Annotated in this window: 61 protein-coding genes; 34 read left to right on the forward strand and 27 right to left on the reverse strand. The window is 60.1% G+C overall.

Features of this window, described 5'->3' with window-relative positions:
* Positions 1-141 precede the first annotated feature (141 nt).
* Together DBR46_RS30280 and purU are read right to left on the reverse strand one after the other, a co-directional pair.
* Positions 142-312, reverse strand: coding sequence for a hypothetical protein (locus DBR46_RS30280; RefSeq protein WP_177413984.1), 171 nt, complete (start codon positions 310-312; stop codon positions 142-144).
* Between the two features lie 86 nt (positions 313-398).
* The gene (purU, locus tag DBR46_RS02950; protein WP_124524960.1) at positions 399-1,247 is read right to left on the reverse strand and encodes a formyltetrahydrofolate deformylase; all 849 of its coding nucleotides are present in this window, start codon (positions 1,245-1,247) and stop codon (positions 399-401) included.
* 347 nt (positions 1,248-1,594) lie between these two features.
* On the opposite strand from purU, the gene mvaT reads away from it, so the two are divergent.
* Entirely contained in the window at positions 1,595-1,969 is a 375-nt protein-coding gene (mvaT, locus tag DBR46_RS02955) for a histone-like nucleoid-structuring protein MvaT (RefSeq protein ID WP_005790963.1), read from the forward strand.
* An 87-nt stretch (positions 1,970-2,056) separates the two neighbouring features.
* Here the strand turns inward: mvaT and sbcB are convergent, their stop codons facing one another.
* Complete coding sequence (sbcB, locus tag DBR46_RS02960) at positions 2,057-3,484, reverse strand: exodeoxyribonuclease I (RefSeq protein WP_124524961.1); 1,428 nt, start codon at positions 3,482-3,484, stop codon at positions 2,057-2,059.
* Positions 3,485-3,651: 167 nt separating this feature from the next.
* Between sbcB and DBR46_RS02965 the strand changes: the two genes are divergently transcribed.
* Genes DBR46_RS02965 through DBR46_RS02990 form a run of 6 tightly spaced genes read left to right on the forward strand, consistent with a single transcriptional unit; the run spans position 3,652 to position 10,322 of the window.
* Entirely contained in the window at positions 3,652-4,344 is a 693-nt protein-coding gene (locus tag DBR46_RS02965) for an RDD family protein (RefSeq protein ID WP_124524962.1), read from the forward strand.
* Positions 4,341-5,318: a stage II sporulation protein M gene (locus DBR46_RS02970; protein WP_124524963.1), complete on the forward strand. Its 978-nt coding sequence runs from the start codon at positions 4,341-4,343 to the stop codon at positions 5,316-5,318. Before DBR46_RS02965 ends, DBR46_RS02970 begins: the two co-directional genes overlap by 4 nt.
* A complete protein-coding gene (locus DBR46_RS02975) occupies positions 5,308-6,837 on the forward strand; it encodes a DUF4129 domain-containing protein (protein ID WP_124524964.1) in 1,530 nt (509 codons plus the stop codon). The genes DBR46_RS02970 and DBR46_RS02975 overlap by 11 nt, the downstream gene beginning before the upstream one ends.
* The gene (locus DBR46_RS02980) at positions 6,834-7,991 is read left to right on the forward strand and encodes a DUF4350 domain-containing protein (RefSeq protein WP_124524965.1); all 1,158 of its coding nucleotides are present in this window, start codon (positions 6,834-6,836) and stop codon (positions 7,989-7,991) included. The genes DBR46_RS02975 and DBR46_RS02980 overlap by 4 nt, the downstream gene beginning before the upstream one ends.
* Positions 7,988-8,983, forward strand: a complete 996-nt coding sequence (locus DBR46_RS02985; protein WP_124524966.1) for a MoxR family ATPase — start codon at positions 7,988-7,990, stop codon at positions 8,981-8,983. Before DBR46_RS02980 ends, DBR46_RS02985 begins: the two co-directional genes overlap by 4 nt.
* 7 nt (positions 8,984-8,990) lie before the next feature.
* On the forward strand, positions 8,991-10,322 hold the full coding sequence (locus tag DBR46_RS02990) for a DUF58 domain-containing protein (protein ID WP_124524967.1): 1,332 nt from the start codon (positions 8,991-8,993) through the stop codon (positions 10,320-10,322).
* A 61-nt stretch (positions 10,323-10,383) separates the two neighbouring features.
* On the opposite strand, the gene DBR46_RS02995 is transcribed toward DBR46_RS02990, so the two are convergent.
* Together DBR46_RS02995 and DBR46_RS03000 are read right to left on the reverse strand one after the other, a co-directional pair.
* Positions 10,384-10,743, reverse strand: a complete 360-nt coding sequence (locus DBR46_RS02995) for a PilZ domain-containing protein (protein WP_124524968.1) — start codon at positions 10,741-10,743, stop codon at positions 10,384-10,386.
* 222 nt (positions 10,744-10,965) lie between these two features.
* A complete protein-coding gene (locus tag DBR46_RS03000) occupies positions 10,966-11,340 on the reverse strand; it encodes a tetratricopeptide repeat protein (protein WP_124524969.1) in 375 nt (124 codons plus the stop codon).
* A 173-nt stretch (positions 11,341-11,513) separates the two neighbouring features.
* Here DBR46_RS03000 and pyk point away from each other — a divergent pair, with 173 nt between their 5' ends.
* Positions 11,514-12,965, forward strand: coding sequence for a pyruvate kinase (gene pyk / locus DBR46_RS03005; protein WP_124524970.1), 1,452 nt, complete (start codon positions 11,514-11,516; stop codon positions 12,963-12,965).
* A 199-nt stretch (positions 12,966-13,164) separates the two neighbouring features.
* Here the strand turns inward: pyk and DBR46_RS03010 are convergent, their stop codons facing one another.
* Both DBR46_RS03010 and DBR46_RS03015 read right to left on the reverse strand, forming a co-directional pair.
* Positions 13,165-13,914 (reverse strand): enoyl-CoA hydratase-related protein, encoded by a 750-nt coding sequence (locus tag DBR46_RS03010; protein ID WP_124524971.1) that lies wholly within the window; start codon positions 13,912-13,914, stop codon positions 13,165-13,167.
* 30 nt (positions 13,915-13,944) lie between these two features.
* Positions 13,945-14,877, reverse strand: coding sequence for an iron-sulfur-binding ferredoxin reductase (locus tag DBR46_RS03015; protein ID WP_124524972.1), 933 nt, complete (start codon positions 14,875-14,877; stop codon positions 13,945-13,947).
* 215 nt (positions 14,878-15,092) lie between these two features.
* Here DBR46_RS03015 and DBR46_RS03020 point away from each other — a divergent pair, with 215 nt between their 5' ends.
* Positions 15,093-16,616: a fumarate hydratase gene (locus DBR46_RS03020; protein ID WP_016971118.1), complete on the forward strand. Its 1,524-nt coding sequence runs from the start codon at positions 15,093-15,095 to the stop codon at positions 16,614-16,616.
* Between the two features lie 81 nt (positions 16,617-16,697).
* Here the strand turns inward: DBR46_RS03020 and DBR46_RS03025 are convergent, their stop codons facing one another.
* Positions 16,698-23,171, reverse strand: a complete 6,474-nt coding sequence (locus tag DBR46_RS03025) for a hypothetical protein (protein WP_124524973.1) — start codon at positions 23,169-23,171, stop codon at positions 16,698-16,700.
* A 225-nt stretch (positions 23,172-23,396) separates the two neighbouring features.
* Between DBR46_RS03025 and DBR46_RS03030 the strand changes: the two genes are divergently transcribed.
* The 8 genes from DBR46_RS03030 to DBR46_RS03065 all read left to right on the forward strand — a co-directional run bounded on the left by DBR46_RS03030 (position 23,397) and on the right by DBR46_RS03065 (position 46,845).
* Entirely contained in the window at positions 23,397-26,966 is a 3,570-nt protein-coding gene (locus DBR46_RS03030) for a Tc toxin subunit A (protein ID WP_124524974.1), read from the forward strand.
* A 5-nt stretch (positions 26,967-26,971) separates the two neighbouring features.
* A complete protein-coding gene (locus tag DBR46_RS03035) occupies positions 26,972-31,816 on the forward strand; it encodes a neuraminidase-like domain-containing protein (RefSeq protein WP_256659206.1) in 4,845 nt (1,614 codons plus the stop codon).
* Entirely contained in the window at positions 31,813-36,432 is a 4,620-nt protein-coding gene (locus DBR46_RS03040) for a SpvB/TcaC N-terminal domain-containing protein (RefSeq protein WP_124524976.1), read from the forward strand. Before DBR46_RS03035 ends, DBR46_RS03040 begins: the two co-directional genes overlap by 4 nt.
* Before the next feature lie 4 nt (positions 36,433-36,436).
* Complete coding sequence (locus DBR46_RS03045; protein WP_158619145.1) at positions 36,437-39,247, forward strand: RHS repeat-associated core domain-containing protein; 2,811 nt, start codon at positions 36,437-36,439, stop codon at positions 39,245-39,247.
* A gap of 3 nt (positions 39,248-39,250) precedes the next feature.
* Entirely contained in the window at positions 39,251-42,094 is a 2,844-nt protein-coding gene (locus DBR46_RS03050) for an RHS repeat-associated core domain-containing protein (RefSeq protein WP_124524978.1), read from the forward strand.
* Positions 42,095-42,157: 63 nt separating this feature from the next.
* A complete protein-coding gene (locus DBR46_RS03055; RefSeq protein WP_124524979.1) occupies positions 42,158-43,933 on the forward strand; it encodes an ATP-binding protein in 1,776 nt (591 codons plus the stop codon).
* The gene (locus DBR46_RS03060) at positions 43,918-45,243 is read left to right on the forward strand and encodes a sigma-54 dependent transcriptional regulator (RefSeq protein ID WP_124524980.1); all 1,326 of its coding nucleotides are present in this window, start codon (positions 43,918-43,920) and stop codon (positions 45,241-45,243) included. The genes DBR46_RS03055 and DBR46_RS03060 overlap by 16 nt, the downstream gene beginning before the upstream one ends.
* Positions 45,244-45,525: 282 nt before the next feature.
* Complete coding sequence (locus DBR46_RS03065) at positions 45,526-46,845, forward strand: MFS transporter (RefSeq protein WP_124524981.1); 1,320 nt, start codon at positions 45,526-45,528, stop codon at positions 46,843-46,845.
* A 147-nt stretch (positions 46,846-46,992) separates the two neighbouring features.
* On the opposite strand, the gene DBR46_RS03075 is transcribed toward DBR46_RS03065, so the two are convergent.
* The gene (locus tag DBR46_RS03075) at positions 46,993-47,748 is read right to left on the reverse strand and encodes a hypothetical protein (protein WP_124524982.1); all 756 of its coding nucleotides are present in this window, start codon (positions 47,746-47,748) and stop codon (positions 46,993-46,995) included.
* A 166-nt stretch (positions 47,749-47,914) separates the two neighbouring features.
* Here DBR46_RS03075 and DBR46_RS03080 point away from each other — a divergent pair, with 166 nt between their 5' ends.
* Complete coding sequence (locus DBR46_RS03080) at positions 47,915-48,547, forward strand: flavin reductase family protein (protein WP_124524983.1); 633 nt, start codon at positions 47,915-47,917, stop codon at positions 48,545-48,547.
* 144 nt (positions 48,548-48,691) lie between these two features.
* On the opposite strand, the gene DBR46_RS03085 is transcribed toward DBR46_RS03080, so the two are convergent.
* Positions 48,692-48,970, reverse strand: a complete 279-nt coding sequence (locus tag DBR46_RS03085; RefSeq protein ID WP_124524984.1) for a hypothetical protein — start codon at positions 48,968-48,970, stop codon at positions 48,692-48,694.
* A 12-nt stretch (positions 48,971-48,982) separates the two neighbouring features.
* Positions 48,983-49,324: an antibiotic biosynthesis monooxygenase family protein gene (locus tag DBR46_RS03090; RefSeq protein ID WP_124524985.1), complete on the reverse strand. Its 342-nt coding sequence runs from the start codon at positions 49,322-49,324 to the stop codon at positions 48,983-48,985.
* 327 nt (positions 49,325-49,651) lie between these two features.
* On the opposite strand from DBR46_RS03090, the gene DBR46_RS03095 reads away from it, so the two are divergent.
* Positions 49,652-50,581 carry an AraC family transcriptional regulator gene (locus DBR46_RS03095; RefSeq protein ID WP_124524986.1) on the forward strand — a complete coding sequence of 310 codons (930 nt, stop codon included), beginning with the start codon at positions 49,652-49,654 and terminating at the stop codon, positions 50,579-50,581.
* Between the two features lie 140 nt (positions 50,582-50,721).
* On the opposite strand, the gene DBR46_RS03100 is transcribed toward DBR46_RS03095, so the two are convergent.
* From DBR46_RS03100 to edd, 4 genes are all read right to left on the reverse strand, one after another.
* A complete protein-coding gene (locus DBR46_RS03100) occupies positions 50,722-52,191 on the reverse strand; it encodes an ATP-binding protein (protein ID WP_124524987.1) in 1,470 nt (489 codons plus the stop codon).
* Complete coding sequence (locus DBR46_RS03105) at positions 52,181-52,915, reverse strand: response regulator (RefSeq protein ID WP_017738074.1); 735 nt, start codon at positions 52,913-52,915, stop codon at positions 52,181-52,183. Before DBR46_RS03105 ends, DBR46_RS03100 begins: the two co-directional genes overlap by 11 nt.
* A 144-nt stretch (positions 52,916-53,059) precedes the next feature.
* Positions 53,060-54,016, reverse strand: a complete 957-nt coding sequence (locus tag DBR46_RS03110) for a glucokinase (RefSeq protein ID WP_124524988.1) — start codon at positions 54,014-54,016, stop codon at positions 53,060-53,062.
* Positions 54,013-55,839: a phosphogluconate dehydratase gene (edd, locus tag DBR46_RS03115; protein WP_124524989.1), complete on the reverse strand. Its 1,827-nt coding sequence runs from the start codon at positions 55,837-55,839 to the stop codon at positions 54,013-54,015. The genes DBR46_RS03110 and edd overlap by 4 nt, the downstream gene beginning before the upstream one ends.
* Before the next feature lie 221 nt (positions 55,840-56,060).
* On the opposite strand from edd, the gene gap reads away from it, so the two are divergent.
* The 7 genes from gap to DBR46_RS03150 all read left to right on the forward strand — a co-directional run bounded on the left by gap (position 56,061) and on the right by DBR46_RS03150 (position 65,101).
* Positions 56,061-57,062, forward strand: a complete 1,002-nt coding sequence (gene gap / locus DBR46_RS03120; RefSeq protein ID WP_053257798.1) for a type I glyceraldehyde-3-phosphate dehydrogenase — start codon at positions 56,061-56,063, stop codon at positions 57,060-57,062.
* 214 nt (positions 57,063-57,276) lie between these two features.
* On the forward strand, positions 57,277-57,795 hold the full coding sequence (locus tag DBR46_RS03125; protein ID WP_101272772.1) for an RNA polymerase sigma factor: 519 nt from the start codon (positions 57,277-57,279) through the stop codon (positions 57,793-57,795).
* A gap of 61 nt (positions 57,796-57,856) precedes the next feature.
* Positions 57,857-58,825, forward strand: coding sequence for a FecR domain-containing protein (locus tag DBR46_RS03130; RefSeq protein WP_124524990.1), 969 nt, complete (start codon positions 57,857-57,859; stop codon positions 58,823-58,825).
* A 115-nt stretch (positions 58,826-58,940) separates the two neighbouring features.
* The gene (locus DBR46_RS03135) at positions 58,941-61,511 is read left to right on the forward strand and encodes a TonB-dependent receptor (protein ID WP_124524991.1); all 2,571 of its coding nucleotides are present in this window, start codon (positions 58,941-58,943) and stop codon (positions 61,509-61,511) included.
* Positions 61,512-61,647: 136 nt separating this feature from the next.
* The gene (locus DBR46_RS03140) at positions 61,648-62,256 is read left to right on the forward strand and encodes a biliverdin-producing heme oxygenase (protein WP_124524992.1); all 609 of its coding nucleotides are present in this window, start codon (positions 61,648-61,650) and stop codon (positions 62,254-62,256) included.
* Positions 62,257-62,424: 168 nt separating this feature from the next.
* Positions 62,425-62,826, forward strand: coding sequence for a YbaN family protein (locus tag DBR46_RS03145; protein WP_124524993.1), 402 nt, complete (start codon positions 62,425-62,427; stop codon positions 62,824-62,826).
* A 136-nt stretch (positions 62,827-62,962) separates the two neighbouring features.
* Complete coding sequence (locus DBR46_RS03150) at positions 62,963-65,101, forward strand: methyl-accepting chemotaxis protein (RefSeq protein ID WP_124524994.1); 2,139 nt, start codon at positions 62,963-62,965, stop codon at positions 65,099-65,101.
* A gap of 153 nt (positions 65,102-65,254) precedes the next feature.
* Here DBR46_RS03150 and DBR46_RS03155 read toward each other — a convergent pair whose 3' ends face one another.
* Positions 65,255-65,818: an NAD(P)H nitroreductase gene (locus DBR46_RS03155; protein WP_124524995.1), complete on the reverse strand. Its 564-nt coding sequence runs from the start codon at positions 65,816-65,818 to the stop codon at positions 65,255-65,257.
* Between the two features lie 139 nt (positions 65,819-65,957).
* Between DBR46_RS03155 and DBR46_RS03160 the strand changes: the two genes are divergently transcribed.
* From DBR46_RS03160 to DBR46_RS03170, 3 genes are read left to right on the forward strand one after another with little or no spacing between them, the layout of a single operon-like run.
* Positions 65,958-67,385, forward strand: a complete 1,428-nt coding sequence (locus tag DBR46_RS03160) for a di-heme oxidoredictase family protein (protein ID WP_124524996.1) — start codon at positions 65,958-65,960, stop codon at positions 67,383-67,385.
* 31 nt (positions 67,386-67,416) lie between these two features.
* Positions 67,417-68,481: an imelysin family protein gene (locus DBR46_RS03165; protein ID WP_124524997.1), complete on the forward strand. Its 1,065-nt coding sequence runs from the start codon at positions 67,417-67,419 to the stop codon at positions 68,479-68,481.
* A gap of 2 nt (positions 68,482-68,483) precedes the next feature.
* Positions 68,484-69,581, forward strand: a complete 1,098-nt coding sequence (locus tag DBR46_RS03170; RefSeq protein WP_124525073.1) for a DUF1513 domain-containing protein — start codon at positions 68,484-68,486, stop codon at positions 69,579-69,581.
* Between the two features lie 60 nt (positions 69,582-69,641).
* Here DBR46_RS03170 and DBR46_RS03175 read toward each other — a convergent pair whose 3' ends face one another.
* The 5 genes from DBR46_RS03175 to colR form a co-directional block, all read right to left on the reverse strand.
* Positions 69,642-69,869 (reverse strand): hypothetical protein, encoded by a 228-nt coding sequence (locus DBR46_RS03175; RefSeq protein ID WP_017738089.1) that lies wholly within the window; start codon positions 69,867-69,869, stop codon positions 69,642-69,644.
* On the reverse strand, positions 69,866-70,585 hold the full coding sequence (locus tag DBR46_RS03180; protein WP_124524998.1) for a lipopolysaccharide kinase InaA family protein: 720 nt from the start codon (positions 70,583-70,585) through the stop codon (positions 69,866-69,868). The genes DBR46_RS03175 and DBR46_RS03180 overlap by 4 nt, the downstream gene beginning before the upstream one ends.
* A gap of 4 nt (positions 70,586-70,589) precedes the next feature.
* Positions 70,590-71,270 carry a class I SAM-dependent methyltransferase gene (locus DBR46_RS03185; RefSeq protein WP_124524999.1) on the reverse strand — a complete coding sequence of 227 codons (681 nt, stop codon included), beginning with the start codon at positions 71,268-71,270 and terminating at the stop codon, positions 70,590-70,592.
* Positions 71,271-71,461: 191 nt separating this feature from the next.
* The gene (locus DBR46_RS03190) at positions 71,462-72,742 is read right to left on the reverse strand and encodes a HAMP domain-containing sensor histidine kinase (protein WP_124525000.1); all 1,281 of its coding nucleotides are present in this window, start codon (positions 72,740-72,742) and stop codon (positions 71,462-71,464) included.
* A complete protein-coding gene (colR, locus tag DBR46_RS03195) occupies positions 72,732-73,415 on the reverse strand; it encodes a two-component system response regulator ColR (protein WP_026136965.1) in 684 nt (227 codons plus the stop codon). Before colR ends, DBR46_RS03190 begins: the two co-directional genes overlap by 11 nt.
* A gap of 201 nt (positions 73,416-73,616) precedes the next feature.
* Here colR and DBR46_RS03200 point away from each other — a divergent pair, with 201 nt between their 5' ends.
* The gene (locus DBR46_RS03200; RefSeq protein WP_124525001.1) at positions 73,617-75,566 is read left to right on the forward strand and encodes an LTA synthase family protein; all 1,950 of its coding nucleotides are present in this window, start codon (positions 73,617-73,619) and stop codon (positions 75,564-75,566) included.
* Between the two features lie 244 nt (positions 75,567-75,810).
* On the opposite strand, the gene groL is transcribed toward DBR46_RS03200, so the two are convergent.
* The 5 genes from groL to DBR46_RS03225 form a co-directional block, all read right to left on the reverse strand.
* Positions 75,811-77,454, reverse strand: coding sequence for a chaperonin GroEL (gene groL, locus DBR46_RS03205; protein WP_124525002.1), 1,644 nt, complete (start codon positions 77,452-77,454; stop codon positions 75,811-75,813).
* Positions 77,455-77,504: 50 nt separating this feature from the next.
* Entirely contained in the window at positions 77,505-77,801 is a 297-nt protein-coding gene (gene groES, locus DBR46_RS03210) for a co-chaperone GroES (protein WP_124525003.1), read from the reverse strand.
* A gap of 246 nt (positions 77,802-78,047) precedes the next feature.
* Positions 78,048-78,524: an FxsA family protein gene (locus DBR46_RS03215; protein WP_124525004.1), complete on the reverse strand. Its 477-nt coding sequence runs from the start codon at positions 78,522-78,524 to the stop codon at positions 78,048-78,050.
* A gap of 66 nt (positions 78,525-78,590) precedes the next feature.
* Positions 78,591-79,322, reverse strand: coding sequence for a HugZ family protein (locus DBR46_RS03220; protein WP_124525005.1), 732 nt, complete (start codon positions 79,320-79,322; stop codon positions 78,591-78,593).
* Positions 79,323-79,428: 106 nt separating this feature from the next.
* Positions 79,429-80,436: a DUF481 domain-containing protein gene (locus DBR46_RS03225; RefSeq protein WP_124525006.1), complete on the reverse strand. Its 1,008-nt coding sequence runs from the start codon at positions 80,434-80,436 to the stop codon at positions 79,429-79,431.
* Positions 80,437-80,590: 154 nt separating this feature from the next.
* On the opposite strand from DBR46_RS03225, the gene DBR46_RS03230 reads away from it, so the two are divergent.
* The 4 genes from DBR46_RS03230 to DBR46_RS03245 all read left to right on the forward strand — a co-directional run bounded on the left by DBR46_RS03230 (position 80,591) and on the right by DBR46_RS03245 (position 85,411).
* Positions 80,591-80,944 (forward strand): MGMT family protein, encoded by a 354-nt coding sequence (locus DBR46_RS03230; RefSeq protein WP_124525007.1) that lies wholly within the window; start codon positions 80,591-80,593, stop codon positions 80,942-80,944.
* Positions 80,945-80,987: 43 nt separating this feature from the next.
* On the forward strand, positions 80,988-82,520 hold the full coding sequence (locus DBR46_RS03235) for an AmpG family muropeptide MFS transporter (RefSeq protein ID WP_124525008.1): 1,533 nt from the start codon (positions 80,988-80,990) through the stop codon (positions 82,518-82,520).
* A 201-nt stretch (positions 82,521-82,721) separates the two neighbouring features.
* On the forward strand, positions 82,722-84,437 hold the full coding sequence (locus DBR46_RS03240) for a proline--tRNA ligase (RefSeq protein ID WP_124525009.1): 1,716 nt from the start codon (positions 82,722-82,724) through the stop codon (positions 84,435-84,437).
* A 20-nt stretch (positions 84,438-84,457) separates the two neighbouring features.
* A complete protein-coding gene (locus DBR46_RS03245; RefSeq protein ID WP_124525010.1) occupies positions 84,458-85,411 on the forward strand; it encodes a hypothetical protein in 954 nt (317 codons plus the stop codon).
* 130 nt (positions 85,412-85,541) lie between these two features.
* Here the strand turns inward: DBR46_RS03245 and dinB are convergent, their stop codons facing one another.
* A complete protein-coding gene (dinB, locus tag DBR46_RS03250) occupies positions 85,542-86,600 on the reverse strand; it encodes a DNA polymerase IV (RefSeq protein WP_124525011.1) in 1,059 nt (352 codons plus the stop codon).
* Positions 86,601-86,873: the final 273 nt, after the last annotated feature.

The following is an 86,873-nucleotide window of genomic DNA, read 5'->3' on the forward strand; positions in this document are numbered from 1 at the left end:
TCCGTGGGCCGCCGTCATGGGGCGCCTAAGATCAAAAGCTGAAAAGCCAGAGCCAGAGCCAGAGCCAGAGCCAGAGCCAGAACTTGGGCTTTATCAGGTCTAGTAGTTATGTAGATACCTGTGCTCATCAAGGGCAAGCCGTTACGCTTCGTCGTCTTCGGCCTTGCCCTGCTCACGTTCCCACAGCTCGGCGGCCCCCGGGAATTCGGTACCGTCTTCAGCGTCGAGGTCATCGGGGTCATACCGACTCAAACAACCCTCCCCCAACGTCGCCGGGGCTTTGGATGTGGCTTTGTCCAGCGGATCGCTCATGGTCCACTCCTTAACGGCAGGCAAAGAAAAAGGGCCTGGGACGATTTAACGCCCAGGCCCTTCATTCTTCAATCACAACGCGATGATCAGAACACGACAGTCTTGTTGCCGTGTACCAACACGCGGTCTTCCAGGTGATAGCGCAGGCCACGGGCCAGCACCATCTTCTCAACGTCGCGACCGAAGCGCACCATATCTTCAATGCTGTCGCTGTGGCTGACGCGTACCACGTCCTGCTCGATGATCGGGCCGGCGTCAAGCTCTTCAGTCACGTAGTGGCACGTTGCACCAATCAGCTTCACGCCGCGCAGCGAAGCCTGGTGATAAGGCTTGGCGCCAACAAACGACGGCAGGAAGCTGTGGTGAATGTTGATCACCTTGCCCGCGTACTCACTGCACAGCTCCGGCGGCAGGATCTGCATGTAGCGCGCCAGCACCACGACGTCGGCTTCATGCTGCTTGACCAGGCGGGAAACCTCGGCAAAGGCCGGCTCCTTGTCCTGCGGGTTGACCGGCACGTGGTAATACGGGATGCCATGCCACTCGACCATACTGCGCAGGTCATCATGGTTGGAAATCACACAGGCGATCTCGCAGTCCAGCTCATCACTGTGCCAGCGGTGCAGCAAGTCGGCGAGGCAGTGGGATTCGCGACTGGCCATCAGCACCACGCGCTTCTTCTGCTCGGTGTCGGTGATGTGCCAGGTCATCGAGAACTCTTCGGCAATCGGCGCAAATGCGTCGCGGAAGGCATCAAGACCAAAGGGCAGCGAATCGGCACGAATCTCGTGACGCATGAAAAACCAACCGCTGAGATTGTCCGAGTGATGGCTCGCCTCGGTGATCCAGCCGTTGTGGGAGGCCAGGAAATTACTGACTTTGGCAACGATACCAACCCGGTCCGGGCAAGCAATCACCAGCCGAAAAGTGCGCATTAGGGGGAAACTCCAGAACTTCGCAAAGGCCGCCATTCTAGCGACAACGCAGAAAAACTGCAGTATCCGTTGCGCCCATTCTGAGCGCTCGCCCCGAACACATCCCTTAACAGCGTAAGGTTTTACCACCGTTATATGAACACCTAACTGCAAGATTGAGCAGTTAGGCCTTTTTAAGGAGATTATCTTTGCGGCCTACGCCCTATTAATTAACTCGAACGCAAGGCACTGCCACAAACATTCAACGTAATTCACATAAATACACCCTTAAATGTTTACTTGAGGATTTGGCCTGACTATTATTGGTCCACGTCCTGTCAATCAGCGCTCTACATAAGGTAGTCCACATGTCCCTGATCAACGAATACCGCGCCACCGAAGAAGCTATCAAAGAGCTACAAGCCCGTTTGAAGAATCTGTCGCAAGACGACAAGCTGCAAACTGAACTGGAATTCGAAGGCAAACTGCGCACCCTGATGGGTGAATACTCCAAGTCCCTGCGTGACATCATCGCGCTGCTGGACCCAGAGTCGAAAGTTAAGGCACCACGTGGCGCAGTGAAAACTACCGGCACCAAGCGTGCACGCAAGGTCAAGCAATACAAAAACCCGCACAACGGCGAAGTGATTGAAACCAAAGGTGGCAACCACAAAACGCTGAAAGAGTGGAAAGCCAAGTGGGGCGGTGACGTAGTTGAAGGCTGGGCTACCCTGTTGGGCTAAGCCTCATCGGGCCAAGGCCTGATGCGCAACACATTGAAAACGCCAGCTTGCTGGCGTTTTTTTATGGCCGGCTTTTTAATAACCCGATTACAAATTGAAGCGTGCCGCTAAAGAATCGGCATAATGCTGCCACTGATCCAACACCTGAAGCTGATACGGCGTAGCACTTACCGCCAACTCCAGGCGCGCCTGGTTAAATGCCTCAAGGGTAATCGGCGCCCCCCACTCAGCCTCCGTCAGACGCTGCGCACAGAACAGTTTCCAGCGTTGTTGTTCCTCGCTGTTCAAGGTCTCTGGAAAGTTACGCGCACGGTAGCGAAATAATAATTCGGGTAGCCGATGATCATCGAAAGGCCACGACTGGCTCGCTAATTGTGCCGGCTCGGCGTTGCGCACTTGCTCGCATAAACGACGATCACGATCACCGATAAAACCATCATAAAGCTGCTGCTCCGGGTCATGGGTCGGCGCAAAATCTTCCTCGGCATAAATCGCCGCCAACTTGTCGCGCCAAACTTCCTGTGCGTCAGTTAGCCGCAGCGCACGTGCCTGATAACTGTCCATATCCAATTGCAAACGCTCGCGATCTTGCGCCCGCAGCACACTCAATGGCGCCACCACCGGGCAGCGATTAATGTGCAGCAACTTGAGGGGCACCGGCAACTCACCCTCCGCCAGCTCATCACGCCGTGTGTAAAGGCGCTGGCGTAGCGTCTCGGCGTCAAGGTCCAGCAACCCTTGAGGGTCGAGGCCCAGGTCGCACACGATCAATGCATTGCGATTGCGTGGGTGCCACGCCAACGGCAGTACCACGCCCAGGTAATGGCGTTCAGCAGAAAAGCGCCCGGAAATATGCACCATCGGTTGCAGCAGCCGTACCTGGTCCATTACACGCTGCTTGCTGCGCAGCTCGAACAGCCAGTCGTACAGCTTGGGCTGTTTTTCCCGTACCAGCCGCGCCAACGCGATGGTGGCACGCACGTCGGACAAGGCATCGTGGGCCTGGCCGTGGTCAATGCCGTTGGCCGCGGTCAGGCGTTCAAGCTTGAGCGTGACGCGCCCGTCCTGTTGCGGCCACTCGATACCTTCCGGGCGCAGGGCGTAGGCAGTGCGCACCACATCGATCAAATCCCAGCGGCTGTTACCCCCTTGCCACTCACGCGCATAAGGGTCGAAAAAGTTGCGATACAGGCTGTAGCGCGTCATTTCATCGTCAAACCGCAGGGTGTTGTAACCCGCTCCGCATGTACCAGGGGCTGCCAGCTCCGCGTGTACCCGCGTCATGAAATCAGCCTCGGCCAAGCCCTTTTGCGCGAGGATGTCCGGGGTGATGCCTGTGATCGCACAAGCGGCAGGATGGGGCAGGATATCGTCGCTGGGCTGGCAGTACAGGTTGACCGGCGGCCCGACTTCGTTCAGTTCGAGGTCGGTGCGGATACCGGCGACCTGAAGCGGACGATCGCTGCGCGGGTTGATGCCGGTGGTTTCATAGTCGTACCAGAAAATGGAGGTCACGGGCTGTTCCTGTGCTGATGATGCGCAAAGTCTAGGCGCTGCAAGGCGCTCGAAGCCAGCGCGATATCGCCTGTACAAACATCCAGCAAAAGCTTGAGTGGTTGCTTCCGGCGCCGACACTGCTAGCATCCGTGTCTGCCAGCCACACTGCACTGCCAAGGATCGCGATGCCATCAGCCCCACTGGACACCCGTTACCAGATCGAGACCCCGGAGGGCATCGACCTGCCGCTGCGCCCAGCAGGCCTTGCGCCGCGTGCATTGGCCTTTGCGTTCGACCTGGGCTTGCGCGGGCTGGTCATGGGAATCCTCATCGTCCCCCTGGCATTGCTCGGCAACCTCGGGATCGGCATCGGTTCGCTGCTGCTGTTCCTGGTCAGTTGGTGGTATATGGTGCTGTTCGAAGTGCTCAACCAGGGCTGCTCGCCGGGTAAGCAGGTGATGGGCTTGCGTGTCGTTCAGGACGACGGCACGCCCATCAGTTGGTCAGCCTCGTTGATTCGCAACCTGCTGCGTTTTATCGACATGCTGCCTTTCGGTTATTTTCTCGGGGCAATCAGCTGCCTGCAGCACCCGCATTTCAAACGGCTCGGCGACTTGGCCGCCGGCACCCTGGTGATCTACCACGAACGCCCCCTGCCACGCCCCAAAGTGCCCCAGGCCGCCGCCCTGCGGCTACCCTTTGCCCTGGACCTCAACGAGCAACGCGCCATTCTCGGCTTTGCCGAACGCCAGGGTGAACTGTCCGCCGAGCGGGTTCACGAACTGGCTTCGATCCTCGCGACGCCCTTGCAAGTGTCTCCGGCCCGGGCCGTCGAGCAACTCAACGGCGTGGCCCGTGGCCTGTTGGGGCCGACATGAAACAGAGCCTCTTCGAACACCGTCACCAGCCCCAATGGCAGGCCTTCACGGCACAGCTGGAACAGTTGGAGCAAGGCAAGGCCAAGGCCAGTGACCTGGCCGGCTTCCCTCATCAGTATCGACGCCTGTGCCAACACCTCGCCCTGGCGCAGGAGCGCGGCTACAGCAGCTACCTGGTGGACCCACTGCAGCAACTGGCCCTGCGTGGCCATCAACAGTTGTATCGCCATCGCAGCCAATTGGGGGCGAAGGTACTGAGCTTCGTACTCGCGGACTTCCCGCGCCTGGTACGCGCCCAGTGGCGCTTTGTGTTGGCCGCCAGCCTGCTGTTCTTCGGCAGCCTGGTGGGCGTAGCAGTGCTGGTGTTCCTGTTTCCCGACCTGATCTACAGCATCGTCAGCCCCCAGCAGGTGGCCGAGATGCAAAGCATGTATGACCCCGCTGCCAGCCGTCTCGGGCGGGCCGCCGAGCGCGCGTCCAGTGAAGACTGGATGATGTTTGGCTACTACGTGATGCACAACATCGGTATCGCCTTCCAGACCTTTGCCGCTGGCTTGCTCCTGGGTTTGGGCAGCGTGTTCTTCTTGATTTTCAACGGCCTGATCATCGGCGCGATCTCCGGCCACCTCACCGAAATCGGCTACGGCCAGACGTTCTGGTCATTCGTGATCGGCCATGGTGCCTTTGAACTCAGCGCTATCGCCCTGGCTGGCGCGGCAGGCCTGCAGTTGGGCTGGGCGTTGATCGCTCCCGGACAACTGACCCGTGGTGAATCCCTGAGGCTGGCGGCCCATCAAAGCGTGCAGATGCTCTGCGGCGTGATGGCGTTCCTCCTGATCGCAGCGTTTATCGAAGCCTACTGGTCCTCCACCACCAACATTGCACCGTGGCTCAAATACCTCGTGGGTGCCCTGCTCTGGCTGCTGGTGGCCACTTACCTGATCTTTGCCGGACGGATTCGCCATGCGCCTTAGTAATGCAAGCGTGGTCATTCGCCCTCGCACATCCTGGGAGGCCATGGACCTTGGGGTGCTCATGGCGCAGGAACATCGCTGGCTGCTGATGGGCAGTTGGGCGTTGGTCACATTGCCGATTTTCGCGTTGCTGACAGCACTGCTGTGGAAGTACCCCTCCATGGTCATGTTCCTGTTCTGGTGGTTGAAGCCGGCCTTTGATCGTCTGCCGCTGTATATCCTGTCCAAAACCCTGTTCGCAGAAACGCCCAGTATTGGCCAAGCCGTGCGCCAATGGCCGCGCCTGCTCAAAGGCCAACTGCTGGTCAGCCTGACCTGGCGGCGATTCAGCCTGAGCCGCAGCTTCGCAATGCCCGTCAGCCAACTCGAAGGCCTGGATGGCAAGGAACGCCAGCGTCGTCTAGGCGTATTGCAACAACGCAACGCCGGGGCCGGGCGCTGGTTGACCATTATCGGGATGCACCTGGAGATAGGCCTGTGGCTGGGGTGCATGGCCCTGTTCTACTTGTTCATCCCCCAACAGCTGGAGCTGGATTGGGACTGGCGACGGCTGGCATTGGCCACCGGGTCAGAGGCGCTCTGGCTGGAACACTTGGGCAATGGGTTCTACGCCCTGATCCTGGTGTTCTGGGAACCCATTTACGTGGCGTGCGGTTTCAGCCTTTACCTCAATCGCCGCACCGTGCTGGAAGCCTGGGACCTGGAGCTGGTGTTCCGCCGCCTGCGTCAACGCCTGAGCAGCGCGGTGCCACTTGCACTGCTGGTATTCGTGCTGATCTGCGCCCCTTCCAGCCGCCCGGCGATGGCCGATGAGGCGTCCGCGACCAATCAAGTAAGCACCCAGGCAGCCAGCCAATCGATCAAGGCATTGCTGGATAAACCACCGTTCAAAAACCCGGAAACTGTCACGCGTTATCGCTTCGGCGAAGAAAAGCCCGCCGCTGAAAACAAACCCCGCGGCAACGGCAAGCTGCCGGCCTGGCTGCAAGCATTGCTGGACAACCTCAACAGCAACGCCTTCAAACACATTGCCCAGGGCATGGAAGTATTGCTTTGGAGCCTGTTGGCAGGCGGCATTGCCCTGTTGGTCTGGCGCTATCGCGACTGGCTGCACACCTTTGTCACCCAGCGCCGGCCACGCCAACCCAAACCCGGCAAGCCGCTGCCCACCCAACTGTTCGGCCTGGAGCTGGGCGCTGAAACCTTACCCGACGATATCGCCAGCACCGCTGAGCAACTTTGGCCCACGCAGCCACGGGAAGCGCTCGGCCTGCTCTATCGCGGCCTGCTCAGCCGGCTGTTGCACGACTTCAACCTGCCACTCAAAAGCGCGGACACCGAAGGCCAGGTTCTGGAACGCATTCAAAAGCTGGAACAGCCACAGCTGCTGGCATTCAGTGACGAGCTGACACGACACTGGCAAAACCTCGCATATGGCCATCGCCTTCCCCCGGTCCAGGCTCAACAGCAACTATGCAGTCATTGGCGCGCCCTATTCAATTCGGGAGCGTCCCAATGAACCGGCCATTCTTGTGGGTCGGCTTGCTGCTCGTGGGCTTGCTGGGGCTGGGGAGCTATTTCCTCTGGAGCAACGCCGTCCCCTACGACGAAATCATCGACCACGGCCCCTCTCCAGAAGCCAGGGCCAACCCTTACCTGGCGGCGGAACACTTCCTGCGCCAGCACGGCCTGAGCGTCCAGCATGCCAATGGCCTGGAGCGCCTGGCGACCCTTCCCGCCACGGGCAACAGCCTGTTGTTGCTGGGGGAGCGCAGCAACATGTCGCCTCGCCAGGTCGAACAACTCCTGGCATGGGCCAAGGCCGGCGGCCATCTGTTGTTGGTGGCCGAAGCACTGTGGGACGAAGAAAGCGGCAAAAGCGGCGATTTGCTGCTTGATCGCCTGCATCTCCAGCAAACATTGAGTGACGAACCTGAAGAGCCCGCCCAGGCCCGCAAAAAGCGGGCTCCCGACCTGACAAAGCTCTATGTCGACAACGAAACCGCTCCGGCCTATTTCAGCTTCGACACTGACTTCAACCTCACCGACCCCAAGCACCTGGCGCAGTTTTCCGCCAACAGCGCGAAGTCCAGCCACCTGATGCAACTCAAGCTCGGACAAGGCATTGTGACGGTGATCACCGACAGCGACCTGTGGAAGTACCCGGCAATTGGCAGGCACGACAACGCCTGGCTGTTGTGGTACCTCAACCAAGGCACCGATGTGACCTTGCTGTTCAACAGCGACGTGGATGACCTCTTCACCTTGTTGCTGCGCTATTTCCCCCAAGCCCTGGTGGCGCTCGCCGCACTGCTCGCCCTGGCGCTTTGGCACGCCGGCATGCGGCAAGGCCCGATGCGCGCCCCCGCGCCCAAGGCGCGCCGACAATTGCTGGAACACTTGCAGGCCAGTGCCGATTTCCTGCTGCGCCGCAGTGGCCAGGGTGTCTTGTTGCACGCCTTGCAGCGCGACATCCTGCGCGCCGCAAGGCGTCGCCACCCAGGCTTTGAACACCTCGACACGGCTGAACAGCAGCAAGCCCTTGAACAGCTGACACGCCAACCCTCTCACGTCATCAGTCAGGCCCTCGGCCCACTTCCGGCAAAACGGCTTTCCAGTGCCGACTTCAGCCGCCAGGTGGCAAGCCTGCAAACTCTCAGGAACGCCCTATGAGCGAATATTCCCCGGCACCAGCTCCGACGACCGAAGCCCTGCACCTGGCCAGCCAGCAGGCACAGGCCCTGCGTGTTGAACTGCGCAAGGCGGTGATTGGCCAGGATCAAGTGATCGATGACGTGCTCACGGCACTGATCGCCGGCGGCCACGTATTGCTGGAAGGCGTGCCCGGCCTGGGCAAGACCTTGCTGGTACGTGCCCTGGCGCGGTGTTTTGGCGGCGACTTCGCGCGCATCCAGTTCACCCCGGACTTGATGCCTAGCGATGTCACCGGTCACGCCGTGTATGACCTGCACACCGAGCAGTTCAAGCTGCGCAAAGGGCCGCTGTTTACCCATTTGCTGCTGGCTGACGAAATCAACCGCGCCCCAGCCAAGACCCAAGCTGCCTTGCTCGAAGCCATGCAGGAGCGCCAGGTCACTCTTGAAGGGGAAGCGTTGCCCATTGGTCAACCGTTCATGGTGCTGGCAACCCAGAACCCGATCGAACAGGAAGGCACCTACCCGTTGCCCGAGGCCGAATTGGACCGCTTCATGCTGAAGGTGCGCATGGACTACCCCGATGCCCAGCAGGAGCTGGACATGGTGCGTGAGGTCACGCGCTCATCCCGCGCCGACATGCTCGACGTACAGCCCCTGCGCACCGTGCTGCACGCCGAAGATGTGCTGCAACTCCAGCAGATCGCCAGTGAGCTCGCCCTGGACGAGCAAGTCCTGGACTATGCCGTGCGCCTGGCACGCGCCACCCGCAGCTGGCCCGGCTTGACCATCGGAGCCGGCCCCCGTGCGTCTATCGCCCTGGTGCGCGGTGCCCGGGCCAGGGCCCTGTTGCGCGGCGGCGAGTTCGTCACCCCGGATGACATCAAGAGTTGCGCCTTGGCCGTATTGCGCCACCGGGTGCGTATCGCCCCGGAACTGGACATCGACGGATTGGACGTGGACCAGGTGCTCAAGCAAATGCTCGACCAGATCCCGGCCCCTCGGCAGTGATCCGCCCATGAAACCAACCCGCCTGCTACTGACCTGGCTTGCTGTGCTGCTGGGCCTGAACACCCTGCTGGGCACTGCAGCGGCGTTGCAGCTTGAGGTGCCCGACTCCCTGCACTCGGTCGCCTGGGGGCTGCTGCTGGCGCTCTTGTTGCTGGCATTGCTGGATGCCGCCCGCCTGCGCCGGCGCCCCTCCCCGCGCGTGCAACGGCAGATGCCCGGCAGCTTGGCATTGGGTCGTTGGGGCGAGGTACACCTAAGGTTTGAGCACGACTACCCACAGCCTCTGAGCGTGCACGTATTCGACCACGTCCCCGATGGCCTGGGCGTGGAGAACATGCCCCAATCCATCGAGTTGCGACCCGGCGAGCGAAGTGAGCTGGTGTATCGCCTACGCCCTTTGCGGCGCGGGCATTTCAGTTTCAGCCGTTGCGAAGTGCACCTGCCAAGCCACTTGGGCCTTTGGGCGGCGCGACGCTTTGTCGACGTCAGCGACTCCACCCGTGTCTACCCGGATTTTGCCCGCCTCTACGGTGCGCAACTCCTGGGGGTGGATAACTGGCTGAGCCAGTTGGGGGTTCGCCAACACCCACGTCGGGGGCTAGGGCTGGAGTTTCATCAACTGCGCGAGTTCCGCGAGGGTGACAGCCTGCGCCAGATCGACTGGAAAGCAACTGCCCGGCAACGCACGCCCATCGCCCGGGAATATCAGGATGAACGCGACCAGCAGATCGTGTTCATGCTCGACTGCGGCCGTCGCATGCGTAGCCAGGATGGCGAGCTGTCGCATTTCGACCATGCGCTCAATGCCTGCCTGCTGCTCAGCTATGTCGCCTTGCGCCAGGGTGACGCCGTGGGGTTGTGCACCTTCGCCGGAGAGCGGTCGCGCTACCTGGCGCCGGTCAAAGGCAGCAGCCAGTTGAACCTGCTGCTCAACGCGGTGTACGACCTGGACACCACCCGACGCACGGCCGACTACGAGGTCGCAGCCACCCAATTGCTGGCCCGACAAAAACGCCGTGCCTTGGTGATCGTGGTCACCAACCTGCGGGATGAGGACGATGATGCGTTGCTGAGCGCCGTCAACCGCATCAGCCGCCAACACCGGGTGCTGGTGGCAAGCTTGCGCGAGGAGGTGCTCGATCAACTGCGCCAGGCCCCGGTGCAAACCTTGGATGAAGCCCTGGCCTACAGCGGCGCCGTAGACTACCTCAACACCCGGAATGAACTGCACGACCGCTTGGCCGCCCATGGCCTGTCGGTGCTGGACACCTCGCCATCGGCGCTGGGAGCGGATCTGGTAACACGCTACCTGGGTTGGAAAAAGGCAGGAGTATTCTGAAGCGCCGAGGGCGCAGCCACGGCTGGGGTGGTCCCCTGGCCGTGCCGATTGCGCTCTGGATCTAGGCGGAAGCCTGCACGTGGTCAAAACTGAAGTAGTGCAACAACAGGTTGATCAGTTGCCCATACTCCGCAGGCGCCTGGGACAGGCTGAACCCCGAATCGTAATGCTGTGGATTGATATCTTCCCGGCTCCACAGGCAGGTCGCCGTGAGATCCACTACAAGCACAGAGGTTTCAGGCCCGGGCATCTTCAAGCGTAGCTCGAAGTCGACACCGACCATCATGGGTAATTGGCTGATTAACATCAGCCCGCCTTCCGAGACATTACCTAAAAAGCCGATTGGCTTATCGGTTAGACGGTTAAATACTTGGAGGAAACAAGTTAACTGGTGCCGTTCGATCCGTCGGTCGGTAAACATGGTGAGATCGCCATCCAGTGGCCATGACTCTGGCCGTGCCAGTGATAAGGAACGAGCAACATCGCTCGCTCTCCCTGGATTCCGACGTGACAACAACACGTTTGTCACAGGACAACTGCCGAATCCGGGCCCCACATCCGTTCGAATGAAAACTTGTACAAACGAACATTCAAAGAGTAGCCCAAGACTGGCAGCAGGCCAGCTATTAAATGACGAATATCATCACAAAGACGCTGGACGTGCCTGTGCGGTGCTCGCGCCGGAGTAATGCCCCAGCTGTTGCAAGGTATCGAGCCGCGCGCGAGCACGGTATGCGTACTCGCTCGACGGGTATTGATTGATGATGAATTGATAGGTCTGCACAGCATCGACGAACAGTTTCTGCCGCTCCAGGCATTGCCCGCGCAGCATCGAGACTTCCGGCTGCACGTAGCGTCGGCTGCGGCTTTCACGATCGACCTGGGACAATTCCAGGGTCACGCGCTCGCAATCGCCGACCTTGTAGGCGCGGTAGGCGTTGTTCAAATGGTGGTCCATCGACCAGCGGGTGCAGCCGACAACACTGACGGCCAGGGCAGCAATGAGCAAAATTCGCATGAGGGTTCTCCTGTCTTGTGCAATGTATCGACCCCTCGTCGAAAATCTTCAAGGTTGTTCGTAATCAGCCGCAGCGAAAACAAGTCAATCCTCGATAAGTAGTGCAAACGAACAATGACTACAACGATAGAGCATAGTAGCCTTCCTCAGCGCTTGAACTCAGGAGTCTGTGCATGTCCGTCCGTCGTACCAAAATCGTCGCCACCCTTGGCCCGGCCAGTAACTCGCCGGAAGTCCTCGAACAGCTGATTCTGGCTGGTTTGGACGTTGCCCGTCTGAACTTCTCCCACGGCACCCCAGACGAGCACAAGGCTCGCGCCAAACTGGTGCGTGACCTGGCCGCCAAGCACGGCCGCTTCGTGGCACTGCTGGGTGACCTGCAAGGCCCGAAAATCCGTATCGCCAAATTTGCCAACAAGCGTATCGAGCTGAAGATCGGTGACCCGTTCACCTTCTCCACCAGCCACCCGCTGACCGAAGGCAACCAGCAAGTCGTGGGTATCGACTACCCGGACCTGGTCAAGGACTGCGGCGTCGGCGACGAACTGCTGCTGGACGACGGCCGCGTCGTGATGCGCGTCGACACCGCCACCCCGACTGAACTGCACTGCACCGTGATCATCGGCGGCCCGCTGTCGGACCACAAAGGCATCAACCGTCGTGGTGGTGGCTTGACCGCACCGGCCCTGACTGAAAAAGACAAGGCCGACATCAAGCTCGCCGCCGAAATGGAAGTGGACTACCTCGCCGTGTCCTTCCCGCGCGACGCCGCCGACATGGAATACGCCCGTAAACTGCGCGACGAAGCCGGCGGTACCGCCTGGCTGGTGGCGAAGATCGAACGCGCCGAAGCCGTGGCCGATGACGAAACCCTCGACGGCCTGATCAAGGCGTCCGACGCCGTGATGGTTGCCCGTGGTGACCTGGGCGTGGAAATCGGTGACGCCGAGCTGATCGGTATCCAGAAAAAGATCATCCTGCACGCACGCCGTCACAACAAAGCGGTAATCGTGGCGACCCAGATGATGGAGTCGATGATCCAGAACCCGATGCCGACCCGCGCCGAAGTGTCCGATGTGGCCAACGCCGTGCTCGACTACACCGACGCCGTGATGCTCTCGGCGGAAAGTGCTGCCGGTCCGTATCCGCTGGAAGCGGTGCAAGCCATGGCGCGTATCTGCGTCGGCGCCGAAAAGCACCCGACCAGCAAGACCTCCAGCCACCGCATCGGCAAAGAGTTCGAAAGCTGCGACCAGAGCATCGCCCTGGCCGCCATGTACACCGCCAACCACTTCCCGGGCGTGAAGGCGATCATCGCCTTGACCGAAAGTGGCTACACGCCGTTGATCATGTCGCGCATCCGTTCCTCGGTGCCGATCTACGCGTTCACCCCGCACCGCGAAGCCCAGGCTCGCGCGGCAATGTTTCGTGGCGTGTACACCGTACCGTTCGACCCGGCTTCGCTGGCACCCAATGAAGTCAGCCAGGCAGCCATCGACGAGCTGGTCAAGCGCGGCGTTGTGGAAAAAGGCGACTGGGTCATCCTGACCAAGGGCGACAGCTACCACACCACCGGCGGCACCAACGGCATGAAGATCCTGCATGTGGGCGACCCGCAGGTCTGAGTGATCGGCTGCTGAAAAACAAAAGCCCCGCCATGTGAATGGCGGGGCTTTTTGCATTTCAAACCGGCTGATGTGTTGGCTTGGAGGGCCCCTTCGCGGGCAAGCCCGCTCCCACAGTTAACCGCGTACATCCTGAAGGAACTCGGTCGAATGTGGGAGCGGGCTTGCCCGCGAAGAGGCCAGCCCCATCACCAAAGCTTCATCGCCGAGTGATAAAAGCCGACAACGCCGCCACCGCCTCCGGCGACCTCAACCGCTGGGTAAACAACGCCCCCTCTTCTTCGATCACCCGCCGCAACTGCTCGCGATCCACACTCCTCATCAGTTGCTTGGTCACCTGCACCGCCCCCGGCGCCAGGTCTTCAAAACGTGTAGCCATTTCCCGCGCCTTGGCCAGCGCCGCTTCGCCGCTCGCCAACGCCTCAGTGGCAATCCCCCACGCGGCCGCCTGCTCGCCGCTGAAACCTTCGCCCAACAGCAACAATTCAGCCGCTTTCGCATGCCCCAACAAGCGCGGCAGGATCAGGCTCGAACCAAATTCCGGACACAACCCCAGATTGACAAACGGCATACGCAAACGCGCATCGCGGCTGACGTAGACCAAGTCGCAATGCAGCAACAGCGTGGTACCGATACCCACCGCCGCGCCCGCCACTGCGGCGACCACCGGTTTGCGGCAGTTGAGCAGGCTTTGCATAAAGTGAAACGGTGGGCTGTCGAGGCTGGAGGGCGGTTGCTGAAGGAAGTCGCTGATGTCGTTGCCGGCGGTAAAACACGCGCTGCTGCCCTGGATCAGGACGGCACGAATAGCATCATCCGCATCAGCCTGCTCAAACGCCTCGGCCAACTGCGTGTACATCGCGCGGGTCAGGGCGTTTTTCTTGTCGGGCCGATTGAGCTGCAAGGTCAGCAGCCCACGTTCGCGGTATTGCAGGATGGCGTCGGTCATGGCAATTCTCGCGGCCTTGAAATTCAGCGCTCAACCACGGGGCAGGAACACATCGGCCAGCAGTTGATTGCGCGGCAGGCCCGCCAGGAACAGGCGCTTGGAAAACGCCTCGACCTGGGCCGGGTGCCCGCAGAGTAAGGCCAGGGTTTGCCGCGAAACAAGCCGCAGTTGTGCCAATGCCTGGGGCGCCTGCGCCGCCGTCCACAACTCCACGGTCAGGTTGGAATGCTGGGCGGCCAGCGCAGCCAAGGGCTCGGCCAGGTAATGCCCATCCGCATCATGGGCCTGGTGAATCACGCGGATGGCGCCCTGGTGATCCTGGCGCAACGCCTCGCGCAACACGCCCCACAACGGGCCGAGGCCGGTGCCCGACGCCAGCAGCCACAACGGCCGGGATTGCCAGTCGGGATCGTATTGCAGCGCGCCGCCACGCAATTCGCCCAGACGCAAAACGTCTCCAACCTGCAACTGCCGGGCACGATCACTGAATTCACCGGGCTGACGGCAATCGAGGTGAAACTCCAGGAACGGCTCTTCCTGGGGCAAGCTCGCCAGGGAATACGGGCGCGCCACCTGCCCCGCCCACAACACCAGATGTTGCCCGGCGCGATAACGCAGGCCGCGCTCCGGTTGCAGACGCAGGCGCAGCACCGTCGAGCTCAGCCAATCGGCCCCCACCACCTGGGCGGCCAAACCGTCACGTGTCGGGTCAAAGGTTTCGACCCGCAGATCACCACTGATTTGACACTGGCAGGCCAACCGCCAGCCTTCCTCGCGTTGCGCCGGGCTCAAGGCTTCCGGCTGCCGATCAGACACCTCACCGGCACAGCGCACCAGGCACGCATGGCAACTGCCGGCGCGACAACTGTAGGGCACAGCCACACCCGCCTGGTTCAGCGCATCCAGCAGATTGCTGCCGGGGGCGACCGACCAGTGGCGTTCGCCGACGTGCAGTTCAGGCATATAAAGGTCTCAATCTCAGGGGATGGGCACAGGGAATCATGCCTGCGACAGTTTGACCATAGTCGGGTGTATCGGCCACCGCGCCGGGTTATACTGCCGCGCCTTTTTAGCGTCGCGCCTGCACCATTGGCGTGCCTTGGAAAGGTGGTTCCAGCCGACCGATGCAACACTGGAGCCACCTTTATTGAATGTTCCCTTATAGAGGAGCGCGACTCATGACCGTGATCAAGCAAGACGACCTGATTCAGAGCGTTGCCGACGCCCTGCAATTCATCTCCTATTACCACCCCGTTGATTTCATCCAGGCCATGCACGAAGCCTACCTGCGCGAAGAATCGCCAGCGGCCCGTGATTCCATCGCCCAGATCCTGATCAACTCGCGCATGTGCGCCACCGGCCATCGCCCGATCTGCCAGGACACCGGTATCGTCACCGTGTTCGTGCGCGTAGGCATGGACGTGCGTTGGGATGGCGCCACCATGGGCCTGGACGACATGATCAACGAAGGCGTGCGTCGCGCCTACAACCTGCCGGAAAACGTCCTGCGTGCATCCATCCTGGCCGACCCGGCAGGCGCGCGTAAAAACACCAAGGACAACACCCCGGCGGTCATCCACTACTCCATCGTCCCGGGTAACACCGTGGAAGTGGACGTGGCGGCCAAAGGCGGCGGCTCCGAGAACAAGTCGAAAATGGCCATGCTCAACCCGTCCGACTCGATCGTCGACTGGGTGCTCAAGACCGTTCCGACCATGGGCGCCGGCTGGTGCCCACCGGGCATGCTGGGCATCGGCATCGGCGGCACCGCCGAGAAAGCCGCGGTGATGGCCAAGGAAGTGTTGATGGAATCCATCGACATCCACGAGCTGAAAAAGCGCGGCCCGCAGAACCGTATCGAAGAGATGCGCCTGGAGCTGTTCGAGAAGGTCAACCAACTGGGCATCGGCGCCCAGGGCCTGGGTGGCCTGACCACCGTGCTCGACGTGAAGATCATGGACTACCCGACCCACGCCGCTTCGTTGCCGGTGTGCATGATCCCCAACTGCGCCGCCACCCGTCACGCGCACTTTGTGCTCGACGGCTCGGGCCCGGCGTCGCTGGAAGCGCCACCGCTGGACGCCTACCCGGAAATCGTCTGGGAAGCCGGCCCATCGGCCCGCCGCGTAAACCTCGACACCCTGACTCCGGAAGAAGTGCAGAGCTGGCAGCCGGGCGAAACCGTGTTGCTCAACGGCAAGATGCTCACCGGTCGCGACGCTGCGCACAAGCGCATGGTCGAGATGCTGAACAAGGGCGAAACCCTGCCGGTGGACCTCAAGGGTCGCTTCATCTACTACGTCGGCCCGGTTGATCCGGTGCGCGAAGAAGTGGTTGGCCCGGCTGGCCCGACCACCGCGACGCGGATGGACAAGTTCACCCGTCAGATCCTCGAACAAACCGGCCTATTGGGCATGATCGGCAAATCCGAGCGCGGCCCGACTGCGATCGAAGCGATCAAGGACCACAAGGCCGTGTACCTGATGGCCGTGGGCGGCGCCGCTTACCTGGTGGCACAAGCCATCAAGAAGTCCCGCGTTGTCGCGTTCGCCGAGCTGGGTATGGAAGCGATCTACGAGTTCGACGTGAAAGACATGCCGGTCACCGTTGCGGTGGACAGCAAGGGCGAATCCGTACACATCACCGGTCCTGCCATCTGGCAGAAAAAGATCAGTGAAAGCCTGGCGGTAGAAGTGCAGTAAGCGCTTCCACCGCTCAAGAAGCCACGCAATCGACGTTGATTGCGTGGCTTTTTTTTTGGAACAATCTGAAAGAACAGTGAATCATTGCTGATCGTAGAGGTTAGGCAGGTTGTACGTTACCGTCTCGTTTTCAAAATAGTTAACATAAGCCCAGCCGTTTTCATCGGTTACCTGATGATAGACCTGCCGATCCTTGATAAGAATTACGGGGTGATTGGCCAGTATCTGTTCAGAGTAAGCAGAAGCCACTCGAACACCGTAACGCAAATACGGCGGTGTACCCGGTACTGCCTGGGGACCGAAGGTTTCTGAGAACACCGCTTTATGATGCGCCAACGAGATCGGCAATACCCTTGATGCGATCTCCCACCCGCCAATTTTCATTTCAAGCGCCAACAGCACATCGGCAGCACTTTTTGTGCAATCGAGTGTCCAGGACAACCCACTTTTCTTCATGGCTCGCGGGACACCCTCCAACGGACTCAGGATTACACCGTGATCAACGGGGTCTCCCGCATATACCAAACTCACTTGTTTATCCATCACTTCATCAGAGCGGGGATCCAGCACCAACGTATGCACTGCACCACGGCACAAATAGAGCGTCTGACCCAGTGCCTTACCGCTGAATTTATCCAGTTTGACCTCAATCAGCGACCTCAAGTCATCCGACAATAACAGGCAGGGCAGGTGCCAATCCGACAAAGTCGAGCTGACCCATTTCACGCCACAATGAGTTTCGTCGCCAGAGCTTGATGTAACCGACCAGGACATCGGCTGCCCGTCCACCGTACGCCGCTCTCCCCACGCAGGAGAGCATTCAAGTCCCGAGGCTTCGGCATCCGCCAAGTCTTCCAGCGCGACAGTGGAGCCAATCATCGAACTGTCCCGCACCTCCAGCCTCAGCGAATGGGTCATCCCACGTCGAAATTTCAATTCACTGAGGGCCAGCTTAACCGGCACATCATCCAGGTACATCACGAAGTGTTTCGACCACGGGTTCTCCTGCAGGGCGTTGACCGTAAACCCTACGTGCAGGATGAGATCTGAATGTGTGTCGCTTACCTCGGCCTCAACGGGATGCTCACCTTCTGCATCGGGTGTATATCGATACTCCGCCCACCCCCCGTGCGTCGTTTGCGAGACGACCCACAAACCTTTACGGTCGGCCGTTTCATCAGTGATCCAGCGTACCGTGACCCCTTCTTGCCCTTCGCCGGTTTCAGTGTCGACCACCTGCATACGCAACAGCACGCTCTGGTTTTCGCCCACAACCGGCTGAGACAGAACCGGCCCAACCTCCCCTATCGAGAACTTACCCTTTTTGACCCTAAACTTACGCACGTCCGACCAATCGGAGGCATCTCCAGATTGCACCAATTGCACGCTAACGCCATGCTCCCCCTCTGCCCACCGGGTCGTCGACAACCACCGCCAAGTGCTGCTGGTGTTTGTGAGCGTTGCCAGCAAATCGACCTCATCACCTTCATGACGCAGCAACAACTCTCCTCCTCTAGTGCCTCTACCCGAAATTTCCACGCGGTCCGGCTGAACACCACTGTTTTGGGTTGGCCGGTCGATAATGGGGGTTTGCGGCTTGGGCGAGACAAAGAACCCGTAGGGTTGGCCCCAGGGCGATTCTCTGTCCTGAATGCGTTGCTTAACCTGTAGCTGCGTTGGGCCTGGAGGCAATCGACTCGTCAATACAAGGTCCAGGAACCCATTTTCATCAGCCGATTGCACATGCAATAGCTGATTATCTTTGGCATTGCGCAGGCTGATCAACGCAGCGGGCAGGCCGGCGATTTTTATGCGCGGGCGTGACGGGTTCTGCGTCCCCACATGGGGGAATAAGATGGACGGAGTCTCCAGCTCCGACAGTACGTTAAAGATTCGCTCCACACTTGGCAGGGAACGGACGCCCCCAATCACCTGGTACGCCCGGATTCGGTTCTCACCACTCGGCCAACTTTGGTCAGGCGTAAACGTCGCCTTAAGGCCACTGATGACGATTGAGCCCGCCACGTCATGACCATGAGCATCAATCACGGCAATGCTCGCGTCCTGCGCATGTAAATAGACGATAGTCAGCGCCTGGCGTGATTGCACCGGTTCAGTTGGCGGCACAATCTCCGGTGCGTCGGGCATGAGTCTGAACGAGCAACGCGCACTTTCAACGGTTGGCAGGTCACCCAGCGACAGCGTCACGAAGATCTCATGGAAACCTGGATCAAGCCTCAAAGAGCCCTTAGAAACCCAATGGCCATCCACATCCACATTAACAGACGCGACAAATTGCCCGCTGGTGGCGTCATTCAATATCATCCGCGCACCTTCCAGCGAGGCCTGGACATGGCCGTATATCGGCTCGTGCAACGCCATCAATTGATTCGGTACTGGGTAATCAATGATCGGCTTCTCAATGGCGGCAGAAAACTCATAGGGGGCACTCCAATCAGAGTCGATCCCATCCACCGTCTGAATTGCATACACCTTGTTCTGCGCCCACCACATTTGATCGGGAATGAACCGACGCACGGAACCGTCACCAACGAAGACGCCCGCTACCGGCGTGCCATTACTGATGAGTCGCAACGAGGTCGAGCCAGCCTCCACCCCCTGCACAGTGAGAGCCTGCAACGGCTTGGCCGGAGACTCTGCGGGGACAATGATTAACGCTTGGGGTTTTACGGCGAACTCACGGAAAGCAGAGAATGGGGAAGCCATGCCGTTGTAGGACTGACGCACCTTGATATGTTGTATTCCGGCCTTGAAACTGCTGCATTTCCCCTCCCAGGACCTGCCAGACACGGGAAAAGACGCCAGTTGATTGTTGTCGAGGTCAAACACAAAAACCGTCGCCCCCGAAGTGCCCTCTCCCGACAGCTCAACAGTTGCGTTGTACTGCGCGCCATGCACGGGTAGACCAATCGTCGGCATAGGGGGATGAACTTTGAAGCGGACTATCTTCCCCGGGTCCGACTGAAATGCCTCAACGACTTGCGCTGCACAAACTTGACTGTCATGCGCCCAGGCGGTATCTGGCGTGAAGTAACGCACGCTGCCCGTGCCCTCGACAGTGCCACGCACCTGAGTCCAAGGATTGAAAACCCTCACCTCATCAGCGCTTGGGTGAACACCTGTGATTTCAATGGGGTCAAACGCGTTGAAAACACTCCCCGGTAGCGTGACGCTCGGCGCATTCACCATAATCGTGAAATCACACAGAGGCCCTGGATCTGACTCAACACCGTTGACGATTTGCTTGAGACGTTTGTGTTTAGGCCCTGGCATTGCCCAGCTATGGATGCCAGCCCAGCGGTTACCGGATGCTTGCCAGGTACTGAGGACGGTACCGTCAAGGTTCAACACCTGGACGGCTGCACCCGGGGCGCAAATACCGCCCATTTCAAACTCGGCATCGTAGTACCCGCCGGGCTTAGGCACTTCGAAGGCCGGAGCAAAGGGCTTGGCGGTAAACCTGCAAGGTTCGCTCGGCAAGGACTCCGCATCATTGACTATCTGTGTTGCGTACACGCTAGTGCTAACCCCGGGCGCCCAATAGTCGATGGGCGTGAACGTGAATGTTCCCGCGCTACCGCTGAAATGGCCGGGGACTTGAACATGACCTTCCAAGTACATGATCAGTTTGCTGGCTGACGGGTCTACGTTCACTACGGTCAACGCTTGTGCCGGCTCGGCAATATCCGCAGGGGGGATGATTTTCAGGGGCATCGGCAGACGGCTGAAGACACAAGGCAGGCTCGGATCGGATGCTATCGAATTCACCGTCTGAATCGCACGAACCGTGTTATTGCCCGTTAACCAATCCCCAGCCGGGGTAAACAGGCGCTCGACGCCTGACCCGGCGAAGCCCCCTGCAATGTTCTTGCCGCCATCATCAACCAGCCGTATCACGCTGCTTGGATACACACCGGTAATTTTCAAGGGGTGTCTTGCCAATATCGGTTTTTCGGGTGGGCTGATTACGGCCATCCGGGGCTTGATATAAAAGGTACGATTATCTGCGGGCTGGGAGTCAACATGGTTTAACACCTGTATCGCCCGAACACTTTGGACACCGGGTGCCGACCAATCATAGTTTGCCTGCCAGCGGCTGCCTGTGACCTCTGCCTCCGTCAGAATATTGCCATCCCGGCCGAGCAAAAAGACCGCAGCACCCGGGCTGCATGAACCAATGACCGGCGCGTCGGATGCCGCCAAGGACTGTTCCCGCGGCTGACCGATCAGCGGCTGAACCGGCCTGGCGGAAAAACTGACCGGGCTGCTGGGATCGGACTGTATGCCGCTGTACATCTGCGTGACCCACACTTGTTGCGCGCCAGGCAGCCAGGCTTTAAGCGGGGTAAATGTGTAACTCGTACCACTTTTACTGAAGGTCCCGTCGACCTGACCCGCGTCATTGTGCATCTTCAGAATGGCTCCGGGAATATGATCCCCGACAATCATCAACGCCTGCTTCGGCAGGATCGGAGGCGCTGCCGGTGCGGTAATGGAAAGCTTGCGCGGCTTGATACTGAAACTTCGCAAGAAGGGCGGGGACAATAGCGCTCCCAGCTTGATGGCGACATTCAGCACATGCTCTCCGGGCAGCAGCGGCAACGCTGTTGAGCTCCAGACGCCGTCGGTATTGGGTATGGCGGTGGCAACCGGGCTGCTGCTTTGGGTGGTGTACAACACCACCGTTGACCCCGGACCGCCATAGCCGTCCCTGCCGGAAAACGCGCCTCCCTGCTCCATGACCTCTTGATGTTCTGGATAGAGAACGGTGAGTTTTTCAAGCGTGGCAAAAAACCTGCAAATACTGCTGGGCGCCGACGGCGCACCATTGAATGTTTGTATCGCGTACACCGAACGAGTGCCCAGCGCCCAGTGTTGTGCAGGCGTGAACGTGCGGTTGGCGGTGGATCCGCTGAAGCTGCCAGCGATGGTTTTTTTGGTGTCCGCGTCATACATCTGCAACGTGGAATTGCCTGGAATGACGTTAGTTATGACCAGCGCCTGTGTGGGAAGCGTCGGTATCGGTGGCTGAGCGATCAGCGGCGCATCAGGTTTGACATCAACCTGAAGTAATTCAGACACGTCTGATCGGTGAGCGTAAAAATTCCTGCCTATGTGCACGGCAGTGAGCATGTGGAAACCTGGGACCCAACGACCAGCAGCAATGGCATACCAACGACCATTCGATTGGACGGTGGCCTCCAGCGGCGGCACGCTTCCCTGGCTGGCCGTGACGCGAACGGTACATCCAGCAAGACCTTTGCCGCCAACTGTGGCGATGCCATCCTCCCCAAAGTTGGCATCTGTCAACTCGGGGGGTAATAGCAGCGTGAACGGAACGAGCTCTGATCTTGTTGACGTGTTATTGAGCCACTGCTCAGCAACCAGTGTCGTCGGATCTCCCGACGTCAAGTCTTGCGTTGGTGTGGTACTCCATTGCCCGTTCGCCACCACTGCCGAGGCAATCACCCTCCCATAATCAGCGTTTTGATAGACCTTGATCGTCGCACCGTTCGCGCCGGTTCCGCTCAGAAGAGGCCGTGCTACTTTGACAAACCCTGGATTGTGCAAGCCAGGTCTCGAAGGCCCCACTGAAAACGACCGTTCCAACGACCAATCGGAAACCGCGCTCGTCAGCGTGCTGCGTTGCCGCGCTTTTATTGTGTAATGACCGGCAGGCCAGGCTCGCTGGGCGGAAACCGACCAGCTACCATTTTCCAAAACGGTCGTAGCCAATTGCACGCCACCCGTGCCATCCGCTAGAAACACCTCAGTCGTCAATCCAGCAAGCCCGCCAACACCACTTACAGTGGGCATTCCAGAAAGAGGCACCGAGACATCAAGTATCTGAGGAGGAAACAGGAGCGAAAAACTGACGGGTTCTGACGGGCTCGAACCCTGAAAATCCAGGTTCTGAAAAGCCTTCAGCGTGATAACTTCCGTCATTGGCAACGCGTCAGTGGGTGTAATTGCCCACTGTTTATTTTTGACGACCGCCGTTCCAAGATCGTTGATCACGTTAGATGTCAAATAAACCGTCGCTCCCTCTTCCCCCGTTCCACTGAAGCGAGGGAACGCTGTCCAGCTGGTGCTGGGTTGCGTAATCACTGGAGCAAGGAGCTCACGCTTTTTCAACCGCTCGGCATAACCCCAGCGACTGGTAATACCAGCATGGTATTCAGCTCGCACCCAATTCAGAGCAGTAATCCCAGGAGGGAATTCCACCACACACTTCATTTCTGACATCCACGCCCCAAACCATACTAATCCGAACGTGTGATTTAACTGCACAGTCACCTTCTTGTCCGCAGAGTCCATATATTCCATTTGAACTTTCCAGGCATGGATGGGAACGCCGACCGTTGCCGCTCGTGCCGTGAATACAAATCTGCGCGGAACAATTGAATCATTCGGGGGATAGATAATATTCGGCTTTTTCCAATGAATGAACAAAGGGCCTATGGCACTTTCATTATCGTTACTTGGTCCAGTGCTGCCTTTGAGCCTTTTCACGGTATCGGCACTCCAATCCATGGCGTCGCCGCCAACAGTGATAGTGCTAGATCTAAACTCATCGAATGACCTGAGGATAACTGTGAAAACTACCAGTTACGACAAACGGTTGTTGATCAATACCGGGTTGCACTGAGAGAAGTCATCGGCTACCTGTCAAGTTTCACAGGTTACAACTACGACCTAGCTGCGCTCTACTGTGTCTCCAGGTACCTGGTTTTCATCCTCTGAAAGGAGCCACGGTCAATGGCCACCAAACAACACACGCTGCTCAGCTCACTGGTTGCCACTGACACCAAGAAGTTGAAAAAAGGCCAGGTCACCTTCAAAACCGCCATGAGCCGGATGGGCATACATTCAGTCTTCGATATCGTGCGCCTGTCCAAAGCGGACTTTGTGAGGCAACTGGCCAAGCTCAGCGGCGTCGATGGTGACCTCGCCTACACCAATGCCCAGGCCTATGCCACGTTGCTGGCAAGGTTGCGACGCGAACAGCTGACGTCGTCAGGCACCTATGAGCCGCAAGCGGAACACAGCGGTATTCGCGCAATGGTGCCTCTTGGGCCGACCTATCCCAAACTCTTCAACGAAAACTGGACGAAATTCTGCAAGGTCGGTGCCCTGGCGGCTGATGACTCGCCGGTGGCCTACCTGAGTGCTCTGAGGGTCTTTGTTCAGCAGTTGGAATCCACCAGCAACGACCCCAAACGCCTGTTGCTGGACTCACGCCGCCCTGATCTGAAGGACTTGCTGATCACCCATGAAAGCACCTTCACCCCGCGCCCTATGCTGGAAATTGTCAATCAGGTGCTGGGGAACAATTTAAGCGCGTACCTGAAAACCCAGGCGGCCGACGCTAGCAAGCCGCTGTACCAAGTGCTGAGCGAACGCCAGTACCCGTTCGAGTTGCCTTACAACTTCTACCACCATCAATGCAAACTGGGGTTGTCTGGGGGAAAACCAAGGCTGGGCGAACTCAATTATCGGGGGAGTTATCTGCTGCCGATCACACAAGCCGACAGCAACGATTACGGCAAGGTGCAATTGCTGACACCGCACGCACAGCACTTATTGACCGGGTTGGGCCCACAGCAACAGAAGCTGCTGATCGCACCAGCGGCGTATAGCACGTTCTATCTCAACCGCGACGATCTGGTGAGTGGGTGGAAAAGCCCTGGCAATTGCCATCTCAGCCCGCATGTTGCATTTGGATCGGGGTATCTGCTGCCTGCGGGACAACCAGATGTCGGGGCCAGCAACCCTTCTGTTACTACCCTGACGAGCTCACATGGGGGGAGAGGCGCGTCTAATACTGTCGCAGTTACCTTTCGAAAAGCAGGGGGGGCCAATCGTAGCGTTGATATGAAGTTGGCAAGCGGTGCCGCCGTCAACAATGACACGTACTATCTAAACCATTTACATATCCCCTCACAGGCTACGCAGTGTCTACATGTCAAGCCGACTACTGGGCTGCCCGATGCCAGCGAAACAGGCTACACCGCCACGTTTAAGGCCGTCCACACCACCGGTACGGTAGCCGCCCCGGTGAGCGTCGCCAGGCGCACGCTCACCTTGTCTGCTGACGCGCAATACACCCCCACTGCTGATGAGAAAGCCTACTTCGCCAAGGTGTTCGGCATGGAAATTACAGGTCCCAATGCCGATGCGCTGGCGGACCTCGATACATTCATGCAACACACCGGGCTGAACGCCGAACAGGTCGAAATGCTCCTATCGCGACACACCTTCGAAGTACGCCTATCCCCCAACTGCCCCAGTAGCAACGCGCAACGGCTGGGTCTGCTCCGCAACCTCGGCCTGCCGTTCCCGCACCCAAACCACTATGGCGCCTGCTACGTCAACGGCAACGGCTCCGATCGATTCGCCCCCGACACATCGGCTGCGAACGTGACCCGGCAGTATGAGCAGTTCGAAAATGCCATGGACCTCGAGTCAGTCGACATCGGCGAAAGCAAATACTGGCACCTGACACTCACTTCCCTGGACCGCTTCGACCGCCTGCAACGCATGATTCGCCTGCAACGCTGGACCCGTATCCCGTTCAACAAACTCGACACCCTGCTCATGTGTGCCATTCGCGCCGAGGGCGCCACCAACCTCGACATGGTGCTCAATAAAAACACGCTGCGGGTACTTGGGGTGTATCACTACCTGAATCAGCGCCACGGCATCGATCCTGAAGAGTTCGGCGCGCTGATGCACCACCTCACCCCCTACACCAACGTGAAAAGTGAACTTTCACTCTTCGACCGTGTGTTTAATTCAATTCGGCTATTCGAAACCCCGCTGGTGCTGGACAGGACCGCTTTCACGGTTGCCGACAATGTCCTTGCTAACCGCATCACCCTGATGCAACTGTGCGCAGGCCTTGGTTTGCAACTCACGCAAGACTCTTTCCTATTGATTGCGGCGCAGACCAGTCGAGCGCTGGCAGGCCTGAAACGCGACCTGGCGACCGTGTCATCCCTGTTTCGCCAGGCGCGGATTGCCCGCCTCTTTGGCTGTACGGTTGCCGAGTTGCTGACCCTGGCCAACCTGCTGGGAGGGCAAAGTTATAAGGACGTACTGGCCAAGGGCACACTGCGCCCGCACGACCAAACAGCTTCCCCGGACATACTTGATGTCCTGATGCAATTGCAGTGGGCCATGGACTGGCTCCACGACAGCCAACAGAGCATTACGCAACTCGAACAGCGGCTGGGCCCGAACATCCCGCTGAACCAACCGCGTTCGTCGCCGGGCAAACGGCCAACGGCAACGGCCGGACCCGGCCCCCTGACGGATGCCTTGAGTGCCCGCCTATCCAAGCTGCAGCACGATACCGAATTCAGCCGAGTCACCGAAACGCAGGTCCTCAAACTGAACCTGCCGACACACAACAATGCGAACACTGTGATCCCCTGGTTCACCCTGCTCACCAGTTGGCACGTTCTGAATAACTCCGGTCTGCTGGTGTCGCTGGACGAATCGCTAGCGCTTACGGATGACCCCAAGGGCTGGCTAGGCGCCAAGTTGGACAAACTGCTGGCCAACGTGACCCTCGGCGACGCAGCCAAGCAGGACAGCAAGGATAAGTTGCTGGCCTTCCTGCTGGATGCCCATGACCGGCAACTTCGGTTATTGCAGGATCTTTTCCAGGAAACCGCCGCGCTGCCAGTTGATCGCACTGTGGCGGTAATTCATTGGGCGAACACGTCGCCCTACGCCGTCCTTGTCGAAGCGTTGACGAAAAGCGCGCTAATGGTCGCACACTTCCAGCGCATTTCGCGGCATGCCGAAATCGCCATGCACTTGCGCTTGAGCAACCGCGCCCTGCGTATGTTCCTCTGCAACCGCGACTGGCTGGGCGGCTACCCCATCACCAACAGCGAACCCACGCTATCCGATCTGTATTTATTTGAGCGCTTCAGCCACTGGTTGAACGGCCAGGACCAACCCGAAGAAGCCCTGCTCAGCTACTTCAGCCTCGCCAACCCGCCCTCCCCCAAGCGCATGACGAAAAAGCTGCAGCTGCAAATCAGTGAGTCCGCCAACGTCGCATTGGCCAAGTTGCTGGGCTGGGCAACGTTAGAAGTCGAGAACCTGACGGCGACCTTGCCGGGTGCGGTGGCCAAGTCTATGCAACACGTGGACTGGGTGCGCCGCTGCCAAGCCGCCTGCAACGCCAGCGGCTTGTCCGCCAAGGCATTGCTGTTGGCAACCGCGATCACGGCCGACAGCAAACTGGATGACTGGAAAGCCGTCGGTGAGGCTGTAGTGACAGCCAACACCCCATCAAACACCACACGGGAGTGACGTTGATGACTTCATTCGACGCTGAACTCAACGAAGGCCAGCGCGATGCCATGCTCGCGCTGTACTTGCACGAGGCCGTGCCAAAGAACCCGTACATCATCGAGCAGGAGCTGGTCGATAACATCAAAACCCCCAACGACCTGTATCAGTACTGGTTGCTGGATGTCCTGGTCAGCCAAGACGTACCCTCCAGCCCCGTGGCCTGCGCCATTGCCAGCCTGCAACAACTGATCAACGGCATGATGATGAACATGTCGCCGGGCTACAGCGACCACAGCCTGAGCCCTGAACAGGTCAGCGCCTGGCAGAACGGGCTTAACCGTTACCCGATCTGGGCCGCAAACCAGCAATTGCAAAACTTTCCGGATATCTATCTGGACCCCACCCTTCGCCAGACCAAGACCGATAGCTTCAAACAGTTGGAGAGCGACATCACACAGGCGCGGATCGAGCCGCAGACGATCCAGTCGGCGGTCCTGGCCTATCTGGGGCATTTTGAGGAAATTGCCAATCTGAATGTCTCTAATGCCTATATTGACGGCGATGACTTTGCCAACAGCCCCTATTACTTGATCGCCCGTTCGCCGGCTGAAAACGCCTATTACTGGCGTTCTCTGGACATGTCTCAGCGCCCGGTGAAAAAAGCTGCGTCGACGCTCAATGAGGTGCCTGCCAAGTTCGATAAGCCGTTTGCCTATGCCTGGCATGATTGGCAAAGAGCCAATGTGCCGATTTCGGACAAAGCGCTGCGACATACAGTTCGCCCCTGCATGTTCAACAACAGACTGTTCATCGTCTGGGCAGAGCTAGAGAAAAAAAAACCGGACCTGATGCCAAGCGCCCCTCCATCCCAAGTCAGGCAAGAAGCCGTTGAACCCTTGCCACTGTTTCGTTTGTACGTGAGCTACAAGAAGTACGACAACACGTGGAGCACGCCACAGGTCCACATTGAATATTCTTGCGACACCCCCAGCCTGATTGTAAAGAGCCCGGAAGACATCGCCGCCCAGACGCAATCGATCGCCGTCTACAACCACTCGACATCCCCAGAATCGTTGGTACTGATGCTCTACAGCGGCTACGTTAAAGGAGAAGATAAAACAGGTGATCGCGACAAGTACGAATTTTTAAGAAGCGTGCGAGTTGACAAGAACTTCAATATGACACCGCTGTTCCCTTCCACCGGAAGTGTTCTTGCGGATAAAACCGTCACGCCCACAACAGAACAAGACTCAAGCAGAAAACATATACTGTTGATTGGTCACACCTTCGCCATCAGCGAAAAAAATCAGGGCCGCTTCCAGTTCAAGTTACCTTCAACCCAGTCAGTGTTTGGTTCAATCGTCGCGGACGCGCCTACCCCTTCGTCAGACTTGTGGAACTACAACAGCTGGCAATCGAAGATCAAAACCGTCGAAAAAGACATTAGCATCGCTTACGACAAGGACCGCTCTGAAATCAATATAACGGTCAAGCTTGAAAGCGCATTTGAGCACATTCGAGCGGAAGTGTTTAGTCTTTACCAAGATGATGCTAAAACCATCACGGTGCTCAGCCTCTTGCTCATATTCGAAGAGTCGAGCTTGCATAAAGGTCGGTATACACTGCTGCCCGGCTCTCAAATCATGGCCGTCAATAACACCTTTTTCGAACAGGACAACGGTCGCTATACCCTCTCATCCAGGGATCTACATTTCATGATCTTTGAATCGAGTGGCAAATATGAGTTTGCTCTGCCACGGGCGCCTGCTAACGCTTCGATATCACTTGCTGGGAAACTCCTGTCAAAATCTGAGCTTGAACATGCAAGAGGTAACAAAGCGAAATTTTGGGTAGCACGCGTCAGCGCACCTCAGGCTGCGCTTACTATCAGCAAACATATGGATAAGGTCTCATCCGGGCCTTTATCCTTTCAATTTTTTGTCGGTCACCCGCAGGACGTGATATCGAACACACTGCCCACAAACTTCACGCAAATAAACAGTTTGACCACATCCAGTGTGGTGCCAAGGCTATCGAAGGATTCAACGCTTCAATACTCCTTTTCCGTCAACCAAAACACCCTTAAACCCGACCTCTGGCAGGTCGTTTGGCCTGAAGACCCAACGAATTTCAGTATCCCGCTGATTTATGGGGTAGTGGTGTATGAGCTTCGCTTTGCTTTTCCACTCCCGAAATACGTACCTGTGGGCTCCTGCTTGAGACCCGTGACTATTACGTGGGGCAGCGAAATTTCCGGTGACCTCCAGATCGCGCCCAGCATCAACAGCCTGACCGATCTCGAACAGGGCGACAGCCCTTCCCTGGGCAAGGCGCAATTCATTGACTTCAGCGGTTCGAGCATTGAGTTCAGCGACGGCTCGACCAGTGAGCCGCGCGAGCCCATTCGCCTGAATACCATCTTCGCGCGGCACTTGATCAACCTCGCAGAGGCAGGCATGGAGCATTTGCTGACCTGGAGCAACCAGCAATTTGCCGAGCCGCCTATCAGCAAAAACGACACCCAGCAAACAATGGATTTCTCCGGAGCGTATGCGTTGTACTTTCTTGAGCTGTTCTTGTACCTGCCGTGGCTGGTGGCATACCGTTTGAAGCAGGAACAGCAGTACGACGAAGCCAAGCACTGGCTGGCATTTCTATTCGACCCCTCACGCCAGACCTCCGAACAGGGGAATGCGGGTTATTGGCAAGCCGTGCCGCTCCAAGAAGCCGTATGGCCTGCCCCGTCAGACCCAAGCGAGGCCATTTGGGATCCGCAAGATCCACATCGAATTGGCCTGAGTTTTCCAGTCCACCTGCGTAAAGCCATTTACGGGCTGTATATCGACATCGAGAGTGACCAGGCCGACGCGGCCTATGCCACGATGATTCCTGACGGGCTGACCGAAGCCAAGCTGCGTTACACCCACATACTCCACCTTCTTGGCGAGCGCCCAGACGTCCGTCAGACAGACGACTGGACACCGATAACGCTCAGTCAACTCAGCACCACGATCAGTATTGATCTGCGTCGTTTTGAACAACAACTGGTAGGGATGCAGTACCATTTGGAGCAACACCCACCTTTGCGTATCGGCCGTGCCCCGGCCTCTGCCCCAGCCCCATTGATCTGCCTGCGCCCCTTTAAGGTGGATCGCTCGCTCTCAAGCCTCGACAACCCCTACCTGCTGCGGCCATTCAACCCTGAGCTGATCAAACGCTGGGAGCGGGCGCAGAGCCGTTTGTACAACCTGCGGCACAACCTCGACATGGCAGGCAATGTCATGGACACGCAGCTGTTCGCCACCCCGATCGACCCACGTGCACTGCTTGCCGCCCGGGCGCAAGGCATCTCCGGAAGCGGCTTGGACCGGTTGCTGAACCCGCAGATCCCCCACTACCGCTTCAGCTTCATGTTCGCCCTGGCCCAAAACGCGGTGGAGAGCGTGATTCAGTTCGGCTCAACCTTGCTTTCGTTGATCGAACGCAAAGAGCAGGCGCACTACCTTGAATTACAACAACGCCAGGCCTGGGACCTGGCCAAGGCGGCCGTGGATATCCAACTGCAACTCAGCAGCGTGGACGATGCGAACAGGGAAGCGCTGAGCGCCGCACAAGCCATTGCACAGGGCCGTGTCGACTATTACGAAAAGCTGACCAATGAAGGCACCAGTTTCCTGGAAAAACTCAGCATCGACTTACGCCTGCGCGCGCGTTTACTGGAGGCCTCGGCCGGTGGTTTTGGCAGTGCAGCGGAGATGCTCAAAATGGTGCCGAACATTTTTGGTTTCAGCGTCGGTGGTGCGCGCATCGAAGGTGCTTCTCAGGCCCCCATTCACGTGCTGCAGGCCACTGCCATAGCCCTCAATGGCACCAGCGACACCCTCGCGGCCTACGAGCAATATCGCCGCCGGGCCCAGGAATGGACCCAGGCGGGTGAGCAGGCGAGACGGGAGGTCGAGCACATCGAGGCACAACGCAAAATGCTTGAGGAACAACACAAAGCCACACGCCTGCAAGTGCGCCAGGCGCAAACAGCGCTGAACCAGGCCAAGGCCACTTACGACTTCCTGCTGAGCAACAACCGCTTCAGCCAGGCGCAGACCTACGAGTGGCTCAACGGCAGGTTCGCCAGTTTCTACGCCAGCGCATTTGCTACCGCGCAATCGACCTGCAAGGCCGCAGAAGCCTGTTGGCAATATGAAACCAGTCGCTACGAGCAGTCCTTTATCCGCCCCGGCGTGTGGAACAACAGCTACCGCGGCCTGGGCGCTGGTGAAGAACTCAAAATGGCGTTACAGCAGATGTATCGCGAATACGTCCAGCAACATGTGCGTGACCTGGAGATTCGCAAAACCGTTTCGCTCAAAGCACTCTGGGAAAAGGACAAGTCATCCTCCATCAATAAACCCTGGGATCAGATCAAGGCCGCACTCGTGGCCGGCAGCTGTGATTTTGAACTGACGCAAAAAATGTTCGATGACGACTACGCCGGGCAAAATCACTATTTGCGCCGCATTAAAACCATCAGTCTGTCCTTTCCTGTGGTCATGGGCCCCTACGAAGATTTGCGCGCCATCCTGGTTCAGCGCAGCAGCCGGGTTGAAATGTCTTCCACCCTTGGCGCCTTGCCCAAAGACAACCTCAGGGTCAATCAACAGATTGCGCTCTCCCGTGGTTTCAATGATGACGGCCAGTTTCAGCTCGACTACCACGATGAACGCTACTTGCCGTTTGAATACACCGGTGCCATTTCTTGCTGGCGTTTGATCTTTCCAAACCCCACGGCGCAGAAAGCAGTCCTGGAGTCAATGACCGATATCATCGTGCATTTCAGCTACACCGCGCGGCCTGGCGGAGGCACATCATGACGCCCAAAGCCCCTCTGCCAATCGACACCCCGACCTTGCCCAAGATGGGTGGCAGCATCCAAAGCATCGGCAAAGGCTGGGGCGCGGTTGGCACCAGCGGCGAGGCGCAGCTGAGTATAGAGTTGCCGATTTCACCCGGACGCGGCTTTGCGCCAGCACTGGGCCTGGCCTACACCAGCCAGGGAGGTAATAGCCCTTTCGGGTTGGGGTGGAGCCTGCCGATCGATGCCGTCAGTGTGCGCACGACGCTAGGCGTGCCGCGCCTTGACGGCACCGACCAGATAACCGGCCCGAATGGCGACGTGTGGATGCCGGAACGTAGCGATGACGGCCGCTTGATTGCCAGGCAGGTGAGCACCTACAACGGCGTGTCCCTGGGCGCCAAGCACAGCGTGGTCCGCCATTGGCCACGGATCGAAGGTGAATTCACACTGCTTGAACACTGGACCAGCGCCGCCGATAACGCAGGTTTCTGGTTGGCCCACAACGCCGACGGCATCCTGCATATCTACGGGAAGACCCCCGACTCACGCCGATTCAATCCCCAGGTGCCCGACCAGGTAGCTGCCTGGTTGATCTGTGAGAGCCTCAATGTGCGAGGCGAACATATCGTCTATGGGTACAAATCCGAACTGGAAGCCCCCACACCGCCCCAGATGCGCGACTACCGCGCCCAGCGCTACCTCAAGTACGTGCGTTATGGCAACGCGACCGCCCATGAGCATTTGTACGCCTGGCAAGCCGACAGCTGGAAACAGCAGCACTGGCACTTTCAACTGGTCTTCGACTATGGGGAGCACGCGGTTGATCCGCAAACCCTGCCGTCCTTTGACGAGCGCCAGCCCTGGGCGTTGCGCAGCGACCCCTATTCGAGCTACACGCTGGGTTTTGAACTGGGCACGCGGCGCCTGTGCCGGCAGGCTCTGCTGTTCCATCACTTTCCCACCGAGCTTGGGGCCGATCCGGTCCTGGTGCAGCGCCTCGTACTGGAACATCGGCCAAACGCCCTGGGGTTCAGCCTGCTGACCGCGACCCATGCCCAGGCCTATGACAGCCTGGGGCAAATCGAACGCCGTCCACCGCAGGAATATCACTACAACAGCTTCGCGCTGGATGTACGGGCTCAAGCCTGGACGCCGTTTGATGCCATGCCCGGCCTCGACGACGGTGAGCAGTATCAACTGGCGGACTTGTACGGCGAAGGCCTGCCGGGAGTGTTATCGCGCCAGGACCAGGCATGGCACTACCGCGAACCGTTGCGCGCTGCCCAAGGTGGCGACGCTGTGCACTACAGCGAATGGAAGCGACTGGAACACGTACCGATCGCCGATACTCGCCAACCGTTTAACCAGTACCTGACCGATATCACCGGCAATGCCAAACTCGACTGGGTCGTGGCAGCGCCCGGACTCAGGGGTTATTTCACCCTGGGGCCGGACCGGGCCTGGTCACACTTCGTGCCTTTCGACGCGTTTCCCAATGAAATGCTCCACCCCATGGCTCGCATGGCTGACCTGGTCGGCAATGGCCCGGCAGACATGGCGCTGATCGGGCCCCGCAGCGTGCGCTTGTATGCAAATCGAGGTGAGACGGGGTTCGCCCCCGCCGTGGATGTCCCCCACCCGCACGACCCGGCCGAGGCGGATGAACTGCCGCTGGCCAGTGATAGCAAAACTGAACTGACCGCGTTTGCCGATGTGTTGGGCAGTGGCAGCACGCAACTGGTGCGTATCCGCCACAATCAAGTCAAGTGCTGGCCGAGCTTGGGCCACGGGCGTTTCAGCAACGGTTTCGAACTGTGCGAGCTGCCATTCGACGCTGCCCAGTTCAATAGCACGCAGGTCCGCCTGGTGGACCTCGATGGCTCAGGCGCGGCGGACTTGCTCTACCTCACACCCAATGCCATCAGGGTCTTTATGAACCACGCGGGCAGCGGTTATTCATCGACCTCAATCGATCTGCCCTGGCCCGCTGGCGTGCAATACGACGACTTGTGCCAATTCAGCAGCGCTGACCTGCAAGGCAACGGGTGCTCCAGCCTGGTGTTGACCGTGCCTCATATGACACCTCGGCACTGGCGGTATGATCTTGCCCACACCAAGCCTTACCTGATGTGTGCGACCTGCAACAACATGGGGGCCAGCAGTCTCGTGGTCTACCGCAGTAGCGCCCAGGAATGGCTTGACGAAAAACAGGAGCAACACAACAAGGGTGTCACCAACCCAGTCTCGCACCTGCCACTGGTGGTACAGGTGCTCAAACAGCTGATCCAACTGGACGAGATCACCGGAAACCGCCTGACCCAAGGGCTGGCTTACCGCGCGGGATACTACGATGGCGTCGAGCGGGTATTTCGCGGTTTTGGACTGCTGTTGCAGACTGATACGCAAGCCTCGGAGGCTGAGCGCGCGACGTCCGGCTTCAGCCCGCCCGTACTGAACAAGACCTGGTTCCATACCGGCCAGCAGATAGATCCGTCCAGGCAGGGTTACAGCACCCACGACCCGCTGGCGGTGCCCCTCAAGCCGACGGTGCTGCACAACTACCACTTCAACGACAAGGCCGCGCAACTGATTGTCGAGCCAACCCCGGACATCGCCAGCGAAATAGCCCGCAGCCTCAGCGGTCTCGTTTTGCGCTCTGAAACCTGCAACGCCGATGACGCCCCGGCAACCGCCGTGCCGTACACCGTCACAGAGCACCGCTATCTGGCGCGCGTGCTGCGCCACAAAAACCAGCATCAACCGTATGCCGTGATCGAGCCGACACGCCTTGAAACCCTCACTTATCAATATGAACCGCAGATCCCTGATGACCCGATTTGCCAACACCAATTGAACCTTGAACGGGACGAGTACGGCCAGGTCACCCATGCTGTCACGCTGTATTACGCCCGGCGCAAGACCGCCGCGGATGCGCCACCGTTCAGCGATGAACACGCGCAACAGTGGTGGCAGGACGCCCATGACGACGCCCAGAAAACCTGGTATCTGACGCAAGAAAAGGCCCAGTTCATTCACCACCTTGGAGCGGCGCAGCCGAACTTTGAAGCCTGGTCCCTGGGCCTGCCGTATCTGCAGCGCAGCAACGCCCTGGTGCTGGAAAAATCGGCACTCAATGCCACCAGTATCCACTATGAAAACCTGCTGGCCTGGACCCAGGACGACGGCGAGTGGGCGCGCCGCGCCACACTCGCCGGCATGTCTCGGCAGTTCTACATGGACCCGCTCAGCGCTCAGCCCTTACCTGCGGGCAAGGCCGCGTTTCAGGCCCTCGCGGCGTACAGCGAAAGCGCCGAGCTGAACGCTGATGCCCTAGAGGCCTACGAGCCACTCAGGGACGCTGACGGCAACCTGCCCTTCGACCTGAAGGCAACACTCGAATCGCCGGAAGTCGGCTACCACATCATGGAGCCTTTCCTTCCCTCGGCACCCCACCGCAAAACCCTGAACAGCGACGATGCCAAGGACTACCTGTGGTCCGTGCATCAGGGCTTCCCCGTGTACGCAGGCCTGGCCGGGTTTTATAACCTGCGCAGCTACCGCGAAACCCGCAGCCATGGCGTTACTCGGCTCACCTATGACCCCTACGAATGCCTGATTACCCAGGTGGAGTTACCCGATCACTGTGCCACTCACGTACGCGACGTCGACTACCGTACCGGGCTGCCAGCCACCCTGGAGGATGCCAATCGCAATGTTCAACAAGCCCACTACAGTGCGTTCGGCGAGCCTTTTATCACCACCTTCTACGGCACTGAGCTAGATAAGAAAACCGGGTTCGCCCAGTTGGACGGCTACCTGCCACCGGCAGACCGCAACCCTGCCATTGCCATTGAGAACAAAGCACAGGCCCTGGGCAACTTCGCCACGGCTGGCTTTTGGGATTTGTTCTGCTGGATGGGCCAAGCCGCTGCCACATCGACACCCGACTGGCTGGCATGGGCAATGGCACAAGGTTTTATCTTGCCCAGCGGGCATTTTTGCGACCGCGCCCGCCGCCACCTGGAGGGTCGGGCCTCTTTGGATAGCAACGAGCAGATCCTCAAAGCGCAACTTGATGCAGCGCACCGCGAACCGGTGTACAGCGTCAGCCTCGTAGCCGACCAATTCCCCGACGAGCCACTGCAACCGGTGCAGATACGCGCTAGCATCACCTGCCTGGACGGCCTGGGCCGGGTTCTGCAAACCAAGCAGGAAGTGCCACCTGGGCTGGCGTGGCGGGTGGGCGCAAACGGCGAGTTGCTGCTCAAACCCGACGGCACGCCTGAAGAGGTGCAGGCCCTGCGGCGCTGGCGAATCAGCCAACCGGTCGAGTACAACAACAAGGGCCTGATTGTGCGCGAATACCGTGCCTACTTCGCCGATCAGTGGTGCTACATCAACGACCGCTCAATGCGCGCGCACGCCCTTCACGATCAGCAGTTCTACGATGCAATCGGCCGTCCGACCGTAACGCTGTTGGCCAAAAAGATGCTGCAAGGCAACCCGCCACAGCTCGCGCCACTACGCCGGGAGATCTGGTACTGGCTGTGGACAACGGTGGCTTTCGACGAAAATGACTTGTTTGACGAACCGCCCGTTAAAAAGCGGCACACTTGGCAATCGAAGAGCTGACGCCATGGACGCCACTCGCACCCCCGCCCTCAGCGCTGTCGATAGCCGCGGTTTCAATGTCAGGCAGGTGCAGTACTGCCGGTTGCCGGGCGCCACACAAAGCCAGTTGCGCATACAGCGCCAACACGTCGACGGCGCCGGGCAGATACTCAGCGAGCACGACCCACGGCTTGGCACATCACCGAGCCAGACCAACGTGTACAGCCTGAGCGGCGCACGCCTGCTCAGCCGCAATGTCGACGCCGGTTGGCAGCTGCGCTTGCTCGGTGAAGCCAGGCAGGTGCTGCAAACGTGGGACGAAGGCGCCAGCCACTGGCAAACCGATTTCGACTCACAGCTACGCCCGGTTGCGCGTCACGAGACCGCGCACCAGCAACCCCGGCGAACCCTGGAGCGTCTCATCTATGGCGACAGCTCTGCGCAGTCGGCAAGCCACAATCAATGCGGGCGGTTGATTCATCACTACGATCCCGGCGGTTTGCTGTCTACATCGGACTTTGCATTGACCGCCGCGCCGCTGAAACAGACGCGCAGCTTTGCACTCAGCCTGACACCTGTGGACTGGCCCGCCCACGTGCTGCTTGCGCGTAACGCGCTAGAGCCAACGGCCTATGACACCGCCTGGCGCTACAACGCGCTAGGCGAAACGCTGCTGCAGACCGATGCAAAAGGTCATCGCCAGTTGTCTGCCATTGACGTCGCGGGGCAACTCAAGGCTTTGTCCCTGCAACTCAAGCATGCCTCGGCAGCGCAACTGATCGTGGATAACCTGCACTACAGCGCGACCGGTAGACAGCTGGGATACACCACCGGCAATGGCGTCGTCAGCCAGTTCGACTTCGACCCGGTAGACGGCCGCCTTGCGCGCATCCTGGCAATGAAGGATAAACTCGTGCGCCAGCACACGCTGTATCACTACGACCCCGTGGGCAACCTGACCTCGCTGACGGATAAGCTGCAAGCGACCCACTACGCAGCCAACCACCGGGCAGACAACACTCGACACTTTACCTACGACAGCCTCAACCAACTGATCAGCGCCACCGGCGTTGAAGCCCCTGGAGCCACCACCCACCCACAGCTCCCAGGGCTGATTACGCCGATTGATCTCAGCCGGCGCAGCGCGTATACCCAGCACTACACCTACGACGACGGTGGCAACCTCACCAAGCTGGTGCACACCAGCCCCATCCCTGGCCAAGGCCATACGCGGGTCATGGCGGTTGATCCCTCAAGCAATCGTGTACTGCGTTGGAGCCAAGGTGACGACGCCGTCCAGACGTTCCCGATGACCTACGACGCCAGCGGCAACCTGCACGTGCTGCAACCCGGTGCGCAGCCGTTGACCTGGAACCCGCGGGATCAGTTGGAGCGCGTGGTCATGCTGCACCGTGGGGACGACGAGGATGATTTCGAGCACTTCAACTACGCAGCCGATGGCAACCGGATACGCAAATGGCAGAGCACCCGAGCTGCGTCAATTACCCACATACACAAGGCGCATTACCTGCCCGGTCTCACCCTTCACACCGACGATGGCCGTGAGGAGCGGCACGTGATCAGCCTTCAAGCCGGACTGTGCCAGGTGCATTGCCTGCATTGGCCTGAAGGCGCACCTGCCGGTATTGAGCAAGACACGCTGCGCTTTTGCCTGTCGGACCATCAACAATCCTGCCTGACGGAACTTGACGGTGACGGCCAACTGCTCAGCCACGAAGACTATTACCCTTATGGCGGCACGGCCTGCCAGGCGGCGCGCTCGCAGGTCCATGCCCACTACAAGACCCTGCGCTACAGTGGCAAGGAGCGTGATAGCTGCGGCCTTTATTACTACGGCGCACGTTATTACGCCCCCTGGCTGCTGCGTTGGATCAGCGCGGACCCCACGGGCACCGCTGACGGCCTCAACCTTTACTGCATGGCACATAACAGCCCGGTCACCAAGGTCGACAGCCAAGGTCTGAATGCGGAAATCGCGTACTTGATCGCCGGTGTCTCCCTAGTGGCAGCGGCAGTTGCGGCAGCCGCTTCCTACTTCAGAGGAGCAACGCCTGCACCAGCGCCTGCACCGAAACCTCTACCGTCGGGTATCGATCTGCACCCGACGGAACAGACACGACTACAGGATTTCAACAAACAGGTGCCACACGGGCAACCGCTGGAGGTGAGAAAACTCAACGACGGAGCCGTGTGGGCCTACGTACCGAAAAACCTCCAGCACGCGACTGACCTGTCCAACGCCAGTGACATCAACCTGCAGAAACAAATTGCCAAGGGTGTGTTTCCCTCAATCAAACTGCGCGACGCACCTCCCACCGCAGCGCCAGCCAAAAAAACCGTCGCACCGACGGCCTACTCCCCCTTCGAAGTGGCGGCGACAACCAAGGTTTCCGGCAAGAAAGCCAGCCGGGTGGCCGCCGCGGAAGAAGTCGTGCAACCCATCGCTGCGACAGCCTCCGCCAGACAACGAGGCGCCACGATAGATGCCGAACACTTTTTCAGCAGCCGCCACTTTCTCGAATGGGATACCACCCAACAAGAAAAAATTCGTGGTGTTCTTGAGGAGTTCAGCGCCTCGCTATCTGCCGCCAATTACCATAAATACACTCACGATACCGAGCAGGATCAGAACATTCCCTATCAAATGGGCAAGCCACGCACTCTGCGCGAAATCCACACCCTCGACGTGACCTCCTTTGAAGGCACAGCCGGAGGGCGTGGAGACTGGCGACTGGTGCTGTACCAGATCAATGGCACGTTCTACCCGCAGCGCATGGATCGCCATCGCGATATCGTCGCCAGGGCAAGGAGGTAGGCCATGGTAAACAGCGCCGACCGACACACGCCGACCCTGACCGCTACCGACGCCAGGGGCTTGGCCGTGCGGCAAGTCAACTATCTGCGCGTCGACGCCAGGCAATTGCCCACAGCCCATATCCAGCGTCAGGAATACAGCCCTGATGGCTTGCTGGTCAGGCAGTGGGATGCACGGCCCGGCAAACCCAGGCCTGACCTGGAGCGCACCCACGGCCTCTCGGGAGTGCCACTACTCTCCTGGCACAGTGACGCCGGTTGGCGCATGGAGCTCTATGGCGAGGCCGGGCAGGTTCTGCGGCGCTGGGACCAGCGAGGCGGCCGGCAAACGATTGAATACGACCGCCAACTGCGAACCGTCGCCCGCCATGAACAAGGCAGCACGCAAACTGCCCGTTTGACTGTCGAACGTTTGGTCTATGGCGACAACTCGGCACAGAACGCCCTGCATAACCGGTGCGGCCAATTGATCAGGCATCTCGATCCGGCAGGCAGCCTGGAAATCCTTGACTATGGTTTGGGCGGCGCCCCGTTACATGAGACGCGCAGATACCTCAAGACGCTGGACTTGCCGAATTGGCCAGACCTGCCCGAAGCCCAGAAATCGCTGCTTGAGCCGACCTTTTTTGAAACCCGGTGGGCGTACACCGCCACCGGTGATCAGAGCCGCCAGACCGACGCTCGCCAACATCAGCAGTGTTTTACATTCGATGTCGCCGGGCAACTGGAGTGCATTCAACTCGTGATAAGTGGCTCAGCGCCGCAAACTGTCCTGGAACAACTCGACTACCTCGCCGACGGGCAACTGCAAAAGCACAAGGCCGGCAACGGGGTCATCAGCAGCTGGGCCTTCGACACAGCCAACGGGCGACTTATCGAACAAACGGCAGCGAAGGGCACAACGCGGTACCAACACCTGAGCTACAGCTATGACCCGGTGGGCAATGTAACCCGAATCACTGACGCGAGCCGCGCCACCGAATACTTTTCGGGCCAGCGCATTGAGCCTACGCGTACGTTTTCATACAACTCACGCTACCAACTGATCCGCGCCACCGGCTACGAATCAGCGGCAGCCAGTACCCACCCCGACCTTCCCGAATGGGCCCCGCTCGACAGCCTCGACCAACTGCGCAACTACACCCAAGTGTATGAATACGACCTCAGTGAAAACCTCACGAAGCTGGTGCATACCACCGGCATCACCGGCCAGGGCCATACCGTGGCAATGGCTATCGACGCCACCAACAACCGCTGCCTGACCTGGAGCCAAGGCAACACGGCGCGCAACCGTGCCATGCACTACGACGCCGATGGCAATCTGCTAACGCTGCCTCCCAGCGGAAAAAACCTCGAATGGAACCCCCGCAACCAGTTGCAAAGCGTCGTCCAGATCAGTCGCACAGGCACAACCGATGATCGCGAGCACTATGCCTACAGCGCACAGGGCAATCGCCTGCGCAAATGGCAAAGTACGCGCGCCAGCACGGTGGCCCATACCCGTGAAGTTCGCTACTTGCCTGGCCTCGAAATAAAGCGTGTGGATGATCGTGAGAAATATCACGTGATCAACCTGCACGCCGGTCGTAGCCAGATTCGCTTTCTGCACTGGGTAGAGGACTTGCCCAAGGGCATCGAAAATGACCAGATGCGCTATTGCCTAGGCGACCAACAGGGCTCGACGGTGCTGGAGCTGGACAGTGCAGCTGGCATCATCAGCAATGAAGGCTACTACCCGTTCGGTGGCACGGCCTGGTGGGCGGCGACCTCAGAGGTACAAGCCAGCTACAAGACCATTCGCTACTCCAACAAGGAACGTGACGCCAGCGGGCTCTACTACTACGGCGCGCGCTATTACGCGCCGTGGATGATGCGCTGGGTCAGCCCCGACCCTGCTGGGACGGTGGACGGGCTTAACCTGTACGCCATGGTGAAAAACAACCCGGTGAGCTATATAGACCCCACCGGCCTGGCAAGAGGCCGCCTGGATTATCTGGACCTTGCGTCGGCGCCCTCCCCGCTGTCAGTCAGGCAGGCTGCGCTCTCATCTGATACCTCATTGGCGGACGACTTCGACTCATTTAATACAGCAACCGCGAATATGATGCAGCGTGCCGCCGCGTTTCGCGAAGCAACCCAGGGTACGTCCGGGCAAGAGAAGAAAAACATCATCGCCAGAGAAGGGCTGAAAAATGAAGACAACCCAGACCTACTCCCGCCAAAGGTAGCGCACGCCGGCTACACCAGTTTAAAACATGAACTCGCGGAAAACCTTTTCTTCAACGTGCAAGCCAAGCCCACGAAATTCCCGGGGCTTCGATTTGTTCAAGGCATGAGCGCCAACGAAACGGCAACACGCAAAACCATTCGCCAAACCATGCCGATACCTGGCTTCAATGGCGCAAAAGAGCTGCCCGTCACCCTTGAATCAATCATTGATCATATCGAGGTCACCGACCTGGACGCGATGGTCACGGGCGTCAAAAAACTCTATGGCCAAACTAAGACCACGATGCACCCGTTTACCGAGCAGCGACTGAGGTCCCACATCCAAGACAGCAACTTCCGTCTTCCCGCCCATGCGGGTGTGCCTGGAACCCATGCCGAAGTCCTTGCACAAAACAGCCTCTTGCACCGTTTGGACGCTCAGGGCTCAAGCATCAGCGCTGGGCTGCGCGATACAGCCATGTACACGGTAAGGGTAGAAGCGCCAAACCCTGAGTTCCCGTCATGCGACCACTGCAGCGGGATCGTCTCACCGCTGATCTACATGCTGACTGACCGGACACAGGCCAATCGAATGGCGCAATTGCCCATTGCGCCATTACGCCGCAGACGTTCAATTTGACGTGATGCCGGATGCCGTCCACATGCTATGGTGCGATCCCCGTTACCACCTGTTTTCCATAGCATGATGCCGACATCCCGCACGCTGCGCCTGATGCTGTACACCTTGCTGATCGTCGCCGGAGCCATCGGTGCGGCGACACTCGCCACCCGCCACGCCGAACGCCAGGCATTGGTAGACGACGCCGCCCGCGCCAATCAGCAACTCGCGCTGTACGCCAACTCCCTGCACACCCTGATCGAACGCTACCGTGCCCTGCCCGCCGTGCTGGCACTGGACTCGGAAATGATCAATGCGTTGAAAGGCCCGCTGGATGCCGCTACCCAGGACGTGCTCAACCGCAAGCTGGAGCGCATCAACGGCGCCGCGCAGTCGTCCACCCTGGAGTTGATGGACCGCACCGGCCTGGCCGTGGCCGCCAGCAACTGGAACCTGCCGAGCAGTTATGTCGGGCACAACTATGCGTTCCGGCCGTATTTCAGCCAAACCCGGAGCCAGGGCACCGGGCGCTTTTACGCCGTCGGGGTGACCACTGGGGTGCCGGGGTATTTTCTCTCCAGCGCGGTGGTGGATGAACACGAGCAGTTCCTCGGCGCCATGGTGGTCAAGCTGGAATTCCCCGAGCTGGAACGCGAATGGGCCCAAGGCAACAACCTGCTGTTGGTCAGCGACGCGCGTGGCATCGTGTTTATCGCCAATCAGCCGGGCTGGCGTTATCGCAACCTGCGGCCGTTGTCGGCCACCGATCTGGCCGAACTCAAGGCCACCCGCCAATACGACAAGAAACAACTGGAGCCCCTGGAGACCGAGGCGTTGCAGCGCTTTGACGACAACAGCCACCTGGTGCGCGTCAACGGCCCCGATGGCAAGGCCAACTACATCTGGGAATCCCTGCCGCTGAAAGCCGAAGGCTGGACCCTGCACCTGCTGCGCAAGCCGCAGTTTGCCTTTGAGGACCAACGCAACGCCGGCCTTGCCGCCGCCGGTTCGTGGTTGGCGCTGGTGTTCCTCGTGCTGTTCCTCACCCAACGCTGGCGCCTGGCCCGTTTGCGCCAACGCAGCCGCGAAGAGCTTGAGCAACTGGTGGAAGAACGCACACAAGCCCTGCGTACAGCCCAGGATGGCCTGGTGCAATCGGCCAAGCTGGCGGCATTGGGGCAGATGTCCGCCGCCCTCGCCCATGAGATCAACCAACCGCTGACCGCCCAACGCATGCAGTTGGCCACCTTGCGCCTGCTGCTCGACCACGGTCGCGTGGACGACGCCTACAAGGCCCTCACCCCGCTGGACGAAATGCTCACGCGCATGGCCGCGCTCACCGGCCACCTGAAGACCTTTGCGCGCAAAAGCCCCAGCGGCCTGCGCGAACGCCTGGACCTGGCGATGGTGGTCGATCAGTCCCTGCACCTGCTCGACGCACGCCTGCGCGACGAGTCCATCGGCGTGGTGCTCGACCTGGCCCGTCCGGCCTGGGTGCGCGGCGACGCGATCCGCCTGGAACAGGTGCTGATCAACCTGTTGCGCAATGCCCTCGATGCGATGGCCAACACCCCGCGCAAACGCCTGGAAATTCGCCTGCACGCCGACCAGCAACTGTGGCAACTGACCGTCAGCGACAGCGGCGGCGGGATTGCCGAAGAACACCTCAACAGCGTGTTCGACCCGTTCTTCACCACCAAGCCGGTGGGTGACGGCCTGGGCCTGGGGCTGGCGGTGTCCTACGCCATCGTGCATGAACTCGGCGGACGCCTGATCGCCGGCAACCGTGGTGACGGCGCGGTATTTACCCTGACCTTGCCCATCGCACTGGAGACACCCGACCTATGCTTAACGCAGTGATTGTGGTCGATGACGAAGCCAGCATCCGCACGGCCGTCGAACAGTGGTTGAGCCTGTCGGGCTTTGACGTGCAGCTGTTCAGTCGCGCCGAAGAATGCCTGGCGCAATTGCCCAGGGACTTTCCCGGGGTGATCCTCAGCGATGTGCGCATGCCCGGCCTCAGCGGCCTGGAGCTGCTCGCCGAAGTGCAGCGCCGCGACGCCGACTTGCCGGTGATCCTGCTCACCGGTCACGGCGATGTGCCGATGGCGGTGGAAGCCATGCGCGACGGCGCCTACGACTTCCTCGAAAAACCCTTCAGCCCCGACGCCCTGCTCAACAGCCTGCGCCGGGCGTTGGACAAGCGCGGGCTGATCCTGGAAAACCGCCGCCTGCATCAACAGGCCGATCATCGGTCGCAGTTGGACTCGACGCTGCTCGGCGTGTCCCGGGGTTTGCAGAACCTGCGCCGGCAGGTACTGGACCTGGCGAGCTTGCCGGTCAATGTGCTGATCCGGGGCGAGACCGGCAGCGGCAAGGAACTGGTCGCACGCTGCCTGCATGACTTCGGCCCACGGGCGAAAAAGCCGTTTGTTGCACTCAACTGCGCGGCGATACCCGAGCAACTGTTTGAAGCCGAGTTGTTCGGCCACGAAAGCGGCGCGTTCACCGGCGCCCAGGGCAAGCGCATCGGCAAGCTGGAATACGCCCACGGCGGAACGCTGTTCCTCGATGAAATCGAAAGCATGCCCCTGGCCCAGCAGGTCAAACTGCTGCGGGTGTTGCAGGAGCAGAAACTGGAACGCTTGGGCTCCAACCAGAGCATCCATGTGGACTTGCGCATCATTGCCGCGACCAAGCCCGACCTGCTGGAAGAAGCCCGCGCCGGGCGTTTTCGCGAAGACCTGGCGTATCGCCTGAACGTCGCACAGTTGCGCCTGCCGCCGTTGCGGGAACGGCGCGAAGATATTCCGCTGCTGTTCGAACACTTCGCCCACAGCGCCGGCGAACGCCTGGGCCGCACGGCGCAACCGCTGAGCGGCGCGCAGCTGGGGCGCCTGCTCAGCCATGACTGGCCGGGCAATGTGCGCGAGCTGGCCAACGTCGCCGAACGTCAGGTGCTGGGGCTGGGCGAGCCGGAGCCGGAAGGGATCGAAGCCGGGCAGTCGCTGGCGGCGCAGCAGGAAGCGTTTGAAGCGCATTGCTTGAAGGCGGCACTGACGCGGCACAAAGGCGATATCAAGGCGGTGCTGGCGGAGCTGCAACTGCCGCGGCGTACCTTCAATGAGAAGATGCAGCGGCATGGGTTGGTCAGGGAGATGTTTCTCTAGCGACCTTAAGGGCGCCTTCGCGAGCAAGCCCGCTCCCACAGTTGACCGAGTTCCAACATAAGAATGCAGTCGAATGTGGGAGCGGGCTTGCTCGCGAAGAGGCCAGCCGCCATAAGCGGATTTCCGCTCATCACCCCCAATTCATCAGCAACTTTCCGCTCAAAAAAATCCCCCAACCCTTCTAGACCGGGCCCTCCCCCACCTGGCACAGCTCCTGCTATAGCCCCAGCCAGGCTGTGCCCAGGCACGCTCCATAAAAACAACTAGATGAAGGATCCTTCAATGGATAACTCCAACGCCCTGCCTCTGGGGTCGGCGGCCGCGCCGGCAAAAGAGCGCACCACCTCCAGCCGTATCAAGTCGATCTTCAGTGGCTCCGTCGGCAACATGGTCGAGTGGTACGACTGGTACGTCTACGCCGCGTTCTCGCTGTACTTCGCCAAAGCCTTTTTTCCCGCCGGTTCCTCTACCGCACAACTGATGAACACCGCCGCGATCTTTGCTGTGGGCTTTATCATGCGGCCCATCGGTGGCTGGTTGATGGGCATGTATGCCGACTACAAAGGTCGCAAGGCGGCGCTGATGGCCTCGGTGCTGCTGATGTGCTTCGGCTCGCTGCTGATCGCCCTGACTCCCGGTTATGACACCATCGGCATCGGCGCACCGATTCTGCTGGTGCTTGCACGCTTGCTGCAAGGCCTGTCGGTGGGCGGTGAGTACGGCACTTCCGCCACCTACCTGAGTGAAATGGCGACCAAGGAACGTCGTGGTTTCTTCTCCAGCTTCCAGTACGTGACGCTGATTTCCGGCCAGCTCATCGCCCTCGCGGTATTGATCGTATTGCAACAGACCCTGACCACCGAGCAGTTGTACGCCTGGGGCTGGCGTATCCCGTTCGCTATCGGCGCGCTGTGTGCAGTGGTTGCGCTGTACCTGCGTCGCGGCATGGAAGAAACCGAGTCGTTCACCAAGAAGGAAAAAGCCAAGGAAAGCGCGATGCGCACCTTGCTGCGTCACCCCAAGGAAGTATTGACCGTGGTCGGCCTGACCATGGGCGGCACCCTGGCGTTCTACACCTACACCACCTACATGCAGAAGTACCTGGTGAACACCGTCGGCATGAGCATTTCCGACTCCACCACCATCTCGGCAGCAACGCTATTTCTGTTCATGTGCATCCAACCCCTGGTCGGCGGGCTGTCGGACAAGGTAGGCCGGCGGCCGATCCTGATCGCGTTCGGTATCCTCGGCACCCTGTGTACCGTACCGATCCTTACCACCCTGCACACCATCCAGACCTGGTGGGGCGCGTTCTTCCTGATCATGGCCGCACTGATCATCGTCAGCGGCTACACCTCGATCAACGCGGTGGTGAAAGCCGAATTGTTCCCCACCGAAATCCGTGCGCTGGGCGTAGGCTTGCCGTATGCGCTGACCGTGTCGATCTTCGGCGGCACGGCTGAATACATTGCGCTGTGGTTCAAGAGCATTGGCATGGAGACGGGTTATTACTGGTACGTGACCGCGTGTATTGCGGTGTCGCTGGTGGTCTACGTGACCATGAAAGACACCCGCAAGCATTCGCGGATTACCACGGACTAACAACCTGATGCAGTAGAAAAAACTGTGGGAGCGGGCTTGTGTGGGAGCGGGCTTGCTCGCGAAGGCGGTGTATCAGTCGACATCTTTATCAACTGACAGACTGCATTCGCGAGCAAGCCCGCTCCCACACAAGCCCGCTCCCACATTTTAGTTTTGCAGCGTCTGGCGAGTAGAACCATACCGCCGCTGCGCATACGATGCCCCCGCAATCATCGCCACCAACACCGCCGCCAACACCGCTGACGAGCCAATCGTGCCGAAATCCAGCCCGCCCTTTTCATAGGGTTTGGTGAGGAAGTCCCCCAGCGTTGCGCCAAACGGCCGGGTCAGCACGAACGCGACCCAGAACAACAACACCGACGAGATCTGCGTGAAGTACTTGAGCGCAACAACCACGGCGATGGTCGAGCCGATCAACAACGCGCCGCCGGCAAAACCCAGCCCCGAATCGTCCGCCAGGAAGTCGCCCAACGCGGTGCCCAGGGTGTTGGAAAACAGAATCGCCATCCAGTAGAACAACTCCCCGCGAAAGGTCTGCACCTTGTTCACGTTCAGCGAATCACCGCTGAGGTGCCACATGGCGAAGATAATCATCAGGAACACAATCAGGATCATCGACCCCGTGGCGTAACCCAGGCCCAGGGTGCGGTCCATAAAGTCGGACATGGTCGTGCCAGCCGTGCTGGTAGACAGGATCACGATCCAGTACAGCACCGGGTTGTAGGTTTTCGACCAGAGTTGCGTCAGCAGCGTGACGAGAAACACGCTGATCAGGATCATCGAGCTGAGGGCGTAGCCGACATTCAGGGTCATCGACAACAAATCCCCAGCGGTTTCGCCGAGGGTGGTTGCACAGATTTTCATGACCCAGAACGCCAGGGTGATCTGAGGAAGTTTATTCATGGGGTGGGAGGCTCCGAGGCGCAGTCATTCAATTGCGCGCAGACTGAACGCGGAGCTGTGAAAAATAGGTGGGCGCGGTATGAAAATTCCATATCGTCGATGGAAATTCTCCGCCACGCCTTGCAGTATGGGCGCCTCATTGCACCCGATCGCAGGAACCCCGGCCATGCCCGACGATATTCATTTCTACGAACCCGCCAACGGCCACGGCCTGCCCCATGACCCGTTCAATGCCATCGTCGGCCCGCGGCCCATCGGTTGGATTTCGTCCCACGACAATGAAGGCCGCCTGAACCTGGCGCCCTACAGTTTTTTCAATGCCTTCAATTACATTCCGCCGATCATTGGGTTTTCCAGTGTCGGGCGCAAAGACAGCCTGAACAACATCGAACAGACTGGCGAGTTTGTGTGGAACCTGGCGACCCGGCCGCTGGCCGAGCAGATGAACCAGAGTTGCGCGGCGGTATCGCCTGAGGTGAACGAATTCGAACTGGCTGGACTGACACCGGTGGCGTCAAAGGTCATCAAGGTGCCACGGGTGGGTGAGAGCCCGGTGTCGTTTGAATGCAAGGTCACGCAGATTATTCAGCTGCAACGAGCCGACAAGGAATTGGTGCCGAGTTGGCTGGTGCTCGGCGAAGTGGTGGCGGTGCATATTGCCAAGTGGTTGCTCAAGGATGGCGTCTATGACACGGCGGCGGCCGAGCCGATCTTGCGCGGTGGCGGCCCAGCGGATTACTTTCAGCTCGGGCCGGAAGCGCTGTTCAAGATGTACCGCCCAGGCGCCACCAAACCCTAACTGAAATACAGTCAAAAAATGTGGGAGCGGGCTTGTGTGGGAGCGGGCTTGCTCGCGAATACAGTCTGTCAGTTGATAAAGATGTCGACTGACACACCGCCTTCGCGAGCAAGCCCGCTCCCACACAAGCCCGCTCTCACAGTTCTAGACGGTGGCAGGCGCCCAAGCCAATTGGCCTTCCTCGTCAACGTCGACCAACCGCTCCAACTGCAACGCAGCCGCGTCATCGGCATCCGACGCCGTCTTGAATGTCTGTCCATCAAGGATCTTGTGAAAGCGCGGGGCGCCCATGCCATCCAGTGCCTTCACGGCGACGGCGGCGCTGTAGCCACCCTCTCCCGGCACTACGGCGGAAACGGCTTCGTGGTGGGCAAATTCTTTACGTGCCATGTTGCAGGTCCTGGCCAATGGGAAGTCGGCCATTCTAAACCTGATTCACCCGGCGAGTTGCAGGTACTCGCCATAAGCATTGGCGGCGGATGCATCGGTGAAGGTCTGGAAATCCATGCTGCGGATGACCATGTCGTTCAACAGCTCGGTGAAGATCACCAAAGCCGGCGAGTTGAAGTAGACGCTCATCGCCTGCTCGCTGCTCCAGAAACCTGAGACCAGCCACACATCGGCGTCTACCTGGGACTGCTGCAACGAGAATTGCAGGCAACCCTGAGCCTGGCGGCCCGGTTCGATCAAACTGCTCAAGCGTGCACCGAGTTCGGTGCTGCACCCGCTGCGGGCGCGGATAAAGGCCATATGGCTCGCGGGAATGGGGGTGGACATGTTCGACTCTCCCGTTGAGAAGTGATGCTCGGCAAACACTGTGGGGCGTGTTGCCACAGGATCAAAGATAACGGCGCGGGGCCGGGCGCGGTTAGTCGATTCCTGCCGGCTTATTGCACAATCCTGCGAGAAGCGCAGACAGGCGACCTGGCCCGCTGGATTTATCGCAGGCACAGACTCAGTGTTTCAGGCAGATGACAGGCCTCGTACTTGCCTGATTCACGACTTATCGCAGGATCAGGCAAGGATTGTGCAGAATCGACGTAACACTTTTGCGCAACCCGCCGCTAAGCTGAGCCCATCAAAAAAGCGTGTAGAGGCCTACCCATGTCGTCGCCTGAACATCAGCCCGTTCCCCTCGATGCCGAGATGGAAAAACAGCGCGCCGAACTGGCCAGCATCGTGCACCGGCACACTTGGGAGGACGGTTCCTACGGCACCGCGATCACCTCGCTGTACCTGAACCGCCACAATACGCCGCGCGATTTCATGCCGGTGCTGGTGGAGCCCGCCCTGTGCATCCTCGCCAGTGGCAGCAAGGAAGTGCGCCTGGCCGACGAGATCTTCGCCTACGACCCCCTCAACTACCTGGTGTTCTCGGTCGCCATGCCCGTGGCCGGGCGGATTATCGACGCCACGCCACAAGACCCCAACCTGTCGGTGCGTATCAATATCGACCCGGCGCAACTCACTGCGCTGATCGCCGAAGCCGGGCCGATGGGTGTGCCGTCGCGGCCGACCGCCCGGGGCATGTACGTCGACCGCATCGACCACGCGCTGCTCGATGCGGTGCTGCGCCTGGCGCGCTTGCTGGACACACCGAAAGACATCGCCATGCTCGCGCCGTTGATCAACCGCGAGATTCTCTATCGCTTGTTACGTGGGCCGCAGGGCTATCGGCTGTATGAGATTGCCGTGGCCAACAGTCAGAGCCATCGGGTCAGCCAGGCGATCACCTGGTTGAACGGCAACTACGAACAACCGCTGCGCATTGATGACCTGGCCAAGGAAGTGAACCTCAGCGTCTCGACCTTGCACCACCGGTTCAAGGCGATTACGGCCATGAGCCCATTGCAGTATCAGAAGCAGTTGCGCTTGCAGGAAGCCCGGCGGTTGATGATTGCCGAAGGGCTGGAAGCGTCGGCGGCGGGGTATCGAGTGGGGTATGAAAGCCCGTCGCAGTTCAGCCGGGAATACAGCCGGTTGTTTGGTGCGCCGCCATTGCGTGACCTGGCCAGGCTGCGCCAAAGCATCTGACTCAACAGAGATAAAAATGTGGGAGCGGGCTTGCTCGCGAATGCGGTGGTTCAGTAACAAATTTAGTGACTGACACTCCGCTTTCGCGAGCAAGCCCGCTCCCACACAAGCCCACTCCACATTTTGATCTGCGGCGTTTTTTAGTCCAATCCGCGGGGTAATTGCAGGGTGACCCGCAGCCCACCCTCACGCAAATTCTGCAAACTCACTTCACCGCCATGACTGTGGGCAATATTGCGCGCGATCCCCAACCCCAACCCATAACCCTGCTGCTGCCCGGCCAAGCGGAAGTGCGGTTCAAACACTTGCTCCAAGCGCTGTTCCGGCACGCCCGGGCCTTCATCATCCACATGCAGGATGAACTGCGCGCCATCGTCCTCGATGTGCAAATGGGCGGTCTGCCCGTACTTCAAGGCGTTGTCGATCAGGTTGCCGATGCAGCGCTTGAGCGCCAGCGGTTTGCCCGGGTAGGTGGTCAGCGCGCGGCCGTGCTGGGTCACCCGGCCGTTGCCGTTGGGGGCCAGGTACGGTTCCACCAGGCAATCGAGGACGTGGTTGAGGTCCACGGGTTCGATGTTTTCGTGGATGTCGGTGTCTTTCACGCATTGCAGCGCGCCTTTGACCAGCAACTCCAATTCATCCAGGTCGCGGCCGAACTTGGCTTGCAGGTTTTCGTCTTCGAGCAGCTCCACGCGCAAGCGCAGGCGGGTGATAGGCGTACGTAGGTCGTGGGAAATCGCGCTGAATAATTGGCTACGTTCAGTCAGGTAGCGGCTGATGCGTTCACGCATGGCGTTGAAGGCGCGGCCCACTTCCTCCACTTCGCTGCCACCGCCTTCGGCCACAGGTTCGACGTCGGCGCCCAAGGACATGTCCCGCGCGGCCCGTGCCAGGCGCTTGAGCGGGCGGCTTTGCCAGTGCACCAGCAAGCCGATGAACAGCAACAGAAAGCCGCTGGTGAGCACGATAAACCACACTTGCTGGGACGGCAGGCCCTGTTCTTCCAGGCTGGTGTAGGGCTCGGGCAATAGCGAGGCGATGTACAGCCATTCGCCGGGCGCGAGCTGGATCTGCGTGACCAGCACCGGCGGATTCACCGGTTCCAGGGTCAGTGCGTAATGCGCCCAGGAGCGCGGCAACTCATCGAGCTTGAGGCCGGCATTGAAGATACGCAGATCTTCGGCGCTGACAAATTCCACCGAGATATGCACGTCGGCGCCGAGGGTCTGGCGCAGCACTTCGTCCACCGCCACCAGCACCGCCTGCTTGCGCGGGGTTTCCGGCAACACTTGCATGTCCAGCGGACGGTCATTGAGGGTCACCACAAACCGCGTGCCGCCCATGCTGCGCAATTGGTCGAGGACCAACGGGCGATAGGCCACTGGCAACGAGCGGAAATAACTCACGCTGGCGGTCATCGAATGCGCCAGGCTGCGGGCGCTGGTGACCAGGCCTTCAAGCTGGGTGGCGCGCAATTGCGAGACCCAGATCACGCTCGACAGCGCCTGGGCAAACAACACCACCAGCAAGGTCAGCAGCAACATGCGCCCCAGCAGCGAACGCGGCACCGGAAAACGCCGGCGGCGCTCAGTCACAGGTTCAGTGGGCATTGCCGGCAACCACGCTGGCTGCCAGTTGGTAACCGCTGCCGCGCACGGTGCGGATCAGTCGCGGCGGCTTTTCGGTATCGCGCAGGCGTTGGCGCAGGCGGCTGACGGCCATATCGACGATACGGTCCAGCGGCATCAGGTCACGGCCACGGGTGGCGTTGCCGATGGTGTCGCGGTCGAGGATCTGTTGCGGGTGGTCGAGAAACAACTTGAGCAGGGCAAAGTCGGCGCCGGAGAGGATCACTTCTTCGCCGTCGAGGTGGAACAGGCGGTGGCTGATCATATCCAGGCGCCATTCATCAAACACCAACACGTCGCTGCTGCCCCGTTGCTCCTGGCCGAATTGGGCACGGCGCAACAGCGCCTTGATCCGCGCTTGCAGCTCGCGGGGGCTGAAGGGTTTGCCGATGTAATCGTCGGCGCCCAGTTCCAGGCCGATCACGCGGTCGGTTTCGTCGGAGCTGGCAGTGAGCATGATGATCGGCACCTGCGCCTGGCGCGGATGCTGGCGGATCCAGCGGCAAAGGCTGAAACCGTCTTCGTCGGGCAACATCACATCAAGGATGACCAGATCGCACGGCGCCTCGTTCATCGCCTGGCGGAACCCCGCGCCGTCCGGCACGCCACGCACCTGGAAGCCGGCACGACTGAGGTAGGTTTGCAGCAATTCGCGGATTTCCTGGTCGTCGTCGACGAGGAGAATGGATTTACTGATTACGCTCACGGGGGCCTCCTTGTTGTTATGGCCAAGCTTAAGTCATTTGTTGCCCTTGAGGCCCTCATCGCAGGCAAGCCAGCTCCCACATTTTGACCGTGTGAACCCGGTCAACTGTGGGAGCTGGCTTGCCTGCGATAGGGCCATCACTGCCTACGCAAAAGCCTGTTCAAGCGCCACGCCCGCGCCAGTCAACCCGGAGTAAGGCGCCGTCACCAACCACACCGGAATACCCTTGAAGTAGTCACTCATGCAGCCTTTGTCGCAAAAACTCTTGGCGAAACCACTGTTGATAAAGAAGTCGGCAAACCTCGGTATCACTCCGCCCACGATATACACACCGCCGCGCCCGCCGGTGGTCAGCACGTTGTTGCCGGCCACGCGGCCCAGCCAGATGCTGAACTGGTCCAACACTTCCATCGCCACCGGGTCGCCGGCCAGGCCTGCGGCCGTGATGGCCTCGGGCGTGTCCAGCACCGGCGTGTGCCCATCCACCGCGCAAATCGCCCGGTACAAACGCGGCAAGCCACCGCCGCTCAAGGCGGTTTCGGCGCTGACGTGACCGATTTCCGTGTAGATGTGCTGCCACAGCTGGGTTTCACGCGGGCTGCTCAGGGGCAAGTCGACATGGCCGCCCTCCCCCGGCAGCGCCGCAAAGCGACCGCCACCCAAGTCCAAAAGCGTACCGACGCCCAGGCCGGTGCCCGGGCCGATCACCACGGCCGGGCGCAACGGTTCCGGTGCGCCTTCGCAGACCACACGGAATTCGTCGGGCTTGAGGCGGGTCATGCCCAGGGCCATGGCCGAGAAGTCATTGACCAGCAGCAGCTCATCCACCTGCAAGGTCTTGCAGAACGCGGTCTTGCTCAGGCGCCAGTGATTGTTGGTGAACTTGAATTCATCACCACTCACGGGACCTGCCACCGACAGGCACACCGCGCCAATCGCACCGATTTGCAGGCCTTCTTCCTTGAGGTAAACCTTGATCGCGTCTTCAGGGCTGGCGTGATCCGCCGTGGCGTGCACGCGGATCGAATGCAGCTCCTGGTCCCGCCACAACGCAAACCGCGCGTTGGTTCCACCGATGTCACCGACCAGCGCAAGCTTCACTTAAGCGTCTCCAGGGCAGAGGTAAAGGCGCTGGCGCCCTGCTCTGCGGAGCTTGCGGCCAAGCGCATAAATGCAAACAGCTCGCGACCAGCCCCCACGTTATTGCCCAACAGGCCCGTGGCAGGCGCGCGCGCTGCAAATTCTTCGGCGTCCACCTTAAGCTCCAAGGTGCCCTTCACGCCATCGACGCGAATGATATCGCCATCACGCACCCGCGCCAGTGGCCCACCGCTCTGGGCTTCGGGGTTGACGTGGATCGCGGCGGGGATCTTACCCGAGGCGCCAGACATGCGCCCGTCTGTGACCAACGCGACTTTGAAACCACGGTCCTGCAACACGCCCAGGAACGGGGTCATCTTGTGCAGTTCGGGCATGCCATTGGAGCGCGGGCCCTGGAAGCGCATCACGGCGACAAAGTCTTTTTCCAACTGGCCGGCCTTGAAGGCATCGGCCAAATCCTGCTGATCCTGGAACACCACCGCCGGTGCTTCGACGATTTGATGCTCAAGGGCCACGGCCGACACTTTCATCACACCACGGCCGAGATTGCCTTCCATCACGCGCAAACCGCCTTCCGGGGAGAACGCACGGGCCACCGGGCGCAGGATGGTTTCGTCGAGGCTTTCGATAGGCCCGTCGCGCCAGATCAGCTCGCCGTCCACCAGGAACGGTTCCTGGGTGTAGCGGCTCAGGCCCTTGCCCGCGACGGTGTTGACGTCTTCGTGCAACAGGCCGGCTTCGAGCAGTTCGCGGATCAGGAACGACATGCCGCCCGCCGCCTGGAAGTGGTTGATGTCGGCCTTGCCGTTTGGATAGACGTGGGACAGGGTCGGCACCACCTCGGAGAGGTCGGCCATGTCCTGCCAGGTAAGGATAATGCCCGCCGACATGGCGATGGCCGGCATGTGCAGGGTGTGGTTGGTGGAACCACCGGTGGCGTTGAGGGCGACGATGGAGTTGACCAGGGATTTCTCGTCGACGATCTCGCCGATCGGCGTGAAGTTGCCACTGGCCTTGGTCAGGCGCGTCACCTGATGCGCGGCTTCGCGGGTCAGTGCGTCACGCAGTGGCGTGTACGGGTTGACGAACGACGCACCGGGCAAGTGCAGCCCCATCACTTCCATCAGCAACTGGTTGGTGTTGGCGGTGCCGTAGAAGGTGCAGGTGCCGGGGCTGTGGTAGGACTTCATCTCCGATTCCAGCAGCTCTTCGCGAGTGGCCTTGCCTTCGGCGTAGCGCTGGCGCACGTCGGCTTTCTGCTTGTTGGAGATACCCGATGGCATTGGCCCGCCTGGCACGAAGATCATCGGCAGATGGCCGTAGCGCAGCGCGCCCATCATCAGGCCGGGAACAATCTTGTCGCAGATGCCCAGCATCAGCGCGGCGTCGAACATGTTGTGGGACAGCGCTACCGCCGTGGACATGGCGATTACTTCACGGCTGAGCAGGCTCAGCTCCATGCCGGGCTCGCCTTGGGTCACGCCGTCGCACATGGCGGGAGTGCCGCCGGCGAACTGGCCGACCGAGCCGACTTCGCGCAGGGCTTTCTTGATTTGCTCGGGGAAATGTTCGTACGGCTGGTGCGCCGAGAGCATGTCGTTATATGACGAAACAATTGCCACGTTGGCGGCGTTCATCATGCGCAGGCTGTTTTTGTCTTCGGTGCCGCAACCGGCCACGCCGTGGGCGAAGTTGGCGCATTGCAGCTTGCCGCGCATCGGACCGTCGCTGGCTGCGCCGCGAATGAGCGCAAGGTAAGCCTCGCGGGTGGCGCGGCTACGGGCGATAAGCCGTTCGGTGACCTCAAGAACGCGGGGATGCATGTGTAGAACTCCAGGCTAACGGATGTGGCGACCTGAGTGTCTATGCTGATCAAACGCCCGCTACGCATGGGATGGCAGGGTGTCGTTTAAATCATCGGACCAGTTGATTCAGGTCACTCGTTGTAGATTGAACAAAATATTGCCACTAAAAAGGCTTGTTTTCTATTTTTATGCGAATAATCTTGTAATTCTTACAACAAATCGACGACAGGCACTCTCCAATGACTCTTCGTATCGCAATCAATGGTTTTGGCCGTATTGGCCGTAATGTCCTGCGCGCACTGTATACCCAAGGCTACCGCCAGGATTTGCAGATCGTCGCCATCAACGATCTGGGCGACAGTTCGATCAACGCCCACCTGCTCAAATACGACACCGTACATGGCACTTTCGAAGCAGAGGTTGCCCACGATCAGGAAAGCCTGACCGTCAATGGTGACCGGATTGCCGTCAGTGCCATTCGCAACCCGGCCGAACTGCCGTGGGCTGCCCACAAGATCGACGTGGTGTTCGAATGCACCGGCCTGTTCACTGACCGTGACAAGGCGGCCGCCCATATTACCGCTGGCGCGCGCAAGGTGATCATTTCTGCACCGGCCAAGGGCGCGGACGCGACCGTGGTCTACGGCGTGAACCATGACATTCTGCGCCAATCCCACCAGATCATCTCCAACGCCTCGTGCACCACCAACTGCCTGGCGCCGGTGGCCCAGGTGCTGCACCGCGAACTGGGCATCGAAAGCGGCCTGATGACCACCATCCACGCCTACACCAACGACCAGAACCTCACCGACGTCTATCACACCGACCCGTACCGCGCGCGCTCGGCCACCCAGAACATGATCCCGAGCAAGACCGGCGCCGCCGAAGCGGTGGGCCTGGTACTGCCGGAACTGGCGGGCAAGCTGACCGGCATGGCCGTGCGCGTGCCGGTGATCAACGTGTCGCTGGTGGACCTCACCGTGCAGTTGAAGAAAGACGCCACGGCCGAACAGGTCAACGCGCTGCTGAAAGAAGCCAGCCAGCACTCGAAAATCCTCGGCTACAACACCCTGCCGCTGGTTTCGAGTGACTTCAACCACAACCCGCTGTCGTCGATCTTCGATGCCAATCACACCAAGGTCAGCGGTAAATTGCTGAAAGTGCTGGCCTGGTACGACAACGAGTGGGGCTTCTCCAACCGCATGCTGGATAACTGCCTGGCGCTGTGTAACGCCGAATAACGGCCCAGTAGAGATCCCATGTGGGAGCGGGCTTGTGTGGGAGCGGGCTTGCTCGCGAATGCGGTGTGTCAGTTATAGAGGTTTTGTCTGACACACCGCTTTCGCGAGCAAGCCCGCTCCCACATTTTGTCCTGCGTTAACCTGCAAAAGTGTGCCTTGCAATTTGCGTTGATGATAAGCATTATCATTAACTGCAAATCGGTCTGGTATCACTGTGAGCCAATCTCGCTTCAACCAAGTCTTTCTCACCCAACGGGTGATTCTGCTGCGCACCTTGCAGCGCATGGTGAACAACCACAGCACCGCAGAGGACCTGTTGCAGGAAACCTACCTGCGCGTCACCCGGGCCCTCAGTGAGCGGCCTATCGATCACCTCGAACCTTTCGTCTACCAAACGGCGCGCAATCTGGCGCTGGACCACCTGCGCTCCCGCAGGATCCAGGCCCGCACGTTGCAGGAAGATGTCCCGCTGGACATCCTGCAAAGCGTCGCCGCCCCCATCAGCACGCCCGAAGATGCCACCCAGGCCGAGCAATTGCTTGAGCACTTGAGCGTCAGCCTGGGCCAGTTGAGCGCCCGCCAGCAGCAGATTTTCATCCTCAGCCGCCTGCACGGTTGCAGCTACCAGGAGATTGCCGATCAGTTGGAAGTGTCCTTGAGCACCGTGCAAAAGGAACTGAAACTGATCATGGCCATCTGCGTAGGTGTGGCCGAAAGGTTGGATCGGCCTTAAGCTTCATCCGATTGTGCTGTAGGAAAGATCAATAAAACGTGGCGAAGACCCGAGGAACACCGTGACGGACCCGAATAAACGGCACCCCCATGAGCTGGCTCATGAGGTGTTGCAAGACACGGCTATGGACCAAGCCCTCGATTGGCTGATCGCCTTGCAATGCCCGTTGCCCGGGCAACAGGCCGAATTTGAAGCCTGGCTGGCCAGCGACCCGGCCCACCGCCAAGCGTTCGCCAAGGCCCAGGCCGCCTGGGGTGGCGCGCCAGTGCACAGCGCCGCCGTGGCCCTTGCCGCGCCGCGCAAACCGAGCGCCTGGCGCCGTATCAAACCGCACTGGAAACCCCTGGCCACCGCTGCCGTGCTGCTGATCGGCCTGTTCAGCTTCAGCAACCTGCCGGTGCGCCTGCAAGCCGATCATCTCACCGTGGTCGGCGAACGCCAGCGCCTGCAATTGGACGACGGCTCCAAGGTGCTACTGAACACCAACTCGGCGTTTTCCAGCCGCATCAAGAACCAGCAGCACATCGCTCGCCTGTACCAGGGCGAAGCGTTTTTTGAAGTGGCGCCCAGCCACGGCCTGCCCCTGGAGATCGACGCCGGCCCGGTGCGCGCCAGCGTGCGCGATACCGCCTTCGCCGTGCGCTACCTCAATGGCGAGGCCCAAGTGCAGGTACAACGTGGCGACGTCGACCTGAGCAACACCTTCGACGACGCGCGCGTGCGCTTGAGCGCCGGGCAAAGTATCCGTATCGGCCCCAAGGGCTTCGGCCCGCCCGCCAAGCTGGACGCCAACAAGGACCTGGCCTGGGTCCAGGGCCGGCTGATCTTTGAAAACTGCCCGATGAGCGAAGTGCTCGCCGAGCTGCGCCGCTATTACCCGGGCTGGATCGTCAACAACAACGAGCAACTGGCCAGCGTCGCCGTCACCGGCAATTACCGCCTCGACCAGCCCCTGGACGTGGTGCGCTCACTGGCCCACATCACCTCGGCCAAGCTGTCGGAATACCCGGCGCTGGTGATCTTGAACTAAATGAGAATTATTTTTACTCGATAACCTCTGGCGGTACGTCTCGTCTTAGCCAATGCAACTGATTCCCATTTGTTTCAGTTCGCAACTATAAGATTCGTACTCCGGAGCGCTCTCGATGTCCTCTCGTTTCAACCGCCGGTCTTCCTTGCCCGTGCTGTCCGTGCTGACCGCCGCCATCCTGCTGGCTGGCGCGCCGGCGATGGCCGCCACCGCTGCCGAGCCTGCGCCGCGCAGCCACGGCAACTACAACTTCAGTATCGAGCAACAGCCGTTGGTGTCCGCGCTGAACGCCTTCACCAGCGTCACCGGCTGGCAAGTCGGCCTGCCGGCAGAGCTGGGCCAGGGTGTGTCGTCCCCTGGCGTACGTGGCCCGCTGCCACCGGAAAAAGCCCTGGACCAGTTGTTGGTGGGGACCAACCTGAGCTACCGCAAACTGGGCAACAACAACATCGTCCTGGAAAAACGTGCGGCCGGCGGCACCCTCAACCTGCAGCAAGTGACCATCAGCGCCACCCGCCACGAGCAGGATGTGACCAGCGTACCGAGCACCGTCAGCGTGCATGACCGCCAGGAGCTGGACCGCCTCAACGTCGGCAACAGTCGCGACCTGGTGCGCTACGAGCCCGGCGTCTCCGTGGGCGGCGCCGGCACCCGTTCGGGCAATGCCGGTTTCAACATCCGTGGCATCGACGGCGACCGCATCCTTACCCAGGTCGATGGCGTCGAAGTGCCCGATCACTTCTCCAACGGCCCGTACGCGCAGACCCGTCGCAACTATGTCGACCCGGAGATCGTCAAGCGCGTCGAAATCCTGCGCGGCCCGGCCTCGGCCCTGTACGGCAGCAGCGCCATCGGCGGCGCGGTGAGCTACTTCACCCTCGACCCCGACGACATCATCAAGCCCGGCCAGGACGTCGGCGCCCGCCTGAAGACCGGCTACAGCTCCGCCGACGAAAGCTGGCTGACCTCCGGCACCGTCGCCGGCCGCGTGCAGGACTTCGACGGCTTGCTGCACCTGAGCCAGCGCAACGGCCACGAGACCGAATCCTATGACGGCAACAACGTCACCGGCTTGAACCGCACCGCCGCCAACCCGGAAGACGCGCGCACCACCAACGTGCTGGCCAAGCTGGGCTGGAACTACGGCGATGACAACCGCCTGGGCTTCACCTACGAGAAGTACAAGGACGACCGCGACACCAATCAGAAGAGCGCCGTGGGCGGCCCGTACAACACCGGCTTCAACAGCAACCTGTACCGCGCACGCACCGGCAACGACACCATCAGCCGCGAGCGCTTTGGCCTGGAAAACAGCTTTGCCGTCGACTCGCTGTTTGCCGACCGCATCAAGACCAGCCTCAACTACCAGATCGCCAAGACCGACCAGACCACGGACGAACACTACGTGTCGGGCGCGCGCAATTTGTTGCGCCAACGGGAGACGCTCTACGAGGAAAAACAATGGGTGTTCGACGCCCAACTGGACAAGGCGTTTGCCATTGGCGACACCGACCACGTGGTGACCTACGGCACCACCCTCAAGCAGGCGAAGGTCACCGGCTCACGCACCGGCAGCGCCACCTGCCTGACCGTCAGCACCTACTGCGCAACCGTTGGCGGCCCGAGCACCTTCCCATCGGACAAAGTCGTCCCGGCCAGCGACTTCCCGGACCCGACCATCAACACCTACGCGCTGTTCGCCCAGGACCAGATCACCTGGGGCAAATGGACCTTCCTGCCCAGCGTGCGTTATGACTACACCCAGCTCAAGCCCAAGCTGACCGAGGATTTCCTCAACGCCACCGACCCGAATCGCGTCTACGCCCATGACGACAGCGACAAGACCTGGCACCGCGTGTCGCCGAAATTCGGCCTGACCTACGCCCTGACCGACAACTACACCTGGTTCGGCCAGTACGCCGAAGGCTTCCGCACACCGTCGGCGAAAGCCCTGTACGGCCGCTTCGAAAATATCCAGCAAGGCTACGTGGTCGAACCCAACTCGGACCTCAAGCCGGAAAGCAGCAAGAGCTTCGAAACCGGCCTGCGCGGCAACTTCGAGGAGGGCAACTTCGACGTGGCGGTGTTCTATAACAAGTACCACGACTTCATCAACGAAGACGCGGCACTGCTGTCCCCCACCGGCACCGCGTTCAAGGCCAGCAACATCAAGCGCGCCACCATCAAGGGCGTGGAAGCCAAGGGTCGCCTGAACCTCGACAGCTTCGGCGCACCGCAAGGCCTGTACACCCAGGGCTCGGTGGCCTACGCCTACGGCCGCAACGAAGACACCGGCGAGCCGATCAACAGCGTCAACCCGCTCAAGGGCGTGTTTGGCCTGGGCTACGAGCAGCAAAACTATGGCGCACTGGTTAGCTGGACCCTGGTCAAGAAGCAGGATCGTGTCGACAAGAACACCTTCTTCTCGCCCGACGGCGACACCAGCAAGGCCCCGTTCAAGACTCCAGGCTTTGGCATCGTCGACCTGACCGGTTTCTACAAAGTCACCAACGACGTGACCATCAACGGTGGCCTGTACAACGTGACCGACAAGAAATACTGGAACTGGGACGACGTGCGCAGCTTCGACAGCATTGGCGAAGCCGGTGTGACTGCGCCCGCCAATATCGACCGCCTGACCCAGCCTGGCCGCAACTTTGCGATCAACCTGATCTGGGATATCTGATAGCGCCTGCCTCACCCCGCCGATATTTCCGCGGCGGGGTGAGGTTTTTTTACTGTGCCGCGTCTTCTTGTTCGTCTATTTGATAACGGCTCTCTTTAAGAGCAACAAGGCGCTCCCCCTTCTCAAGGACTTTTTCATGACCGCTTCTCCTACCGCAGAACGCCCAAGCCTGCGCTCCCAGCGCCTGAACCAGATCACCAACGAACCGCACACCAAGCTCGACGCCCTCGTCAAAGCCCACGCGCCGTTCGAAACCCAAGCCAACTTTGCCCGCTTCGTGGTGGCGCAATACCTGTTCCAGTCGGAACTGGTGGCCCTGTACAACGATGCCGAACTGATCAAGATCGTCCCGGACCTGGCCGCACGCTGCCGCGCCGACGCCGCCAAGCTGGACCTGGCCGACCTCGACACCGACGTGCCCGCCCCTGTCGCCGGCGCAGTGAAAGACCCGAGCAAGGCCGAAGCCCTGGGCTGGCTGTTCGTGTCCGAAGGTTCCAAGCTGGGCGCTGCGTTCCTGATCAAACGCGCCGTGGGCCTGGGCCTGAGCGAAACCTTCGGTGCCCGTCACCTGGGCGAGCCGGCCGGTGGTCGTGCTGAAGGTTGGAAGAGCTTCACCCGCACCCTCGACGGCCTGGAATTCAGCGCTGAAGAAGAAGCCGCCGTGGAAAAAGGTGCAGTGGATGCGTTTGTGCGCTTCACCGTTTTGCTGGAACAGGCGTACGCTACGACCCCAGAACTGGCCTGACTCCCAGATTGAAATACAATTTAAATGTGGGAGCGGGCTTGCTCGCGAAGGCGGCAGATCAGTCAACTCATTCTGTGACTGACCCACCGCTTTCGCGAGCAAGCCCGCTCCCACATTTGGCTCTCATTTCAAGCTGATTTTTTGCTTTATCTTTTTTTGCGCAAACCTATGACCGGCAAAACCCAATCCACCTCGAAAATCGCCCGGATCCTCTTCGGCCTGCTGGCCTACGTCAGCCTGGGCATTGGCTTGGTGGCGATTGTCATACCGGGTTTGCCCACCACCGAATTCATCCTGCTCGCCGCCTGGGCCGCCACCAAAAGCTCACCGCGCCTCAGCGCCTGGCTGGAAAACCACCGGTTGTTCGGGCCGATCCTGTTCAACTGGCGCAACGGCAAGATCATCGCCCGCCGTGCCAAGGTCAGCGCCACCGTGAGCATGCTGCTCTGCGCCGGGCTGATGCTGGTGATGCTCGACCATGGCTGGCCGATCTACCTGGCAATTGCCGGGATGAGCCTGGGCAACCTGTGGATCTGGTCGCGCCCGGAGCGGCTCGCACGGCCCGCATAACGCTGCGCGTAGGAGACTTCCTACCGCTCATCGCCTCCCTCTCATGAAACGCCCCTCTGCGCCGATGCCAAAGACATAGCGCCGAATGGACTTGGCCGTGCTCCGTATACCAACAAGTCCATTCGCGAGTGAACCTATGTTCGACACCCTCTCCATCCGCTTGAAAATCGTGCTGTTGTCCGGCCTGTGCCTGTTGGGCGTGATTGCCCTGGTCGTCGGCGTCAACCTGTACGAGGCCGATCAGAACAACCATCTGGTCCGCGACTCAAGCTCGCGAATGCTCACCGACAGCGTGCAGGACTTGTTGCAGGCCAAGGCCGCCGAACAGGCGGTGCAACTGCAGAAAACCTTTGGCGAAAACCTGCAGGCGGTGACCGCCCTCGCCGACCAGGTCAAAGACCTGCGCGCCCTCGCCAGCCAACGTTCGCTGGAGCCCGGCGCCCTGCGTGAAGCCCTCAACCAGAGCGTCAAGACCGCCTTTGAGCGCAACCGCAAGGCCCTGGGCATCTGGCTGTCGTTCGAACCCAACGGGCTGGATGGCAAGGACAGCGAATTCATCAACGACAAGGCCCGCGTCTCCAACGAGAAAGGGCGTTTCTCCACCTACTGGAGCCGCGCCGGCGGCGAAGGCTTGAACACCATCATGGTCGAGGACGACCTGACCAAGACCAGCCTCAACCTCAGCGGCACGCCCTACAACATCTGGTACACCTGCCCACGGGACACCCGCAGCGTTTGCCTGCTGGACCCGTACGCCGATGAAGTGGCGGGCAAGTCGATGCTGATGAGCACCATCTCCCTGCCGCTGATCGTCGACGGCAAAGTCATCGGCGTGGTCGGTATCGACATCGCCCTCGACACCCTGCAAGCCACCACGGACGTCGCGCAAAAAGAATTGTTCGACGGCGCCGCACACCTGGAAGTCCTCTCCAGCACCGGCCTGATTGCAGCCTACAGCGGTGAGCCAGGCCGGGTCGGCAAAAACCTGGTCGACATCCTCGGCGCCGAAGGCAAGGAGATCGTGCAACTGCTGGCCAACGGCACGCGTACGATCCGTGAACAGGACGACACCATCCGTGCCGTGTACCCGGTCAAGCCGATCGCCGATGCCAAATCCTGGGGCGTGCTGATCAAACTGCCCAAACACGTGATGCTGGCTGACACGGAAAAACTGCAAACCCTGCTCGACAAAGCCCAGGACGCCGGTACCTTCAAGGCCCTGCTGGTCGGCGCCGCCGCTGGCCTGCTGGGCTTGCTGCTGATCTGGCTGACCGCCACCGGCGTGACCCGCCCGATCAACAACGTGGCCGCCATGCTCAAGGGCATTGCCAGCGGCGACGGCGACCTCACCCAACGCCTGGCCTATAGCAAAAAAGACGAACTGGGCGAATTGGCAAACGGGTTCAACGCCTTCCTCGACAAGCTGCAACCGACCATCGCGCAGATCAAGCAAAGCATCACCGAAGCGCGCGGCACCGCCGACCAGTCCTCGGCCATCGCACGCCAGACCAGCGAAGGCATGCAGGTGCAGTTCCGCGAAATCGACCAGGTGGCCACCGCCTCCAACGAAATGAGCGCCACCGCCCATGACGTCGCCAACAGCGCGTCCAACGCCGCCAGCGCGGCACGGGGCGCCGATCAGTCGGCGCGTGAAGGCATGTCGATCATCGAGCAAAGCACCCGCGACATCACCACCCTCGCCGAAGAAGTCAGCAAGGCTGTGGGCGAAGTCGAGGCGCTAGCGGTGAACAGCGAGCAGATTGGCTCCGTGCTGGAAGTGATCCGCAGCATTGCCGAGCAGACCAACCTGCTGGCGCTCAACGCCGCCATCGAAGCGGCCCGCGCCGGCGAAAGCGGGCGTGGGTTTGCGGTGGTGGCCGACGAAGTGCGCAACCTGGCCAAGCGCACCCAGGATTCGGTGGAGGAAATCCGCGTGGTGATCGAACGCATCCAGAGCGGCACCCGTGGCGTGGTGGCGACCATGCATTCGAGCCAGACCCAGGCCCAGAACAACGCCGGGCAGATCCATCAGGCGGTACAGGCCCTGGGCAAGATCAGCGATGCGGTGACGGTGATCAGCGACATGAACCTGCAAATCGCCAGCGCCGCCGAACAGCAGAGCGCCGTGGCCGAAGAGGTCAACCGCAACGTCTCGGCGATCCGCACCGTGACCGAGACCCTCACCGGCCAGGCCACCGAATCGGCGGCCATCAGCAGCCAGTTGAATGCACTGGCCAACCAGCAGATGACGTTGATGGATCAGTTCAGGGTTTAGTTCGCAATCCCAAGAAAAATGGAACTCCCCTATGGGTAAGGGGCTTGTGTGGGAGCGGGCTTGCTCGCGAAAGCGGTGGATCAGTCAGAGATGAATTGGCTGACACGCCGCCTTCGCGAGCAAGCCCGCTCACACACTGAGATCACCTTGGCCTTAAAGACCAGGCCAGGCCTGCACAAACGCCGCCACATCTTCCTTCGCCGCCGTCCGCGGCGGGTTCTGCGGCGTACCCAGGTACAGGAAGCCAATCACTTCCTCACCTTCTGTCAGCCCCAAGCCCTTGGCAACGTGGGCCGAGTAGGACAATTCACCGGTGCGCCACACAGCCCCAATCCCCTGGGCATACGCCGCCAGCAAAATACCGTGGGCCGCGCAGCCGGCCGCCAGCAACTGCTCGGACTTCGGCACCTTGAAGTGTTCCTGCAAACGCGCAATCACCACCACCACCAACGGCGCACGCAACGGGCCGTTCTGGGCCTTGTCGATCACGGCTTGCGGGGCGTCGGCGTCTTGCAGGCGCGCGGCCTCGGCCAACAACGTGCCCATCTGTTCACGAGCGGCGCCTTCCACCGTGAGGAACCGCCACGGGCGCAGTTGGCCGTGGTCTGGCGCACGCAGGGCGGCGGCGAACAGCACGTCGCGCTGCGCCTGGGTCGGTGCAGGTTCCAGCAGGCGCGGCACGGAAACACGGTTGAGCAAAGCGTCGAGAGCCTGCATTGGCCACCTCCAGAAAAAAATGTGCGGCCATTCTAGCGGGAATGCAGCGCCCCCCACCAAACGATAATTGCTCTTATTCCTTACGCCCTGCCCTGTTAGACTTTGCCACCTTATTTTTGCCCTTCGTTCAGGAAACTCGATGTCCCGTTGGCTTTTTCGCCTGTCCGCTGCCTTCCTGGCCTTGAGCCTGACTGCCTGCGACGACGCGCCCCGGTTTACCAAGGCCGAGCCGGGTGAATCGCGGGCGGGCGGCGCGGCGACCGTGAACAAGCGCGACCAGAACGCGTTTTCCCTGCCCTCGGCCAACCTGTCACCCACCCGCCGCCTGGATTTCAGCGTCGGCAACAGCTTCTTTCGCAGCCCCTGGGTGATTGCGCCGTCCACCACCACGGCGCGTGATGGCCTGGGCCCGCTGTTCAACACCAATGCCTGCCAGAACTGCCATATCAAGGACGGGCGCGGCCATCCGCCGTTGCCCGACGCGGCGAATGCGGTGTCGATGTTGGTGCGCCTGTCCATTCCGGACACCCCCGCCTACGCCAAGACCATCGAGCAGCTTGGCGTAGTGCCCGAGCCGGTCTACGGCGGGCAATTGCAGGACATGGCCGTGCCGGGCGTGCCGCCAGAGGGCAAGGTGCGGGTCGATTACACACCGGTCAACGTGACGTTCAAGGACGGCACCGTGGTCGAGTTGCGCAAGCCAGACCTGCAGATCACCCAGCTCGGCTACGGCCCGATGCATCCAGATACGCTTTTTTCCGCGCGCATTGCCCCGCCGATGATCGGCCTGGGCTTGCTCGAAGCCATCAGCGACGCCGATATCCTGCGCAACACTGACCCCGAGACGGCCGACCCAGAAGCCATCGTTGGTCGGGCGAATTGGGTGTGGGATGATGCCCAGCACACCACCGTCCTCGGACGTTTTGGCTGGAAAGCCGGGCAACCGAACCTCAATCAACAAAATGTTCACGCGTTTTCTGGTGATATGGGCCTCACCACGTCCCTGAGACCCTTTGATGACTGCACTGATGCCCAAGTCGCCTGCAAACAGGCGCCCAACGGCGATGGCCCCGTTGGCGAGCCGGAAGTCAGCGACAACATCCTGCGCCTGGTGCTGTTCTACACCCGCAACCTCGCCGTGCCGGCGCGGCGTGGCGTCAACACGCCCGAGGTGCTCGCCGGGAAAAACCTGTTCTACCAAGCCGGTTGCCAGGGTTGCCACACGCCCGCGTTCACCACGGCGGCCAATGCCGCCGAACCTGAACTGGCCAGCCAGGTGATCCGCCCCTACAGCGACCTGCTGTTGCACGACATGGGCGAAGGCCTGGCCGACAACCGCAGCGAATTCAAGGCCGGTGGTCGCGACTGGCGCACCGCGCCGTTGTGGGGCATCGGCCTGACCCAGACCGTGAGTGGCCACACCCAGTTTTTGCATGACGGCCGCGCCCGCAACCTGCTGGAAGCCGTGCTGTGGCACGGCGGTGAGGCACAAGCGGCGCAGCAGCATGTGTTGTCCTTTAATGCCGAACAGCGCGCTGCGTTGCTGGCGTTCCTGAATTCTTTATAAGCTTCGCCCCAATTACCGAAGGGAGCTTTACATGTTCCGTCCCAAGTTGTTGTTCACCAGCCTCGCCGCCCTCGCCCTGGGCGCCTGCTCGCCGCAAGACCCACAAGCCGTGACCTCGGCGGCCATCGCCAAGCAAGTGATCCTGCCGACCTACAGCCGTTGGGTCGAAGCGGACCGCCAACTGGCCGTCAGCGCCCTGGCCTACTGCCAGGGCAAGGAAAGCCTGGACACCGCCCGCGCCGACTTCCTCCACGCGCAAAAGGCCTGGGCCGAGCTGCAACCGCTGCTGATCGGCCCGCTGGCCGAGGGCAACCGTTCGTGGCAGGTGCAGTTCTGGCCGGACAAGAAAAACCTCGTCGGTCGTCAGGTAGAACAGCTGGTCACCGCCCAGCCGCAGATCGATGGCGCCGCGCTGGCCAAATCCAGCGTTGTGGTTCAGGGCCTGTCGGCTTACGAATACATCCTCTACGACGCCAAGACCGACATCGCCGACGAAGCACAGAAGGCCCGCTACTGCCCGCTGCTGGTCGCCATCGGTGACCGCCAAAAGGCCTTGGCCGAAGAGATCCTGGCGAGCTGGAACAGCACCGACGGCATGCTCGCGCAGATGAGCAAGTTTCCGAACCAGCGCTACGCCGATTCCCACGAAGCCATCGCCGATCTGCTGCGCGTCCAGGTGACCGCACTGGATACCCTGAAGAAGAAACTCGGCACGCCGATGGGCCGCCAGACCAAGGGTATCCCGCAGCCGTTCCAGGCCGATGCCTGGCGCAGCCAGTCGTCCCTGCAAAGCCTCGAGGCCAGCCTCGCCGCCGCCCAGACCGTATGGGTCGGCGTCGACAACAAAGGCCTGCGTGGCCTGCTGCCATCTGATCAGAAGCCGTTGGCCGACAAGATCGACGCCGCCTATGCCGCGTCGCTGAAACTGTTCGCCAGCAACCAGCGCACCCTCAACGAACTGTTGGGTGACGATGCCGGGCGCCAACAGCTCAACGACCTCTATGACAGCCTCAACGTCGTCCACCGCCTGCACGAAGGCGAGCTGGCCAAGGCGCTGGGCATCCAACTGGGCTTTAACGCCAACGACGGTGACTGATGATGCTCAGGCGACAGGCTTTGGCCGTTGGCAGCGTGCTGCTTAGCGCCCTTACATTGGGTGGCTGGACGCTGTTCAAGCAGAAGGACAAAGGCCCGCTGCTGCTGTCGGCGCGGGATGATGGCGACGGCAAGCACTACGCCGTCGGGTTTCGCCTGGACGGCAAGCAGGTGTTTGCCACCCAGGTCGGCCAGCGCTGCCACGACATCATCAACCACCCGACGCTGCCGATTGCGCTGTTTGTCGCCCGTCGCCCGGGGACCGAGAGCTACCTGATCGACTTGCGCGACGGCACGCTGCTGCAAACCATAACCTCCCATGTCAATCGCCACTTCTATGGCCACGCGGTCATTCACAAGAGCGGCGACTGGCTGTACACCACCGAGAACGACACGTCTGACCCCGGCCGTGGTTTGCTCGGTGTGTACAAGTTCGAAGGCGAACGGCTGGTGCACAGCGGCGAGATTTCCACCCATGGCATTGGTCCGCACCAGGTGTCATGGATGCCCGACGGTGAAACCCTGGTGGTGGCCAACGGCGGCATTCGCACCGAAGCCGAAAGCCGCGTCGAGATGAACCTCAACGCCATGGAGCCGAGCCTGGTGCTGATGCACCGCGACGGCACGTTGATCAGCAAGGAAACCCTCGGCCAGCAGATGAACAGCGTGCGCCACATGGGCATCGCCAGCGATGGCACCATCCTCACCGGGCAGCAGTTCATGGGGCCGTCCCAGGAGCGTTCCGAGTTGCTCGCGATCAAGCGGCCCGGGCAACCGTTCGTGGCGTTCCCGGTGGCCGATGAGCAGTTGCAGGCCATGGGGCACTACACCGCCAGCGTCGCTGTGCACAGCGAGTTGCGCCTGGTGGCGTTGACCGCGCCGCGGGGCAATCGCTTCTTTATCTGGGACATGGACAGCCTTGAGCTGCGCCTGGACGGGCCGCTGCCGGACTGTGCCGGCGTGGGCGCAGCGGCGGATGGGTTTGTCGTCACGTCCGGCCAAGGCCGTTGCCGTTTCTACGACTGCCGCCAAACACCGTTGGTGGCAAAACCCTTGGAATTGCCGGCAGGGCTGTGGGATAACCATCTGCATCTGGTCTGAAGCCAACGCACAAAAAAAGGCCTCGCATTGCGAGGCCTTTTTTATGGGGTTTGAATCGTTTCAACTCTGCGGCCTCATGCCTTGGGACATGCCAAACATAAACAACAGCAACTCATGATCAGGCTTGACCGCCGTACTCGCCTTGGCGACACGCGGCAGCAAGCACTGCGCGCTGCCTTGCACGGCACTGAGGACTTGTGTGCGAGGTTGCTCCCATGCGGCCAGGGCCAGCGCTGCAACGCCCATCGCCCCCACCAGAAACAAACCTCGTGCTATTTCTAGCTTCATCTGGTTAAACCCTTGATAGCGCTGCCAAACGCCGTCTCGTAAAAGTAGCTGAGTTTGTTCCAGTCGGCGCTGTTCCACGACGAATGGCGCCGCAGTTGCTGCATATCGTGGGAAGCCGCGCGATAAGCGGTCAACCGTTGCCGGCATTTCTCGAAATCCAGCAAGGCAATGTCGACGTTGGCCGAGTCGCCAGTACCGGTGACGCGCACAAAGACGTGCTTGGCATACAGGCAACCGTGCTGCCAGCGGCCCTTGTGCATACGCACCAATGTCCCGGCCAACTCCTTGAGCACACGTTCGTGGACCAATTCGCCGTACTGTTCGCGGCCACCGGCGGCGTACCAGTTTTCGATTTCATCGAAGCCGTCCAGGGCCGCCGTCACCAACAGGGCTTTCCATTGGTGCTCTGGGTCGCGACGCGCCCCGCAAAACACCAGGTCCGGCACCCGCACATCGAGTGCGCGCAGGCCCTTGAGTGCGTCACGCTCGCGCAACACAGTCGGGCGCCCGAAGGGATGCAACCAGCTGCGGTAGATATGCCCGGTCTGGCGCTTGCTGTAGAGCAAGCGGCCATTGGGGCCGGTCACCCGCTGCACACCACTTTCACCGCCGCGCCGACGATTGGGTTCCTCGACCCACTCACCCTGCTGGCGCCAGAAAAAATCGAACTTCTCTTCGGGAGCTACATGACTGCCTACTACGCACTCAACTGCCATCCTGTTACCTCTTTCTCAATACATACACTCGCCACATGGCGTAGAGCGGCATGAAGTCCAGAGATTCCTGAACGCGGAAACCGGCCTGCTCGAATTCGTCTTCAACAGTAGCAGCTGGTAACACAAAGCGATTTTGGTAACCGTCCTGCTCACTTTTCCCCTGACGTTTTGCTTCGAGGCGCTTACGTTTCCATGCCTTGAAATTGCCATCGACCCACAGCGAAAGGATCACGCTGTCGCGTGTAACACGCTGAAACTCTCGCAATATCGCTACCCGGTGCGCCGGGTCACCAATGTGGTGCAACAAGCGCATGCAGAAAATGCTGTCCACCGAGTTATCCGGCAAATCGATATCGAAGGCAGATGTCTGCAAGGGCCGTACCCGTTTCACCACATCGGCGGGTTGAGCGGCCATCGCGACCTTCAACATCGACTCGGAATTGTCCGCGCCGATAATCACGCGGTTGGGTTTTTCGGCCAACAGCGGCCAGAAGCGCCCCGCGCCGCACGGCAGGTCCAGCACCAGGCCAGGCTCACCAGCCATGGCCAACGCACCACGGGCCAATTGCTCATCGCGTTTGTGGGACAGCCGGCGCGCCAGATTGTCCTTGTGCTTGAGCAAATATTCCTGGGCGTGCTGATCGTCGTACTTATCGGAAAATTCGAGCTTGATCGGGGTAGACATCAACGGATCTCCAGTTACTGATGCCTACAACCTTAAACATCCAACTGTGATCATCCGGTCAACCCTTTGTGAAAAACTTGTCCTGTCTAATCCCATACATTTCAAGACTTTACCGACACATTCAGTATCATGTAGCCATCTTCGGCGAAAATCAGCACCAGCTTGCCGCAGCATAACGGCAAGCCGGGCCTTCAGGACTTGACCTGGCTCAGCTCAACGTGAAAGCGACAGCCGTTGGGTTCCATGGTGCTCAGGCTGACGCTCCAGCCCTGGTTCTCACAGATCCGTTGCACCAGCGACAGGCCCAGGCCAAGGCCTTCGCCGCGCTTCTCGCTGCCACGCACAAAGGGCTCGAACATGGCTTCGCGCTTGTCTTCCGGGATGCCCACACCTGAGTCCTCCACCACGAAACCTTCCGGCTCCAGTGTCAGGCGGATAAAACCGTGCTCGGTGTAGTGCAGGGCATTGCGCAGCAAGTTACCCATGACGGCGTGCAGGAAGGTGGCGTTGTAGCGCGTATCCAGCGGGTTGCCCGGCTGATAGATCAGCTCCAGGCCTTTGCGTTCGATAGGCTCGCGCCAGATGCCGAGCAGATCGTCCGCCACCAGCTCCAGCGTGGCCTGGGGCGACATGCTGCCATCGTCGTGCTGGGCGCGGGCGAGCATGAGGAAGGTCTGCACCAGCTCGCGCATTTCTTCACAGGCGCGGGCGATACGTTCCACCTGATTGCGCCCGCGCTGGTCGATGGCCGGGTTTTCCAACAGCAGTTCGCAGGAGCTGGCCAGGACCATCAACGGCGTGCGCAATTCGTGGCTCACATCACTGGTGAACAACTGCTCGCGGGATAACGCCTGGCGCAGGCGTCCCAGGGTGGCGTCGAACGCCACGGCCAGTTCGCCCACTTCATCGGCCGCGTAATCCGGCGCCAGGGGCGGTGCCAGTCCGAGCAATTGGTCGCGGTGGCGCACTTGGCGGGCCAGGCGCACCACCGGTGCCATCACTTTGCGCGCCAGCACCCAGCCGAGGAACACCGCGAGTGCCAGGCTGAGCACAAAGCCCACCAGCACCACGGCGAACAGCACGCGTTCGCGTTCTTCAAAATCGCTTTGATCTTGCAGCAGCACGTAGCGCCGGCCATCCACCACTTCGACCATGGCGTGATATGACAGCGCCTCACGGAACACCTCATGGAAGCCCGGCTCCAAGTGGCGCAAATCCTTGGGCAACTCGAAATCCCCAGGGCCGCCGCTGAAATAAAACAGCTGGTCCGGCTCCGGGCGGTGGTTCCAGTCCTCGACGCTGTCCATCAGCAGCAGGCGTTGCAAGTCACCGCCCAGGCCCGCCGAGATCAGCTTCTCCTCCACCAGGTGTACGGTGGCGACGATGCCCATGGCGAAGGCCCCCGCCACCAACGCACTCATCAAGGCAAAGGCGATGATGATCCGTTGGGCAAGGCTTTGCTTAAACTCCATCACGCCCCTCGGCCAGGCGATAACCGACGCCGTGCACCGTTTGCAGCAACGGCTTGGCGAACGGTTTGTCGATCACTTGGCGCAATTGGTGGACGTGGCTGCGCAGGCTGTCGCTGTCCGGGCAGTCGTCGCCCCACAGGGCTTCTTCAAGGATTTCGCGACGCAGGACGTGCGGGCTCTTTTGCATCAGCACCGCCAGCAATTTCAGGCCGACCGGGTTGAGTTTGAGCAGGCGCCCTTCGCGGGTGACTTCCAGGGTATCGAGGTCGTAGCTCAGGTCAGCCACTTGCAGGGCACGGCGGCCGCCACCCTGGGCGCGGCGCAGCACGGCTTCGATACGTGCGGCCAATTCCGACAGGGCGAAGGGTTTGAGCAAGTAGTCATCGGCGCCGGACTTGAAGCCCTGCAGCCGGTCATCCAGTTGGTCGCGGGCGGTGAGCATGATCACCGGCGTGTCGCGGCGCGCGTCTTCGCGCAGGCGTTTGCACAGAGTGTAGCCATCGATGCCGGGGAGCATGATGTCGAGCACGATCAAGTCGTAATGCTCGGTGGCGGCCAGGTGCAGGCCCGACAAACCGTCCTGCGCACAGTCCACGGTATAGCCTTTGAGCCCCAGGTAATCGGCCAGGTTGGCCAGAATATCGCGGTTGTCTTCAACCAATAGAATTCGCATGGGCAGTGTCTCCGTACGCGGTAACGGCCGTGTTGGCTCGCGCAGCTTAAGGCCAAGTGTGGCTCAGGGATAGGCCTGCAAGGCCCATCGATACAGGTTTTCAACTGATTTATCAGCTGAACGAGTTTTTCACTATAGCTTCACAAACTGACTACAGCGTCAGGCCGAAGATCCCCGCCCATTGATCTTAGGAAAATACATATGGGCTTTCTGAAAACAGCGCCTATGCGCTATTTGCTGTTGGTAACCGGTGCCTGGCTCACCGTTTTCCTGCTCACGCGTGGCGTGTTGCTCATCACTCATCTGGACGAAGTCAGTGGCAACCTGCTGCCGGTATTTGGCGTGGGTCTGCTGTACGACCTGGGCTTCCTCGCCTATGCCGCCCTGCCGCTGGGGTTGTATCTGCTGCTGTGCCCGCCTGCGCTGTGGCGTCGCCGGGGCCATCGCTGGTTCCTGCAAGCGGTGCTGACGGTCAGCCTGTTCGCGATGCTGTTTACCTCCGTCGCCGAATGGTTATTCTGGGATGAGTTCGGCGTGCGCTTCAACTTTATCGCCGTCGATTACCTGGTGTATTCCGACGAGGTGTTGAACAACCTGCTGGAGTCCTATCCGATCGGCAAGCTGCTCAGCCTGCTGGCGATGCTGGCGATTGTGTTGAGCCTGCTCCTGCGCAAGCCCTTCAACGCGGCTATGAACGCACCACTGCCACCCCTGCGTGGGCGCCTGTTGAATGCGTTGGGCCTGTTGGTGGTCGCCGGCCTCAGTCTGCAACTGATAAGCCAGGACAGCCCACGCACCCAGGGCGGCAACGCCTACAACAACGAGCTGGCCAGCAACGGCCCGTATCAGTTCTTCGCCGCGTTCCGCAACAACGAACTGGACTACCCGCAGTTCTACAAAACCCTGCCCACCGAGGTGATCGCGAAGCAACTGCGTGCCGAGCTCAGTGAGCCCAACGCGCGCTTTATCGGCAAAGACCTGCTGGATATCCGCCGGGCCATCGACAACCCCGGCACGTTGCGCAAACCCAACATCGTGCTGGTGACCATCGAAAGCTTCAGCGCCAAGTACATGGGCAGCAATGGCGATGAGCGCAACCTCACGCCGAACCTCGATGCACTGCGCAAGCAAAGCCTGTACTTCAATAACTTCTACGCCACCGGCACGCGCACCGACCGTGGGCTGGAGGCAATTACCCTGGCGATCCCGCCGACGCCCGGCCGCTCGATCGTCAAGCGTATTGGCCGCGAAAGCGGTTTCGCCAGCCTCGGCCAGCAACTCAGCGCCGTCGGCTACGACAGTGTGTTCGTCTATGGCGGACGTGGTTACTTCGACAACATGAACGCGTTTTTCAGCGGCAATGGTTATCGGGTCGTGGACCAGAGCAGCGTGCCAGAAGCGGAAATCTCGTTTAAAAACGCCTGGGGCATGGCCGACGAAGACCTCTATAAACAAACCCTGAAACTGGCGGATGCCGATTACGCCAAGCAGCAGCCGTTCTTGCTGCAACTGATGACCACCTCCAACCATCGCCCCTACACCTACCCGGACGGGCGCATCGACATCAAATCCGGCAACGGCCGCGATGGGGCGGTGAAGTACACCGACCACGCCATCGGTGAGTTCCTTGCCGCGGCACGCCAGAAACCCTGGTTCGATAACACGATCTTTGTGTTTGTGGCCGACCACACCGCTGGCAGCGCGGGCAAGGAAGACTTGCCGATCACCAACTATCAGATTCCGCTGTTCGTCTATGCGCCTAAGCTGATCGACGCCCGGGAAAGCGCGCAACTGGCCAGCCAGATCGACCTGGCGCCGACACTGCTGGGGTTGATCAACCTGAGCTACGAGTCGACGTTTTTCGGCCGCAATCTGTTGCAAGACAATCCACTGCCACCGCGCGTGGTGGTTGGCAACTATCAGCACCTGGGCTTGTTTGACGGCAAGGACCTGGCGATTCTCAGCCCACGCCTGGGCTTGCGCCGCCACGACCAGGCACTGGGTGAAAGCCAGGAGTTGCGGGTGGGCAGTGATGATCCGTTGATTCAGCGGGCGATTACCTACTATCAGGGCGCCAGTTATGGGTTCAAGCAGCAGTTGTTGAGCTGGAAGGGTGCCAAGGAGGCGAGTCCGCAGTTGAGCGAACGCTAAGGCTGGCTTGTGGGGAGCTAGCTTGTGTGGGAGCTGGCTTGTCGGGTCGCCGCATCGCTGCGATAGCATCACTTCGGCTCTACTGATACACCGAGTTGCCTGCATCGCAGGCAAGCCAGCTCCCACATAACCCGGTTCCCACAGTTTGATGGGTGAAGCATTCAAGAGACTGGCCTCAAGCCATAAAAAAGCCCCGCCTGCATCACTGCAGGCGGGGCTTTTTCAGTACGGGGGTAAAGCTGGCTTACATCATGCCGCCCATGCCACCCATGCCGCCCATGTCTGGCATGCCGCCGCCAGCGCCTTCAGCCTTTGGCTTGTCAGCAATCGCAACTTCGGTGGTCAGCAGCAGACCAGCGATAGAAGCGGCAGCCTGCAACGCCGAACGGGTCACTTTGGTTGGGTCCAGGATACCCATCTCAACCATGTCACCGTATTCGCTGGTTGCGGCGTTGTAACCGTAGTTACCTTTACCGTTCTTCACTTCGTTGACCACAACACTTGGCTCGTCGCCGCTGTTGGAAGCGATCTGACGCAGTGGCGATTCAACGGCACGACGCAGAACAGCGATACCAACGTTCTGGTCAGCATTGTCGCCTTTAAGGTCAACCAGGGCTTCCAGAGCACGGATCAGCGCAACACCACCGCCAGGTACCACGCCTTCTTCAACGGCTGCACGGGTAGCGTGCAGGGCGTCTTCAACGCGGGCTTTCTTCTCTTTCATTTCTACTTCGGAACCAGCGCCAACCTTGATCACTGCAACGCCGCCGGACAGCTTGGCCAGGCGCTCTTGCAGTTTTTCACGGTCGTAGTCGGACGAAGTTTCGGCAACCTGAGCGCGGATCTGGGTGATGCGCGACTGGATGTCAGCTTCAACGCCAGCACCGTCAACGATGATGGTGGCTTCCTTGGAGATGGTCACACGCTTGGCGCTGCCCAGGTTTTCCAGGGTGGCGCTTTCCAGGCTCAGGCCGATCTCTTCGGAGATAACGGTACCGCCGGTCAGAACCGCGATGTCCTGCAGCATGGCCTTGCGACGGTCGCCGAAGCCTGGAGCCTTGACGGCTGCGACTTTAACGATGCCACGCATGTTGTTCACAACCAGAGTCGCCAGGGCTTCGCCTTCAACGTCTTCGGAAACGATCAGCAGTGGACGGCCGGCTTTGGCAACGGCTTCCAGTACTGGCAGCATTTCGCGGATGTTCGAGATTTTTTTGTCGACCAGCAGGATCAGCGGGCTTTCCAGCTCGGCAACCATGGTGTCTGGCTTGTTGACGAAGTACGGGGACAGGTAGCCACGGTCGAACTGCATGCCTTCTACAACCGACAGTTCGTTTTCCAGGCCAGTGCCTTCTTCAACGGTGATCACGCCTTCTTTACCGACTTTTTCCATGGCTTCGGCAATGATGTCGCCGATGGAGTTGTCGGAGTTGGCGGAGATGGTGCCTACCTGAGCGATTGCCTTGGTGTCAGCGCAAGGCTTGGACAGGTTTTTCAGCTCGGCAACAATGGCGATGGTCGCCTTGTCGATGCCGCGCTTGAGGTCCATCGGGTTCATGCCGGCAGCGACGGCTTTCAGGCCTTCGTTGACGATCGACTGAGCCAGAACGGTAGCAGTGGTAGTACCGTCGCCTGCGTCATCGTTGGCACGGGAGGCAACGTCTTTGACCAGCTGCGCGCCCATGTTTTCGAAACGGTCTTCCAGTTCGATTTCTTTTGCGACGGAAACGCCGTCCTTGGTGATGGTCGGAGCGCCGAAGCTCTTCTCGATAATCACGTTACGGCCTTTCGGGCCCAGGGTCGCTTTTACTGCGTCAGCCAGGATGTTGACACCGGTGAGCATTTTTTTACGGGCGGAATCGCCGAATTTAACTTCTTTAGCAGCCATGATCGATATTCCTTAAATACTTTGTAGTAACGGGAAAATGAGCGGGGAAATCAGTCTTCCAGAACGGCGAGAATCTCGTTCTCAGCCATGACCAGCAGATCTTCGCCATCAACTTTCACAGTGTTGCTGCCGGAGTAAGGGCCGAATACAACCTTGTCACCGACTTTAACGGCCAGCGCACGCACGTCACCGTTTTCCAGAGTCTTGCCTGGGCCTGCAGCGACGATCACACCGTGGTTGGCTTTTTCAGCAGCCGAACCTGGCAGAACGATACCGCCAGCGGTTTTCTTTTCTTCTTCGCTGCGCTTGATAACGACGCGGTCGTGCAGAGGACGAAGCTTGCTCATTGTCGATCTCTCCTAATTGTGTTTTTCATCGGCCGGTATCAGTACCGGCGGGTTGTATTCCGGCTGTGCCGGTCACGCCTCGCCAAGCAAGACGCGGAAGTCTGTCTGGTGTCGCCACCAGAAACCTTGCGGTGACCGTTACATAAGGGCGCATAAGCTTATTACAAGGGGCCTCGGCGGAAATTTTTTACCTGTGCCGACGCCTGAAAGCAACACGGCACCCGAAGGTGCCGTGCCAGTGAAGCGTTATTTACTGTCGCAGTGTTCGAACTCGCCTTCGATCACATCACCTTCACGCCCCAGCGGTTGGCGCGGGGCCGGGCCGCCACGGGGTTGCAGGTCGTCGGCGAACGCGCGTTGGCGCAGTGCAGCCTCTTCGGCACGTTGGCGCATCTTGCCGGCGAGCAGCTTGCGGGAGAACGGCAGCAACAGCAGCAGGCCGATCACGTCACTGATGAAACCTGGCAGGATCAACAGGCCACCGGCCAAGGCCATCATCAGGCCCTCAAGCATGGTCTGGGCTGGCAGCTCGCCACGATTCAGGCTTTCACGGGCACGCAGTGCCGTGGCCAGGCCGGCGACGCGCAGCACCAATACGCCAAGCATCGAGCCGAGAATAATCAGCAGCAATGCCGGGAAAAACCCGATCGCACTGCTGACTTGAACAAAGACGAACAGCTCCAACACTGGAAATAGCAGAAAGAGCAATAAAAAAGGGCGCATCAACTGGTTCCTCAACGCAAGAATGCCTTGCTAGTCCACCTTAGATGACGTCGCCGTTTCGTGAATTCAAGCGCTGGCTGCAGTTTTTTTCGGCCAGACCTCGGCGTGAGCCAATGAAACCAGGGCTTCGCGCACTTGTGTCGGCGTGTTGCAAGACTCTGCAAAAGGCAGCCAATGCAACGACTGGCCGACACGCAAGTGCATGCCTTCACTGTCGATGCCGGCCAACTGCGCGGGCTCGCGGGTGGGCAAGCCGGTCAACGCGACGTAGTGGGCGATGGCCTTGGTGTGATCGCTGTTCATGTGTTCGATCATGCTGCGCTCAGCCTTGCCGGCAAACGGGTTGGCCAAGGTAAGTTGATCAACCCAGTGAATCGCGCCAAACCCGCCGATGTAGCGATGGCGTACCGGCTTGAGCACCCAGAAATCAAAGTCATGGGCCTTGTGGTAGTTGGCCGAGTCGGGGAAGTAGCGGTAATAACGCTCTGCCGCCGCGTCGATCGCAGCCGGGTCTTCGATCTTCTCGGCTTCCCCCAGGTAGGTCAGGCGCCCTACCGCCTGCACGTCATCCGCCTCGCGCTCGCCGACCAGCAGCGAGCACTTGGGGTCTTTTTGCAGGTTATGGGTGTGCTGGGCGATGCGGCTGATCAGGATCAGCGGCCGGCCCTGCTCGTCAAGGCAGTAGGGCACCACTGAGCCGAAAGGAAACCCGGGCATGGCCTTGGACAGTGTGGAGAGAGCCCCACGGTATTCCTTGAGCAATAGCTCTCGGGCGTTCTTGGCAACCTGTGCGCTCAACGTATGACTCCTCGGGGTATTCAGCCGCCCATACATATGGGAATGGATCTCAACACAAGGTAATCAATATCCGCAGAGGTTGCCAAGCAGGTTTTGTTCGACCTTGTTACCAGGCCACGCCAAAACCAGCGGTGTAGCGGGTCTTGCTCAAGCTGCTGTCGGAATCACCACTGATGATGTCGCGCTCGGCCTTGAGGTTGAGGGACGCCCATTCGGTGACTTTGTAGCGCAGGCCCATTTCCGCATCCAGGGAGTAGTCGATCGGCCCATCGACCGGTTTGCCCAATTCCCCTGTGGTGAAGAATTCAACGGTCTTGCCCACCAGGTAGCGGTTGTAGTTCCACTTCATGGCCAACGAGTAGAAATGGTCTTTGCCGCCCTCGGAATACTCGTAATCGGTGCGGTTGACCAGGGAACCGAGGGAGAACGCGCCCAGTTCATCATCCCAGAACTGGTAGCCCGGGCCGGTACCGACGGTGCGCTGGCGGGACAGGTCTTCAACCTTGTCACGCTTGTAGGTCAGACGGCCCTGCCAGAACCAGTGCTCGGTGATAAACCGGTCCAGGTCATATTCCAGCGCCCAGTTGTCGGTAGTGGTCACGTCATCCTGGAACTCGCGGTTGTACTCGCCCTGCCCGGTGTGGCGCCACAGGCCATGACGCGCGGTGGTCTTGAAGTCGATGTCGTAGTCGTTGGTGTCTTTTTCCGCACGCTTGTAGTCCAGCGCCAGATCGACATTGCCCTTCCACACCAGGTCTTCGATCACCGGCTTGGGCTTGATGATCTGCTGGATGCTGGCCAGGTCGACGGTTTTCGGTGCCTCGCCATTGGCCAGCACCACCTTGCCGTCATCCGCCGCTTTCAACGACTTTGCCTTCTCGCCGGTGTACGCGTCCTGCTTGACCAGCAACTCCTGGTCGCTCTCCAGGGTTTTCACCTGTTTCCAGTCAATCGGGATGGCCCCTGCGTAGTCGGTCTGAATCAGCAGCTTGCCACCGTCGAAGACTTTGATCTTGCCGCTCAGGCGGTCACCGTTCTTCAACCAGACGGTGTCAGCCAGCAAGGGCGTGGAGGCGCTGAAAACAGCAAGGCACAGCAGGGTTCTGGACAACATAAGCGGATTCGGGGCTCAGGATTGGCGAAAAGGGCGCGTTATCGTGTTAGATAGCTAGGACTGACTCAAGGATTAAAATTGAGTTCAATTCTCATCGGCATGTTTACAGACGTTTCTTACAATCAGACCGAAGATACAAACGGATGCGCCCACAGTGAATCAACTCGCCGACACCCCGCAAAGCCCCGCCGAAATGCGCCGCACGGCGCTATACCTGACGCTGGCCCAGGTGCCCGAAGGCTGCGTGGTCAGTTATGGCGAGCTGGCGCACCTGGCCGGACTGGGCCGCGCGGCGCGCTGGGTCGGGCGCACGTTGAGCCAGTTGCCGCAAGACACGCGGTTGCCCTGGCACCGAGTGCTGGCTGCCGGTGGTCGGATAAGTCTGCCGGTGGGCAGTGCCTCGGGCGACGAACAACGTGCGCGTTTACGCAGCGAAGGTGTCAGTATCCTGAACAATCGCGTGGATATTCAGCGTCATGGCTGGCGCCCGGTAGAGCACAGCGGTTAGAGTGCGCGCTTTGTTTTCGCAATCCTGAGGCAGACTCCAGCCCATGCCCCGTAAAACCTGGCGCGCCGCGCTCGCCGCCTATGCCAGCCCCTCGACATTAGTCCTGTTGTTGCTCGGCTTCGCCGCCGGCTTGCCTTACATGTTGGTGTTCTCGACGCTTTCGGTGTGGCTGCGTGAGGCCGGTGTGGCCCGCGAGACCATCGGCTATGCGAGCCTGATCGGTCTGGCGTACGCCTTCAAATGGGTCTGGTCGCCGCTGCTGGATCAGTGGCGCCTGCCAATCCTCGGCAAACTCGGACGTCGACGTTCGTGGCTGGTGCTTGCCCAGTCGCTGGTGATTCTCGGATTGATCGGCATGGGTTTCTGCGATCCGCAGAAACACCTGTCCTGGCTGATAGCTATCGCGGTGGTCGTGGCCTTCGCGTCTGCCACCCAGGATATTGCGGTGGACGCCTACCGCCTGGAAATTGCCGACGACAGCCGCCAGGCCGCCCTGGCTGCCAGCTATATGTCCGGCTACCGCATCGCCGCCCTGCTGGCCACCGCTGGTGCGCTGTTCTTTGCCGAAGGTTTCGGCTCTACCGGTTTCAACTATCAACACTCGGCGTGGCTCGGCACCTATGTGCTGTTCGGCGTACTGATGGTGCCGGCGCTGCTGACCACCCTGTTCATGCGCGAACCCAATGTGCCACTGCGCACCCAGTTGCAGGCCGGGCGCTACAGCTTTGTGCACCAGTTGGTCTCGGTGTTCGTGCTGATTGTGCTGCTGGTGTCGGTGCCGGCGATGTTCACCCAGCTGTACAACACCGATTTCGAGAGCGTGCTGTTCCACGGCATGAGCCTGTGGGACCTGTTGATGGACGACCGCGCGTTCCTGCGGGCCATCCTCTATATCACCCTCACCGCGCTGTGCCTGTCGGCCATGGGCCGCCGCGGCCTGGCGCCGGTGCTGACGCCGGTCAACGACTTCATCCTGCGTTACCGCTGGCAGGCGCTGCTGCTGCTCGGGCTGATTGCCACCTACCGCATGTCCGACACAGTAATGGGCGTGATGGCCAACGTGTTCTACATCGACCAGGGCTTTACCAAGGACCAGATCGCCGGGGTCAGCAAGATCTTCGGCCTGATCATGACCCTGCTCGGCGCCGGCATGGGCGGCTTGCTGATTGTGCGGTTCGGTATCTTGCCGATCCTGTTTATCGGCGGTGTGTTCTCGGCGGGCACCAACCTGCTGTTCGTGGCGCTGGCCGATATGGGCCCGGACCTGCAGATGCTGATTTTCACCATTTCCCTGGATAACTTCAGCTCGGGCATGGCGACCTCGGCGTTCGTCGCCTACTTGTCGAGCCTGACCAACCTGAAGTTCTCCGCCACCCAATACGCCCTGCTCAGCTCGATCATGCTGCTGCTGCCGCGCCTGATCGGCGGGTATTCGGGGGTGATGGTGGAGAAGTTCGGCTATCACAACTTCTTCCTGATCACCTGCCTGCTGGGGGTGCCGACGTTATTTCTGATTGCGTTGCATTGGTTCCAGGAGAACCGGCGGGCGCGGTTGAATCCACCGCAAGAAGACTGACCCTGTGGGAGCGGGCTTGCTCGCGAAGGCGGCGTGTCAGACGACATCTTTATCAACTGACAGACTGCATTCGCGAGCAAGCCCGCTCCCACACAAGCCTGCTCTCACATATTCCTCTGCATTCTGATACCTGTACTCCGGCTGCCCACGCCCGTACAATCCCAAGTCATTTCAAGTCCAAGCAACCGACAACGGCCTACCATGCGTACCAGTCAATATTTGCTCGCCACACAGAAAGAAACGCCTTCCGACGCGGTTGTGATCAGCCATCAGCTGATGCTGCGCGCCGGTATGATCCGCAAACTGGCCTCCGGCCTGTACACCTGGCTGCCCATGGGCTTGAAGGTGATGCGCAAGGTCGAAGCCATCGTTCGCGAAGAAATGAACGCCGCCGGCTCTCTGGAAGTGTTGATGCCGAGCACCCAACCGGCTGAACTGTGGCAGGAATCCGGGCGCTGGGAAGAGTACGGCCCTGAGTTGCTGCGCTTCAAGGATCGTCATGGCCGCGATTTCTGCGCCGGCCCGACCCACGAAGAAGTGATCACCGACCTGATGCGCAACGAGCTGAGCAGCTACAAGCAGCTGCCGCTGAACCTGTATCAGATCCAGACCAAGTTCCGTGACGAAATCCGCCCACGCTTCGGCTTGATGCGCGGCCGCGAATTCATCATGAAGGATGCCTATTCGTTCCACGCTGACCAGGCGTCCCTGCAGGTCACCTACGACCGCATGCACACCGCCTACTGCAACGTGTTCACGCGCCTGGGCCTGAAATTCCGCCCGGTTGAAGCGGACAACGGTTCCATCGGCGGCGCCGGCTCCCACGAGTTCCACGTACTGGCCGAATCCGGCGAAGACGATATCGTGTTCAGCAACGGCTCCGACTACGCGGCGAACATCGAGAAAGCCGAAGCCGTGCCACGGGAAACGTCCCGCGCCGCACCGACCGAAGAGCTGCGCCTGGTGGACACCCCGGAGACCAAGACCATCGCGGCCCTGGTGGAAAAATTCAATCTGCCGATTGAAAAGACCATCAAGACCCTGATCGTGCGCGCCGAAGAAGAGGGCAAGCTGATCGCTCTGGTGATCCGTGGCGACCACGAACTCAACGAAATCAAGGCAGCCCAGCAACCTGGCGTGGCCAGCCCGCTGGTCATGGCCACCGATGCCGAATTGCGCGACGCCATTGGCGCTGGCGCCGGCTCCCTCGGCCCGCTGAACCTGCCGCTGCCGATCATCATCGACCGTTCGGTCGAGCTGATGAGCGACTTCGGCATCGGCGCGAACATCGACGACAAGCACTACTTCGGCGTGAACTGGGAACGTGACCTGCCGGTTCCAACCGTGGCCGACCTGCGTAACGTCGTGGCTGGCGACCCAAGCCCGGATGGCAAGGGCACCCTGGAAATCAAGCGTGGCATCGAAGTCGGGCACATCTTCCAGCTGGGCAACAAGTACAGCCAGGCGATGAACTGCAAGGTGCTGGGCGAAAACGGCAAGCCGGTGATCCTCGAAATGGGTTGCTACGGTATTGGCGTGTCCCGCGTGGTTGCCGCTGCCATCGAGCAGAACAACGACGCAAACGGCATCATCTGGAGCGACACCCTGGCGCCGTTCCAGATCGCCCTCGTGCCCCTGCGCTACGAAACCGAGCAAGTACGCGAAGCCACCGACAAACTGTATGCCGAACTGACGGCCGCCGGTTTTGAAGTGCTGCTGGATGACCGGGACAAGAAAACCAGCCCGGGCATCAAGTTCGCCGACATGGAACTGATTGGCATCCCGCACCGGATCGTGGTCAGTGACCGCGGCCTGGCCGATGGCAATCTGGAATACAAGAGCCGGACCGAAGCCGAAGCCCAACCGTTGCCGGTGGCTGACGTGCTGTCTTTCCTTCAGGCGCGTATTCGTCGCTGAAAACCAGATCAAGAGAAGTCATGTTCAAGCGAAACACCAGAGCCCTGGGGGGCGCCGCCTTGTGCGGCGCCCTGCTGGTCAGCGGCTGCGCCAACCAGATGTCGCAACGCAGTGAGCACGAGGAGCGGGTCGAGCGTAAGTTGCTCGACCACAGCCTGCAGATCGATGTAGGCGAACCTAAAGTGCTGGAGCTGCCGCAACGCCGGGTGCGCATTCACGAGCAGAAGACCTTTGAGGTCACCGAGTTCGAAGTCACCCGTCGTTACGACCGCTACACCCCCTACCAGCCCTGGCGCAAACTCTATGAGATGCCTTTGGGTGCCGTAGCCCTGGTGGCCGGCGCGGGCGCCAACGTGGTGAATATCTTCGCCCTTGGCAACCTGCCGACCAGCGTTACCCGTGACTGGCTGGCTTATGGCGTGGACGGTCTCAACCCGTTCATGAACGTGCAGTCCCATGGCCGAGCGCAACAGAACCTGGCGGGCATTGATGAAGTCCAGCGCGACAAGCGCGTGGAGTATTCGAGCCTGCCCTGGAGCGAGCGCCCGGTACAAGTCACCGCCGGCAAGCAAACCCACGAGCTGAGCACCGATCGCAACGGCGTCCTGCGCCTGAACCTGTTGGACAGCCCGTTTGCCGAGCAGGACCTGAACCGCATCACCACCCTGAAAATCAGCGTGGAAGATGGCCAGGACGACGTACATTCGGACTCGACCCTGGCGATCAGCAGCACATTGCGCGGCAAGCTGCTGGAAGCCCACGGCCTGATCTACGACGACCTGGAAGATGACGAGGTGAACCAGTGGGTGCACCGGGTCAAGCGCTTGTCGGAGTTGGGGTTGGAAGAGGAAGCCAGCGAGCTGGAGCAGAGCTTGATTGAACTGACTCGCAATGATCCCGAGTTGCAGCAGGAATTTTTGCAGGCGCTGACCAAGGATGCAGGGCGACTTGTCGCCGATCCCGGCGCTCGCTGAAGTCTCAAGCCTGCTGAAGATCTAAATGTGGGAGCGGGCTTGCTCGCGAATGCGGTGGTTCAGTCACAAATTTAGTGACTGACACTCCGCTTTCGCGAGCAAGCCCGCTCCCACATTTGGTTTCCGGTTTCTACCAAGAAAATTCGAGCTGTTCGTTGCCGCTGCTTAAATCCAGCAGCCGCACACCAATGCCTAATAGCCGCACCGGCTTCCCACCCCGATTAAACGCCTGCGTCAGCAGCTGTTGATAACTCTCCAGATCCCGCCCTGCCCCCGCCTGTTCCAGGGTCGTCTGGGTAAAATCATGAAACTTCACCTTAACGAACGGCTTGCCCGCACGGTAGCTGCTATCGATACGCGCCATGCGCCCAGCCAGGGTTTCCATCAATTCAGGCAGTTTCGCCAGGCAACTTGAGAGATCCGGCAGGTCCACATCGTAGGTATTTTCCACACTGATGGATTGCCGGCGACTGTCGTTGTGCACCACCCGGTCATCAATCCCACGCGCCAGGCTCCAAAGCCGCTCGCCAAAGCTGCCAAATTCGCGCACCAGCGCCAGCTTGTTCCATTCGCGCAACTGCAAGCAGTCTTCAATACCCAGGCGCGCCAGTTTATCCGCCGTGACTTTGCCCACGCCGTGCAATTTGTTCACCGACAATTGGGACACAAAGTCTTCGACCTGGTCCGGGGTAATCACGAACAGACCGTTGGGTTTCTTCCAGTCACTGGCGATCTTGGCGAGGAACTTGTTCGGCGCCACGCCAGCGGAGACGGTGATGTGCAACTGATTGGAAACCCGGCGCCGGATATCCTGGGCAATGCGCGTGGCGCTGCCGCCGAAGTGCGGGCAGTCGGACACATCCAGGTAGGCTTCATCCAGCGACAACGGCTCGATCAGGTCGGTGTAGTCGCGAAAGATCGTGTGGATTTCCTTGGACGCTTCCTTATAGGCATCCATGCGCGGCTTGACGATGGTCAGGTCCGGGCACAGCTTCAAGGCGTGGCGTGAAGACATGGCCGAACGCACCCCATACGCCCGCGCTTCGTAGTTGCAGGTGGCGATCACTCCGCGCCGGTCAGCCGAGCCACCCACCGCCAGCGGCTTTTGCGCCAGGCTCGGGTCATCACGCATCTCGATGGCGGCGTAGAAACAGTCACAGTCGACGTGGATGATTTTGCGCTGCGTCATATAAACAGAAGGTTGATTCAACGGATGGCCAGTATCGCATCCACCCCTGTATATAGCACCAGTAGTTTGAATCTTCGGCTTGAGCGGTAGGAAAACTCACGGATGAATTTGTTTTCTCAATCGAATTGAGCGCCCCAATAGAGCTGAAACCCTTGGCCAGACTGGCCCAGAGCCATTCACACAAGTGTCTTATAGCGCTAACCGATTGAACCACAAGCGCTTTTTTTCGAATAAGCGGTTGACACCCCGGCGTTCCTCTGTAGAATGCCGACA

It is taken from the genome of Pseudomonas sp. KBW05 (genome assembly GCF_003852405.1).
GTDB lineage: Bacteria > Pseudomonadota > Gammaproteobacteria > Pseudomonadales > Pseudomonadaceae > Aquipseudomonas.

Coding starts and splice junctions, on each gene's coding strand:
- DBR46_RS30280 (WP_177413984.1), bottom strand. CDS start 312: ATGAGCGATCCGCTGGACAAAGCCACATCCAAAGCCCCGGCGACGTTG.
- purU (WP_124524960.1), bottom strand. CDS start 1,247: ATGCGCACTTTTCGGCTGGTGATTGCTTGCCCGGACCGGGTTGGTATC.
- mvaT (WP_005790963.1), top strand. CDS start 1,595: ATGTCCCTGATCAACGAATACCGCGCCACCGAAGAAGCTATCAAAGAG.
- DBR46_RS02965 (WP_124524962.1), top strand. CDS start 3,652: ATGCCATCAGCCCCACTGGACACCCGTTACCAGATCGAGACCCCGGAG.
- DBR46_RS02970 (WP_124524963.1), top strand. CDS start 4,341: ATGAAACAGAGCCTCTTCGAACACCGTCACCAGCCCCAATGGCAGGCC.
- DBR46_RS02975 (WP_124524964.1), top strand. CDS start 5,308: ATGCGCCTTAGTAATGCAAGCGTGGTCATTCGCCCTCGCACATCCTGG.
- DBR46_RS02980 (WP_124524965.1), top strand. CDS start 6,834: ATGAACCGGCCATTCTTGTGGGTCGGCTTGCTGCTCGTGGGCTTGCTG.
- DBR46_RS02985 (WP_124524966.1), top strand. CDS start 7,988: ATGAGCGAATATTCCCCGGCACCAGCTCCGACGACCGAAGCCCTGCAC.
- DBR46_RS02990 (WP_124524967.1), top strand. CDS start 8,991: ATGAAACCAACCCGCCTGCTACTGACCTGGCTTGCTGTGCTGCTGGGC.
- DBR46_RS02995 (WP_124524968.1), bottom strand. CDS start 10,743: ATGTTTACCGACCGACGGATCGAACGGCACCAGTTAACTTGTTTCCTC.
- DBR46_RS03000 (WP_124524969.1), bottom strand. CDS start 11,340: ATGCGAATTTTGCTCATTGCTGCCCTGGCCGTCAGTGTTGTCGGCTGC.
- pyk (WP_124524970.1), top strand. CDS start 11,514: ATGTCCGTCCGTCGTACCAAAATCGTCGCCACCCTTGGCCCGGCCAGT.
- DBR46_RS03010 (WP_124524971.1), bottom strand. CDS start 13,914: ATGACCGACGCCATCCTGCAATACCGCGAACGTGGGCTGCTGACCTTG.
- DBR46_RS03015 (WP_124524972.1), bottom strand. CDS start 14,877: ATGCCTGAACTGCACGTCGGCGAACGCCACTGGTCGGTCGCCCCCGGC.
- DBR46_RS03020 (WP_016971118.1), top strand. CDS start 15,093: ATGACCGTGATCAAGCAAGACGACCTGATTCAGAGCGTTGCCGACGCC.
- DBR46_RS03025 (WP_124524973.1), bottom strand. CDS start 23,171: ATGGATTGGAGTGCCGATACCGTGAAAAGGCTCAAAGGCAGCACTGGA.
- DBR46_RS03030 (WP_124524974.1), top strand. CDS start 23,397: ATGGCCACCAAACAACACACGCTGCTCAGCTCACTGGTTGCCACTGAC.
- DBR46_RS03035 (WP_256659206.1), top strand. CDS start 26,972: ATGACTTCATTCGACGCTGAACTCAACGAAGGCCAGCGCGATGCCATG.
- DBR46_RS03040 (WP_124524976.1), top strand. CDS start 31,813: ATGACGCCCAAAGCCCCTCTGCCAATCGACACCCCGACCTTGCCCAAG.
- DBR46_RS03045 (WP_158619145.1), top strand. CDS start 36,437: ATGGACGCCACTCGCACCCCCGCCCTCAGCGCTGTCGATAGCCGCGGT.
- DBR46_RS03050 (WP_124524978.1), top strand. CDS start 39,251: ATGGTAAACAGCGCCGACCGACACACGCCGACCCTGACCGCTACCGAC.
- DBR46_RS03055 (WP_124524979.1), top strand. CDS start 42,158: ATGATGCCGACATCCCGCACGCTGCGCCTGATGCTGTACACCTTGCTG.
- DBR46_RS03060 (WP_124524980.1), top strand. CDS start 43,918: ATGCTTAACGCAGTGATTGTGGTCGATGACGAAGCCAGCATCCGCACG.
- DBR46_RS03065 (WP_124524981.1), top strand. CDS start 45,526: ATGGATAACTCCAACGCCCTGCCTCTGGGGTCGGCGGCCGCGCCGGCA.
- DBR46_RS03075 (WP_124524982.1), bottom strand. CDS start 47,748: ATGAATAAACTTCCTCAGATCACCCTGGCGTTCTGGGTCATGAAAATC.
- DBR46_RS03080 (WP_124524983.1), top strand. CDS start 47,915: ATGCCCGACGATATTCATTTCTACGAACCCGCCAACGGCCACGGCCTG.
- DBR46_RS03085 (WP_124524984.1), bottom strand. CDS start 48,970: ATGGCCGACTTCCCATTGGCCAGGACCTGCAACATGGCACGTAAAGAA.
- DBR46_RS03090 (WP_124524985.1), bottom strand. CDS start 49,324: ATGTCCACCCCCATTCCCGCGAGCCATATGGCCTTTATCCGCGCCCGC.
- DBR46_RS03095 (WP_124524986.1), top strand. CDS start 49,652: ATGTCGTCGCCTGAACATCAGCCCGTTCCCCTCGATGCCGAGATGGAA.
- DBR46_RS03100 (WP_124524987.1), bottom strand. CDS start 52,191: ATGCCCACTGAACCTGTGACTGAGCGCCGCCGGCGTTTTCCGGTGCCG.
- edd (WP_124524989.1), bottom strand. CDS start 55,839: ATGCATCCCCGCGTTCTTGAGGTCACCGAACGGCTTATCGCCCGTAGC.
- gap (WP_053257798.1), top strand. CDS start 56,061: ATGACTCTTCGTATCGCAATCAATGGTTTTGGCCGTATTGGCCGTAAT.
- DBR46_RS03135 (WP_124524991.1), top strand. CDS start 58,941: ATGTCCTCTCGTTTCAACCGCCGGTCTTCCTTGCCCGTGCTGTCCGTG.
- DBR46_RS03140 (WP_124524992.1), top strand. CDS start 61,648: ATGACCGCTTCTCCTACCGCAGAACGCCCAAGCCTGCGCTCCCAGCGC.
- DBR46_RS03145 (WP_124524993.1), top strand. CDS start 62,425: ATGACCGGCAAAACCCAATCCACCTCGAAAATCGCCCGGATCCTCTTC.
- DBR46_RS03150 (WP_124524994.1), top strand. CDS start 62,963: ATGTTCGACACCCTCTCCATCCGCTTGAAAATCGTGCTGTTGTCCGGC.
- DBR46_RS03155 (WP_124524995.1), bottom strand. CDS start 65,818: ATGCAGGCTCTCGACGCTTTGCTCAACCGTGTTTCCGTGCCGCGCCTG.
- DBR46_RS03160 (WP_124524996.1), top strand. CDS start 65,958: ATGTCCCGTTGGCTTTTTCGCCTGTCCGCTGCCTTCCTGGCCTTGAGC.
- DBR46_RS03165 (WP_124524997.1), top strand. CDS start 67,417: ATGTTCCGTCCCAAGTTGTTGTTCACCAGCCTCGCCGCCCTCGCCCTG.
- DBR46_RS03170 (WP_124525073.1), top strand. CDS start 68,484: ATGCTCAGGCGACAGGCTTTGGCCGTTGGCAGCGTGCTGCTTAGCGCC.
- DBR46_RS03175 (WP_017738089.1), bottom strand. CDS start 69,869: ATGAAGCTAGAAATAGCACGAGGTTTGTTTCTGGTGGGGGCGATGGGC.
- DBR46_RS03180 (WP_124524998.1), bottom strand. CDS start 70,585: ATGGCAGTTGAGTGCGTAGTAGGCAGTCATGTAGCTCCCGAAGAGAAG.
- DBR46_RS03185 (WP_124524999.1), bottom strand. CDS start 71,270: ATGTCTACCCCGATCAAGCTCGAATTTTCCGATAAGTACGACGATCAG.
- DBR46_RS03190 (WP_124525000.1), bottom strand. CDS start 72,742: ATGGAGTTTAAGCAAAGCCTTGCCCAACGGATCATCATCGCCTTTGCC.
- colR (WP_026136965.1), bottom strand. CDS start 73,415: ATGCGAATTCTATTGGTTGAAGACAACCGCGATATTCTGGCCAACCTG.
- DBR46_RS03200 (WP_124525001.1), top strand. CDS start 73,617: ATGGGCTTTCTGAAAACAGCGCCTATGCGCTATTTGCTGTTGGTAACC.
- groL (WP_124525002.1), bottom strand. CDS start 77,454: ATGGCTGCTAAAGAAGTTAAATTCGGCGATTCCGCCCGTAAAAAAATG.
- groES (WP_124525003.1), bottom strand. CDS start 77,801: ATGAGCAAGCTTCGTCCTCTGCACGACCGCGTCGTTATCAAGCGCAGC.
- DBR46_RS03215 (WP_124525004.1), bottom strand. CDS start 78,524: ATGCGCCCTTTTTTATTGCTCTTTCTGCTATTTCCAGTGTTGGAGCTG.
- DBR46_RS03225 (WP_124525006.1), bottom strand. CDS start 80,436: ATGTTGTCCAGAACCCTGCTGTGCCTTGCTGTTTTCAGCGCCTCCACG.
- DBR46_RS03235 (WP_124525008.1), top strand. CDS start 80,988: ATGCCCCGTAAAACCTGGCGCGCCGCGCTCGCCGCCTATGCCAGCCCC.
- DBR46_RS03240 (WP_124525009.1), top strand. CDS start 82,722: ATGCGTACCAGTCAATATTTGCTCGCCACACAGAAAGAAACGCCTTCC.
- DBR46_RS03245 (WP_124525010.1), top strand. CDS start 84,458: ATGTTCAAGCGAAACACCAGAGCCCTGGGGGGCGCCGCCTTGTGCGGC.
- dinB (WP_124525011.1), bottom strand. CDS start 86,600: ATGACGCAGCGCAAAATCATCCACGTCGACTGTGACTGTTTCTACGCC.